Below are 114,795 nucleotides of genomic sequence, written 5' to 3'. Positions count from 1 at the left end.
ACGGCGACGGACGATTCCGAGACCGCGAACGCGACCGATACGCAGGTTGTGACGATCACCATTACCGGCACGAATGACGTGCCGCAGATCGGAGCCAGCAGCACTGCCGCGACCACGGTGGTCGAAGCGGGCGGCGTCGAGAATGGTGGTGAAGGCACAGCAGAAGCCACAGGCAATCTGTCGGCGGATGGCAATTGGACCGATGCCGATGATGGCGAAGCTGCAGCCTTGGTTGTGAGCGAGATCGCCTTTGGCGAAACCAGCGTACTGGTTGCCGTTGAGGGTGAAACCGAGATCGCAGGCACCTATGGGGCGCTCTTTGTCAGTGCCGATGGCAGCTATCGTTACGTGCTGGATAACACGCTGGCCGCGACACAGGCGCTGAATGCCGATCAAGCTGTAACCGAGGTTTTTGACTATACCATCGCCAACAATGGCGGTGGCCTGGGCAATGAGGCAAGCGCGACGCTGACCGTCAACATCACGGGCGCGAATGACACGCCGGTGATCAGCTTTGGCGAAGGGCAGGACGTTGGCACGGTCGAGGAGGCAGGCGTCAACGCCGAGAACGAAGCCATCAATACGCCACCGACCACCGCAACCGGCACGCTGAGCGCGGATGATGTGGATGCCGAGGATGCACCGGTCGATCTGATCTGGAGCGCTGGGGCTGATACCATGGCTGGCCAAGCACAGACAGATTCCCTCACAGTTGAAGGGGTTTACGGCAGTTTTGCGGTAGATGCTTCGGGCAATTGGACCTTCACGCTGGATAACACCGCCGAAGCGGTTCAGTCGCTTCACGACTCGGAATCCGTCTCGGAGACTTTCACGGTTACCGTGACCGATGACCGGGGTGCAACGAGCACACAAGATGTGGTGATCACCATCAACGGCACCAATGATGCGCCGGTGATCGTTGCGAATGAGGGGGCCGATACCTCGGTCACAGAGCAAGACGGCAGCGCGGATCCAAAACTTGAGCCCGAGGGGCCACTCTCCTCGGGTGATCCGGACGCCTCTGGCAGCTTCTCGGTGTCGGATGTTGACACCGGAGGTACGGATCAGGTGATCTGGTCGATCACCGGGGTGAACGGCGAGGCAATCGAGCATTCCGTGGCCAATGGTTCCGCCGCCGAGGCCGTTGGCACCTATGGTTTCCTTGTTTTGAACAGCGATGGTGAGTGGTCCTATCAGTTGGACGATCGCGACGAAGACACGCAGGCGCTCGCCGCGGGTGTCGTAGTTACCGACACCTTCACTGTGCGCGTGGCCGATGGGCTGGGTGGATATTCTGAGGATACCGTCACAGTTACTGTGACCGGCAGCAATGATGCCCCTGTGATTGAACTCTTCGGGGGTGAATTGTCGGGTCCGTTGGGTCCGGATTCAACCTTGGGCAACGTTTTGGAATCCGATGCTGCAAACCTGACTGCCAGCGGCACGCTGACCGTATCGGATGTGGATGCGAATGATTCGGTTGCAATATCTGTGACTGCGGTATCGGCATCGGGCACATTGGGCGGCTTTGAAGAGGATGACTTGGCGCTTCAGGCCATGATGACCATCAGCGGCGGTACCCCGCTTGAGACGGGTGCTGGCAATGCAAGCGGTCAGATCACCTGGAGCTTTGATAGCGGCAGCGAAACGTTCGACTATCTTGCTGCGGGCGAGAGCATCACGCTCAACTTTACCGTGACTGCCGATGACGGCGACGCGACCGACACCGAAACCGTGACCGTCAGGGTCAACGGCACCAATGACCGGCCCGAGATTGTGATCGGGGATGGGGATTCAGCCACAGGTGAGTTGACGGAATCAACCGGTCTGATGGGGGAAACCCTGGTTACCGCAGGCACGTTGAGCATCGCCGATGCCGATCTTTCGGATGCGCACAGCGTTTCTGCGAGCCGCGTGTCTGTGACATGGACGGATGTGAATGGGGCCGACAATCTTGGCACTGCGTCGGATGTGACGCCGCTGCCCGAGGACCTAGAGGCGGCGCTGGATGCGGCCTTTGCTGCTGCCATCAACCTTGGTGATCCGCGGCAAGTCGACTGGAGCTTTAGCCTTGCCGATAGCCTTGCCGATTTCCTAGGGGCCGGTGAGACGCTGACGGTGGTTTATGATGTCACCGTGAATGATGGCCGGGCGTTTGACGGCACGGATGAGGACGGCAATGAAAATTCGGTCTCTGCCGTTCAAAAAGTCACGATCACGATCACCGGCACCAATGATGCGCCGGTTGTTGTGGCCGATGAGACGAATGAGTTTGCCGAAGGTGACGCGCTGGTCATCGACGAGAACAGCGTTTTGGATCAGGTTGCACTGACACCTGAAGCGACCGTTACCGTCAACCTGCTGGGCACTGGTGACGATAGCGATGATGAAATCTGGGTAACCACGGTCACCGAACTGGACGCCAACGACACCCGCGCGATCACCGGGACAACCAGCGTGTCCGCCTCGGGCAATATCCCCACAGGATTTGTTGCGTCGGATGCCCAAGCGGCATTTGACCTTAGCGACGCCTTGAACGGGGTTGTCACCTTTGACCGCAACGCCGCCGTGTTTGACGCGTTGGACACTGGTGAATTCATTGATGTGGCGCTGACCTATACGGTCACAACCACCTCGCCGGACGGCATCACCACGACCGATAACGAAGTGACAACGGTCATCCGTGTCACCGGTGCGAATGATGCGCCCTATATCGTGGAAGAGGATGATTTTGCGGCCTCTGTGACCGAGCTGCCGGATTTGGACGCAGGCGAGAATGCCGCGCGCCCGACTGTAAATGGCTCTATCACGTTCAATGACGTTGATCCGGGTGATCTTTCGGCGCTTCAGGTTACAGTTGAACCTGTGCAAGACGTTGGTGAGGGTGCCGCGCTTTTGGCGAATTATGTCGGCACATTCTCGGCGGGCTTTGTTGCGCCGACCGGCACATCGGTCGCTGAGGCTGGCGAGGTGTTCTATAGCTTCGACCTCGATGATCTTGTGCTCGACACTTTGACCGAAGGCGAGACCTTTACCCAATCCTACCAAGTGTCGATCTCGGATGGCACGGCCACCACGAGCCGCAATATCGTGCTGACCTTTACCGGCACGAATGACGCGCCAGTCATCACCGCGGCAACCGGCGACCTGGCCCTGACCGAAGATCAGGGTGATGTCGCCAGCGGGTCTGTGACTACGCAGACGCTGACCGGCACCATCAGCTTTGACGATGCCGACACCTCGATCCTGCCGGCCAGCGGGGGCGCGGGTGGTGCGGATACCCATACCGTTACGGCGGAAGTGACCTCTGTTGCATTGGATTCCGAGGTTGATGAAGCCTATGAAGGACCCACAGGTTCCCTGTCCTTCGATGCCACGGCGGCAAACGCCTCTGATGCGGTTGGCAACACGGTTGGTTGGTCGTTTGAAATCACCGATGGGCAGTTTGATTTCCTCGCTGCCGGAGAAGTTCTGAGCATCACCTATACGGTGACGGTTGAGGACAATAACGGCGGCACCGATACACAAGACATCACCTTTACCATCACTGGCACGAATGACCTGCCGGTTATCAATGTTGCTGAGTCTGACGTTGAGATCAGCGGCAATGAGGATGCGGTGGGAATTTCCGGCACGGTGCTGGCCACGGATGTGGACGGCGACGAGCTGAGCTTTGCGCTTGCGGATGGTGGTAGCCCGGAGAACGGGTCTGTCACCGTGAACACAGATGGCACCTACACCTATGTTCCGAATGCCGATTTCAACGGGACGGATGCCTTTACGGTCGCGGTTTCCGACGGCAATGGTGGCACCGATACGGTAGAGGTCAGCGTCACGGTCAACGCGGTCAACGATGCCCCGGTGAACACCGTGCCCGAGACCCTGAGCACGGACGAGGATACCGCTGTGGCGCTGACCGGGTTGTCAGTGTCGGATGTAGACGCCGGTGAGGGTACGATTACCGTGACCCTTGCGGTTGCCGAAGGCGCAGGCACGATTGCGGCGTTGGAGGCTGGTTCGGTTACGGTTGCGGGGTCGGGGACGAATTCGATCACGCTGACCGGGACGTTGGCGGACATCAACGCTTATCTGGCCACTGAAACCACTCCGGTCTTTACGCCCGCGCAGGATGCGAATGGCGATGTGACCTTGACCATGACCACGGATGATGGCGGCAGCACCGGCGAGGGTGGCGCACTGACCGACATCGACACGGTGACGATCACGGTGAACCCGGTTAACGATGCGCCGGTTGTGGAGGGGCCCGTATCGGCAGAGCAGACCGAGGATGCAGAGGGCTTTACCGTCGATCTCCTGAGCGGTGCGTCGGATGTCGACACGGGCGACGTGCTCACTGTGTCCGGCCTGACGCTTGACAGCGGTGACGACAGCGGCGTGACGGTGTCTATGGATGGCAACAGCCTGACGGTTGATCCCGATGCCTACACCGCACTGGCGGTGGGTGCGAGCGAAGTGATCACCTATAGCTACACGGTGACGGATGGAAATGGCGGCGAGGTCTCTCAGACCGCGACGATCACCATCACCGGGGCAAATGACGGCCCGGTTCTGGAGGACGTGACGACAGCACCGGCGATTGTTGATACGGCTGGCGATGACACGCTGTCTTTGGTTTCGGATACGCTGGTTGGGTCGGATGTCGATAATGGGGCGGTTCTGACCTATGCGATCAGCGGCCAAGAACCCGTAATGGGCGAGACTTCCCTAGAGGGTAAGTATGGGACGCTGACGGTCTTGTCTGATGGCAGCTATACTTATACGCCTGATGCGGCAAAGTTGCAGGGACTGGCCGCGGATGCCGAACCGAATGAGACCTTCACGATTGTTGTGACGGATGAGCACGGTGCGTTCGATACCGCGACGTTGACGGTGGATATCACCCCGGCCAATGACACGCCGGAACTGGCCGCAGTCGAAGCCATCAACATCACCGACACAGCTGCTGCGGATGATTTTGCAGCACAAGGGGGGACTCTGTCTGCCACAGACCGCGACAGCGGGCATGTGGACGCGATGGTGTATTCGATTGCAGGGCAGGAAGTTGCAGAAGGTGCCACATCGCAAACCTTCTACTTTGATCGTGTCGGCAACGCGGTCGTGACCGAAGCCCCGCTGAATGGTGTGGAATTGGGCACGCTGACGGTGCAATCGAGTGGCGCTTACAGCTTTGAGCCGAATGATGCGGGTATCAACAGTCTGCGTGCTGATCAGAACCCCGTCATCACGACCACGCTGCGCGCGACAGACCCGCAAGGGGCCACGTCCGAGACCGGGCTGGTGATCAACATTGACGGTGTGAACGATAACCCGACCATTACCGGAACCGATCCTGAGGTTGACCAAGGTGTGGTGAATGTGGCCGCCAAGGAGCAGGCCGAGGCGGACGAGGGCGATCTGGTTGTCGTGTCTGGCACCATTTCGTTTGCCGATGTCGACAGCAATGGCATCCCCAGCTTTGGCTTTGCGGCACTTGCGCCCGGCTTTGTGGGAACGATCCAGTTTTCACCCTCGGGCGAAACCGTGGATGAGGGGACATTCACATGGACCTTCAGCATTCCCGATGCCACGCTCAATGCGCTGGCCGAAGGTGAAGCGCTCGGCACCAGCCCGCAGGTCTATGATATCACCGTCAACGATGGTGATGGGGGATCGGTTGTTCAGCGGGTTTCGATTGCGATTGTCGGAACCAATGATGCACCGGTGATTGCCGGGGCTTTGGGGGGCGGTCTGGCGATTTCAGGTGCCGCAACTGAGGCCGCGGATGGGGCGATGGATGCTGCCATCACAACCTCTGGCACGCTGTCGGTTTCCGATGAAGATACGCGGGATGAGGTGACCGTTTCGGTGACCGGGGCGGTGGTATCTGGTGGGACCTTTGCGGGCACCGTGCCTTTGGACAGCGCGGCACTTGCCGCGATGATGCAACTGGCGGTGGGTACTGCGGCGGAGACCGGCTTTGGTGACACCGTGGTTTTGGGTGCGGATGGCACCGGCTCTGACTTTACGTGGGCCTTTACATCGGGCGCCTCTGGCGATGCGGCGTTCGATTTCCTCGCTGCGGGTGAGACGCTGGTGGTCACCTATACACTGACCGCAGACGACCTGTCCGAGACTGACAGTGCAACCGACACTCAGACCGTGACGATCACGATCACCGGCACCAATGACAGCCCTGTCGCCTCGGCGGCGGATGGGGTCACGGTTGTAGAGGATCTTGATGCAGCCACGGTCATTGCGACCGCGTCGGGAACAGATGTCGATCTGAGCGATGTGCTGAGCTACAGCATTTCCGCAGGGAACGATGCTGGTCTCTTTGAGATTGATGCCACCACAGGCGACATCTCACTTGTGGCGGGTCAATCGCTGGATGCGGAAACGGAGGTTGAACACGTTCTGACCGTGACGGTCAGCGACGGCAACGGTGGCACCGATACGCAAGAGATCACCGTCAACGTCACGGATGTGGACGATAACCTGACCACGGCTCCGGTGGATGCAGACGGTGTGGCGGGTGGGAGCGTTGATGAGAATGCCACATTGGGGACGGTCGGAATTACCGCCGCCTCAACCGATGCGGATATTACATCTGGCGCAATAACCTATGCCATCGTCGGGGGCACTGGTGCCACAGACTTTGTCATTGATGCCGAAACGGGCGTTGTGTCCGTCGCCTCGGGCGCAAACATCGACCGGGAGACAGGCAGCTCTCTGACCATCGACGTTCAGGCAACACCGGCCAATGGTGCGGCAAGTGTCACCTCGACGTTCACAATCACGATCAATGATGTGAATGAGTTCGACGTGAGCACGCCAGTGGATAGCAATGCCGATGTGAATGAGGTTTCTGAAAACGCAGGCCCCGGCACTCTGGTCGGTATCGTGGCGTCCGCCTCTGATGCAGATGCAACCACCAATGGTGTTACCTATAGCTTGACCGATAGCGCCGGTGGGATTTTCGAGATTGATGCAGCGACAGGCGAAGTGCGTCTTTCGACAGCAGCCATGGCCCCGCGCCCGGATTTCGAAACCGCAGAAAGCCATACGATCACTGTGCAGGCGATGAGCGCGGACGGATCCATCTCGACCGAAGACTTCACGATCACGATTTTGGATGCGAATGACACGGCACCTGTGTTTGCAATCAACGCCGCACAAAGCGTGGCGGAGAACGAAACCTCTGTCGTTCGGTTGTCTGCCACCGATGTAGACACCGATCAATCTGGTATCAGCTTTACCATCGTTGGTGGGGATGATCAGGCGGCGTTCCGCGTTGTTGAGGACGAGGGGGTTTATACGCTCGAATTTATCAGCGCACCTGATTTCGAGATGCCGACCGATATGGGTGGCAACAACATCTATAATGTTGTGGTTGAGGCCTTTGATGGCACCAACATGACGGAACAGGCGTTTGCAATCACAGTGACGGATGTGAACGAGGCCCCCACAGCGGTCAGCCTTGACAACACGACGTCGACCTTGGCTGAAAATTCGGTCATCGGGTCCGGCATCAAAGTGGCGGATATCACCATCACGGACGATGCGCTTGGGGTAAACGGTGTTACGTTGACTGGGGCGGATGCCGCCTTCTTCGCGGTGGTGAGCACGGATACCGGGCTTGAGCTGCATTACGTTGGGGAGGCTCCGAATTTTGAGGCTCCAGCCGATGCAGGGGCGGACAATAGCTTTAACGTCACTGTCGTGGTCGATGATGTGACGGTTGGCGATACGCCAGACGCAACGACAGACTTCACCCTGACGGTGACGGATGTGAACGAGGCACCTGTTGCCAATCAGGTTCCGGCAGAAACCTTCCCGGTTGTGATCGAGGACGAAGTCTTTAACGGCCTTGTCGTTTCAGAGTTTGGCGAAGCCTTTGGTGAGATTCCGCTGTCGGTCTTTGCGTCCGATGTGGATGGCAACATTGATCCGTCCTCTTTGTCCATCGACGGCGTGACCGTCGAGGGCAATCTGGTCACGCAGGCCGAGGCAGGTATCTCCTATAGCGGCGAGACCGGGGCATTCAGTGTTAACGCGGCGACGGAGGTCTATCAGTCACTGGATGTCGATGAAGAAATCTCGGTTGTGGTGAGCTTTACCGTCACTGACAGCGAGGGGCTGAGCGACAATACGGGCACGATCACCTTCACAGTGCGCGGCACCAATGATGTGCCGGTTATTGTGGTGGCCGAGTCGGACATCACCGGCACCGGGGCAGAAGATGAGGGTGCAATCACCGGCACGATTGTGGCGGATGATGTGGATGACGGGGCGATCCTCGGGTTCTCCATCGAGGATGGCGATAGCGCCGCAAACGGGAGCGTTACCGTAGACCCGAACACCGGCACCTGGAGCTATACGCCCGATGCGAACTTCAACGGCGTGGACAGCTTTACTGTGACGGTCTCGGACGGTCTGGGTGGGTCGGTCACGCAGGTTGTCGATGTTACAGTTACAGCTGTGAACGATGCGACCGAGATTGATGTGTCGAGCCAGGTTGCGGCGACCCATGTCGAAGCGGTCGATGCAGCCGCGCCTGTTGCGACACTGGTCGCGGCTCAGGCCAGTCTGACCGATGTGGATGGTCTGGATTATGACACCGGCACCTTCACGGCCTCTGTGGTGGACGGCGATGCGACCGACCTTCTTGATCTTGACACCTCTGGCAGCGTCAGCGTTGTGGATGGTGCGGTTTCGGTCGGTGGCACGCAGGTCGGCACGGTAACGGGCCAAGGCACTGCCACGCTTTCGGTCAGCTTCCTTGCCGCGGCCTTTGCGGCGGATGTGCAGGCGGTGATCAACGCGCTAAGCTATGCCACCACCGACGCCACGCCCGTTGCACCGCGCGAGATCACGCTCGATCTGACGGATGGTGATGGGGCTGCCGCCGAGCAGCAGACCATTTCGGTCTCTATCACGGCAACGAACGACAGCCCGATTGCCGTCAATGATGCCTTTGGTGTGACCGAGGGATCGTTCGCGTCTGCCTTCAACGTGTTGAGCATCGGCACGGCAGACAGCGATCCCGAAAATGACACGCTCAGCGTAACTGCGCTGGCGGATCTGGCGGATGGGGCGCAGCCTGTTGGTGGATCGGCAACCGTCGGCGCGTCTGCCGGTGTCATCACAACCGATTGGGGCGCTGAGGTGACGCTGCAGTCCAATGGGCAGCTGTTCTATAACCTCACCTCTTCCACCGCTCGGTTCAATGAACTGGCGGCGGGCGAGACTGCGGTCGACAGCTTTACCTACACGGTCAGTGATGGGAATGGTGGCACGGATACGGCCACGGTTTCGGTCACTATCACGGGTGTCAACGACGCGATCTTGGCTGCGCCTGACACAATCACCGCGACAGAAGATACGGCCGCCTCTGTGACGGGCAATCTTCTCGCGAATGATACGGATGTCGATATCAACGACATCCCGACCATTGTGGACGCCAGCAGCTCTGTCACAGCGACTGCGGTTGCAACGGCTGACGGGTTCCGGATCACGACGATTGACGGGGTCGTGGTGAACCTCAGCGCCAATGGCGATTACACGCTCACCGCGCCGGATAGTCTGGCTGCGGGTGTGACCTCGACAGCGACGTTCCAATATACCGTCCAAGACAGCGGTTCGGCACAATCGACAACAACCGTAACTGTGCAGGTGACCGGCGATAATGACGCGCCGACAGCCGTACAAGTCACGCTTCTTGCATCCAATGAAGACACGGTTCGGATCATCACCGAAGCGCAGCTTTTGTCAGGTGCCAGCGATGTGGATACGGGTGCCGTGCTCGAGATCACGGCTCTGGCTCTGACCAGCGGCAATGGATCTCTGGTCGACAACGAGGATGGCACTTGGACGTATACGCCTGACCTGAATGACAATGGGGATGTGACATTCTCCTACACAGTGTCGGACGGGCTGTTGACGGCCACAGCAAGCGCCACGCTGGATCTGTTGCCGGTGAACGATGCGCCGGTGGCGCAGGCGGATGCGGCGATCAGCACGGGTGAGGATCAGGCGATCTCTGGGACGGTGACGGCCACGGATGTGGACGGCGACAGCCTGAGCTTTGCGCTGGCCTCGGGCGGTGCCCCGGCGAACGGATCGGTGACGGTCTCGGCCAATGGCGGCTACACCTACACGCCGGATGCCGATTTCAACGGGACGGATGCCTTCACAGTCTCGGTCACGGATGGCAACGGCGGCACGGATACGGTCGTGGTCAATGTGACGGTGAACGCGGTGAACGATGCGCCGGTGGCGCAGGCGGATGCGGCGATCAGCACGGGTGAGGATCAGGCGATCTCTGGGACGGTGACGGCCACGGATGTGGACGGCGACAGCCTGAGCTTTGCGCTGGCCTCGGGCGGTGCCCCGGCGAACGGATCGGTGACGGTCTCGGCCAATGGCGGCTACACCTATACGCCGGATGCCGATTTCAACGGGACGGATGCCTTCACGGTCTCGGTCACGGATGGCAACGGCGGCACGGATACGGTCGTGGTCAATGTGACGGTGAACGCGGTGAACGATGCGCCGGTGGCGCAGGCGGATGCGGCGATCAGCACGGGTGAGGATCAGGCGATCTCTGGGACGGTGACGGCCACGGATGTGGACGGCGACAGCCTGAGCTTTGCGCTGGCCTCGGGCGGTGCCCCGGCGAACGGATCGGTGACGGTCTCGGCCAATGGTGGCTACACCTACACGCCGGATGCCGATTTCAACGGGACGGATGCCTTCACGGTCTCGGTCACGGATGGCAACGGCGGCACGGATACGGTCGTGGTCAATGTGACGGTGAACGCGGTCAACGATGCGCCGGTGGCGCAGGCGGATGCGGCGATCAGCACGGGTGAGGATCAGGCGATCTCTGGGACGGTGACGGCCACGGATGTGGACGGCGACAGCCTGAGCTTTGCGCTGGCCTCGGGCGGTGCCCCGGCGAACGGATCGGTGACGGTCTCGGCCAATGGCGGCTACACCTATACGCCGGATGCCGATTTCAACGGGACGGATGCCTTCACGGTCTCGGTCACGGATGGCAACGGCGGCACGGATACGGTCGTGGTCAATGTGACGGTGAACGCGGTGAACGATGCGCCGGTGGCGCAGGCGGATGCGGCGATCAGCACGGGTGAGGATCAGGCGATCTCTGGGACGGTGACGGCCACGGATGTGGACGGCGACAGCCTGAGCTTTGCGCTGGCCTCGGGCGGTGCCCCGGCGAACGGATCGGTGACGGTCTCGGCCAATGGCGGCTACACCTACACGCCGGATGCCGATTTCAACGGGACGGATGCCTTTACGGTCTCGGTCACGGATGGCAACGGCGGCACGGATACGGTCGTGGTCAATGTGACGGTGAACGCGGTGAACGATGCGCCGGTGGCGCAGGCGGATGCGGCGATCAGCACGGGTGAGGATCAGGCGATCTCTGGGACGGTGACGGCCACGGATGTGGACGGCGACAGCCTGAGCTTTGCGCTGGCCTCGGGCGGTGCCCCGGCGAACGGATCGGTGACGGTCTCGGCCAATGGCGGCTACACCTATACGCCGGATGCCGATTTCAACGGGACGGATGCCTTCACGGTCTCGGTCACGGATGGCAACGGCGGCACGGATACGGTCGTGGTCAATGTGACGGTGAACGCGGTGAACGATGCGCCGGTGGCGCAGGCGGATGCGGCGATCAGCACGGGTGAGGATCAGGCGATCTCTGGGACGGTGACGGCCACGGATGTGGACGGCGACAGCCTGAGCTTTGCGCTGGCCTCGGGCGGTGCCCCGGCGAACGGATCGGTGACGGTCTCGGCCAATGGCGGCTACACCTACACGCCGGATGCCGATTTCAACGGGACGGATGCCTTTACGGTCTCGGTCACGGATGGCAACGGCGGCACGGATACGGTCGTGGTCAATGTGACGGTGAACGCGGTGAACGATGCGCCGGTGGCGCAGGCGGATGCGGCGATCAGCACGGGTGAGGATCAGGCGATCTCTGGGACGGTGACGGCCACGGATGTGGACGGCGACAGCCTGAGCTTTGCGCTGGCCTCGGGCGGTGCCCCGGCGAACGGATCGGTGACGGTCTCGGCCAATGGCGGCTACACCTATACGCCGGATGCCGATTTCAACGGGACGGATGCCTTCACGGTCTCGGTCACGGATGGCAACGGCGGCACGGATACGGTCGTGGTCAATGTGACGGTGAACGCGGTCAACGATGCGCCGGTGGCGCAGGCGGATGCGGCGATCAGCACGGGTGAGGATCAGGCGATCTCTGGGACGGTGACGGCCACGGATGTGGACGGCGACAGCCTGAGCTTTGCGCTGGCCTCGGGCGGTGCCCCGGCGAACGGATCGGTGACGGTCTCGGCCAATGGTGGCTACACCTACACGCCGGATGCCGATTTCAACGGGACGGATGCCTTCACGGTCTCGGTCACGGATGGCAACGGCGGCACGGATACGGTCGTGGTTTCCGTGACGGTGAACGCGGTCAACGATGCGCCGGTGGTAACGCTCGCAAATGTAACCACAGACGTAGACGAAGATGCTGACACCACGTCTCGGATCAAGGTTGCGGACATCGTCGTGTCGGATGATGAGCAGGGCATCAACACTCTGGCCTTGGCCGGTGCTGACGCGGCTCTGTTCGAGATCGTTGGAACGGCCTTGTTCCTGCGCGCTGGTGCGTCGCTTGACTTTGAAACCAAGGCGCAGCTCGATGTTTCCGTCACTGTGAATGATGCGAGTGTTGGTGGGACCCCTGATGGCACAGCGTCACTGAGCCTGACAGTCAATGACGTCGAAGAGGGGCCTGTATCCACCAATGAGAATGACACGCTGATCGGTAGCGATGGCGATGATCTGATCGGTGGCCTTGACGGAGACGATAGTATTTCCGGTGGGCTGGGCAGCGACTCGTTGTTTGGCGAAGCTGGCAATGACACCCTGTCCGGTGGTGACGGCAATGACACTGTTGCAGGGGGGGATGGCGATGACGTTGTGAACGGCGACGCTGGCAATGACTCTCTGGGGGGCGGTCTGGGCAATGACACGCTGAACGGTGGCGATGGCAACGACACCATGGGTGGTGGCTTTGGCGACGACTTACTGTCGGGCGGCACTGGCGCTGACGTGGTTGCTGGTGGTGCTGGCAACGACACACTGGACGGCGGCGACGGCAATGACTCGATCTCTGGTAGCTTTGGCAACGATGTGATTAATGGCGGGGTCGGAAACGATCAGATTGGCGGCGGTGCCGGGCGTGATACGATCGACGGCGGCGCTGGTAATGATCAGATCGGTGGCGGTGAAGGCGATGACGACATCAGCGGTGGGGCAGGCAATGACTTCCTCGCTGGGGGTGGGCGCAACGACGTGATTGATGGCGGCACCGGCAATGATACGATCAACGGCGGCGCTGGAAATGACATCATGACCGGTGGCGCAGATGCGGATATCTTTGTCTTCAGCGCCTTCGTTGACGGTGAGCTTGATGTTATTACCGATTTCGAGGATGGCACGGACCGCTTGTTGATCCGGATCGTCAATCCCGATACCGGCGAGGTGAACATCAGCAACGGGGGCAATGGTTTGCAGGGCTTTGTGGATGCGTTGGGTATTACCCAGGCAGATGAAGGCGCGCAGATCAATGTGAACGGTCAGATCATTCTGTTGGAGGGTGTTGATGCCTATGTGCTGGGGGTCGACGACTTCCAGTTCCTCTAAAAAAGATAAAAGGATGCGTGATCGTCGTTAAGATCGCGCATCCTTTTGAATCCAGAGACTTTTTGAAGCCAGAGGCAATGGCCGACAGGCTATCCGAGCGACAGATGCGCGGTGTCCCTGCGCCTCTGCGACAAGCGCACAGCCAAGTGCCTTTTGTACAACCTGCGCTAAACCCCGACGTAACGATCCACGAGGCTGCGGTCGGCGCGCAGCGCTTGGGCGGTCATCACCGCCCCGCCCGTGCCATTCTCGAGAAACGCCACCCGATCGGCCACATCGAGCACCGCATCGACCCGTTGTTCGACCAGCAGAACCGCAACGCCAGATGCCCGCAACCCCACAATCACCTCGCGAATGGCCGCGATCATCGAGGGCTGCAACCCTTCGGTTGGCTCGTCGAGCAATAGAACTTGGGGGCGCAGGCAGAGCGCGCGCGCCATGGCGAGCATCTGTTGTTCGCCGCCCGAGAGGGTTTGCGCCTTCTGCCCCAACCGTTCGCGCAGGCGGGGAAAAAGCGCCAGCACCTCTGCGCGCACCTCTGGCCCGCTTTGCCGCGCCATGAGGCCAATTTCAAGGTTCTGCGCCACGGTCAGATCTGTAAAGAGCCGCCGCCCCTGGGGCACATAGCCCACACCGGCGAGGGGCACCTGATGCGCGGGTAGCGTGCTCAACTGTTGCTGTCCCAGCCAGATTGACCCGGAGATAAGCGGCAAGAGCCCCATGATCGCGCGCATTGTCGTGCTTTTGCCCGCGCCGTTGCGCCCCAAAAGGCACAGGATTTCACCCGCCTGCACCTCTAGGCTCAGATCACGCAGCACCTGCGCGCGGCCATAGCCCGCGCAGACCCTATCCAGCCGCAGCATCGGACACGCCCCCCAGATAGGCGGCCTGCACCGCGCGGTTGGCATGGATTTCCGCAGGTGTCCCCTCGGCCAGAACCCGGCCACCATCCAGCACGGTGATCCGGTCCGCCAGATCCATCACCACCCGCATGTTATGCTCGATCAGCAGGATGGTCGCCTCTTGCGCCACCTCGCGGATCAGGCGCAGAAAGCTGTCGATCTCGCCCTCGGCAAGGCCTTGTGTCGGCTCGTCTAGGATCAAGAGGCGCGGGGATTGGGCAAGGCCCATCGCAATCTCCAAGAGGCGCTGATGCCCATAGGCCAGATCGCCCGCCTCTTGGCTGGCACGCTCTGCCAGCCCGACCCGCGCCAGTGCCTGATCGACAGCGGTCTCTACCGCCGCGCCATGCAGATGCCGACGCGCGGCAAGGGCTACGTTTTCCCGCACACTGAGCCGGCCAAAAACCGAGGTGATCTGAAACGTATAGGCCATGCCCAACTGCATCCGCCGATGCGCGGGCAGGGCAGTGATGTCTTGCCCATCGAAGCTTACCCGCCCCGCAGTCGGGGGGATACGCCCGGAAATCATGCCCACCAGCGTTGTCTTGCCCGCGCCATTGGGGCCGATCAGGGCGCGAATCTCGCCCTTGGGCAGGTCGAAATCCACGTCCTCGACCGCGCGCAACCCGGCAAAATTCTTGGATAGCCCCCGCGTGGATAGCAGCATCACGGCATCCCCCGCCAGAACCGTCGCCGCACGTCGCCCATCAACCCTTGCGGCGCAAAGAGTGTCAGCGCCACCAGCGCCACACCGGCAATGAGCATATAGGCCGTGGTCACGCCCGAGCTAAGGTCAATCAGGTAGAACATGAAGAGCGTGCCGATGAATGGCCCCAGCACCGTGCCCGCCCCGCCCAAAAGCACCCACAAGAGCGGAAAGATCGAATATTGCACCGAGGCGAATGTCGCCCCCACATAGCCAAACAAGAGGCCATACGCCGCCCCCGCCGCCGCTGCCATCGTCCCCGAAATCACCATGACCGCGAATTTATGCGCGAAGACGTCATAGCCCAGCATGCGTACCCGTTCTTCATTCTCGCGGATCGCCACCAGCACTCGGCCAAAGGGCGACCGCACCAGCCAAAGGCAAAGCATCAGGCAAAGCCCGAACAGGAGCAGCGCCGCGAGATAGCGATTGCCCTCATCGCTCAGGTCAATACCCCAGAGCATCCGCTGTGTCTGTTGGATCACGAACCCCTCATCGCCCCGCGTCAGCGCCCCGAAATAGAGCACGGTGAGGTAGCCCGCCTGTGCGAACATCAGCGTCACGATCATAAAGGCCACCCCGGCCGTGCGCAGCGCCAGCGCTGCCAGCACGCCCGCCACCACCGCCCCGGCAAACACCCCAAGGATCAGCGCGGGTGCCGGTGTCAGCCCCAGATGCTGCACGCCGAGGCCCATCCCATACATCCCCGCCGCGAAAAACAGCGCATGGCCCAAGCTGAGCAGCCCCGTGTAACCGAACATGAGGTTATAGCCCATCGCGTAACTCGCCAGCACCATCACCCGCGCCAGATTGCCGTGGTGATAGGCAGGCAGCACGAAATGCAGCGCCAAGAGTAGAGCCAGCAGCCCAACATGAAGGGCATAGACCCTCACGTGCTGCGCCCCCCGAATAGACCCTGTGGGCGGAATACCAGAACCAGACCTACAAGCAGCGTCGCCAATATCTTGGCCAGCGTGGGCGAGAAAAAGACCGAGATGATCCCGTCGCTGAGGCCGATCAGCACCGCCGCCAGCACTGTGCCGGGCAGGCTTCCTAGCCCGCCGATGATCACCACGATAAACGACAGCAAGAGCGGGTCCGCGCCCATCAGGTAATGCGCCTGTTGTATCGGCACGATCAGCACGCCCGCCAGCGCCGCCAGCGCGGCCCCTAGACCAAAGACCAGTGCATAAACCCGCTCGACCGGGATGCCGAAGGCCAGCGCCATGTCGCGATCCGCCTGCGTGGCACGCATGACCAGCCCGATGCGGGTGCGGGTCATCAAGGCCCAGACGGCGCAGAGCAGCACCACCGCTGCACCGATCACCGCCAGTTTGTAAGTGGTCGTGCCCAGCCCCCAAGGCCAGATCATCGCCCAGCCCTCGGCCCCATGTTCAAACCATGGGAGTGCAATCCGCGTGTTGAACGGTGCCTCGACGGGGCGCGCATCTGGGCCATAGCCCATCAGCGTGACCTGCTGAATGATATAGAGCAGGCCGATTGTGGCGACGATGGTGCGCTCTGGATCATACTCCAGCCGCTTGAGGATCGTCATATCGGCGGCCACCGCCAGCGCCCCCACGATCAGTGGCGCTGCCACCAGCGCCAGTGCAAAGCCGATGGCGGGATGCCCCACCACGCTCTGCGCAATCCACCACGCCAGCACCGCGCCCAGCATGAAAAACTCGCCATGCGCGATATTGACCACCCGCATCACGCCAAACACAAGGCTGAGCCCAACAGCCGTCAGTGCCAGTACTGCCGCAGTCACCGCGCCCTCGAGCGTGGCCAGAACGAGATAGGGGCCTAACTCCATCCTAGGGCCATGTGCGGTGCCACGTCATTGCGCGGCAAACTCCAACCCGCCCATCAGGATGCGGTCATCATCGGTCAGGGTCACGATCTGGCCATGCTTGCGCTCTAGCGCGCGGGCCACCACCTCGTTGCGGGGCTCCCATTTATAGGCGCGGTCCTCGGTGACGGGGGCCCAAGTCAGCCGACCGCCCCGACGCCACGGGTCCAGCACGATGCCCTTGCGAAAATCATCGCCTTTGGCGCTGACAATCGCGGTGCTGTGTTCCAACCGAAAGGCATTCTCGGCATTGGCGACCGCGCGGTGCAGATCAAGCGTCTGGAATTCCTCGAGCTTTAAGCGGTCCTCCATATCGCGCGCCCAATGCCAGCAAAGGCCGCGTGGTTTCAGCCCCATGTTGACCTTGGTGTTGTGCACAATGGGCGGATCGGTGATCTCGTATTCCAGCGCAAGGCGGTGGGTATGTTCATAGGCGATGCGCGCGGCGCGCGCGGCCTCTTCTGGGTCTACGTCTGGTCCAAGCCCACGGATCGCCGCCGCAAGCCGCGTCACCTCTCGCGCCTCGGGGGGCGGGGGCGGCGCGCCGCACCCCGCCAGAACCGACGCCGCCAGCCCTATCAGAACAAGCCTCCGCTTCACCCTATCGCCCCGCTTGCCAAACTCGCCTTAGAAGGGCTGAGCCGTGTAATCCACCTCATCGGGATAAAGCGTATCCTCGATAGAGGTGCGATGCACGCGCACCAGTTTTCCGCCCTCAACCCGGCTGATATTCTGATGACCAAAGACCTGATGCGTCTTGCCGTTGAAAATCTTGTCGCCCTGCGGATGCGCAAGGCTCTCGGGCAGGGTTGTCATCGCCTCGACCGCCTCGATCAACGCGGCACGGTCCTGCGGCCCGGTATAGCCCGCCGCCTCCATCCCGGCCTTGATGACATGCAGCGTTTCCCAGCAGCCAAACATATGCGCATAGGTCGACACGTCCCGCGGGTCGCTGATCGACGACCCCCGCTCGTTGACCCCCACCGCCGCACGATAGGCAGTTTCATGCGCGCTTTCGTCCGGTTGCTGATCGCGGCACATGCCTTCCCAGAAATAGCTGTTTTCAAGGAATTCCAGACCGGGGCTGTCGATCGCCACCGCCTCTAGACTGTCGATAAAGCCGAAGAGCGCCGGACCCTGCCCACCAAAGAACTCGCCCAGCTCCTTGACGAAGGTCAGCACGGCAGGCCCGACCATGACGTGATAAAGCACTTCTGTATCACGCGGGATCTTGGGGAAATACTTGGTGAATGAGGTTTCCGAGGGCGGGATTGCGATATGCGCCAGCACCTCGCCGCCCTGCGCCTCGATCGCTTGGGTAAAGAAATCGCGGTGATCGTGACCAAAGGCGAAGTCCGGGAAGACCATCGTGACCTTTTTGCCAAGGTTCGCTGCCACATAGGGCGCCATCGCCTGAACCTGGCTTTTGACATCTGTGATGCCCGGTTGCAGCGTGTAGCGGTTGAGCATGCCAGAGGCCACGTGATGCCCTTCGGAGACCACGAAATACGGCAGCTTCAATTCGCCCGCACGCGGCGCAGAGCCAATGACGACATGGCTGAAAAGCGTGCCAAACCCGATGTCACAGCCATGCTGATTGGCGAATTTCTCGACCACTTCGGCCCCGCGCTTGGGGTCTGTGCCGTCATCCTCGGCGACAATCTCGACCATGCGGCCATTGATGCCGCCACCCTCGTTGATCAGCTTGACCGCCGCCTGCGTGGTGCGGTCATACCAGCGGCCATAGGCGGCACCGATGCCGGTGCGATGCACCTGAAAGCCGATTTTGATGGGGGCTGCGGTCTGCGCTTGGCTGTAGCGCGCCCAGAGCGGCAGGCTTGCCGCCGCAACGCCACCGACAAGGGCCCCGCGCCGCGTGATGCCGGTTTTTGGCCCGGTTTGCTGGCCATGTTTCGGGGTGTTCATCGCGCATCCTCCAAAGATCAATCGCCCTTACAGGGCAAATGCCGCACCTGCATACCTTGCGCAAGCCCCTAGGGGTTGTCCAGCGGTTAACGTGTCACGCCCCCCGTGGCGTCGCCAATAGCCAGAGGCCAAAGACAGTATAGGCCACCATGAAAAGGGCGAGCGGCACCTGTCCCAGCACGGCGCGCCGCCGCCCTTCGCCTGCGCGCATTGCCAGCGCATGTGCCAGCAGAATGGCGATCACATGGCCTGCGACCACGGCGCCCGCCTGCGTCATCCAGATCAACTTGACCGGTCCGGGGGTGTTCAGGAATCCGGCGGAAATTGTAAGGTCTGAAAGGCCCAGCGCCCGTGCAATGGCGGCCAGAACATATTGTCCATCAAGCAGAAACGCGGTCAGGTAATGAGCAATGTGATAGGCCAGAGCGATCGGCAGCAAGGTGGGCGCATAGAGGCAAAAGAGCCCGCGTAAGGCGCGCGGTCGCCCCCCTGCCATCCGCTCACCGAGCCAAAGGGCGGTGGCAAAGACCACAATAAGTGCGATGTTGGCTAAAATTAACCCCAAGATGTTGGGGGAGATGACTGCAGAGCGGCCCGGAAACTCTAACGGGTTCAGGCCCAGAATGCCCAGCCAGAGGAATGTTTCATTGATCCCATCGAAACTGCCAGAGCCAAGCAGGATCAGACAGAAGCAAGCCAGCCCCAAGCTGACGGTGCGGCCTTTTGCAATCTTCCAGCCGGGCAGCCCAATGGAAATGCAACCATGTGAAAAGCCCAGAAAACTCATCCGTCTATAGGCGCGCATCAACACTGTGAGTGCCTCGGCCCGCACCAGCCAGGCAGGGCCGAAAAGCATCAGCCCGGCCAGCATGGCATACCAGTAAAAGCCCACCACCACCGCCAGCCGCCCCGGATCGGCAGGGGCCGGATCGGCCAGAAGAAACCCGGAAAAGGCAAGGAAACCCAATACGCCAGGCCAATGGCCCAAGGCGCGGGGATAGCGCAAGGGCGCGCGCATCCCGGTGAGGTGGCGCAGCAAGACACCCACCCCCACCCAAGGATTAAGCCAACGCCAGACATCCCCAACCACCCCCTGAACCGTGACCAGCACAATCCAGAACACCACCCAGATCGCCAGCGGCAAGGGATTGACGCCCGGATCACCCGGCCCGGTCAACCCCCGCCAGACCAGCCAACCCAGCAGGGCTGACACTGCAAGACTGGTGAAATAGCGTGCAAAAACAGAAGGGCGCAGGCGGGCAATCCCGATGGGTCGGAACAACTGTTCGGCAAATTCCCCCGGCAGAATGGCCAAGAGCGCCACGGTCAGCGCCACGGTAAGGCCCCCGGCAGCGATGTAAACATCTGTAGGCAACAGCAGGACAAACCCCTGTTCGCCCGCATGCGCCCAGACGGCCCCCGCCGTTAGGCTAGCAAGTCCTCCGCTCAGCATGATCGCGCGCATATGCCTGCCCCGTTTTCCCGCCCAGCCGAGTCTGACCTGTCCCCAACCTGCGGGAAAGGGGGAAATCGCCCCAGACAAACGAAAACCCCCGCACCAGAGGCGCGGGGGCGTACCGTTCACCACACAAACCTGTCGCGCTTACCCCGCGTGGCGGTGTCCTGTCGCGCGAAATTCTGTCACGTCCGTCACTGCAAACCGGCCACCGGCCAGCTTTTGCAGCTTGCCCTGACGCAACAGTTGCCCAAAGGAGCGCAAGCCATCCTCGCGCGAGAAGCGCTCTTGCTCGACTTCTTTGAGTTTCCCCATCAGCATCGGGCGCGAGAATTGCGGACGTCCTTCGACATCCGAGAGATAGGCCGCCGCCGCTTCGAGCAGGTCGGGCAAGCTGTTTGCGCCCACTTCTTCGGCGAAAGAGGTGAAGTTGCCCTCATTGGAGGATGTCGTGCTCTCCACTTCGAGATCGGCGGCAGAGATGCGGCGCGGGCGAATGGGCGCGCGCGGTGTGTCGATCCGCTGTTCCGCCACCAGCTTGAGCGGCGCGGGGCGGCTTTCTTCGGGGCGGGCAGACCGCTCTGTCGGGGAAGCGATCTGCGGACGGCGCGGGCGCACGACACTGGCCAAATCGCTGCGATAGGGGGTATCATCGACATTCTCGCGCAGCGTTGATCCCGCGCTCTGCTCTGCGCGGGTGGCGGCCACGGCGGCGCGCAGATGCTGGATGGCGTTGCGCCGCTGGCTGGAGGCGGGTGCCTCAAGCTGGGTGTCGGTCTTGTCGAAGATGCGCGTAAGGTCGTTGGAGCCGGATGCGTCTTCAAAGCGCCGCATGCCCTGCTCTTGCGCAGGAGTCATCGCGCCCTCGTTCTGGTCGTCTTCGTCTTCGTCTTCGTCTTCGTCTTCGTCAGTGGCAAGCGGCGGGGTCTGCTCGGCCTCGGCGGCGATGTCCTCGATGTCCTCGATTTCGTCTGCCTCAGCGCCCTGCGTCGGGATGTCTGCCTCTGGTTCTGGGTCGGCTGTCGTGGCACTTTCGAGGGCCAATTCGGCCTCGACTTCGGCGAGTTCGCGCTGCAACTCGGCCTCTTCCTCTGGGCTGAGAATGCTGGTCTCGGCGTCAAAGAGATTGTCCTCCTCGTCGTCGAAATCGTCGTCGTCATCCTCTTCAAAGATACCTTTGGCGACGGCGGCCTCAAACTCGGTGCGTTTGACCTTGATCACGCGGGCGAGGGGGGGCGTTTCGGGCTTGGTCTCTGGGGTCTCGGTCGGTGTGGCATCCGCCATCAGCGCGGCCAGAGTATCCTCAAAGTCGTCGGCTTCGGCCACTTCGGTCTCTGTTTCCTCGTCGGTCAGCACCTCTAGCGGTTCGGGCGTGGGCACTGGCTCGGCGGACAGGATGGCGTCGAAATCCAGATCTTCGTCTTCGGCCTCTTCGACCGTGACGGTTTCGTTACGATCATCTTCGGCCATGACGGCGCTTAGATCCTCGGCAACAGTATCGAGGAAATCCTGCGCGTGTTCATCTTCGGTGTATTCAGAGTCTGCGGTCTCTGCGTCCTGCGCCACGACCGAGCGGATACGGCTCAACTTGGCGGCGATGCTCTCGCTGTCCGGGGCAGATGCCGCATGGATGATCTGCGGCTCTTGCTCTAGCCCCTCGGGCTGAATCGGGGCCTCGTATGCTACGGGCTCTTGGGCGACCGCGGCGGGTGTGTCTGGCAGGCTTGCAAGCTCTTCTTCCGCCTCGTCAGTATCGACCATCTCCGGCGCAGCCTCGGCCATGGCCGGCGGCACAGGGGCGGTTTGGGGCATCTCGGGCGCGGTTTCGGGGTGTTCCGGTTCGGCGGCAACCTCTGGGGTGGGGGCCACCAAGGGCGCGCGCACCACCGCTTGCTCGCTCGCGGCGCGCAGAACGATTTTGCCTCGCTCTTCATGTGCCTCGACGCGCCGGGCGATTTCCCGCTCGGCGATTCGCGCCAGCATCTCGGCATCAGGGGTTGGCGGCTCTGCTCCGAAATACCGGTCATCCGCTGCCAGATCGCGAAAATACTCCGCAATCGCCTTCATTGTATCAAAGGAATCGTCAAAGCCTTCTAATGTGCACGAAAATGTGCCGTAGGAGACCGTAAGTATCTTGTTTGAACCAACCATAATATGCGCTCGCTTTGCTTGCCTGCAAAGACAGGGTTTACCATGACGCCATAGACCAAAGCGGCCCGATTCTTAGATTTTTACCGTATCATTTCGTGTTCAGAATGTGACATCAGGTACGTTAACGCAACGATAACAGGTAAAGTTGATGATTGTTCGCGAAACAGAACCTGTAATCCTGATCGGCGGGGCCTCTCTGCCCGAAGGTCAGGTTAACCAAGTGCTCCGGCTTGCCCGGGTTGTGATTGCGGCGGATAGCGGGGCGGATAGTGCGCTGCAGCATGGGATCACACCGCAGGCTGTGATTGGCGATTTCGACAGTATTTCGCAATCGGCGCGTGCCGCGATCCCAGAAGCGGCGCAGTTTCCGGACCCCGATCAGGATACGACGGATTTCGAGAAATGCCTGAGGGCGATTGCGGCACCGCTTATCCTTGGGCTGGGATTTTGTGGCGACCGGATGGATCACCAACTGGCAGCCTGCACCGCCTTGGCGCGCCATCCCTGGCAGCGCTGTATACTTTTGGGGGAGCGGGATCTGATGTTTCTTTGTCCGCCCTCGCTGAACCTGCCGCTGCCAGAGGGGGTGCGCGTCTCGCTTTTCCCGATGGGCGCGGTTGAGGGGGTGTCGCAGGGGCTGAAATGGCCGATTGGCGGGCTCAACCTTGCGCCGGACGGGCGTATCGCCACGTCAAATGCGGCGCTTGGGCCGGTGCATCTTGCGGTGACCGCCCCCAAGCTGCTGGTCATCCTGCCGCTTGAAATGCTCGATATGACGGTGGGGGCGTTGCGTGCCACGCAGGCCTATTGGCCAAGCCCCGGCAAAGAGGGCGACCGCGCATGACCCTGACACAGCGCCTGATGACATGGGCCGATGCCGTCGTCTTTGATCTTGGGCGGCAGATGCGCTGGACGTTTCTGCCACCTTTGATGGTCTATTTCGCGGCTGGGTTTTCCGGGCTGACGATGATCGTCGGCACATTCTTTGTGAAAGAATACCTCGACCTTTCGGCGGCCTATCTGGCGGGTCTTGCGTTCTGGGCGGGGTTGCCCTGGGCGCTCAAGATGCCGCTTGGGCATCTGGTGGATATCATCTGGCGGTGGAAATGGCTGTTGATCTATCTTGGTGCGGGGCTGATCGGGCTGTCGGTGCTGATCATGTATCTACTGCTGACCCGGACCGAGGCGATGGTGGCGATCATGCCGATGGGGGCGTGGTATGTGACCTCGTACCTTCTGGCCCCATGTGGGTTGGTCATTCAGGACGCGGTGGCTGATGCGATGTCGGTCGAGGCGGTGCCGCGATTTGATGCAGAGGGCCAAGCGATTGATCTGGACAGGTCGCGGGCGCTGCATACCACGATGCAGACGCTGGGGCGGTTTGCGCTGATTTCCGGCACACTCGCAGTGGCCGCGCTCAATATCTACATGTTCGCGGGAATCGAGGAGCTGGGGCCAGAGGCCAAACGCGCCACCTATGCGCTCATTTATCTATCAGCCCTGTCTATTCCGTTGGTGTCGGTGTCGGGTGTGTTGTTGGCGGCATGGCAGAAACATCGCCTGCGCCGTGGCCTGCGCCAAACCGGGCTGAGCGAGGCGGAGGCCGATACCCTGTTTGAGCGTCCCGGCGAAAAGACGCAGGCGAACCCATGGTATTTCATTGGCGGGGCGGGATTTGTGGCGCTGTCGCTTACCATCGGCCTGAGCGACATCCCCTTTGGGCAAGAGATCATCTTTGCGGGGTCCATGGCGATTGTGCTTTTGCTGATGCGGCAGCTTGTGGCGGTTCTGCCGGTGGCGCAGGCGCGCACATTGGTGGGCACGGCGATCATCATCTTCATGTTCCGCGCCACGCCGCGTCCGGGCGATGGCTATACGTGGTTCTCGATCGACCTTTTGGCGTTCGATCAACAGTTCCTGTCGGTGCTGTCCCTCATCACCTCTGTTTTGACGTTGGTGGGCATGGTGATCCTGCGCCCGCTGATGGCGCATCGTAGCATCGTCTATATCGTGGTGCTGCTCACGCTGGCGGGGGGCATTCTGTCCTTGCCCAATATCGGGCTTTATTATGGGGTGCAGGAGATCACGGCGGCCATGACAGGCGGCATCGTCGATGCCCGGTTCATCGCCATTCTAGATACAGCCATTGAATCGCCTCTGGGGCAGGTTGCCATGATCCCGATGCTGGCCTGGATCGCGCGCAATGCGCCGGATAATCTCAAGGCGACATTCTTTGCCGTGATGGCATCCTTTACGAATCTGGCGCTGTCGGCGAGTTCGCTGCTGACCAAATATCTCAACGAGGTTTTCATCGTGACGCGCGAGGTGCGGGATGCGGCAACCGGGCAGATCACGACACCGGCGGATTACAGCGCCTTGGGGATGCTCTTGATCACCGTGACGCTGATCACGGTCGGCCTGCCGCTCTTGACGGTGTTCGTCATTCAGCGCTCACGGTTGCGCAGTAAGGATTAGGGCAATTCCGCCTCTGGGATGACCGGAAAGAACTGGCCGCCGGACCAAAGCCCGAACCAGCCGTCGTGCCGGTCGCCGATCTCGACAAGGCGGTAAAAGCTTTTGCGGTCGATCAGCGCCTCAAGATTGGCGCGCACCAGCACATAAGGTGACGGTTCGCCGGTTTCGGGGTCGCGGGTGACGCGGATGGGGGTATCGGGGCCGGCGGTCACATGGTCGCCGACATTGGTTTCAAACCGCAGGGTTTGCGCGGCCCCCGTGCCTTCAGCTTCGAAATCCACTGCGACAAAGGGTGCGTCATCGACGGTGATTCCGACCTTTTCAACCGGAGTGACCAAAAAGTAATCATCGCCATCGCGGCGCAGGATGGTGGAGAAAAGCCGCACCAGTTCGGGCCGCCCGATGGGGGTCCCAAGGTAGAACCACGTGCCATCGCGCGCAATCCGCATGTCTAGATCGCCGCAAAACGGCGGATTCCACAAATGCACCGGCGGCAGCCCTTTGCCCTTGGCCCGCACCGCCCGCGCAGAGGCGGCGATGCCTTCGGCTGACGGGCTTGTGACGGAATCTTTGCTCATTGCTTTTGCCATTTCTGTCCCAAGCTATACACTCATACAGAATGATATAGGTCTGACGGGAGTTTTGCCATGACCGATGACACTGATCTCTTGGCCGGTCTGGAGGCGCTGGAGGGCAAATTGGCCCAAGCGCGGGCGTCGATCACCCGGCGGTTCATCGGGCAGGAGCAGGTTGTCGACCTGTCCCTGTCGGCGCTGCTGTGTGGTGGTCACGGTCTCTTGATCGGGCTGCCCGGTCTGGGCAAGACGCGACTGGTCGAGACATTGGGCACGGTCATGGGCCTGCACACCAACCGGGTGCAGTTCACGCCAGACCTGATGCCCGCCGACATTCTGGGTAGCGAGGTTCTGGAAACCGCTGAGGATGGCAAGCGCGCGTTCAAGTTCATCGAGGGGCCGGTGTTCTGTCAGCTTTTGATGGCGGATGAAATCAACCGCGCCAGCCCGCGCACCCAGTCCGCCCTGTTGCAGGCGATGCAGGAACGCACCGTGACGGTGGCCGGTGTCAGCCGCCCGCTGGGCACGCCGTTTCATGTGCTGGCGACACAGAACCCGATTGAACAAGAAGGCACCTATCCGCTGCCCGAGGCGCAGTTGGACCGTTTTCTTGTTCAGATCGAAGTGCCCTATCCGGACCGTGATACCGAACGCGCGATCCTCTTGGCGACCACGGGCGCTACGGAAGAGGCGGCACATGGGGTCTTTACCCCGTCCGAATTGATTGCCGCGCAACAGATGCTGCGCCGGATGCCAGTGGGCGAAAAGGTGATGGAGGCGATTCTCGATCTGGTGCGCGCCTGCCGCCCCGAGGATGCCAGCGCCGCCGATGGGGTGCGCGCGAGCGTGGCTTGGGGGCCGGGGCCGCGCGCGGCGCAGGCGCTGATGCTGACCGTGCGGGCGCGGGCGATGCTGCAAGGGCGGCTTGCGCCTGATGCCAGCGACGTGGCCGCCATGGCGCAGCCGGTTCTGGGGCACCGGATGGCGCTGAATTTCGCGGCGCGCGCGCGGGGCGAGAGCCTGCCTGCGCTGATTGCCCGCACGGTCGAAGATGTGACTCGCGTGCAGGCCGCCGCCTGAGATGGCCGATCTCGCCCCCGCCCCCCTGCGCCCCCGCGCCGAGGCTGAAGCCGCCCGGTTTCCGCCGCTCTTGGCGCAGGCGGAATTTTTGGCGCGCACGGTGCTCTTGGGCGAGCATGGGCGGCGGCGCGCGGGTGCGGGCGATGATTTCTGGCAATACCGCCCGGTGCAGCCCGGTGATAGCCGCCGCATGATCGACTGGCGTCGTTCTGCGCGCTCTGATGTGCAATTCGTGCGGCAGCGGGAATGGCAAATCGCACAGAGCGTGATGCTCTGGGTCGATCCTGCCGCCTCCATGCGCTTTGCCAGCGACAAGAACCTACCCGACAAGGCTGATCGCGCGCGCCTGTTGGCGCTGGCGGTGGCGATCCTGCTGGTGCGCGGGGGGGAACGGGTGGGCCTTACGGGGAGCGCCTTGCCGCCCCGGCGCGGTGAGGTGCAGGTTGCGCGACTGGCTGAGGCGCTCTTGCAGGAGAGTGGGGCGGATTATGCCAGCCCTGATATGTCTGGCCTCATTCCGCATGGCCGGGCGCTGCTGATTTCTGATTTCATGGGTGATCTGGACCCGTTGCGCGAGGCGCTGACAGGGGCAGCGGATCGGGGGGTGCGCGGCCTGCTCTATCAGGTGCTGGACCCCGCAGAAGAGGCGTTTCCCTATACCGGGCGCACGATTTTTGAGAGCATGGGCGGCACCCTTGCCCATGAGACGTTGAAGGCAGGCGATCTGCGGGCGCGGTATCTGGAGCGTTTGGCCGAGCGTAAAGATGCGCTGGCCGCACTTTGCCATGCGACGGGCTGGCGCTATGGGTGTCACCACACCGGCGAAAGCGCGCAATCGGCGCTCTTGTGGCTGCATGGCGCGATGGCCGGGGGGGCGGGCGCATGATCTTGGGCCCAATTGGCTTTGCGGTTCCTTGGCTCTTGTGGGCGCTGGTGGCTTTGCCGATCCTTTGGATCATCCTGCGCGCCGTGCCGCCCGCACCGATCCGGCGGCGCTTTCCCGGAGTGGCGTTGCTTTTGGGTCTCAAGGACGAGGACAGCGTCAGCGACCGCACGCCGTGGTGGCTCTTGCTGCTGAGGATGCTGGCGGTGGCGGCGGTGATCGTGGGGCTGGCGGGGCCAGTGCTCAATCCGCGCGACGAGGGCGAGGCGCGCGCGTCTGGCCCACTTTTGATCCTGATGGATGGCAGTTGGGCCAGTGCGCGGGACTGGGCAGCGCAAACGGCGGTAATCGACGCGATGCTGGCAGAGGCCGGGCGTGATGGGCGACCTGCGGCTTTGATGCAACTCAGCGATCCACAAGCGCCGGTGTTTCAGGCGGCGGACAGTCTGCGCGCGCGGGTGCCGGGGCTTATCCCCGCCCCTTGGGCTGTCACGTCAGAGGCGATGGCGCGGGCCGTCGATCTGTTGGGCGAGGCAGAGTTCGAGACGCGCTGGTTTTCGGACGGGTTGGACCGCGAGGGGCGCATGCCGGTGCTTGAGGCGCTTGAGGCGCGTGGCCCGGTCACCGTCCACGAAAGCCCACGCGCCGTGCTGGCGCTGACCCCGCCGACGCTGGAAGACGGGCAGATCCAATTGCGCGCGTTGCGTGCCGTGCCGGGGCCGCTGCGCGAGATCGCGGTCAATGCCCATGGGCTGGACCCTGCCGGTGTCTCGCGTGTTTTGGCCACTTTGCCGATGACGTTTGACGAGGGGGCGATTGCGGCGACAGGCGCGCTGGCGCTGCCGCCCGAACTTCGCGCCCGCGTCACGCGGTTCGAGATCGCCGGAGAAGCACAGGCGGGGGCGGTGACCCTGACCGATGATGGGCTGAAGCGGCGCGAAGTGGCGCTGATCGCGGGGCGCGAGGATCGCGAAGGGCTCGAACTCTTGTCGCCGCTGCATTACCTTGAACAGGCGTTAAGCCCTACCGCTGACCTCTTGGAAGGGGGGCTGATGGATGTGTTGCCCGCGAATCCTGATGTGATCGTGCTGGCGGATGTTGCGGTGCTGTCGGGCGCGGAACAGGCAGCCTTGCTGGACTGGGCGGACAAGGGCGGCCTGCTTTTGCGCTTTGCCGGGCCGCGCGTTGCGGCAAGCGATGTGTCGCGCAGCGACGAAGATCCGCTGATGCCTGTGCGCTTGCGCGCGGGTGGGCGCACAGTAGGCGGCGCGATGAGCTGGGGCGAGCCCAAGACGCTGGCCCCCTTCATTGAAGGCAGCCCGTTTCAGGGGCTGGCCATTCCGGGTGATGTGACAGTCAGCGCGCAGGTGATGGCGCAGCCTGATCCCACCTTGGCGGATCGGGTGATTGCGCAACTCAGTGATGGCACACCGCTTGTCACGCGCAAGCGGATCGGGGCGGGGCAGGTGGTGCTGTTCCATGTCACGGCCAATGCCGAATGGTCGAGCCTGCCGCTTTCGGGGCTGTTCGTGCAGATGCTGGAACGTCTGGCCGTTTCATCCGCGATGTCACCGCCCGATGCGGCGGAAATGGCCGGTACGACATGGCAACCGCTGCAGGTGCTGGACGGGTTCGGTCGGCTGAATGAGGCGGACACGCGCCCCGGTGTGGCGGGCGAGCGGCTTTTGTCCGGCTCGCTTGGCCCCGATCTCTGGCCCGGTCTGTATGAGGGCCCGGAGCGCAGTGTGGCGCGCAACGTGATTGATGGCGAAACCCAACTTAGCCCGGTGGCATGGCCCGCGCGCGTCGCGGTCGAGGGGTTGGAGCGTGCGCCTGAGACGCCGCTTGGCGGTTGGTTGCTGGCGGCAGCCTTGATGCTGCTGACCGCTGATATTCTGGCATCCTTGGCGCTGTCCGGGCGGCTTTGGCCTGCGCGGGTCGCAGCGGTGCTTGCCCTCGCGCTTAGCCTTGGGGCGGTGCCCGAGGCGCGGGCGCAGGATGACGCGCGCGCGTTGCTGGCGACCGAGGAATTGGCCTTGGCCTATGTGATCACCGGCGATACGCGGCTCGATGATACGTCGCGCGCGGGTCTGCGCGGGTTGGGGCAAGTGCTCAATTTTCGCACCTCGGTAGAGCCGGCAGAACCGCTGGCCGTCGATCTGGAACGTGACGATCTCACGTTCTATCCGATCCTCTATTGGCCAATCAGCGCCGATCAGCCGACCCCCTCGGCAGAGGCCTATGTCAAGCTCAACGATTATTTGCGCAATGGCGGGCTTATCCTTTTTGACACGCGCGATGCCGATGTTGCCGGGTTTGGCGCGGCCACGCCCAACGGCGCGCGATTGCAACGGATTGCGGCCCCGCTGGATATTCCGCCGCTCGAACCCTTGCCCGAGGATCACGTTCTGACGCGGACCTTCTACCTGCTGACTGATTTTCCGGGGCGACATTCCGGTCGGGCGGTTTGGGTCGAGGCGGCCCCGCCCGATGCTGAACAGATCGAGGGCATGCCGTTTCGCAATCTCAACGACGGGGTGACGCCGGTGGTGATTGGGGGCAATGACTGGGCTGCGGCCTGGGCGGTGAACGAGCGGGGCGATCCGCTATTTCCGGTCGGTCGTGGCTATGCCGGTGAGAGGCAAAGGGAACTGGCCTATCGTTTTGGCGTCAATCTGGTGATGCATGTGCTGACCGGCAATTATAAATCCGATCAGGTGCATGTGCCCGCACTTCTGGACAGGTTGGGCCAATGACCGGCAGCGTGATATTTGACCCCCTTTTGCCGATCTGGCTGATCGCGGTTCTGGCGGCGCTGGTGGCGTCGGGCTTGGCTTTGGCGCTTTGGCGCGGGTTGGCGGGATGGCCGTTCCGGGCGCTGGCCGGGCTGGTGATCCTTGCCGCGCTGATGGGGCCAGCCTATCAGCAGGAGGAACGCACCGCCCTCAGTGACATTGTTCTGATTGTCGAGGATCAAAGTGCCAGCCAAGACCTGACGGATCGCGCCACGCGCACGGCCGAGGCCGCCGACACTCTGACAGCACGGTTGGAAGCGCGCGGCAATACCGAGGTGCGCCGCGTGCAGGTGCCGGATGCGCCCGAGAATGGGGGCACGCAGGCCATGACGGCACTGGCACAGGCGATGGCCGAGGAGCCGCTTGGCCGTATCGCGGGCGTCATTCTTCTGTCGGATGGGCGTATCCATGATGTCGAGCGGGCACCAGACATTCCCGCCCCGCTGCATCTGTTGCACACAGGCCGCGAGGGGGATTGGGACCGGCGTTTGCGGATCGACAACGCCCCGGCCTTTGCCATTCTGGGCGAAGAGGTGCAAATGACCCTGACCGTAACCGATGAGGGCGCAGCCCCTACGGGCGTTATGTCTGTGCCGCTTGATATTTCGGTGGATGGGGCTGAGCCCCGCCGCTTTGAGGTGCCCTTGGGCGAGGAAATTACCCTGCCGCTGATGCTGCCGCATGGCGGGCGCAACGTCCTGCAATTCACCACCCCTGCCGCGCCGGGCGAATTGACGGATCGCAACAACACGGCGCTGGTGCAGATCAACGGTGTGCGCGACCGGCTGAGCGTTTTGCTGGTGTCGGGTCAGCCGCATCCCGGCACGCGGACATGGCGCAACCTGCTCAAATCCGACAGCGCGGTTGATCTGGTACATTTCACCATTCTGCGCCCGCCGGAAAAGCAAGACGGTGTGCCGGTGCGGGAATTGTCGTTGATCGCCTTTCCCACGCGCGAGCTGTTTCTGGAAAAGGTGGATGATTTCGACCTGATCATCTTTGACCGCTACCGGCGGCGGGGCATTCTGCCGAATGTTTATCTCGAGAATATCCGGCAATATGTCGAGAATGGCGGGGCGGTGCTGTTTGCCGCAGGTCCGGATTTTGCCGGGGCCGAGAGCATTTACCGTGGTCCGTTCGAGGCGATCATACCCGCCCGCCCGACCGCGCGTGTGGTCGAGGATGGCTATTTGCCCAAGGTCACGGATCTGGGCGAGCGGCATCCGGTGACCGCGGGGCTTGACCGGGAATTTGCCGGGGATTGGGGCCGTTGGTTGCGACAGGTGGAGGTCACGCAAACGGCGGGCGATGTGGTCATGTCCGGGGCGGATGACCGGCCCTTGCTTTTGCTTGACCGTGTGGGCGAGGGCCGCGTGGCGCTCTTGGCCTCGGATCACGCCTGGCTCTGGGGGCGCGGGTTTGAGGGCGGTGGTCCGCAGCTCGAACTGTTGCGGCGTCTGGCGCATTGGATGATGAAAGAGCCTGAGTTAGAGGAAGAGGCGCTCTGGGCCGAGGCGACGGGCCAGCAGATGCGCGTCATCCGACGCTCGTTAACCGAGGATGTTGGCGCCGTGACGATCACCACACCGTCTGGCGAGGTGGTGGAACGCCCGTTGGAAGAGGTCTCACCGGGGCGGTTTGAGACATTGTTCGATGGGCCGGAAATTGGTCTCTATCGTTTGGAAAACGGAGATCAGAGCGCGGTCATCGGCCTGGGACCAGCAGCGCCGGTTGAATTTGAGCGCACGATTGCCAGTGCCGAGGTGCTGCAACCCGAGATCGACGCGACCAATGGCGGAGTATGGGCGCTGGAGGACGGCGTGCCCGCGATCCGTGCCGTACGCGAAGGGCGTCCCGCCGCCGGGCGCGGCTGGATCGGGATCACACCGCGCGGCGCCTATGAGACCCAGAGCCTGCGCCAGATGGCGATCATGCCGCCTTGGCTGGTGCTGCTGCTGGTGTCAGGCTTGATCCTTGGGGGATGGCTGCGCGAGGGGCGGCGATAGGGGCCGCGCTTAGTGCCGCAGCTCGACCCGGAAGGGCGCGGTACTCCAGCCATCGACCGAGCAATGCGCCCGCACGAATACCTCTTGCGTGCCCTCAGGCAGGGGCAGACCATTCAGCGAGCGCGTAAAGGGTTGTTCTTCGACATGTGGGTGATGCAGCAGACGATAGCCCAGCCGATTGCCCGTCGCATCCAGAACCTCCCATCCATCAACATAGTGGTCCCAGCCGGTGTCAGGGTGCAGGACCGTGACCGCAATATTCCAGGCTGTCCCAACCTGTTTCAGTTGCACGCCAAGAATATCGGGGTGATCCGCTGCGGCGGAGCTGGCGACAAAGCCGAGGACGAGGCACAAGCATCTCATGCTGCGAAACTAGCGCATTCCTGCGCAAAAAACACTCAAGTCTCTGTGTGTTGGTCTGGACCGTCCGGCAGAAGCAGCACCGCGCGCGACTGTGACGCGAATTCCCGGCGCAAGAGCATGAGGCAGGTGATGATCGTGGCCCCGATCAGCGCCGCCGGCCCCAAGAGCCATGCCGCCGCCGAGAGCGCAAAGTAGATCGCCCGCAGGCCCCGATTAAACCCCCGCGCGGCGGTGATGTTGATCTCGGCCGCTTTGCGGGCACGCGGCAAGGCGGCGGGATCGCTTGGGTCATTGGGCACGGCGGCCATGATCACAGCGCAATAGCCAAAAAGCCGATTGGACCAGACGAATTTGAGAAAGGCATTGGTGAGAAACACGAGGATCACAAGGATCTTCACCTCCCAGACAATCACCGGCACAGTGGATGGGGTCAGATCATCGGCAATGCCCATCACCCGTTCCAGATCGCCCAGCATGGCGAGCGCCCCGCCGATAGCGATGAGCGTGGCCGAGGCGAAAAACGCAGTACCCTGCCGCAGGCTTCCCAAGAGCTGCGCATCGAAGATGCGGGCGTCACGGGCAACCATTTGCACCATCCATTCGCGCCGATACTGCGCCATCAGTTTTGTCACCGAGGGCCGCGCCTGGGGTGGGTTTTCGATCAAGAAGCCAAGGCAGAGCCAGCTCAGCGCCAATCCGCCCAAGGCAAGGGCGTCAAGCGTGCTGAAATGTGCTAGTTGATCCATCCAAATCATGCGCGCAAGCTATCGCTATGAGGTTTGACTTGCCAGATGCAAAAATTGGTTATATTTTATTACCAATCAGGAGGAGCTATCATGGAAATGCCCATCCCCCGGCCAGAGATTCTGGCGCGCAAGGCTGAATTGGTCGAACGTCTGCGCGAAGTTCTACCAGAAGATGCGGTGATTTCCGACCCCGCCGAGACGCGCGCCTATGAATGCGATGCGCTGACAGCTTATAAATGTGCGCCCTTGGTGGCAATCCTGCCGGGATCGACCAAAGAGGTCTCGGAGGCGCTGCGCATCTGTCACGACATGGGAGTGCCGGTGGTGCCGCGCGGCTCTGGCACGTCTCTTGCGGGTGGGGCGTTGCCCACGGCGGACAGTGTCATTCTGGGTGTGGCGCGGCTGAATGCGGTGCTTGAGACGGACTATGACAATCGTTTTATCCGGGTGCAGACAGGGCGTACCAATCTGAGCGTCACCGGCGCGGTTGAGGAACACGGGTTTTTCTATGCCCCCGACCCCTCAAGCCAATTGGCCTGCGCCATCGCGGGCAATATCGCGATGAATTCGGGCGGGGCGCATTGCCTGAAATATGGTGTCACGACCAACAACCTGATGGGTGTGACCATGGTGCTGATGGATGGCACCGTGCTGGAACTGGGCGGCGCACATCTGGAAGCCGAGGGGCTGGACCTCTTGGGGATCGTTTGCGGGTCTGAGGGGCAACTGGGCGTTGTGACCGAAGCGACGCTGCGCATCCTGCGCAAGCCAGAAGGCGCGCGCCCCGTGCTGATCGGATTCGATTCCAATGAGGTCGCAGGGGCCTGTGTGAGTGACATCATCAAGGCTGGCGTGCTGCCGGTGGCCATTGAATTCATGGACCGCCCCTGCATCGAGGCGACCGAGGATTTCGCCAAGGCGGGCTATCCGATGTGCGAGGCGCTGCTGATCGTCGAGGTTGAGGGATCGGATGCCGAGATTGACGAGCAACTGGGCCTGATCGAGGGGATTGCCCGGCGGCACAACCCGGTGGAATTCCGGCAGAGCCGGTCCCCCGAAGAAAGTGCCGCGATCTGGCTGGGCCGTAAATCGGCCTTTGGCGCGATGGGGCAGATCAACGATTACATGTGTCTGGATGGCACCATCCCGGTCAGCCAATTGCCGCATGTTCTAAAACGCATTGGCGAATTGTCGGAACAATTCGGGCTGGGTGTCGCCAATGTGTTTCACGCAGGCGACGGCAATATGCATCCGCTGATCCTGTTTGATGCCAATAAACCGGGTGATCTGGAACTGTGCGAAGACCTTGGGGCCGAAATCCTCAAGCTCTGTGTTGAAGTGGGCGGGTGCCTGACCGGCGAGCATGGGGTGGGTATCGAAAAACGCGACCTCATGACCCATCAATATGCGCCAGAGGATCTGGAAGCGCAGATGGCCGTAAAAGATGTGTTTGATCCCAAATGGCTGCTGAACCCGGCCAAGGTCTTTCCGCTGGCGTCCTCTGACGCGCGACGCGTGGCCTGAGCGATCCGACCGGGGGCCTTGCCCCCGGACCCATGAGTATTTTTCCAAGAAGAAGCAGCATGACACCCAAGACCGAAGCGGACCTGGCCGAGATCATCCGGGGTGCAGAAGGCCCATTGCGCATCGAGGGCGGTGGCACCCGACCGATTGGCGCGCTGTCCAATGGCGCACGGCTGAGCACCGCCGGCCTGAGCGGCATCACGCTCTATGAACCCGGCGCGCTGACGCTGGTGGCGCAGGCGGGCACGCCGCTTGCTGAGATCGAGGCCGCACTGGACGCCGAGGGACAGCGCCTGGCGTTTGAGCCGATGGATCACCGGGGATTGTTGGGCACCCAAGGAACACCCACAATCGGCGGTGTCGTCGCCGCCAATGTCAGCGGACCGCGCCGTATTCAGGCCGGGGCCTGCCGCGATTTCCTGCTTGGCGTGCGGTTTGTCGATGGGCGCGGGCAGATCGTCAAGAATGGGGGCCGCGTGATGAAAAACGTCACCGGCTATGATCTGGTCAAGCTGATGGCGGGCAGTTACGGCACGTTGGGTGTGCTGACCGAGGTCGCGCTCAAGGTCTTGCCGCGCCCGCGCAGCATGGGGATGCTGCGGATTGAGGGGCTGAGCGATGCCGTTGCTGTGACCGCGCTCTGCCGGGCGCTGGCGTCACCCTATGAGGTGACAGGGGCCGTGCATCTGCAAGCCAGTCCAGAGGGGGTGCCCCTGACCATGATCCGGCTGGAAGGGTTCGAGAATTCGGTGGCCTACCGCGCTGAGGCGCTGACGCGGCTTTTGGCCGAGTTCGGCGCGTGCAGCTTTGAGGCAGATCCAGAAAAGACCGCCGCGGCATGGGCACATATCCGCGATGTCGGCCCGTTTCAGGGGCGGGCGGGCGATGTCTGGCGGTTGTCGGTGAAGCCCACCGATGCGCCGGGGATCGTTGCTGATCTGAGCGGCGGCGAGGCGTTTTATGATTGGGGCGGCGGGTTGATCTGGCTGTTGGCTGCCCAAGGATCGGGGTTGAGTGCCGCGAAAATCCGCAGCGCGGTGGCCGCGCGCGGCGGCCATGCCACGCTGATCCGTGGCGACAGAAGCCAAGGCGCGTTTCACCCGTTGCCCGGCCCGGTGGCGGCCTTGCAGGCCGGGCTGCGGCAGAAATTCGATCCAAGACAGATTCTAAATCCGGGGCTGATGGCCACGGGTGCAGCCGTCTGAGTGGCGGGAAAGTAGAGATAGATGAAAACTGAATTCACCGCCGAACAGCTTGAAAATCCCAAGATTGCCCGCGCCAATGAGATTTTGCGCTCTTGCGTGCATTGCGGGTTTTGCACCGCCACGTGCCCGACCTATCAGGTTCTGGGCGATGAGTTGGACAGCCCGAGAGGGCGCATTTACCTTATCAAGGACATGCTGGAAAATGACCGCGTGCCGGATGCCAAGACGGTCAAGCATATTGATCGCTGCCTGTCCTGTCTGGCCTGCATGACCACCTGCCCCTCTGGCGTGCATTATATGCATCTGGTGGATCAGGCGCGCGAATATATCGAAGAGCGCTATAAGCGGCCCTTGGGGGATCGTGCGCTGCGCTGGATTTTGGCGCGTATCCTGCCCTATCCGATGCGATTTCGGGTGGCGCTGTTGGGGGCCAAGATCGGGCGGCCCTTTGCGCGGCTGATGCCTGATGCGCGGCTGCGCGCGATGCTGGAAATGGCCCCAAAGCAGGTGCCGCCCGTAAGCCGCAATGACGATCCGCAAACCTTTGCCGCGCAAGGTACGCGCAAAAAGCGGGTGGCGTTGATGACGGGTTGTGCGCAAAAGGCGCTCAACACCGATATCAACGATGCCACGATCCGGTTGCTCACGCGGCTGGGATGCGAGGTGGTGGTGGCTGAGGGCGCCGGCTGTTGTGGGGCGCTGACGCATCATATGGGAAAAACCGACGAGAGCCACGCGACGGCAGCCAAGAACATCAAAGCTTGGGCGCGTGAGATGGATGGGGCTGGCCTTGACGCCATCGTCATCAACACCAGCGGTTGCGGCACCACGGTCAAGGATTACGGCCATATGTTCCGGCATGAGGCGCTGGCAGCAGACGCCGCGCGCGTGAGCGCGATTGCCATGGATGTGAGCGAAATCCTGATGAAGCTCGATCTGCCGCAAGGCGCGGATAAGGAGATGGTCATCGCCTATCACGCCGCCTGTTCGCTGCAACATGGCCAAAAGATCAAGACCTATCCCAAGGATCTGCTCAAGCGGGCCGGGTTCGCGGTTGTGGAACCGGCAGACAGTCATCTTTGCTGTGGGTCGGCGGGCACTTATAACCTGATGCAGCCCGAGATTTCCAAGCAACTCAAGGCGCGCAAGGTGCGCACGCTGGAGGCCAAGAACCCGGACGTAATCGCCGCAGGCAACATCGGTTGCATGATGCAAATCGGTTCAGGGACGGGTATTCCGGTGGTCCACACGGTCGAGTTGCTGGATTGGGCCACGGGGGGACCAAAGCCGCCCGCCATGAACCGCGCGGCCCAAGGCATGACCGGGGTTCCGATCCTGCGCTGATCCGGTCATAATCTGGCCCAAAACCCGTGCTATTCGGCAAGGGAATTGAGCGGGACAAAGACCTTATGCTGCGTATCATCACCTTTCTCTTGTCGGTCTGTGCGGCGGGTGCGGCGCTATCGCAGGATAGCCGCCTGCAACGTCTGGATGTCGGCGACGAGGCCCGCGACTGGGAGGCCGTGGGGCGGCTGGAATTGGCCCGGCGCGGATTTTGCACCGGGGCGCTGGTGGCACCCGATCTGGTGCTGACGGCGGCGCATTGCCTGTTTGACAAGGAAACTGGTGCGCGGATTGATCCTGCACGGATCGAATTCATGGCCGGGTGGCGCAATGGGCGCGCGGCGGCCTATCGCTCTGTTCGGCGCGCGGTGACGCATCCCGATTATGCACCGGCTGCTGATGTGACTGCAGAGCGCGTGCGCAATGACGTGGCGCTGCTCGAATTGCATCACCCGATCAACAACACGCGCGTCACCCCGTTCGAGACGGATGAGCGCCCGCGCAAGGGGCAGAAAATTGGCGTGGTCAGCTATGCCCGCGACCGATCAGAGGCCCCATCCCTGCAAAACATCTGCGAAGTTCTGGCGCGTCAGGATGGTGTTCTTGTGATGTCATGCGATGTCGATTTCGGATCGAGCGGCGCGCCGATCTTTAGCTTTGAGGGCGGTGTGCCGCGCATTGTTTCGGTTGTCTCAGCCATGGCCGAGGTAGAGGGGCGCAAGGTGTCGCTTGGCACGCAGTTGACCGATCCGCTTCGGGTGCTGCAAGACGCCCTTGATGGTGGCGCTGGCGTGTTTCAGGAGGCCGCACCCAAGATGTTCACCTCGGGTATTCGCCGCGATACTGGCGCGAAATTCGCCAAGCCATGACAGGCTGGCGCACTGGCCTTGCGGCGCTGGTTGCCCTGATGCTGTGCCCGTCGGGTGCGATGGCGCAGACGAGTGGCCTTATTCGGTTGACGGACCGCGATGACCTGTTCGGCTGGGAGGCGGTGGGGCGTGTCGATCTTGGGCGTGATGGTTATTGCACAGGCGTTCTGATCGCCCCTGACCAAGTGCTGACGGCAGCGCATTGTGTCTATGATCGCGCCCAGCGTGCTATCGGCGCTGACGTCATTCAGTTTCGCGCTGGTCTGCGCGATGGTGTTGTGATCGCGGAGTCTGGCGTGGCCCGCTATGTGGTTGCCCCGGGATATGATCCGGCGGCGGGTATGCAGGCCGAGAACGTCCGGCGCGATGTCGCACTCTTGCAGTTATCCGCGCCCATTCCCGCAGCCCTAGCTGCGCCCTTTCACCTTGCGGGCACCCTCGCACCCGGTCAGCGCGTGAGCGTTGTCTCTTATGGCCGCGACCGCGACAAGGCCCCGTCATGGCAGCGCGAATGCGGTCTTTTGTGGCGGTCCCAGGGGGTGATGGGGTTTGACTGCGCGGTGATCAACGGTTCATCCGGTGCGCCGGTTTTTGCGCGGGATGGTGGGCGGGCGCGTATCCTGTCGTTGGTCAGCGGTGGCAATTGGGACGGGGGCGAAAGCCGCGCCTATGGTATGGACCTGCCCGAGATTGTGGCGCAGCTGAAACAGGATCTGCGTGCGGCGGCCTCGCGCCCCCTCGCGGCGAATCCGGGGTTTCGGCGCGTGACGGTAGGCGGGGATGCGGCGGCATCCGGGGCGAAATTCGCGCGGCCCTAAGGGCCGTAGCGGGGTCTTGACAGCCGCCGTAGCACTTCCCAAATCAAGAGCGTTCCGGTGCCGCAGGATGGGCCGGACAGATTGCCTGTCCCCAAAGGGGAAGGCGCCAACTTGGTATCGCTCAATGGAGGATGACCCATGCGTAATTTTGATCTAGCCCCGCTCTATCGCGCCACTGTCGGTTTCGACCAGATTGCCGACCTATTGGATCGTGTGATGTCCAGTGACGTGGCCCAGCCGACCTATCCGCCCTATAACATAGAAAAGACTGCTGATGATGCCTATCGCATCTCGATTGCCGTCGCGGGTTTTGCCGCCGATGATCTGGGTGTTGAGGTCAAGGAAGGCTCACTTGTCGTCTCGGCGCGCAAGAGCGATGAGGAAGCGGGCCGCACCTATCTGCATCGTGGTATTGCGACGCGGGCGTTTGAACGCCGGTTCCAACTCGCGGATCATGTGCGGGTGATCGGCGCCACCCATGCCGATGGGATGCTGCATATCGACCTGCGCCGCGAGGTGCCTGAGGCGCTGAAACCGCGCCGGATTGCGATTGCCAGCGGTGATGTCGTGACCAAGGATGTGGTCGATGTCGACAAGGTGAACTGAACCTGAAGCTATGCCTGCGCCCGGTCAGAGCAGTCTGGCCGGGCGTTGCTGCTCAGGGCCGCCGCGCCTCGATCAGCACGCCATCCGTTGCGCCGCCGATCAGGCGCAGCGCGCCATCCTCGGCGATATCGAACCGCGTCACCTGTTCCAGCGCATCGAGCATGCGGCGTTCTTGCTCCATCAGAGGTTCGGGGCAGGCCATCATCGTGCTCCCCATGGCACCAAACTGTAGCCCCTCGCCCGTCAATGTATAGCCGCCCACCAGACGGTTACAGCCAGAGCTGCCCGCGACGCGCCCAGGTGTGATGAAGTTGAGGGTCAGGCGTTCCGGCTCGATCAGCGGGGTCTCACCCAGCACTGTCACCTGCCAAGAGGGCCCTGTCAGAAGGTCCTCGGGCGCGCCCCCACATCCGCTAAACTCTCGCTCGCCAAGGGTTAACTGTGCCGCATCGGGGTGGGGCATGCCGGTGGCATCGTCGCGGCAGATGCCTTCGCGGATGGTCAGTTGCGCCGCAATCTCGGGCATGTCAAACACGTAAGCGCCGGGCAAAACCTGCACATCCGGGCGCGGCAGGCTATGGGTGATCTCGCCGTAATCGGCGGTAATCTCTGCGTTTTCTGCGGTTAGCACAACAGACCACCCCGGTTCATTTCCGCCGGCACGATAGCTTTGTTGTTGTGGCGGCGGCACCTCTTGGCATTCGGGCAGATCACGCCCTTCCAGCCGGAGCATGGCCATATCGCCCTTGTTCCAGAACTCTGTTTCTGGCTCTTTGATACCTTCGAACCGGGCACCTGAGGCAGAGATGACCTGTTTCATCGGGATATCGCGCCCTTCGGCGCGCAGCACCGTTTCTTCGCCCAGGATTCCGAAAGAGACCGTGGTATCGCCACAGATGAAATCAACCGCAAAGGCGAGCGCCGTCACCGGCTCTAATATCAGCTCACCGAGATCAACCGGCTCCGTTCCATCAGCAAAGGGCAGATCCCTCAAAAGCCAGCGGGGTTGGTTGTTAACCCGGATCACCGCACTCAGCCGCCCGGACAGGTTGGCAGGCACCGTCATCTCGAAGGGCAGCGGCACCTGTTTGCCATCCGCGTCCAGCGTCACCTCGCCCAGCATGGCCCCAAACCGCCCCTCGGCCACAACCACGGCGCGGGCATCGGGGGGCAGGGCTATCCGTTGCAGATAGCCGACTGCGCCGGAGACAAGGCGGGCTTCGTCGTTCTGCGCCTGCACCGTGGAGGCGCAGACCACAGCCATCAGGCCGGCCAAAAGGAAAAAGCGGGGCATTGCCGGCCTCCTTTGCTTCAAGACTTGGTCACATCCTAGCGAGGGACCTGACTTTGGTCGAGTGCCGCTTTGGTCAGATGCTCATGCAAATGTATTTCATTTCGAGGAAGTCCTCGATCCCATGATGGCTGCCTTCTCGGCCAAGCCCGGATTGCTTGACCCCCCCAAAGGGCGCAACCTCGGTCGAGATGATGCCGGTGTTGACTCCGACGATCCCGTATTCCAGCGCCTCGGCCACTTTGTAGACGCGGCTGAGGTCCTTGGCGTAGAAATAAGAGGCGAGACCAAAGATCGTGTCATTGGCCATGGCGATGACGTCATCCACGCTCTCGAACTTGAAGAGGGGGGCCAGCGGGCCGAATGTCTCGTCGGAGGCAAAGGCCATATCCTGTGTGCAGCCGGTGACGATGGTCGGGGGCAGGAAAAAGCCTGCGCCTTGCACCGGCTCGCCGCCTCCCAAAATGACCGATGCGCCTTTTGCCTTGGCGTCGGCCACATGCTCTTGCACCTTGACGATCGCATCGGCGTTGATAAGCGGGCCTAGGGCCACACCGTCGTCCATCCCGTCGCCCATCTTGAGCTTTTCCACCGCAGCCTTGAGCTTGGCGGCAAAGGCGTCATAGACCCCGGCCTGCACATAGATGCGGTTGGCACAGACGCAGGTCTGACCGTTGTTGCGGAATTTGCACAGGATCGCGCCCTCGACCGCCGCATCAAGATCGGCATCGTCGAACACGATGAAGGGCGCGTTGCCGCCCAATTCCATCGAGCATTTCATCACTTGATCGGCGGCTTGGCGCAACAGGATGCGCCCCACTTCGGTCGAGCCGGTAAAGGTGATCTTGCGCACGGCCGGGTTCTCGCAGAATTCCTTGCCAATTTCAGAGGCGCGCGAGGAGGTGACGATGTTGAACACGCCCGCTGGAAGACCCGCACGCTCGGCCAAAAGGCCCATTGCGGTGGCCGAAAGCGGGGTTTCCGCCGCCGGACGCCCGACAAAAGAACACCCCGCCGCAAGTGCCGGAGCAGCCTTGCGGGTGATCATCGCATTGGGAAAATTCCACGGTGTGATCGAGGCGACGACGCCGATGGGCTGCTTGATGACGGTGATGCGCTTGTCGCGCTGATGGCCGGGAATGGTCTCGCCATAGATGCGCTTGGCCTCTTCGCCAAAGAATTCGATGAAGGAGGCCCCATAGCCCACTTCGCCTTTGGCTTCGGTCAGGGGTTTGCCCTGTTCGGCGGTCAGGATCACGCCCAGATCATGCTGGTTTTCCATCATCAGATCAAAGAAACGGCGCAGGACGGCGGCGCGTTCTTTGCCGGTCCATTTCGCCCATTCCTTTTGCGTGGTCTCGGCGGCGGCAATGGCACGGGCCACCTGCGCACGGCTAAGATCGGCCACATGCGCGATGACGTCCCCGCGCGCGGGGTTCGTGACCTCGAAGGTGCCATTATCGCCATCCACCCACTCGCCATTGATATAGGCCCGCTCGCACAGCAGGCTGGGGTCCTTGAGCATGGATTTCAGGTCGGTCTTGGTCATTGCGTTTCCCTCTTGGCATGGCTTTTATCTCGCCATGACAGACCAGCTTGGGCTAGGAATGTCTAGGGCCAGATAGGGAGGAATACGCCGTGGAACTGGACGATGCCTATGCAAATGTGCCCTATATTCCGGGTGGGGCACAATATCCGGCACGCTGGACCGTGGCCGCCGAGGCGTTTCGTGCCAAGTTGAGCGCGGAGCGGCGCGCAGAGCTTGGTCTGGCCTATGGCGAAGGTGCGCGGCAGGCATTTGACCTGTTTCACCCCAAAGGGGCGGCACGGGGGCTATGCGTCTTTGTGCATGGCGGCTATTGGCTGCGGTTTGATCGGTCGCTCTGGTCGCATCTGGCGGCAGGACCGCTCGCACGCGGTTGGGCGGTGGCCATGCCCTCTTATGATCTCTGCCCCGAGGTGCGGATTGCCGACATCACCCGACAGATTGCCCGCGCGCTCTGCGTTCTGGCCGCACGCCATGAGGGGCCGCTGGCGCTGGTTGGGCATTCTGCGGGCGGGCATTTGGTGGCGCGGATGGCGGTGCCGGGGGTCTTGCCGGGTGACGTGGCCGCACGGCTCAGCCATGTCATGCCCATCTCGCCGGTCTCGGATCTGCGCCCCTTGCTGGAAACCTCGATGAATGAACACTTCCGGCTGGACCGGGCGACGGCAGAGGCCGAGAGCCCGGCGCTTATGCGGCCCTTGTCTGTGCCAGTCACGGTCTGGGTTGGCTCTGATGAGCGGCCCGTGTTTCTGGATCAGGCGCGATGGCTGGCAGAGGCGTGGAATGCGGGCCATGAGATTGCTGCCGGGCGGCACCATTTCGACGTGATCGAGGCCTTGACCGATGCGAATAGCCGCATGGTGTCACAACTCCTCGGGTGATGCAAAACGTGATGCGGCCCATCACAAAGCCTGAATTGACGCCTCTTGCGATTAGCCTAGAGTGCCGGGATAGCGCGCGAGGATCCAATGCCGAAATCCGCCCCCCTGATTACCCCCGTTCTTGTGGCGGGTTGCACCATTATTCTGATTTCCTTTGCGATCCGCGCCTCGTTTGGCGTGTTTCAGATTCCGATTGCGACCGAGTTCAATTGGCCCCGCGCCGAGTTTTCGCTGGCCATCGCGATCCAGAATCTTGCGTGGGGCTTTGGCCAGCCGATTTTTGGCGCGCTGGCCGAAAAGATCGGCGACCAAAAGGCGATCATTCTGGGCGCGCTGACCTATGCGGCGGGTTTGGTGCTGTCGTCCTTTGCTGTCACGCCAGAGGCGCATCAACTCTATGAGATTCTCGTGGGTTTTGGCATTGCGGGCACCGGATTTGGCGTGATCCTCGCCGTGGTCGGGCGGGCAAGTTCGGACGAGAACCGCTCGATGAGCCTCGCCATTGCCACTGCTGCGGGATCGGCGGGGCAGGTGTTTGGCGCGCCTCTGGCAGAATTCATGCTCTCGCTGATGACATGGCAGAGCGTGTTCCTGATCTTTGCCGCCGTGATCATCGCGGTTTTGGCGATGCTGCCGCTGATGCGCGCGCCCGCCCCGGTGGACCGCACGGTGATCGAGGAATCGATGGGCACGATCCTGCGCCGCGCCTTTCGCGATCCCTCCTTTACCCTGATCTTTCTCGGATTTTTCAGTTGCGGTTATCAACTGGCCTTTGTCACCGCGCATTTCCCGGCCTTTGTCACCGAGATGTGTGGCCCTATCCTGCCCGGTGGGGCGCTGCATAATATTGGCATCACCACCACCTCGGCGCTGGGCGCTGTGGCGATTTCGATCATCGGTCTGGCCAATATCGCGGGCACGCTGACGGCAGGATGGCTGGGCAAGCGCTATTCCAAGAAGAACCTGCTGGCGGGTATCTATCTGGGCCGGACGCTGATTGCAGCGGCGTTCATCATGACGCCAATTACGCCTGCGACGGTATTGCTTTTTTCGGTCTCGATGGGGGCTCTGTGGTTGGCGACCGTGCCTCTGACATCCGGTCTCGTCGCGCATCTTTACGGGTTGCGCTACATGGGCACGCTCTATGGGATCGTGTTCTTTTCCCACCAGCTTGGCAGCTTTATGGGCGTCTGGCTGGGTGGCAAGATGTATGATCTTTACGGGAATTATACGATGGTCTGGTGGATTGGTGTGGGTGTCGGCGCCTTCTCGGCCATCGTCCACCTGCCGATCAAGGAGCGGCGGTTGCAGGCAGCTTAATCGCGCATCAGATCACGCAGCGCGGTCAACACCGCGTCGGCGTGGGTATAGGTCAGGCCATGGCCCGCGCCCTCGATCACCTCTTGGCGGGCGTTTCGGTTGACCTCGGCCAGTCGCGCCATGCTGCGCAGCGGGATAACGGTATCTTCGCGCCCCCAGATCGCCAGCACGGGCAGGCGGCTTTCGGCGATATCCGCATGCTCTTCGGTCAGATCCTCTGAGACCATCCCACTGATGGAACGGGCGACCGCGGGCACAAAGCCGCGAGTGCGCAGTTGGGCCTGTTGCAGATCGACGATGCCCGGAACGCTGGAGGGCAGATGCCGCTCTGCCTCGCAGCCTTTGCGAAAGCTGCGCGGAAAGCCGGCAAGCATCAGCCATTGCGCAAACCAGCCGCCGCGCGCCACCCGTTCTGCCAGCGGTCCCAGATCATGCCCAAAGCCCGCAGGTGCAATCAAAATGAGCGCGCGCAGGCGCTCGGGATGCAGGGCGGCAAAGGCCGTGGCAATCGCGCCGCCCATGGAATAGCCCAGAAGCGTAAAATCGCCTGTAATGCCCTGATCCTCGAGCAATTCCTCAAGCTGGTTGATGAAAAAGGCGCTGTCCTGCGGGCCATCTGGCCTATCGCTATAGCCGCGCCCATAAAGGTCATAGACCAGCACGCGATAGCCAAGTTTGCCCAATCCCGCCGCGATGCCCTGCCAGACAAAAGAGGGCGTGGTCAGACCATGCACACAAACCGCCACCGGCCCGCGCGTGGCCCCCAGCCAGCGATAATGCGTGATCCCACGTGAGAGATGGGCAAAGTCGCCGGGGGCATGTTTGCGGAGCCTGTCATTCATCACAGGCTTCATCGCTTCGCGCAGAAACGGGGCGGCGATGAGCAGCCCCACAAGGATCAAAAAGCCAAGCCAGATCATGCCGCCGCCCTCCAGGCGTCGAGAATATAGCGGCTTGTCATCAGGTCGAGATGCGCGCCGCCACCATTTTTGAACAGGGTGATATCTTTGGGCGATTGTCGCCGGAAGCGTTCAGGCTGGTAGAAATCTGCAATCAGGTGATCCCGGGTGATCGCCCCGGTGTCCAGTGGCGTCTTGATCTCGCCGATATGATCCACTGTGGTGTCGAAACTATCGACAAACACCCGCGCTCGGGCGATGGCGGCATCATCCGCTTCGCGCATATCGGGGCGATAGGCCCCGATCAGGTCAATGTGCTGACCGGGGCGCAGCCAGCCCCCCTTGATCAGCGGATCGCTGGACATGGTGGCAGAGGTGACGATATCCGCCGCGCGCACCGCTGTTTCCAGATCCTCGGCTACGCTCATCCCCTCACACTCTGCCGCCATCGCCTCGGCATTGGCGCGGGTGCGGTTCCAGATGCTGAACCGCGCCTGCGGAAAGACCGCGCGATAGGCCTGCCAAAGCGAGCGGCCCACGGTGCCCGCGCCGACAATCAGGATGGTTTCGCTATCGGGCCGCGCCAGCCGCGTGGCAGCATAGAGGCTGTCACCGGCGGTTTTCCACTTGGTCACAAGGTGGAAATCAACCAGCGCCTCGAGCGTGCCATCGCTATCGGAATAGAGATTGACCGCCCCGTTGATCATGGGATCGCCCCGCTCTGGATTGCCCGGAAAGATCGTGGCGGATTTCACCGCGAGCCCCATGCCGTCAATCCATGCCGCGCGATTGAGAAGCGTATCGCGGCCCCGGTAGAGCAGCGTATCGGCAATCTCGGCCTTGGGCAGGCGGTGCCCTGCCTCGAACGCAGCACAGAGACCGAGCCAGTCCAGATGCGCCTCGCCTTGGGCAAAAGGAATGATCGTCAGGCTCATGCGTTTCTCCTGTGTTTAGCGGCGATAGGTCGGGGCTTTGGCGGCCAGCGTCGCATCCTTGACCGACTCGCGCCACAAGAGATAGAGCCCAGAGCCCACAATCAGGGCAATTCCGATCCAAGCGGTCGCATCGGGCCAGGTGCCAAACACCGTCACCCCCCACATGATCGCCATCGGCATGGCGACATATTCAAAGGGCGCGGCAAAGGCGGCCTCGGACAGCCGGTAGGCCTGAGAGATGAAGAGACCCCCCAACATGCCGGATATGCCAAGCATGATCAGGATCGGCCAATCCCCCGGCGCGGGCCAAACCCAAGCGCGGAACAGGAATTCAAGCGACGGATGCCCCATCCCGGCAAAGCGCCCATCGCCAAAGCTGAGGCCGATGACCGTGCTGGCGATGATAAAGGTAAGCTGGATGTAGAAGGCCATGGTTGGCGCGCTCTCGGTGCCGCCGATCTTGCGCGCGAGGATATGCATGACGGCGTAGAGAAACGCCGCCGCAATGGGCAAAAGCGAGGCCAGTTGAAACGCCGCTGTGCCCGGCTTGACGATCACCAAAACGCCCAGAAACCCCACGGCAATGGCCGCCCATCGCCGGGTGCCGACGCTCTCGCGCAGGAACAGCACCGAGAACACGGTGATCACCAGCGGCGAGACAAAGAACACCGCCACGGCATCGGCAATCGGCATTGCCGCCAGACCCAGAAAGAGACAGGTATTGGCGCTAACCACGCAGAGGCCGCGCAAAAGGTGCATTTTCGGGCGGCGCGTGCGGATAAGGGCCAGACCGCCCGCAAAAGGCATGACAAAGGCCACAAAAGCCGCCATGCCCACCAGTGCCCGGATAAATACCACCTGATGCAGGGCATAGCTATCCGAGAGAAACTTGATCCCCACATCGTTGAGCGAAAAACACAGCACCGCCGCCAGCGCATAGCCAGCGCCGATCAGGTTGGAACGCTGAATGGTTGCGGCGGTGGTCATGGGACGTCCTTTAGATGTTACGGGCCGCAGCCCGCACCGCCCGTTCCAGAGCGTCCAGAAAACGCGAGCGGTCGGCCTTTGTAAACCCTTTGCCGCCGCCTTGGCGAAAGGGGTCTGCGGCGCGCAGGTCGGCCATGAGGTCGCGCGTGGCGAGCACGTTGCCGATGTTGGCCCCCGTCAGCGCCTCGCCGTTGTGTTTGAGCACCAGCGCGCCCGCTGCCACGCATTTCGCGGCCAAGGGGATATCCCCGGTGATGACCACATCGCCTGTCCCCGCGCGCTCGGCGATCCACATATCGGCCACGTCGGGGCCGTCGGGCACAATCACCATCTCGACAAGCGGATTGCGCGATGGGCGCAGACCGCCGTTCGAGACCACAAATATCCGCAGCCCGTGCCGCGTGCCGACACGCTCGACCTCGTCCTTGACTGGGCAGGCATCAGCATCGACGTAAATGGGCATAGGGCGGTCCTTTTGCCTAGGGTCAGAGGGGCGCATCAAGCCAAGCGCGAATTTCGGCGCTGTGCTCTCCGCGTGTGGGTGGTGGGGCGACGCTGTGGCGTTGACCGTCAAACCGGGGGGCGGGGGTGGGGCTAAGGCCGCCACCATCCTCCTGCCAGACGCCACGCGCTGCCATATGCGGATCTTGTGCGGCCTGATCGGGGCGCAAAACCGGCGCGACGCAAGCATCCGACCCGGCAAAGACCTCGGCCCAATGTGCCAGCGGCTGCGCGGCAAAGAGGGCGGCCAATCTGGCCCCCTGTTCGGGCCATTGCGCGCGGTCGTGCTGCGCCGCGAGATGAGGATCGTCCGATAGGCCAAGGCGGGACAGGAACGCGGCGTAGAACTGTGGCTCAAGGCATTGCACCGTGAGCCAGCCGCCGCACGCGCAGGCGTAGACGCGGCTCCAATGTGGGCCATCAAGCAGGCTTTGACCGCGCGTCATGCTGAGGTTACCGGTGGGCATCATCGACATCAAAAGCGCCATCATATGCGCCGAGCCATCGACAATGGCCGCATCCACCACGGTGCCCTGTCCGGTGCGCGCGGCGCGGATCAGACCTGCCAGCATCCCGGCCAAAAGATAAAGCGCGCCGCCGCCCACATCGCCCACAAGGGTAGCGGGCGTCTGCGGCGGTGTACCGGGCGCGCCCGCATACCAGAGCGCGCCGGAGGTGGCGATATAGTTGAGATCATGCCCCGCCTCATGGGCGCGCGGCCCGTCCTGCCCCCAGCCGGTCATGCGCCCATAGACAAGGCGCGGGTTGGCGGCCTGCATCGTCTCTGGCCCCAGACCCAGCCGCTCCATCACGCCGGGGCGAAATCCCTCGATCAGCGCATCCGCGCGTTCAATCAGGGCGCGGGCAATGGCGATATCCGCTGTGGTTTTAAGATCCAGCACGATGGACCGCTTGCCACGGTCGAGCAAGTTCTTGGCGCCCGCCACGGGATTGCCGGCACCGGGGCGGTGGATCACGATCACCTCTGCGCCCATTTCGGCCAGCATCATCGTGGCAAAGGGCGCGGGCCCCAGCCCTTCGAATTCCACCACGCGCAGACCTGACAGCATCTTTGCCCCAATCTTGTTTGGGCGCAGGGTAAGGGCAGGCGCGCGCGAAGGCCAGATGCCACGCGCCGCTCCGACTTTCTGCTCTCTTGGCGCGGCATTGGGGCTGCGCTAGGGTAGGGGGGTGATGGAACGGGAGGGACCAAGCAGATGCAGATGAGTGACGCGCGCGACATCAAGGCGGATCGGGCGACGGTCTGGGCGGCCCTGCTGAGCCCAGAGGTGCTCAAGGAATGTGTGCCCGGCGCGCAGGAGGTGACGGGCACGCCCGAAGAGGGGTTCGAGGCGACCGTTGTGCAAAAGGTCGGGCCGGTGAAGGCGACGTTCAAGGGCATGGTCAAAGTGTCGAACATCGTGGAGTTGGAAAGTCTGACCCTGACCGGCGAGGGCAAAGGTGGGGCCGCAGGCTATGCCAAGGGCGGGGCCAATGTGCGGCTGGAAGACAGTGAAACCGGCACGCGGCTGAGCTATGATGTCGAGGCGAGCGTCGGCGGCAAGCTGGCGCAGCTGGGAAGCCGGTTGGTGGACGGTTTTGCCAAAAAGATGGCGGATCAGTTCTTTACCCGCCTCGAAGAAGTGCTGGAAGGTCCGTCAGAGGACGATCCGGAACCCGAGGCGGAAAAGAAAGGCTGGCTTAAACGGTTGATCAGCTAGGTTGCATCACTCTGTCAGAAGTCGATTGCGGGATACGGTGCCGGGGTCATTTCCGGCGATGACATCCGCAATGCGTTGGCCGATCATGCGGCTGGCCTTGAACGAGGGGTGAATAAGGTCGATCCCGTGATAGGATCGGTCGCCATGCGGCACCATGTCTGCAAGGGGCAGGAAATGCACACCCCGGTCAAGCCCCGCCAAGAGCGCCACGCGACGATCCATCTCGGCCCCTTCATCGGTGCAATGTTCCACAGGTGATGTGATGCCCGGCGTGCGCAGATAACCGACATAGATCACCTGCGCCCCGCTTTGACGGAGGCGCGAGACAAAGCCGGGGATCGCGCCGCGTCGCCCATCCCGGGAAATCAGGCGATCGAGCTTGCCCCCACAGCGCATGCAGCCGCAGCCAAGCCAGAGATCATTGCCGCCGCCATTCAGCACGGCCCAATCCCAATCGCCCTGCCGATATTGCTTGGTGATGTTCAGGCCAAGCGCGCCGGTGATCGGCAGGCGGTAAAGAAACCGTGCTCCGGCAACCGACATATCGGTGACGCGCACCCCCAATTCCCGCTCCACCGACGAGGAAACAGAACGCCCAGTCAGCTTGTGCATCGCCAAAAGCGAATCACCCATGACCAGAATGCGCGGTTCTGCCTGCGCTTGGCTGACCCCCGTCATCAGCGTACACGCCAGCAGAACAAGCCTGAATATATGCTTGATCATCCCGTTCCCCTTGCCGTCGTCAGGCCCGCCACCCCGTGTGGTCGGTACTCTAGCATCATGCAGGCAAACTATGAACAAACTCACAAAAACAGACTGTTCTTTGATCGGCGACACCGCGCATCGACGCACAGGGACCTATGCCGGGATGCGCGTTGCGTTCGGGTGTCGATGGATTAGGTTCCGCACAAAGGGGAATATCTATGACAGCTATCGTAACGGTCGAGGGTCTGAGCAAGACCTACAAGGGCGGCTTTGTCGCGCTCAACGCGGTGACACTCAGCATAGAAGAGGGCGAAATCCTTGCGCTGCTTGGTCCCAATGGGGCAGGCAAGACGACGCTGATTTCGACACTCTGCGGCATTACCACGCCGACGGGTGGGCGGGCTTCGGTCGGGGGGCATGACATTGTGACCGGCTATCGTGCCGCGCGGGCGATGATCGGCCTTGTGCCACAGGAAATTGCGTTGGAACCTTTCGAAAAGGTCATCAACACCGTGCGCTTTTCAAGGGGGCTATTCGGGCGGTCGCCGGATGAGGCGCTGATAGAGCGTATTTTGCGGCAACTCTCGCTTTGGGATAAGCGCAACAACCGGATTCGCGAGCTTTCGGGTGGGATGAAGCGCCGGGTTCTGATCGCCAAGGCGCTCTGTCACGAGCCGCGTGTTCTGTTTCTCGACGAGCCGACGGCGGGCGTCGATGTGGAGTTGCGCCGGGATATGTGGGAGGTGGTGCGCGGGTTGAAAGAAAGCGGCGTGACCATCATCCTGACCACGCATTATCTGGAAGAGGCCGAGGCCATGGCCGACCGGATCGCGGTCATCAACAAGGGAGAAATCCTGTTGATCGAGGACAAGGCCGCGCTGATGCGTCGGATGGGGCGCAAATCCTTGCGGATTGATCTGGTGTCGCCGCTTGAGCACGTGCCAGAGGCTCTCTCTGGCTATGATCTGGAACAGGCCCCGGACGGTCAGGCGTTGATCTATCATTATGACACACGCGGCGAGGGCACCGGCATCACCCGGCTTTTGCAGGCCTTGGCTGCCGAGGGGCTGTCGGTACGAGACATCGAAACACGCCAGAGCAGTCTCGAAGAGATTTTCGTGGGCCTTGTGCGGGAGGACGCAGCATGAACCTGCACGCTATTCGCGCCATTTACATCTACGAGATGAAGCGGTTTTTCCGCACCATCCTGGAGAGTCTGCTGTCGCCGGTCATTTCGACCACGCTCTATTTCGTGGTCTTTGGTGCCGCCATTGGTGGGCGGATCCAAGAGGTGGAGGGTGTGAGCTATGCCGCCTTTATCGTGCCCGGCCTGATCATGCTCAGCGTGATGACGCAGGCAATTTCCAACGCCTCTTTCGGGATCTATTTCCCGAAATTCATCGGCACGATCTTTGAATTGCTCTCGGCCCCGGTCAATTTCCTAGAAATCGTGCTGGGTTACGTTGGCGCGGCGGCGACCAAGGCGTTGATGATCGGCTCGGTGATCCTGATCACGGCCAGCCTGTTTGTTGATCTCGATATTCAGCATCCTTGGATCATGGTGCTGTTTTTGGTGATGATCTGTCTGTCCTTTGCCCTTTTTGGCTTCATCATCGGCATTTGGGCCGAGAATTTTCAGCAATTGCAATTGATCCCGCTGTTGGTGATCACGCCGCTCGTGTTTCTTGGGGGGGCGTTCTATTCCATCTCGATGTTGCCGCCGGCGTGGCAGGTGGTGACGCTGTTCAACCCGGTTGTTTACCTCATCTCAGGGTTTCGCTGGGCGTTTTTCGGGGTGGCGGATGTGGGGATCGGATACAGTCTTTTGGCGGTCGCTGTGTTCTTTGGCCTCTGCCTTGCGGCGGTTTGGATGATCTTCAAGACCGGATACCGCATCAAATCATGACCCTCTCGCGTGATCTTTTTCGCGCGAGAACAGGGGAAACGCCGGGGAAGGGCGATCAGATGCACGGGCTGCCTTGTTTGTCATGCCCTCGCACTCTACATCGGGCGGCATGAGACATATGATCCCCTTCCTGAACCGCAGGCCCACCGTCGCGGTCATCCGCCTTGCGGGGATGATCGGCGGGGGTCCGCGCGCGGCCCTGAGTGACGAAGCCATCGGGCCGGTGATCGAAAAAGCATTTGCGCGCGGCAAGCCGGTGGCGGTGGCGCTGGTCATAAATTCTCCCGGTGGATCGCCGGTGCAATCCTCGCTTATCGCGGCCCGTATCCGCCGGCTGGCGGAGGAAAAGAAAATCCCCGTGCATGCCTTTGTCGAGGATGTGGCGGCCTCGGGTGGCTATTGGCTGGCGGTTGCGGCGGATGACATCTGGGTCGATGCCTCTTCGGTGCTGGGCTCTATCGGGGTCATCTCGGCGGGCTTTGGCGCGAACGAGTTTCTGGCGCGGCAGGGGATTGAGCGACGCATTTACACGGCAGGCAAGTCCAAGAGCACGCTGGATCCGTTCATGCCCGAAAAGCCCGAGGATGTGACCCGCCTCAAGAGCATTCTGGAAGACATTCATGCCGCCTTTATCACCCATGTGAAATCCCGGCGCGGTGCGCGGTTGCGCGACGATCCGGATTTGTTCACGGGGGAATTCTGGCTGGGGTCGCGCAGCGTCGAATTGGGGCTGGCGGATGGCATCGCGCATCTGCTGCCGAAGCTCAAGGAGCTTTACGGCGACAAGGTGCAGCTTGCCCGCTATGGCCGCAAACGCGGGATATTTCCGCGATTTGGGGCGGCTATCGCCGAAGACGCGCTGAGCGCGGTCGAAGAACGGGCCAGCCTTGCCCGGTTCGGCCTCTGATTTGTTGGTCAAGGTCGTCATATTCTTTCTTGTGGCGATGGGGGTCCTCGCCATGTTTGGCCGTCTCCGGTTTCCGGGGCAAAAGCGGCTCAGTCAGGCCAAATGCCAGAAATGCGGGCGCTACCGCATCGGCAAGGGGCCCTGTTCCTGCGAAAAGGGTAAATTGAAATGATGCCATGGCTCTTGTCGGCGCTGGGGCTGGTGATCCTGCTTCTGGCTGGGGATGCCTTGGTCAAAGGGGCTGTGAACCTGAGTTTGCGTGTGGGGATCCCGGCGCTGATCGTCAGTCTCACGGTGGTGGCCTTTGGTACCTCTGCACCGGAACTGCTGATCTCGGTCAACGCGATTTTGGATGACAAGCCGGGGCTGGCACTGGGCAATGTGGTGGGCTCGAATACCGCCAACATCCTTTTGGTGTTGGGTATTCCGGCTATTCTCGCGGTACTGCATACCAGCAGCTGCAGGTGCTCCAAATCGTATCTCCAGATGCTCGCCGCTTCGGTCCTGTTCATTCTGCTGGCCTTTCGCGGCACGTTTGACTGGATCTCGGGTCTGATCCTGCTCGCGGCTTTGGCGCTTATGCTGGCGGATGCGTTTCGCGACACGATGGCGCATCGTCGCGAGGCGGCCATCACGGCCCTGTCCGAGGCGGATGGCATCGAGGATGTGGAAGGCGCAGACCCCAATATGCCGTGGTGGCAGATCATCACTTTCCTTGTGCTGGGCCTTGTGGGGCTGCCGCTCGGTGCGGATATCCTTGTGGACAATGCCTCAATTCTCGCGCAGCGCTACGGCGTCAGCGAGGCGGTGATCGGCCTTACGCTGGTTGCGGTCGGCACCTCATTGCCGGAACTCGCGACCACGGTGATGGCGGCATTGCGCAAACAGGCCGATGTGGCGCTGGGCAATGTCATCGGCTCCAATATGTTCAACCTGCTTGGCATCATTGGTGTTGCGGCGCTGGTTGGTGAAATTCCTGTTGATCCTCAATTCCTCAATTTCGATCTCTGGGTGATGCTGGGCACGTCGTTGCTGATCATTCCTTTCGTGTTCTTCAAGATCGACATCACGCGTGTGTGGGGCATCGCCTTGACCTCTGCTTATGTGGTCTATGTCTCGGTGATATTGATCTGAGGAGTAGCAGGGCATGACGCGGGCTTTGGTGACAGGCGCGGGCAAACGGCTGGGCCGGGCAATGGCGTTGGAGCTGGCGCGGCAAGGGCATGATGTGGCCGTTCATTACGCCACCTCGCGCGAGGCAGCAGAATCCGTGGCCGATGAAATTCGGGCGTTGGGGCGAGAGGCGGTGACGCTTGAGGCGGACCTGCTGGACGAGGCGCAGGTGATACCGCTGGTGGCGCGTGCTGCCCAAGCATTGGGCGGGCCGCTGACCACGCTTATCAACAACGCCTCGATCTTTGACTATGACAACATTCAGACCGCCACGCGCCTGAGCTGGGATCGCCACATGGAAAGCAATCTGCGCGCGCCTTTCGTGCTGACGCAGCAGATGGCGGCGCAGGTGCCCGCACCGACCATGGACGACTATGACGAGCCGGTGGCGCAGGGGCTCGTGATCAATATGATTGACCAGCGCGTGCACAAGTTGACGCCCGAGTTCATGACATACACGATTGCCAAGATGGGTCTCTGGGCGCTGACCCGGACTGCGGCACAGGCGCTGGCCCCACGGGTGCGCGTCAATGCCATCGGACCGGGGCCGACATTGCAAGGGCATCGCCAGAGCGACAGCCATTTCCAGAACCAGCGCCGGGCGACCATTTTGCAACGTGGCGCCAATCCGCAGGATATCACAGCGGCGCTTGTCTACTTCCTGAATGCACCGGGTGTGACGGGCCAATTGCTCTGTGTGGATGGGGGCCAGCACCTGGGTTGGCAGACCCCTGATGTTCTGGGTGTGGAGTAAAACGCGCGTCCGACGAAAAAAGTTTTGCACTGGCCGTGGGTTCGTCACGCAAGCGTTACAAAATCGTTAGTGTTTTCAATATTTTGCCAAGGGCATATATTTTTGTTGATAGATATCAATGCGTTGATAAACTGCCTAAAAATTAGGCATCTTAACGAACCCAGCCGAATCCAAGGAAAATTTCCACTTCCCGGAAACCTATCCGCAGAGTTATCCACAGAAACCGTGGACAGCTTCCCTCTTGCTCTCCGGGTCGGATCATTGCAGCACTCGGGGGGAATCATATCTGAGAGCCGATGACCGAAAACGCCCCCGAATCCCCACCCAAACCCGGCCATGATGTCATCCGGGACTATCTGCGCACGCTAGACGCGTCGCCGGGGGTCTACCGGATGCTCGATGCGCAGGCGCGGGTGCTTTATGTGGGCAAAGCGCGCAATCTGCGCGCGCGTGTGTCGAACTATGCCCGCCCCACCGGCCATACCGGGCGCATCGCGCGGATGATTTCAGAAACCGCGTCGATGATGTTTCTCACAACCGCGACCGAGACCGAGGCGCTGCTTTTGGAGCAGAACCTCATCAAACAGTTGAAGCCGCGCTACAACGTGCTGTTGCGCGACGACAAGAGCTTTCCCAACATCCTTGTCACCGGGCATGAGTTTCCGATGATCAAGAAACATCGCGGTGCCAAGCGTGAAAAGGGGGCTTATTACGGACCTTTCGCCAGTGCCGGTGCTGTCAACCGAACGCTGGCGCAGTTGCAGCGCGTGTTTCAGTTGCGCAATTGCACGGATGCCATGTTCGAGAGCCGGACGCGCCCCTGCTTGCAATATCAGATCAAGCGCTGCACCGCGCCCTGTGTGGGCAAGATTGATCGGGCAGAGTATGCAACGCAGGTCAGCGATGCAGAGCGTTATCTGTCGGGCCGCTCGACCGAGATTCAGGAAAAGCTGGCCGTGCAGATGGCCGAGGCCGCCGAGGCGATGGAATACGAGCGTGCTGCTGCCCTGCGGGATCGTATCAAGGCGATGACGCAGGTGCAGACCGCCCAAGGTATCAACCCCCGCACCGTGGACGAGGCCGATGTGATCGCGTTGCATCTGGAACAGGGCCAAGCCTGCGTGCAGGTGTTCTTTATTCGCGGCGGGCAGAACTGGGGCAATCAGGATTTCTATCCCCGTGTCGGTGTGGATGTTGAAGAGGCCGAGGCGCTCGAGGCCTTTATCGGTCAGTTCTATGACAGCAAGGAACCACCGCGCGCCTTGCTCTTGTCGCATCCGATCGAGAATGCCGATCTGATGCAGCAGGCGCTAAGCGACAAGCTGGGGCGCAAGGTGACGCTGAACGTGCCCCTGCGGGGGGAAAAGGCCGAGTTGGTCGACGCCGCGATGCGCAATGCCCGCGAAAGCCTTGCACGTAAAATGGCCGAGACAGCCACAACGGGCAAATTGCTGCGCGGCTTGGCCGAGGCGTTTGATCTGCCCGGCCCGCCGCAGCGGATCGAGGTTTATGACAACAGTCATATTCAGGGCACCGATGCCGTGGGCGCGATGATTGTCGCAGGCCCTGAGGGCATGATGAAAAACCACTATCGCAAGTTCAATATCCGGGGCGATGACATCACGCCGGGCGACGACTTCGGGATGATGAAAGAGGTGCTGACCCGCCGCTTCAAGCGGTTGTTGAAAGAAGACCCTGATCGCAGCCAAGGGCATTGGCCTGACCTGTTGTTGATCGACGGTGGGGCGGGGCAAGTCAGCGCCGTGGCCAGTATCATGCGTGAGATGGGGGTTGAGGATATTCCGATGATCGGGGTCGCCAAAGGCGTGGATAGGGATGCCGGCAAGGAAGAGTTTCACCGCGTGGGCAAACATCCCATGGCGCTGCGCCATAACGATCCGGTGCTCTATTTCGTGCAGCGTCTGCGCGACGAGGCGCATCGTTTTGCCATCGGCACGCATCGCGCGAAACGCGCCAAGGCGGTGGGGGCCACGCCACTGGATGAGGTGCCGGGCATTGGGGCCGCCCGCAAACGTGCGCTGCTCGCGCATTTCGGCAGTGCCAAGGCGGTGAGCCGCGCCAACCTCGCTGACCTGCGTGCGGTCGAAGGGGTCTCAGACGCGATGGCCCAGAAGCTCTACGATTTTTTCCACGAACGCGGCTGAACGCTGTGCATCAGTCAGCTTGACAAAGCATGCTCAAAAACTGAACATGAATTCAGTTTCATTTCTGAGTCGCTCATGCCCGCGCGCACCGATCACACCAGCTATCCCGCGTTTCTCGCTGTGCAGGTTGAGGGCGAGGCAAAGGGTATCCGCACTGCGCAGGCGCTGCGTATCGCAGCATGCTCTCTTTTGGAACGTGCGGCGCTTCAGGATCTGACCATCGGGGCCATCTGCAAAGAGGCGGGCGTCGCCAATGGCACCTTTTACCTCTACTTTCCCGATCAGGCGCATCTGCTCGACGATCTGCTGCAAGGCTTTGCCGCCTTTCTGCAAGCGGGCATGATCCGCGCCAGCCAGAGCAGCCCCGAGCGCAGCATGCGCCCCGCGACCGAGGCCTATGCCCGCCTATTCGAGGCCAATCGCGGGCTGATGAAATGCCTCATCCATCATCTTGATGCCTTTCCAGCGGCGCGTGCCGCGTTTCACCGGCTCAATCGGGAATGGATCGACACCGTTGTGGCCGCCACCCGCCGCAGGCTCGCCCGCGAGGGGCGGGGTACACTGAGCGAGGCCGAGTTGACCCGCCGGGCCTATGCCTTGGGTGGCATGACGGATCAGTATTTTTCCAGCCTCTATCTCTCGGGTGAGGCGGGGCTGGTCGATGTGTCTGCCGACCGGGCGGCGGTGATTGCCACGCTCACAACCATCTGGGAACGAGGATTGCAGCCATGAGCCTGCTTGACCAAGCCGAATTTGCCAGCCCTGACCGGCTGCGCGCGCATCAGGCCGCCGCTTGGGCGGTTCAAAGCGCCTATGTCGCGGCACAGTCGGAGTTTTACCGTGACCTATGGCAGGGGCGCACACCCCCTGCTGACCTGCGCGATCTGGCTGAATTGCCGCTGTCGGACAAGGCGCAATTGCGGATTTCGCAGGCGGAACATCAGCCGTTCGGCACCTATATGGCCGCCTCCCGGCGCGAGGCGGTGCGGTTGCACCGTACCTCTGGCACCACTGGGCAGGCGATGAATTTGGCCCTCTCAGCCCGCGATTGCGCGGTGACAGAGGCGGTGGGCGGGCGCTGTCAATCCGCCTCTGGCCTGACGCCCGACGATACCGTGGTGCATTGCCTGAACTATCAGATGTGGATGGGCGGGCTGACCGATCACATGACCTTGCAGGCGACGGGCGCGATGGTGGTGCCCTTTGGCGTTGGGTCCACAGAATTATTGGTACGCACCATTCAGGAGGTGGGGATCACCGCGATTTCCTGCACACCCTCTTATCCATCAGTGCTGGAACGGGTGATTGCAGACAAGTTTCCGGGATTGAAACCGCGCGATCTGGGCCTGCGTTTGGGGCTCTTTGGCGGCGAGGCGGGGCTGGATGATCCGGCGTTTCGCGCACGCCTGCGGGATGTCTGGGGCATGGAGCCGCGCAATGCCAATTACGGCGTCTCGGATGTGTTCTGCAATTTCGCAGCGCAATGCGAACACGACACGCGCCTGCATTACATGGCGGCCGATGTGCTCTATCCCGAGCTGATAGACCCTGAGACGGGCGCATCGCTGCCGCTTGAGGCGGGGCAGACCGGGGAATTGGTGCTGACCCATCTGGCGCGCGATTGTCAGCCGCTCGTGCGGTTTCGCAGCGGCGACATCATCACCGTGGATGCAACCGATCCCTGCACCTGCGGGCGCAGCGGATTCCGCTTTCGCGTGGTGGGGCGGTCAGATGATATGGTGGTGGTGCGCGGCCTCAATCTCTTTCCGACGATGGTTGCGGCAGTCATCAACGAGTTTGCGGCGCTCTCTGGCGACTACCGGATCATTCTCGATAGCCCACCGCCTTATGATGCCCTGCCGGTCACGGTGGAACGGGCCAAGGGGCAGCCTGTGACAGATGGGCTGGCCGAAGAGGTCGCCACCGCGATCAAGACCAAGCTGGGCGCCACGGCGCGGGTGACAGTGGTGCCGCATGGCACCTTTCCCCTGACCGAGGGCAAGACAAAGCGTGTGCTGAGAGGCAACCAATGACCGATGTGACCTATGAAACCGTCTTGAGCGAGATCGTGGACGAGGGCGTGCGCTGTATCACGCTGAACCGGCCCGGCAGTCTGAATGCCATGAACCGCGCCCTGATCGACGATGTGGCGCGGGCGTTCGAGCGGGCGAATGCAGATGCACAAACCCGCGCGATCATTTTTACTGGGGCGGGTAAGGCGTTTTGCGCAGGCGACGACCGGCGCGAGCATGTGCATCCCACCTCCGAGGAAGAGGCGCGTGATCTGGTGAAGGCGATCCAGCGTGCGACCGATGCCATCGTTCTGGGACACAAACCCGTGGTGGGCGCAATCAATGGATGGGCGGTGGGCGGCGGCTTTGAGTGGGCGATCAATTGCGACTTCCCGATTTGGGCCACATCGGCGCGGGGGTTCTTTCCAGAGGTGTCACTGAACCTCTTTGTCACCGGCGGGGTCAGTAGCCTGTTGCCTGCGCTTGTGGGGCTCAACAAAGCGCGCGAGATGCTGTTTTTTGGCGACCGTTACGGGGCGGCGGACCTGCACGCGATGGGGCTGGCGTGGAAATGCGTGCCCGACGCAGAACTGATGGACGAAGCCAAGGCAACTGCCCGCCGGTTGGCCGATCTGCCCCCCTTGGCTGTGCGTGCGATGAAGCGGGTTCTGAACGCCACTGCGATGACTGACCTGCGCCGCGCCATGGACCACGAGACCGAGGCCACGATTGCTGGGTTCATGGATCCGGAAACCACTCGGAGGCTGCGTGATTTCTAGCAATCAAGGGCGCTTTCCCTCGCGCCTGTGACAGGATAGAACAGAGGCCATGACGTGGACCTTGCCCAATATCCTGACCACGCTCCGCCTGCTGGCAGCCCCGGCAGTAGCGGTCATGTTCTTATATTTTACAAGACCTTATGCCGATTGGTTCGCGCTGATTCTGTTCGTCAGCGCTGCGATCACCGATTGGTTCGATGGGTATCTGGCGCGCAGCTGGAAACAAGTGACCAAGCTGGGCACGATGCTGGACCCGATTGCCGACAAGGCGATGGTGGTCATCGCCCTGATGGTGATCGTCGGCTATTCAAGCATGTCGCCCTGGTTGGTGCTGCCCGCCACGGTCATTCTGTTTCGAGAGGTGTTTGTCTCGGGCTTGCGCGAATTTCTGGGCGACACCGCAGGCACGCTCAAGGTCACGCAATTGGCCAAGTGGAAAACCACCGCGCAGATGGTGGCGATTGCCGTGCTGTTTGCCCAAGGTGTGTTCGAGCACTATTTTGGTATGTCGGTGTTCGGCATGGATGATCATCTGGTTTTGTCCATACTTGAGGGGCGCGAGGATGATTTGCACGGGTTGACGTGGAAATACACCGGCATGGTTTGGGCCGGCCACGTGGGCATTTGGCTTTTGTGGCTGGCGGCGGCGTTAACCCTGCTGACGGGGTTCGACTATTTCAACAAGTCGATCCCCTATCTGAAGGATGAGAGATGATGGATGTGCTCTATTTCGCTTGGGTGCGGGAACGGATCGGCCTTCCAAAGGAGCGGATTGATACCACACCCGCCACGGTCATGGACTTGGTGAACCAACTGCGCGCGCGCGAAGAGCGGTATGAGGCTGCGTTTGCTGATCTGAACGCGCTGCGCGTGGCGGTGGATCAAGAGTTGAGCGATTTCAATGCGCCGCTGGCCGGTGCCCGAGAGGTGGCGTTCTTTCCGCCGATGACCGGGGGTTGAGCCATGGATATCCGGGTACAAGAGGCCGCGTTTGACCTTGGTGCCGAGGCAAATGCCTTTGTTGCGCGACAGTCCGGGATGGGCGCGGTTGTGACCTTTACCGGGATTGTGCGTGATCTCGATGGTGCGTCCCTTCGGGCGATGCAGATTGAACATTATCCCGGCATGACGCAAAAGGCGCTGGAAAAGATCGCGGAAGAGGCGCGCGAACGCTGGAGCCTTGGGGATGTTCTGGTCATCCACCGCTATGGCACCCTGCAGGCGGATGCGGTGATCATGATGGTCGCCACCGCCGCCCGGCACCGCGCCGATGCCTTTCACGCGGCGGAATTCCTGATGGATTTTCTAAAGTCGCGGGCGCCCTTCTGGAAGAAGGAAGTGACCGACGCGGGTGCCGATTGGGTTGACGCCAAAGATGCGGATGAGGATGCGCTGACGCGCTGGTAAATCATGTGACGCGCGGTTTTGCTTGCGCCCGGACGTGTTCCGGGGTGATCTATCGCGAACCCAATTCCCGACAGAGACCATCCCATGAGTGCCATCATCGACGACTATATCACGACGCTCACGCCCCGCGCCAAGGGCCATATCAGAGGCCTCGCCAAGCTTGTGATTACAGGCCACGGCAGCGTCATGCTCAGCGAGGCAGGCGCGCGCGCCGGGGATGAAGCGGCGGATGTGGTTCTAAGCGCCAGCGACGAGGTGTTTCGCAACATCCTGTCTGGCGCACAAAACCCGGTCATGGCTTATATGTCAGGCAAGCTGAAGGTTGAGGGCAATGTGCAACGCGCACTCAAAGTCAGTGCGATCCTGACGGCTCAGGGATAGCGCGACGCTGTCACGAAAAGCGGCGGTGCCGATCTGGCCCGCCGCATTGAATTCATAGCGCCACAGGCACACGCACGCGGTTACTTGCAGCGTTTTTCGGCCTCTTCCACTGCCGCAGTATATCCCAGCAGAGAGAACGTATCCTTGGTCACTGTGCCACGCCCTGAGCGGGCGGTCAGAACCGCATCCGCGCCGCGTTTCATCGCTGCTAGAACTTGGGCGTCATCCTCGGTGCTTGCGGGCCAAGCCCATTCGCCTTCGGTGAACAGCTCGAATTGCGTGCCGCCGATATTGAGGTTTACGGTCGAGCCCCCGGCAAACGGATAGCCACCGGTAAAGGTAATCTGGCCCTGCACGCCTGCACCCGGGCGGAAGAACGTCATCAACAGCACATCGCCGCGCCGCACCGCCACCACGCGCCCATCCTTGGTGTTGACAGATTCCGTGGGCGCAGAGACCGCCCAGCATTCGCGCGGATCACTGTCCTCGAACACGCTCCACGCCGTGCTGGTGGCCACCTGATTGGTGCTCGTGCTTTGCGCCTGTGCTGCGGGTGTGATCAGCATCGCCACCGCGATGGCCATACCGCCTGCAAATCTTGATATCATATGTCCAGCCTCCAAGCTGTCCTAAGCCTCAAATCCTTCGGTCGCCAGCTACCCTTTACGGGAATATTTTTATATGCGACCAGTTCTGTCTCGACATTGCAATATTAGCCTGAAACACGCGAGAAGTGAAAGACGCAATTGGCGGATTTCCGCATATCTCGCCTGTCCCCCGATCTGCCGGAGTATACCGATGACCAATGCTGTCCCGTTCACCGAAATCTGGCGCGGCCCCTCGCCTGAGAGCGTGCACCTTGGGCATGCGGTGATTTGCGACGCTGGGGGCGCGATTGTCGAGGCTTGGGGCAACCCTTCCGAGACGATCCTACCGCGCTCGTCGTGCAAGATGCTCCAAGCTTTACCGCTGATCACCAGCGGGGCGGCGGATGCGCATGGGCTGACCTCGGAGCAACTGGCGCTCTCTTGCGCCTCTCATAATGGCGCGGCGATCCATACCGAGCGTGTCAATCGCTGGCTATCTGATCTGGGCCTGAGTGATGATGACCTGCGCTGCGGTGCCCATGACCCGCAGGACAAGGCGGCGCATAAATCCTTGTTGTGTTCCGGCACCTCGCCCTGTCAGGTGCATAATAACTGTTCCGGAAAACATGCGGGCTTTCTCACGCTCAACCGGCATCTGGGCGGCTCTGCCGACTACATTGATCCCAGTCACCCGGTGCAAAGGGCCGTGCTCGAGGCGTTCGAAGAGGCCACGGGGGAAACGTCGCCCTATTTCGGCATTGATGGGTGTTCCGCCCCCAATCACGCCAGTTCGCTGCATGGCATGGCCCGCGCGATGGCGTGGTTTGCGGGCGCGTCAGACAGCGGCGATGTGGCCGAGCGCGCCGCCGTTCGGCTTTGGCAGGCCATGGTTGCGCATCCTGAACTGGTGGCGGGTGAGGGGCGGGCCTGCACCGAACTCATGCGCGCCTGTTCCGAGCCTGTGGCGCTCAAGACAGGGGCGGAGGCGTTTTTCATTGCGATTCTGCCCCGGCGCAAGCTTGGTGTCGCGCTCAAGATCGTTGATGGGGGTACGCGCGGTGCGGAATGCGCGATTGCCTCAATCCTCGTGCGTCTCGGTGTGCTCGACCCAGAGCATCCTGCGGCGCGCAAATATCGCAACGCTCCCATCGTCAATTGGCGCGGCATCGAAACGGGCATGATCCGCCCGGCGGCAGCCCTCGCCTGACGCGACTCGGGCGTATCGGCGGCGCTCCTCTCATGCCTGAACCCGGCCCATATCGGCGCCGGGCTGCTCAATTCACCCCTGGCGATGCGCGGCCTCTCGCCCGCTGGCTGACACCGGCGTAGGTCCGCGTATCGCACCCCCGGCATCTGGCCGGTTTCCGCGCTTTTTGGCGCGAAATCAGCGCCCCCCGCGACAGGTGGATCAAGCCTGCGCATGCTCTGTCCATGGGAGCGCCTCTGCGCCCCTTAACCAGAGAAAGGACGACCCAAATGACCAAGGAATTCGGTGCCGCGACATTTGCACTCGCGCTGAGCCTGCCTGTGATGGCATTCGCGGGCGAGTTTTCCGCGATGGATGCGGATGGCGATGGCTATGTGACCATGTCCGAGTTTCAGCAAGTGATACCCGACGCCACCGCCGAGACCTTTACCACGGCAGATGCCAATTCCGATGGTGCACTGAGCGCCGAGGAAGTGGCCGCTGCCGTCGAAGCCGGTGTGCTGCCCGCATCGGACGGCTGATCCGGGTCTTAGACCTGTGCCATCACCAGCGACGGGGCGGAGGAGGATCTCCGCCCCGATCCGTGATCCGTCGGCCCTTCTCTTGAACAACGCCTGCTCACCCCCATATCGGGCCAAACGACCATTTTTCGCCGCAGGCTTGGGGGGCGCGACGTGACTGATCGGACCAGAAAACCATTCCTGACGGGGCAGGCCCCTGCACCGTCGATGCAAAGCCGATGGGACGGCGTTCTGACACCCGAGCAAAAAGCGTGGTGTGATGCGCGCGACATCGCCCTTGCCTATGATCCGCTGCAAATTGGCTGGGTTATCGCCGACATAGACAGCACGTGCTTGCGGTCTACGCCTGCCACTCCCTTGTCATGGAAGGTCAAAACGCCGGGCCTTTTGAATTTCCGGCGCTGGCAGCCCTCGGATGTGCCGGCCTATATGCGGCTTTTGTCCGACCCCGAAGTCTGGCAGCACATGTATGAGGCATGGCCCGGCACCCTGACACAGGCGCTGGCACGCGACCTGATCGACATCTCAGGTCTGAGCGATCATCACGATGTTCTGGCCGTCACACTTGATGCGCAGCCCATCGGGCAGATGCGGCTTGCCTTTGGCGCGGATGCCAGCAGCAGCGATACCGCCGAAATCAGCTATTGGCTGGGCCGTGACTATTGGGGCCGCGGTCTTGGGCGGGATCTGGTGCACCGCGCCACACGGCGTGCATTTGCGGATCATGCCTGGCTTTATCGTCTGGTTGCCTTTGTTCATCCCGACAATGTGGCATCGGCAAAATGTCTGCGCGCGGCGGGCTATCACGACCGGGGCCACCGCGATGACGGGTGGCAGTGTTTCGTGATCTATCGCGACACCTGAGGATCAGACCGGCGGGCCGGTGCGGGGCTGTGGCCTGTTGCGCAAGCGCCGGTTATGCGCTAGCGCCCAGAGGTTTGACGCAAAGAGCGCGCCAATCACCACGACACCCCCGAGGATGGCCCAAGGCCCCGGGTCTTCGCCGATCACCGCCCAGACGAGAAGCGGTGCCAAGACGGATTCGAGCAGGATGAGCAGCGCCACCTCTGCCGAGGCCAGATAGCGCGGGCCCAGCGTGAGCAGGCAGGTTGAGACGCTGATAAACGCCCCATGTGCCAGAATAAGGGGCCAGTTGGCGTGCCAGACGGTCATGGGCTGTGCCGCAGGCCAGATCGCGAGCGACGCCCCGAGAAAGGCCAGCGGAATAGCCGGGATCATCGACACCGCGCGCAACTGCCGCGCCGTGGTCATCGCCCCGGCAAAGCTGGCCGACACGCCAAGCGCGATCAGATCGCCATGCCAATGCGCGCCATGCGTCTCGCCCGAGCCCCAAGCGATCACGCCAAGCCCCGCAAACACCCCTGCCATGGTCAATACCATGCGTTTGCTGATGGACTCGCCCAGAAAAATCCGGCTGAAAATCGCAGCAAAGACCGGCATGGAGGCAAGGATAAAGACCACATTGGCGACGCTGGTCAGGCTTACGGCAAAGACAAAGCCGGGGGCGGTGATGGCAATCAGAAAGGTATAAAGCAAACCATGCTTGCCGGTTTTCGCAACCTCGCGGATGCCCCGAAACCCTTGAAACAGCAGCACGCCCGTCAGGATGACGGACCCCGCCGTGATGCCACGCCAAAAGGCGATGCTGGCGGCGTCGCCGTCGATCAGCCGCACAAAGAGCGAATCCGGCACGACGAACAGCACGCCGAGCGCGGTGATGATCAGACCTTTGAGATGCGTATTCATTGGGCAATCTCTGGGGGGAATGTCGGGCAAAGTAAACCCCGTCTTGGCTCTCGCCAAAGCGCGCGGGCGCGGTCTATGCTGCGCCGGACAGCCAGAGGAGTGCCGCGATGCCCGCCCCCGAAAACCGTTTCAAATCCGCCCTGTTGCGCGGTGAGCGTCTGATTGGATGCTGGGCTGGTTTTGCCGATCCTTACGCGACAGAGGTTCTGGCGAGTGCCGGGTTTGATTGGCTGGTGATCGACGGGGAACATGCGCCCAACGATTTACGCTCTATCTCGGCGCAACTGGCGGTGCTGGCGGGGCGGCAAAGCCTGCCGGTGGTTCGACTGCCGATGGGTGAAGCATGGGCAATCAAGCAGGTGCTCGACGTAGGCGCGCAGAGCCTGATCATTCCGATGGTCGAGAGTGCGGATCAGGCCCGCGCCCTCGTGCGCGCCACCCGCTATCCGCCCGAGGGTATCCGCGGATCTGGCGCGGCGCTGGCGCGGGCCTCTGAGTTCTCTCGGATCAAGGATTACATCCCCACTGCCAACGCCCAGATATGTCTCATCGTGCAGGTCGAGAGTATGGCCGGTATAGACGCGCTCGGGGATATTCTGGCGGTCGAGGGCGTGGACGGCGTCTTTATCGGCCCCTCCGATCTGGCGGTCGATATGGGGTATGTGGGCGATAGCCACGCGGCTGAGGTGCAAGAGGTCATTCGCGGGGCACTTGCCCAGATCGCCGCCTCACCCAAGGCCGCAGGCATCCTCGCGCTCGATCACGCCACGGCGCAGCGCTATGCCGATTGTGGCGCGCAGTTTCTGGCGGTGGGCATCGACGTGGTGATGCTGGCACAGGCAGCACGGGCGACCGTGGCGCGCTGGCGCGATGCGTGGTGAGAGCCTCGTCGCCGATGTCGGGGCAAGCTATACAAGGGTGGCGCTGACAGCAGGCTCGGCGCTCAAACCGGGCAGCGTGCAGCGCTTTGAAAACGCAGCGTTTGCCGGGCTCTTGCCGATCTTGGCGGCGTATCTTGCAGAGCACGGCACGCACCCGCGCGCAATCTGTGCCGGTGTGGCGGGGCCGGTGCGGGCGGGCACGGCGCAACTGACCAATCTCGATTGGTTCATCGACGGGGCCGAGATGGCCCATGCCACAGGCGCAACCGAGGTGCATCTGATCAATGACCTTCAGGCGCAGGGCTATGCGCTTGATGATCTTGACCCCGCATGGATCATGCCTGTGTTTGCAGGGCATCCTGACCCTAACGGCCCGCGCATGGTGCTGGGTCTGGGCACAGGCAGCAATATCGCGGTGGTGCACCGGGTTGGTGCCGACCTTTTAGTGCCGCCCGCCGAGGCCGGTCATTCCGGTTTGCCGCATCTGGGCGATGCGGCCAACGCGGTGATCGCGGCCTTGGGCGCAGAAGTGGCGCATAAACCCTATGAGGCGCTCTTGTCTGGCTCTGGGCTTGTGCGCCTGCACCGTCTGCGCAGTGGCGTGACCCTTACCGCGCCGGACATCCTGACCGGCGCATCACAGGGTCAGGGAGCATGCGCTGAGACACTCGCTTTGTTTCTGGAAATTCTGGGCGCTGTCATGGGCAATCTGGCACTCACCCATATGGCGACAGGAGGCGTGTTCCTGATCGGCGGACTGGCCCGCGCTATGGCGCCGCTGCTCAATAGGCCAGAGTTTCGTCAGGTGTTTGTCGCCAAGGGCCCGTATCGGCCCATTATGGAAGCCATGCCGATCCATCTGATCTCCGAGGATACCGCCGCACTCATTGGCTGCGCGCGCTACTTGCGGCAGAGGTTGAAATAATGGGCGTTTGAGTGTATATTTGAATATACATTCAAAGGATCACCCCATGAAGCGCCTGCATACCAATCAGATCTGCACCATCACCGAATTGCGCGAACCGCAAAAGGTGCTCGACGCGGCAGGTGGCAAGCCGGTGGCAATCATGAAGAACTCCAAATGCATCGGGTATCTGGTGCCCGAAGAGGCCACGCTGCAACAAGAGCCGCGTTATGCGACGATGGACGAGGTTATGGCCTCTATGCGCAGGCGTCGGGCCGAAAACCAGCCGGTGCTTGAGTATCTCAAAGACAAATGAGCTATGTGCTTCTCTCGGCTGAGCTTGTCGAGGCAATTCACGATGCGGTTCTCAACCCCGGTGAATTGCAGGGGCTTGCGCGCGACAAATCGCTTGAAGGGGCCTTGGCGCGTGTCGACAATCGCATTCTGTACGGGATGATCGAAGATGTCTTTGATCTTGCCGCCAGCTATGCCGAGGCGATTTCTCAGGGTCATTGCTTCAACGATGCTAACAAACGCACGGCGCATCAGGCAATGGATGTCTGTCTTGATCTGAACGGGGTCGAGATTGCGTGGCAGCCCGAAGACGTCGGCCAGCAGATCATCCGTCTTGCGCAGCGCCTGGATGATGCCGGGGAAATGGCCGATTGGTTGCGCGCGCAGGCTGGCGCATAGGCCGCAGCCACTTCCCCCGCCGCGCCCGCTCTGCCATACTGTCGCCCAACCCAAAAAACATAAAAGAGCAGTGGCATGAACGATCTTCTCTCGCCCACCCCGAAATCCGATTATGACGCCTCCTCCATTCAGGTGCTCGAGGATATGGAGCATGTCCGGCTGCGCCCCGGCATGTATATCGGCGGCAAGGACGACCGCGCTTTGCATCACATGGTGGCCGAGATCATCGACAACTCGATGGATGAGGCGGTGGCAGGCCACGCCACATGGATCGAGGTGGAATTACACGCCAACGGCCATGTCAGCGTGCGCGACAACGGGCGCGGCATTCCGGTTGATCCACACCCCAAAGACCCCAAGAAATCGGCGCTCGAGATCATCTTTTGCACGCTGAACGCGGGCGGTAAATTTTCAGGCGATAGCTATCAGACGTCTGGTGGCCTGCACGGCGTTGGCTCGTCGGTGGTCAATGCGCTGTCGGATCATCTGCGGGTCGAGGTTGCGCGCAACCGCGAGCTTTACATGATGGAGTTCTCGCGCGGCACTCCACAAGCGCCCCTGGCCAAGATTGGTGCTGCCCCCAACCGACGCGGCACTTCGGTGACGTTCCATCCTGATCCAGAGATATTCGGCTCTCTGACGCTCAAACCGGCGCGGCTCTTCAAGATGGCGCGCTCCAAGGCCTATCTCTTTTCCGGTGTCGAAATCCGCTGGAAAACCGAGATCAGCGATGGCGACACCCCGCAAGAGGCCACGTTCAAATTTCCCGGTGGCCTTGCCGATTATCTGGGTGAGGCCTTGGGCGGTGCCACCACCTATGCCGAGCGTCCCTTTGCCGGCACCGTCGATTTCCGCGACAAATACAACGTTCCGGGCAAGGTGGAATGGGCGATCAACTGGACACCTGCGCGCGACGGGTTCATTCAATCCTACTGCAACACAGTGCCCACGCCCGAGGGTGGCACGCATGAGGCCGGGTTCTGGGCGGCGATCCTCAAGGGGATCAAGGCCTATGGCGAGCTGTCCAATAACCGCAAGGCCGCGCAGATCACGCGCGAAGACCTGCTCGCGGGGGGTTGTGCGCTCGTGTCCTGCTTTATCCGAGAGCCGGAATTCGTGGGCCAGACCAAGGACCGTCTTGCCACCACCGACGCTGCCCGCATGGTCGAGGGGGCGGTGCGCGACCATTTCGACAACTGGCTGGCGGCCGATACCAAATCGGCGGGCGCTATTCTCGATTTTCTGGTGCTGCGCGCCGAGGAACGGCTGCGCCGTCGTCAGGAAAAGGAAACCCAACGCAAGACCGCAACCAAAAAGCTGCGCCTGCCCGGAAAGCTGGTGGATTGCTCTTCCAGCACCCGCGACGGCACGGAGCTGTTCATCGTCGAGGGCGATAGCGCGGGGGGCTCGGCCAAGATGGCGCGGGATCGCAAGACCCAAGCTCTCTTGCCGCTGCGTGGCAAAATCCTGAACGTGCTGGGCGCGGCCTCGTCCAAACTGGGCAGCAATCAAGAGATCAGCGACCTGACGCAGGCCTTGGGCGTGAGCCTTGGCAGCAAGTTCAATCTTGATGATCTGCGCTATGACAAGATCATCATCATGACCGACGCTGATGTCGATGGCGCGCATATCGCGGCGCTGTTGATGACGTTCTTTTTCACGCAAATGCGCCCGATGATCGACGCGGGGCATCTCTATCTGGCCTGCCCGCCGCTCTACCGGCTGACCCAAGGGTCAAAACGGGTCTATTGCCTCGATGAAGCCGAGCGCGATCTGTGGCTGGAAAAGGGGCTGGGCGGCAAAGGCAAGATCGACGTCAGCCGCTTCAAGGGTCTGGGCGAGATGGACGCCAAGGATTTGAAAGAGACGACGATGGACCCCAATTCGCGCAAACTCATCCGCGTGACGATTGACGAGGACGAACCCGGCCAGACCGGCGATCTGGTCGAGCGCCTTATGGGGAAAAAGCCGGAACTGCGGTTCCAGTATATTTCCGAGAATGCGCGGTTCGTGGAGGAGTTGGATGTTTGAGGGGGCGTGAAGATTGACTATAGAAATTCAATTCGATTGCCCGTTTTGCAAAACGAGCATGGCTGGCTTTAAGATTGAACGAGACATAAAAAGTCCGCGTAGCGACTATGCTTGGAACAGTATGGGCATATGTGGTGTTTGCAATGAAGTAGTAATGTTCATTTTTGAAACCTCGAATAAAGCAAGCGGACCTTCGCAAGACAATCATTTTTCTTGGAATTTTTCCCAGCAAGACATCGTGGAAACATTTCCCAAGAAAACCGGACCTCGGTTGACGGAAGCAACCCCTGAGAATGTGTTAAAGCCCTACATCGAAGCGGAAAAGAGCTTTGAAAGCGGTTTATTCAGTGCAGCAGCTTCATGTTATCGAAAAGCTATGGAGCGTGCGGTTAGACACGTTAATCCTGATGCGACTGGTATGCTTAACGCAAGGATACGAGGGCTGGAGAAACTTCAGATCCTCCCGCATCATATGATTGAACTGCTTGATCAGGTTCGATTGTTTGGGAATTCGTCCATGCATGAGGATGATGAAGACCCTACTTACGAGGATTGTGAAGCGGCACGCGAGTTTGCTTACCTTTTTCTTAGGTATGCATTCACCCTGCCTGCAATGGTTGCTGATGCAAAAGCAAAACAGAGCAAGTAGTTGTGAGCGGGATCAAGGCAAAGCTTGCTGCGCCGCCGCGCGATCGCCGGGCCGCCCGTCGCACCGGAGGCGCGCCGATTTAAGCGGCACGCCTTTGGCGTGACGGCCTGGCGCTTTTGAGGCGTGGTGCTCCGTCTTTGGGTCACATGTATTTGGCAGGGATAAAGTGGCAGCCACAACCGTTGCCTCGCCAGACCGCGGCCCGTCGACCGCGCGGCTGCCTCTTCCGGGGACAAGGCGCGACAGGCCGCATGAGATCCCCGCCTTCGCGGGTATGACGGGAGAAGGGCAGCGGCTCATCACCCCCCTTGTCGCCGCCCCTCTGCCCGCTTATCTTGCACTTTGCAGCACCGGCCCCGCGCCGTGCCTGCTGCGCCCGAGGGCTCATCGCCCTGACCCTGTCAGGCCCCCTGATCCCCTGAGCACGACCCGGCCCGGCACCCCGCCTGACCGGGATCCGTCAGGAGACGATCCCATGTCCAAAGGAAAAAGCCAGAGCAACCGTGAGGCCAAGAAACCCAAGAAGGAAAAGCCCAAGGTTCTTGCCACCGCGAATTCCAACAGTGGCAAGAACGCCACCGTGATTGCGGGCAAAGCGGTCAAGTAAACGCTGGGTCGACAACCGCGCAATCGGCTTGGATGTGACCTGCCCCTCAGGCCGAGCGCAGGCCGGTTTCCACTAGAAGCCCTTTGCGCTTGGCCTCGTAATAATACCCCCGCGCATACCACATGATCGCCGCATCAGGATTGCCATCCGCCACGATGTAGGCCCCGCGCAGGTATTTGACCCCGTATTTCAAATTGGTCTCGGCATTAAGCAACTCGGAGGCAGGCCCCCGATGCCCCATGCCGCGCGCCGTCTGGGGCAGGATTTGCAGCAGGCCATAATAGGGCCCGTTGCGCGCACCGGGGCGATGCGTGCTCTCTCGGATCGCCAGACGATGCACAAGGCTGCGCGGCACCTCGTAATGATCGGCATATTTGTTGATCAGACTACGCAACTCGGGCGTTTCATTGGGATAGAGGGGCGGATCAAAAGGGGCGTTGCGGCTGGACACTTCCGGCTCTGGCCGCGCACAGGCGGCCAGCGGGGCAACCGCGATGAAACCCAGAACAAGACGGCGACTGATCAAAGACATGGCGGCTCCTGAAAAACACTGGGTGCAAGATGCCTGTATCCGCCTTTTCGCGCCAGAGGGCTTGTATGGGGCAGGCGAAACCCCGCCGCCTTGCCAATCCCTGCCGCCCGCGCCATGTAAGGGCGATGACACAAACGCTTCTTTCCTTTGGCCACGGTTTTTCCGCCCGCGCCCTTACCGCTCGCCTGTTGCCGCAGGGCTGGCAGATCATTGGCACCACCCGCAGCGCTGACAAGGCCGAGGTTTTGCGCAGCGAGGGGGTGACGCCCGCGCTTTGGCCGGAGGATGATTTGCGGCCCGCTTTGGCATCGGCCACGCATCTGTTGATTTCTGCCGCACCCGATGCGGCGGGCGATCCGGTGTTGGCGCGGTATCGCGATGCGATTGCCGAGGCCGCGCCCCGGCTGGCCTGGGTTGGCTATCTGTCGACCACCGGAGTTTACGGCGATCATGCAGGCGGTTGGGTGGATGAGGCAACGCCGCTTACCCCCTCGACCAGACGCGGCCAGATGCGGGTTGACGCCGAGGCGGACTGGCAGGCGATCCCCGGTTTGCCGCTGCACATCTTTCGCCTTGCGGGGATTTATGGCCCCGGTCGCGGACCGTTCGAGAAAGTGCGCCAAGGCACAGCGCGGCGGATTGTAAAGCCGGGGCAAGTGTTTAGCCGCATCCATGTAGAGGATATCGCGCAGGTGCTGGAAGCGTCGATCAAGCACCCCAATCCGGGAGCGGTCTATAACCTCTGCGATGATGATCCGGCCCCGCCGCAAGACGTGATTGGCCATGCCGCAGACTTGTTGGGCCTGCCACTGCCCGAAGAGGTGGCCTTTGACGAGGCCGAGATGACACCAATGGCGCGGTCATTCTATGCGGAGTCAAAGCGGGTTTCGAACCGACGGATTAAAGAGGAGTTGGGGATAAAGCTGATTTATCCTGACTACCGATCTGGGTTGCGCGCGCTTTTAGCCGTCGGGGATTAAGAAGGGGGCGCTGCCCCCGTCCCGGACGTTGTCCGGGACTCCCCCGAGGTATTTTGGGCCAGATGAAGCCGGGGTCAGCCTTTGGATACAATCTTGTTGGCATGGCCCATCTTGCGCCCCGGCTTGACCTCTGCCTTGCCGTAGAGATGCAGTGAGACGCCGGATGCCCGCGCCAAGGCCGGCACGCGGTCCATGTCATCGCCGATCAGGTTTTCCATCACCACATCGGCATAGCGGGTGCCATCGCCCAAAGGCCAGCCAGCCACCGCGCGGATATGTTGCTCGAACTGGTCGATGGCGCAGCCTGCCTGCGTCCAGTGGCCGGAGTTATGCACACGTGGCGCGATTTCATTGACGATGAGGCCCTTGGGCGTCACGAAAAGCTCGACCCCCATCACCCCTACATATTTGAGACTGTTGAGGATTTTGGCCGCCAAAAGCACCGCGTCGGTGCGCTGTGCCGCTGTCAGGCGTGCGGGCACAGTGGTGGTGCGCAGGATGCCGCCCTCATGCACATTCTCGCCGGGATCGTAGCAGGCGACATCGCCTGCCTGATTACGTGCGGCGATGACCGAGACTTCGTGGGAGAATTCGACAAAGCCTTCGTAGATCGCGGGTTGCCCGGCCATGTCAGCCAGCGCTTGTTCGGCATCGGTAGGGGACATGATCCGCGCCTGCCCTTTGCCGTCATACCCAAAGCGACGGGTCTTGAGGATCGCAGGTATGCCGATTTCGGCAATCGCTTCGGCCATGTCCTCGGGATCATCCACGGCAGCAAAAGGGGCGGTCATCAGCCCCAGATCGCTCAGAAACGATTTTTCCAGAAGGCGGTCTTGACTGACCTTGAGGGCGCGGCGGTCTGGGCGCACTGGGCGCGCACGCTCTAGCACATCGAGGGCTGCGGTGGGGATGTTCTCGAATTCATAGGTGATCACATCGACAATTCCGGCAAAGCGGCGCAGCGCGTCTTCGTCTGTGTAGTCGGCCTGAATATGCTGATGCGCCACATGGCTGGCTGGGCAATCGCCACCCGGCTCAAAGATCACGGTCTTGAACCCCAACCGCGAGGCTGCAACCGAGAGCATGCGGCCCAATTGCCCGCCGCCGAGGATTCCGATCGTGGCACCCGTGGGAAGCATCTCACTCATCGCTGGGCTCATCCGGGATAGAGGCCGAAAGCGCCGCGCGCCAATCGTCCAGGCGCTGTGCAAGCGCGGCGTCAGAAATGGCAAGGATTGCCGCTGCCATCAGCCCGGCATTGGCCGCCCCCGCAGCCCCAATCGCCATCGTAGCCACCGGGAACCCCTTTGGCATCTGCACAATGGAGTAGAGGCTGTCGACGCCTGACAATGCCCGCGTCTGCACCGGCACGCCGATCACCGGCACGCGTGTCTTGGACGCCATCATCCCCGGTAGATGTGCCGCGCCGCCGGCCCCGGCGATGATCACCTGCAAGCCGCGCGCGACCGCCGATTTGCCGTAGTCCCAAAGCCGATCTGGCGTGCGATGTGCCGAGACGATGCGCGCCTCATATGCTACGCCCAATTCATCCAGAATCTGCGCCGCTTCGCGCATGGTGGGCCAGTCGGATTGACTGCCCATGATGATGCCGATCTTTACGCCTGCCATGTAACGCCCCTCGTATCGAAGCGCGCACTATACTGATCACGTAGGCCTACGCAATGATGTCCGGGTAAAGCCGGTCCTCGATCCTTGCGATCATGTCGCGCAGCCAGAGTTTTTTCTTCTTGAGCCGCTGGATCATCAACTGATCCGCCGTGCCCTTGTCTTGCAGCGCGCGAATGGCCTCATCCAAATCGCGATGCTCGCGACGGAATTCCTCCAACTCGACGCGCAACACATCCTCGGATTTCATCGACAGGTCGCTGAAGGCATTCATGGCATGCGATTCCTCTGGGCTCTTGAGCGTTTAAGATAGCGAATCGGAACCCGTTCGCAAAGCCCTTGCACGCCTGTGGACCAGCCCCCATATTCCTATCCATGGCCGCCGAAACGGGGCCTGCAAGATGGACGGTCGCTTAAGCTCAAGGACGTGTCGATGACAAAGCTTACTCTGGGGTCGCACCCCTATATGCTGGGGTTTGAACAGCTGGAGCGCATGCTGGAACGCAGCGCGAAATCTGGAAACGAGGGCTATCCGCCCTTCAACATCGAACAGACCTCGCAGAATTCCTATCGTATCACGCTGGCTGTGGCTGGCTTTGCCGAGGATAATCTGGCGATCACTGTCGAGGATCGGCAATTGGTAATCCGCGGCCGTCAGAGCGATGAGGCCGAAGACCGGCTCTATCTGCATCGCGGCATCGCGGCGCGTCAATTTCAACGCTCTTTCGTGCTGGCAGACGGGGTCGAGGTGGGTGAGGCGATCATGGAAAACGGTCTTTTGCATGTCGATCTGACACGGGCACAGCCCGAACCGGTGGTGCAGAGAATCAAGATCAACAAGGGGTAAGCGATCATGGATACGCGATATGATTTCGGACAGGATACAGATCGCCCCATCGTCTATGTGCGCGCGGTCAAAGTGGGTGATCTTCCCGCCGACATGCGCGAACAGGTGGGGGATTTGACCACGCTTTACGCGGTGCACACCGCCGAGGGTGAGCGTCTGGCATTGGTGCGAGACCGCAAGTTGGCGTTTTTGCTTGCGCGTCAGAACAATATGGAGCCGGTGACGGTGCATTGATGGCCCGTGCTTAGCCGGTCAGATGGCAAAAGGGCCGCCCCGCAGGGGACGGCCCTTTTTCGTTAAGTTAGCTGCGTTTAGCCGGCGATCAGGCCAAGGCTTTCGAGCTTGAGAATCACTTGATGCGCGCAGTTGTCGACATCGACATTCTCGGTCTCGACGCGCAATTCAGGGTTCTCGGGAACATCATACGGATCGGAGATCCCGGTAAACTCCTTGATCTTGCCTTCGCGGGCCAGCTTGTAGAGGCCCTTGCGGTCACGGCGTTCGCATTCCTCGAGGCTGGTCGAGACATGCACCTCGATAAAGGCGCCGAACTGCTCGACATCCTCGCGCACCGCGCGGCGTGTCGTGGCATAGGGGGCGATAGGCGCACAGATGGCGATGCCGCCGTTCTTGGTGATTTCAGAGGCCACATACCCGATGCGGCGAATGTTGAGATCCCGGTGTTCCTTGGAAAAGCCCAGCTCGGAGCTCAGGTTCTTGCGCACGATATCGCCGTCGAGCAGGGTTACGGGACGCCCGCCCATCTCCATCAGCTTGACCATCAGAGCGTTGGCAATGGTGGATTTGCCCGATCCTGAGAAGCCAGTGAAAAACACGGTAAAGCCCTGCTTGGACCGTGGCGGACGTGTGCGGCGCAATTCGCGCACCACTTCGGGGAACGAAAACCACTCGGGGATTTCCAGGCCTTCGGCCAAACGGCGGCGCAGTTCGGTGCCGGAAATATCAAGCACTGTTGCGCCTTCCGGCACTTCGGAAATCGGGTAATACTGGGCCTTCTCCTGCACATAGACCATATGTTTGAAATCGACCATCTCGATGCCGATTTCATCCTGATGCTGCTTGAACAACTCTTGCGCATCATAGGGGCCATAGAAATCCTGACCCTGACTGTTCTTGCCCGGGCCAGCGTGATCGCGACCCACGATGAAATGCGTGCAGCCGTGGTTTTTGCGGATCAGGCCGTGCCAGACCGCCTCGCGCGGGCCTGCCATCCGCATTGCCAGATTGAGCAGGCTCATCGTGGTGGTCGCGCTTGGGTATTTGTCGAGCACCGCCTCATAGCAGCGCACGCGGGTGAAGTGATCCACGTCCCCCGGTTTGGTCATGCCGACGACAGGGTGAATGAGCAGGTTCGCCTGCGCTTCTTTGGCGGCGCGGAATGTCAGTTCCTGATGCGCGCGGTGCAGCGGGTTGCGGGTTTGAAAGGCCACGACGCGGCGCCAGCCAAGTTTGCGGAAGAGGGCGCGCAATTCGTTGGGGGTATCGCGGCGGCCCCGGAAATCATAATGCACCGGCTGTTGAATGCCGGTCACAGGCCCGCCCAGATAGATTTTGCCAGCCGTGTGATGCAGATAGTTCACCGCCGGATGTGCCAGATCATCCGCGCCGAACACATGCTCGGCCTCGCGCGCCTTGTTGGGGGTCCAGCGGTCGGTGACAGTCATGGTTGCCAGGATCACACCCTCTTGGTCGCGCAGAGCGATGTCCTGACCGATTTCCAGACCGTCAGCGAATTTTTCGTTCACATCCAGCGTGATCGGCATCGGCCAGAGTGTGCCGTCGGCCAGACGCATGTGTTCGACAACACCGTCGTAATCGGCCTCGCTCAGAAATCCCTTGAGCGGGTTGAAGCCGCCGTTCATCAAGAGTTCAAGGTCGCAGATCTGGCGCGGGCTGAGATCCCAGCTGGTGAGGCTCGCGGCCTCGACTTTGAGCTTTTGCGCACTCTCGTAAGAGACATAAAGTTCGGGCACGGGGGCGAGATTAGGCAATTGCATCGGAATCCTCGGATAATGACGTTTTAAGAGGTGTTGCAAAGGCAACGTATTGCGGCGCGGCTTAGACCCGTAAGAGGTCTGAAATCAAGGCATAGCCGCATTGCGCGCGCATTTGAGGCTAAAATGATGCGAAAAGACACTGAGAGCGAACAACTGGATTTCTAACGCCTAATCCGGCGAACGTCTCGGGCAATTGCATGGGATATTGAGGCAGATCAATCCGCTCTGGCATTGGCTAGATTAGAATCGTTTCAAACGCGCGACTCATCGAAGCTAAAGGAGCAATTCCGTGACCCCTCCTCTCAAACTTATCCTCGGCACCCTGTCTGCCTTGGCCTTGGCGCAAGGCGCTGCTGCGTCTGATCTGCGCGAGCGCGCGCAAGAGCTTTTTGCGCCGTTGCCGTCGACCATCCCGGCGTTGAATGACAACGTGATCACAGAGGACAAGATCGACCTTGGCAAGGCGCTCTTTTTTGATCCGCGCATGTCAGCCTCGGGTGTTTTCTCGTGCAACTCCTGCCACAACCTCGCCACGGGCGGCGATGACAATATGGAGACCTCCATTGGGCATGCCTGGCAAAAAGGGCCGCGTAATTCGCCCACCGTTCTGAATGCCGTGTTCAACGAGGCGCAATTCTGGGATGGCCGCGCGGCGGACCTTGCCGAGCAGGCCAAAGGCCCGGTTCAGGCAGGTGTCGAGATGGCCAATACCCCGGAAAACGTCGTCGCAACACTGATGTCGATGCCGCAGTATATTGATTGGTTTACCGCCTCTTTCCCTGAGGAGGAGAACCCTGTCAGTTTCGATAATTTCGCCAAGGCGATTGAAGCCTATGAAGCAACGCTGATCACGCCCTCGCCCTTTGATGCCTTTCTCAATGGGGACGACGCGGCATTGAGTGACGGCCAAAAGGCGGGGCTTCAGTTGTTTATCGACAAGGGCTGTTCGTCTTGCCACAACGGCATCAACCTTGGTGGCAATGGCTATTATCCCTTTGGTCTGATCGAGAAACCCGGTGCCGACGTGCTGCCGCCTGACGACCGTGGCCGCTTTGCCGTGACCGAAACAGCTGATGATTCCTATGTGTTCCGTGCTGCGCCCCTGCGCAATATCGATCAAACCGCGCCCTATTTCCACTCGGGCAAGGTCTGGGATCTCAAGGTCGCGGTTCAGATCATGGGGACGTCGCAATTGGGGGAAGAAATCAACGATGCTGAGGCTGATCAGATCGTGGCCTTCCTCGGGGCGCTGACCGGCAAGATGCCAGAAGTGACCTATCCGGTCCTGCCCGCCGAGACCCTTCTGACCCCGCGTCCCACGGGAGAAGTGCAATAAAAATGGCGGGCGGGGGGCGTTTTGCCCCCCGCCGCGCGCCAAGTATGGGTTAGTTGATCAATCCGGCGTGGCGCATGCCGTCTTCGACCAGCGCCTTGGTCGGATCGCTAAGGCCCACCAACGGCGAACGCACCTCTTCGCTGCAAAGCCCCAGCCGCGACATGGCGTATTTGACGCCCACCAGCCCCGGTTCGACAAAGATCGCGCGATGCAGCGGCATCAGACGGTCCTGCAATTCCAGCGCTTTGGCATAGTCGCCCGCCAGCGTCGCCTCTTGGACCTGCGCCACCAGCTTGGGCGCGACATTGGCGGTGACGGAAATCACGCCAACCCCGCCCTGCGCGTTGAACCCATGGGCGGTCGCATCTTCGCCTGAAATCTGGATGAAATCCTTGCCACAGGATATGCGCTGGGCGCAGACCCGCGCCAGATCGCCTGTTGCGTCCTTGACCCCCACAATGCGTGGCAATTGCGCCAGTTTGCCCATGGTGTCAGGGGTCATGTCCACTACGGACCGACCCGGAATATTGTAAATGATGATTGGCAGATCGCAACAATCATGCAGCGCTGTGAAATGCGCAATCAACCCGGCTTGCGTTGGCTTGTTGTAATAGGGGGTCACGACCAGCGCGGCATTCGCCCCGACCTTGTGGGCGTGCTGCATCAACCGGATGCCTTCAAGCGTGTTGTTGCTTCCAGCGCCCGCAATAACCGGAATACGGCCCGCTGCGGCGCGCACCACCTCTTCGACGACCATCTCATGTTCCTGATGGGTCAATGTCGGGCTTTCGCCGGTGGTGCCTACGGGCACAAGCCCATGGCTACCCTCACCGATGTGCCACTCCACCAGTTTCTTGAGCGTTTCCACATCCACTGCGCCGTTCTTGAACGGCGTGACCAGGGCAGGAAAAGATCCTCTGAACATGACACGCTCCTCTTGCTGACTTTGTGGGCAGGACCCGCTAGTATTCCGGGCCATCGGCGGCAGACCGCACATCTGCACCGGCATCGTGCATGGACGCGGGCGCGCGGGCCGCTTAGGCTGGCGTTGTCTATCCTTCGCAAAAGCGGAAAATGCAAGAGATGTTGCGCGCGCTGATCATGGTTTTGGGGCTGAGCCTGTTGGTTTCGCCGGGGTATGCGTCTGATCTGCCACGGCAGGCACCACGCCCGCTGGCAACTGCGCTTGATGCCATGCAGGCTGGACGCTGGGAAGTGGCTGCTCGTCTGGCGCGGCGCGATGGAATCGCCGCTGCGGATCTGATCGAATGGCACCGTCTGCGTGCGGGTTTGGGCGAACCGGATGCGATCCTCGATTTTCTTGGCCGCAACGCCCATTGGCCCGGTCTAGACTATCTGCGTCAGCAGAGCGAAGAGCCGATGACCCATGCCGATTTCGACGATGTGTTGGCGTTTTATAAGGGCTACACGCCCCAGACAGGCACTGGCGCGCTTAATCTTGCGCGCGCTTTACAGGCACGGGGGCGGCAAGGCGAGGCTGAGATCGGCCTTGTGTTGGCGTGGCGCACGCTGGACCTGACGGGTGCCGAACATCAGGACTTCCTGCGCGAGTTTGGCGCGCTCTTGGCCCCGCATCACGAGGCCCGGTTGGAAATGGCGCTTTGGCGGGGCTTGGCGGATGTCGCGGATATGCTGCCCTTGGTCTCGGAGGAGGTGCGCCGTTTGGCGAAGTTGCGCGAGACTGTGAAACGCGACGGCGGTAAGGGGCTGACCGAGGCTGAGGCGCGCAATCCCGGCATCGCGTTCGAACTGTTCACCCGCCACCTGAGCAACGCGCCCGAGGATGCTATTGCTGTTCTCTTGCGCCAGAGCCGGATCAAGGCGGGGCTGGGAGAGCCGGAGCGCTGGGCCAGCTGGCGGCGCACCTTGGCGCGGCAGAGTATGCGCGCGGGCGAGGCGCAATTGGCCTATGATATCGCGTCTGTGCATCAGCTGGTCGAGGGGGCAAATTTTGCGGATCTCGAATGGCTTTCGGGGTATCTCGCGCTGACGTATCTCGACGCGCCTGAACTTGCGCTTGATCATTTCCAGCGCTTTCGTGCCGCTGTCGCCACGCCGATTTCGCTGGGGCGGGCGGGCTATTGGATTGGTCGCACCCAAGAGGCGCTGGGAGATCCCGAGGCGGCGCAACTGGCCTATGCCGAGGGGGCCGAATATCAGACCAGTTTTTACGGGCTATTGGCCGCTGAGGCGGGGAAGGTGGCATTTGATCTACGTCTGGCCGGGACCGAGGGCACACCCGACTGGCGCGGTGCTGCGTTCGCGCAAACCGACCTGCATGAGATTGGAACGCTGGCCCTGCGCATGAACGATCTGAGCCTTGCGCGGCGGTTCTTCCTGCATCTGGCCGAAACCCAAGATCGCACCGGCCTTATGCAAATGGGCCATATGCTCGAAGATCTCAAGCAGCCCCATCTTCAGGTAATGTTGGGCAAGACGGCGGCAGAGCGTGGGGTGATCGTGGAACGCCCCTATTATGCCCTGCATCCGATGGTGGACATGGACCTGCCAACGCCGATGGAACTGGCGCTTGCGATTGCCCGGCGAGAGAGCGAATTCAACCATGTGGTGGTCAGCGGCGCAGGCGCGCAGGGGCTGATGCAGCTTATGCCCGGCACGGCGCGTGATATGGCGCGTGATCTGGGCCTGCTCTATGTGCCCTCAGATGTGCTGAATGACTGGGTTTATAACGCGCGGCTTGGATCGGCCTATCTTGCCGGGTTGGGTGCCCGGTTTGGTGGCAATATCGTGCTGGTCTCGGTCGGCTATAACGCTGGTCCGGGACGCGCGGCGCAATGGATCGAACAGTATGGCGATCCGCGGGGCCGCGATGCTCATGGGATCGTTGACTGGATCGAGCATATCCCATTCCGCGAAACCCAGAATTACGTGATGCGCGTGGCCGAAAGCCTGCCCGCTTACCGCGCCCGTCTGGGCAAAGACCCGCTGCCGCGCCCCTTCTCTGAGGAGCTGGCCGGGAATAGCGTGGCCCCGGTTGGAGAGTGAACCGCGCGACCCAAAGGGCCGCGCGGTCAGTGCCTGTTAGCCGATAATCGCGTTCAACGTCGCACTTGGGCGCATCACCGCTGCCAGCTTGGCCGGATCAGCGTGGTAATAGCCGCCAATATCGGCGGGTTTGCCCTGGGCTGCGGCCAATTCCCCAACGATTTTGGCTTCATTCTCGGCCAAGGCCTGTGCGACTGGCGCGAATTCTGCAGCGAGGGCTGCATCCTCGGTCTGGGTCGCCAAGGCCTCGGCCCAATAGCGGGCAAACCAGTAGTGGCTGTCGCGGTTGTCAGGCTCTCCGACCTTGCGGCTTGGTGAGCGGTCATGATCCAGAATACCCTGCGTGGCGGTTTCGGCAGCCTCGCCCAAGACACGGGCGCGGTCATTGCCGTTGGTTTCGGCCAGAAACTTGAGGCTCTCGCCCAGTGCGCAGAACTCGCCCAAGGAATCCCAACGCAGGTGATTTTCCGACTGCAATTGCTGCACATGCTTGGGCGCAGAGCCGCCGGCCCCGGTTTCGAACATGCCACCGCCCTGCATCAGCTTGACGATGGACAGCATCTTGGCGCTGGTCGCCAATTCAAGGATCGGAAACAGGTCTGTCAGGTAGTCGCGCAGCACGTTGCCGGTGATGGCGATGCTGTTCTCGCCTTTGGTGATGGTTTCCAAAGAGGCGCGGGTTGCCTCACGCGGGGCCATGATCTCGAACTTGTCCTCGACGCCGCGTGCCTTGAGGATCGGTTTTACCATCGCGATCAGCTCTGCGTCATGGGCGCGCGCCGCATCCAGCCAAAAGATCGACCGATAGCCGGTGGCCTTTTGCCGCTCAATGGCCAGATTGACCCAATCCTCGATCGGGGCTTTGCGTGCCGAGGCCGAGCGCCAGATGTCGCCCGCTTCCACGCTATGCTGATGCAGCACGGTGCCATCTTCGAGCATCATCTTGACGGTGCCAGTCTGAGGGATTTCAAAGGTGGTGGGATGGCTGCCGTATTCCTCGGCCTTTTGCGCCATCAGGCCAATGTTCTGCACTGTGCCTGCGGTTGCCGGGTTCAGTTTGCCATGCTCTTTGAAGAACTTGATGGTCTCGTCATAGACCGGCGCATAGGCGTTGTCTGGGATGACGCAGACGGCATCATGTTCTGCATTGTCCGGGCCCCAGCCCTTGCCGCCGGCGCGGATCAGCGCGGGCATGGAGGCGTCGATGATCACGTCGGACGGCACGTGCAGATTGGTGATCCCCTTGCCGGAATCCACCATGTAAAGCGGCGGGCGCGCGGCCATGCAGGCCTCAATCGCGGCCATGATTTCGGCCTCATCCTTTACCTTGGACAATAGGTCGCCCAGCCCGGAATTCGGATTCACGCCAAGGGCGGCCATTGCATCGCCAAACTGCTCGAACACCGGAGCAAGGAAGGCTTTGACCGCGTGACCAAAAATGATCGGGTCCGAGACCTTCATCATCGTGGCCTTGAGGTGGATGGAAAAGAGCACGCCTTCGGCCTTGGTGCGCGCGATTTCCTCGGCAAGAAAGGCGTCAAGTGCAGCGGCGCTCATGTAGGTGGCATCGACCACGGTGCCCGCCGGATAGCTCAGCCCATCCTTGAGCACGGTTTCGCCAGCGGCGGTTTCCAGAACAATCTTGGCCTTTGCGGCCTGTGGCAGGGTGGCGGATTTCTCGTTCGAGAAGAAATCCCCCCCCGACATAGCGGCCACGCGCGTCTTGCTGTCGGCGGACCAATCGCCCATGCGGTGCGGATTGGCTTGGGCGTATTTCTTGACGGCACTCGCGGCGCGGCGATCAGAATTGCCCTCGCGCAGAACCGGGTTCACGGCAGAACCCTTGAGCGCATCGTAGCGCGCGCGCGCGGTTTTCTCGTTTTCGGTCTGCGGGTCCTCGACGTAATCGGGGATAGCATAGCCTTGTCCTTGCAATTCGCGGATTGCTGCAAGGAGTTGCGGCACAGAGGCCGAGATGTTCGGCAGTTTGATGACATTAGCGGTGGGGGTTTTCACCAGTTCGCCCAGTTCCGCAAGATCGTCGGCGATACGCTGTTCTTCGGTCAGATGCTCGGGGAAAGAGGCAAGGATGCGGCCTGCCAGCGAAATATCCTTGGTGCCGACGGTCACATCTGCCGCCGCCGCAAAGCGTTGGATGATCGGCAAGAGCGAGGCGCTCGCCAGTTCGGGGGCCTCATCGACCTTGGTGTAGATGATATCGGGGGTATTGGACGTGGCCATCGGGGATCCTTTCCGATCAGGGGATGCGCGCGGCGGCCCTGCGGCGCAGGCGCGCGACTCGTTGGATTGAGCTTGTCTTAGCGGATTATTTGCGCGCGATAAAGATAGTATGCGACGGTATACAAAATAAAATGACTCAAACCATTTCCGCTGTGCGTGCCCGCAACCGTTGCATCAGGATAAAGCCGGTCAGCACCGCGCCCAACACCCCTAAATGCGCGGGCATCGGGGTGCCTGCGAAATGCTGCCCGATGGGCACGGCAATTGCCACGCTGCCGACAGTCGCCACAGCCCCTGTCACACTCGCCGCCATGCCCGCAATCGCGCCCATCGGGGCCATTGCGAGCGCGTTGAGATTGCCCAGCGTCAGCCCGGCCTGAAAGAAAACGCTGGTCTGCCAGATCAGAAAGACCGCGAATTGCGCATGAGGCGGAAGGCCGATTTGCCAGAGCGCAATCGCCACGATGGACAGCCCGATTTGTGACGCCAGTGCCGCGCTCACCATCCGTTCCACCCCAAGGCGCATGACAAGGCGGGAGTTGAGGAAGCTGCCACAACCCGCAATCAGCGCCATGAGGAAAAACCAGTAGGGGAAACTCTCTGCGCGGTGAAACGTCACGTCGAACACTGGCTGCACCATGCTCAGAGAGGTGAAAAGCGTGGCCATGCAGAGCATTTGCACGACAATGGCCACCCGCGTCACCGGATGCGCCAACACCTCGCGCAGTGCGGCCCAGAGAGGGGCCGCGCGAAATGGGCGGCGCGCCTGCGGCGCAAGCGGTTCCGGCAGTCGCAGCGCCATCCAGAGCGACAGGATCAGGGCAAAGAGCACAAAGGCTGCGAACACCCCGCGCCACCCTGCCAAGACAATCACACCCGCGCCCAAGAGTGGGGCCATTGCAGGCGTCAGAGCAAACACCATCATCACAAAGGACATGAGCCGCGCCATATCGCGCCCGGCATAAAGATCGCGGATAATGGCGATGGACACGATGCGAAACGCCGCCGCGCCCACGCCCTGAACCGCGCGGGCGGCCAGCAGGGTCTCAAGGCTTGGGGCAAGCATCGCAAGACCCGCCCCCGCCGCATAAATCGCCGCACCGATCAGGATCACCCGCTTGCGTCCGAAGCTGTCCGAAAGTGGGCCAGAGACGAAGGTGCCCAAACCCAGACCCAGCAAAAATGCTGTAATGATCAGTTGCGCCCGGTTGGGCGCCTCTGGCGTCAGCGCCTCGGCGATATGCGGCAAGCCGGGCAGCATCGCGTCGATTGAGAATGCCACCGTCGCAGCCATCATCGCCATCATGGCAATGAACTCTGGCCGGGAGAGGGCAGGTTTGGCAGGCGCACTGTCAGGCATGCGGAAACTTTCGTCGTGCGATCGGACCGCGTTTAGCACGCCATCTTTGGGCTGACCAGACAGGGCTTTGCGAATAGTTGACAAAAATAGTATGTGAAATCCCTTGGGTTCGATAACAGCAACCGGATAGCGATGCTTTCCCCTTGCAGCTTACTCACCCTAGTTGGTCTCATTGGAGCGGTGGCGACCAAGGCCGATGCCCCCGCGAGGGATCGCGCGCATGTTTTCATAGGCATGACGGATGAAGTGAAGCCTTTGATAGCGGCCAAATCCAATGGTCTTGGCAACGGGGTGCTGCTGCTCCGAGGCGCGGGCTTTTTAAGGTCGAGGACCGGCGCGCCCCACGCTTGGCTCAGTCGTCTTTCAGCCCCGCGCTCCGGTATTGATGGCGCAGGATGCGGCCAACCCTTTGGCTTGGGCCAAGGTCAGCTAAGGCTGGACAAACCAGCCCGCCTGGTGTGTTGTAAGGCAATCCACTGGGTTGCCGTCGATATTCATTGTTTACAAAGAACAATGTTGACCCATTTCCGAATGGCAACCCCAATCAAACAAACGACACAGGGAGAAAAACCATGAAGAAATACCTTAGCTACACCGCTGTGGCCGCCCTCAGCCTTGCCTTTGCAGGCGAGGCTATGGCGACCGAATGGAACGTGTCTGTCTGGGGCAAACGCCGTGCCTTTACCGAACACGTCGAAAAGATCGCGGAGTTGGTGAGCGCAAAGACAAATGGCGAGTTCACCATGAACATCAGCTATGGCGGTCTTTCGAACGAGAAAGAGAACCTTGATGGCATCTCAATCGGTGCGTTCGAAATGGCGCAGTTCTGTGCCGGATATCATGCCGACAAGAACCCATCGCTGACAGTCATGGAATTGCCGTTCCTTGGCGTCGAGACTTTGGAACAGGAAACCGCCCTTGCGCAGGCCCTTTACGCTCATCCGGCGGTGCAGGCTGATCTGGCGCGATGGAATGCGACGCTTTTGATGCCCACGCCGATGCCTCAGTATAATTTTGTCGGTGCAGGTGACGTGCCTGACAGCCCCGAGGATTTCAAAGGTATGAGCGTGCGCGCGCTTGGCGGGATCGGTACTGCCATGCAGGCGATCGGCGCTGTGCCCACCTCGATGTCTGCGACGGAAGTGCGGCAATCAATGGATAGCGGCGTGGTCAAGGCCGTAAGCTTTGCGCCACATGCCCATATGTCCTTTGGGACCATCGAGAGCGCGACATGGTGGACAGCCAATCTCAATCCCGGCACTGTGAACTGTCCCGTCGTGGCCAATACCGATGCCCTCAACGCGCTGAGCGATGCAGAGCGCGAGGCCCTGCTTGGGTCGGTTGATGAGGCGCTGGCGCATTACATTGACTATTACGAGAACGAGACGATGAAGGCTTGGGGGCCTGCACTCGAAGAGCGCGGGATCACATCGGTCAGCTTTGATCAGGCCTCGCTCGATGCGTTCAAAGAGGCGGCCGCTGGCCCTGCCGCGCAGAGCTGGATCGAAGAGAATTCCGCGCGTGGCCTTCCCGCTCAGGAACTCTATGAATTCGTTACAAGCAAACTGACCGAAATCAAGGGCGGCTCCTGAGCCGATGAGATCGGCCCGCCGTGCAGAGCGCGCGGCGGGTCGTTTATCATCCTAAAACGACAGGGGGAAAACCCATGGCGGGTTCCGCATCCGTGCTGTCTGATAACAGCCTATTGAGCCAACTTGACCGGCGCCTTTATCGGTTGGAACGCGTGTTGGCCTTGCTGAGCGGTCTGGCGGTGTTCAGCATCATGATCCTTGCGGTGATCTCGGTCAGTGGCCGGAATTTTTTCAATCAACCTGTCCCCGGTTATGTCGACTGGATCGAGCAAATGATGCCGCTGATCGCGTTTATGGGCGTGGCCTACACGCAGCGCGATGGCGGGCATATCCGCATGGATATTGTTGTAAGCCTGCTCAAGGGCCGGGCGCTCTGGTTGGTTGAACTCATCACCACGCTGGCGGTCTTGGTCCTGATGCTGCTGTTGGTTTGGGGAAGCTGGGCACATTTTCAACGCAGCTTCGACTTTGCTGCACCGATGTGGAGCCGCGACAGCACGATTGATATCGGCCTGCCGATCTGGCCTGCCAAGATACTGGCGCCCATCGCCTTTGCCGTGCTGTCCCTGCGTCTGACGCTGCAACTCTGGGCCTATGGACGGGCCTTTCTTTCGGGGTCAGAGCAGCCAGTGGCGGTGCCTTTGATAGAAGATGTGGCCACGCAGGCCGCGCGCGAAGCCGCGCAATTGACCGGCCATGACACGTAAGGAACGCATCTGATGGAGCCCATCGAGATTGGAATTGTCGTCACTGGACTGATGTTGGTTGTTGTGGTTCTGGGCATGCGGGTGGCTTTTGCCGCGGCTCTGGCCGGTGTCATCGGCCTGATCTGGATTTTCTGGTCCAAAAAGGGCTATGCGGGCGACGAATTCCTCTGGGCTGTGACCGTCGCAGTCAAGACCGCAGGGCAGGTGCCGCATTCCAAGGTCAGCTCGCAGGCGCTGAGCCTTATTCCCACCTTCATCTTGATCGGCTATCTCGCCTATTACGCGGGCCTCACACAGGCTCTTTTCGAGGCGGCTAAACGCTGGATTGCCTGGGTGCCGGGGGGCCTTGCGGTGTCGACCGTCTTTGCCACCGCAGGCTTTGCCGCCGTGTCGGGGGCCAGTGTGGCGACAGCGGCGGTTTTTGCCCGTATTGCCATCCCCGAGATGCTCAAGATCGGCTATGATAAACGCTTTGCTGCGGGTGTTGTGGCGGCTAGTGGCACCTTGGCCAGCCTTATTCCGCCCTCGGCCCTTTTGGTGATCTACGCCATCATCGTCGAGCAGGACGTAGGCAAGCTCTTGTTGGCGGGGTTCGTGCCGGGGATGTTCTCGGCGATTGTCTATGTCCTTTTGATCATCGGTCTGGCCCTGACGATCAAGGGATTTGGCCCGCCGGTCACGGGATTTACATGGCGTCAGCGGCTTGTCTCTTTGCCGCCCGCGCTGCCCATCGTGTTTGTGGTCGTCACAATCGTGTTCTTTGTCTACAATCCGTTTGGCGGCGATGCTTGGGGCACACCCACCGAAGGCGGGGCCATCGGGGCGTTTCTGGTGTTTCTGGTCGCGCTCTATCGCGGCATGCGGTGGCGCGAGTTGAAAGATGCCCTGCTCGAGACTGCCAAGCTCAGTGTGATGATCTTCACGATTATTTGGGGCGTGCTGATCTATGTGCGGTTCCTCGGCTTTGCCGATCTTCCGCATGCCTTTGCCAATTGGATCACCTCTCTGACCATGTCACCAATGCTGATCCTGATCTGCATCCTGCTGGCCTATGCGGTGCTGGGCATGTTCATGGATGCAATCGGGATGCTGCTGCTGACCCTGCCGGTGGTCTATCCGGCGGTCATGGCGCTGAATGGCGGTGTCGCGGTCAGCGCGGCCGACAGTACCTTTGGCATGTCGGGGCCAATGTGCGCGATCTGGTTCGGGATTCTTGTGGTCAAGATGGCCGAGTTTTGTTTGATAACGCCACCGATCGGGCTCAACTGCTTTGTTGTGGCGGGGGTGCGGGACGATATCAGCGTGCAGGATGTGTTCAAGGGCGTTGCCCCGTTCTTTGTGGCAGATGCTGTGACCATCGCACTTTTGGTGGCCTTTCCTGCGATTGTCTTGTGGTTGCCAGGGCAGGTATGACGACGCGAAATCGCTAAAACTTGAGGTGTTAACAGCCCAGTAAGCTCTGTTGTGCTAATCCTTAACGTGGGTGAGTACAAAGGTGGTGAGAATGGGCGCGCAGAGCAATGCGAAGCCAGTCATCATCAAACGGAAAAAGGTTGTGGGCGGTGGCGGGCATCATGGGGGCGCCTGGAAGGTTGCCTATGCTGACTTTGTCACGGCTATGATGGCCTTTTTCCTGCTGATGTGGCTGCTGAACGCGACGACCGAACAACAACGCAAAGGGATCTCGGACTATTTTAGCCCGACGGTCCCGATCAGTCGAACCTCTGGCGGTGGCGACGGTGCCTTTGGGGGCGAGAGCGTCTTTTCCCAGGAGACTCTGTTGCAGAGTGGCTCTGGAGCCTCTCAACCTCTGGCGACCTCCAGCCAACAGGTGCGGGGCGAGATGGGGCTGGTTGAAGGCGGCAATCTCTCGGCTGATCAAGAGGCTGACGCACAGGCGTTTTCCACCATCGAGGCGATGCTGACAGGGCGGAGCGGCGAGAGCATGGTGTCGGACGACCTTCTGCGACATATCGTGACCCGTGTCACCGATGAGGGTTTGGTAATCGAGATTTTCGAGCTGCCCGGTGCCTTGCTCTTTGAACCGGACCAAACAAGCCCGACGCGCCTGCTCCAAGACCTCTCGATGCTCTTGGCCTCTGCTGCCAATCTGGTGATCAACGATGCAGCCCTTGCGGGTCACACGCGCGCGCGACCCATTACTCTGGTACGAAACCCGGTCTGGGACCTGTCAACGGCCCGTGTTGATCAGTTTCGCCAAAGGCTTGAGGATGCAGGGCTTGCGGCCAAACGGATACGTCGAATCGCGGGCCATGCGGATCGTTCTCCGGCTGTGAGCGATCCGATGGACCTGCGCAACAACAGGCTCGAGTTGATCCTGCTGCGATCCGAGAGCGGCCAGAACTAGGGATAATTTTATCTATTAGCGGACTGTTAAAGTTACGCGCGTATGCCTGTGTCCCAAGGTTGGTCGACGCAGCAGAAGGGCGTATCCATGACAATTTCCTCCTCACTCAATGCCAGCGTTGCGGGGCTGAACGCGAATGCCACGCGGCTTGCCACCATATCGGATAACATCGCGAATTCGTCGACCTTTGGCTATCGTCGGGTCGAGGCGGATTTCGAATCCGTTGTGATCGCGGGTCGCGGCGGCAGCTATGCTGCGGGTGGGGTGCGTGCGGGCACGCAGCGCCTGATTGATCAGGGCGGTGCGATTGTCAGCTCTTCGAACCCGACCGATCTCGCGGTGCGCGACCGTGGGTTCCTGCCGGTGGCGCGTGTCACCGATCTGGTAGTTGGCAATGGCGACCCTCGGATGCTGTTGACCACGACCGGATCTTTTCGCGCCGACCCTCAGGGGCGGCTTGTAACGGAATCGGGTCTTGTTCTGCTTGGGTGGCCTGCCAATCCTGATGGCACGATCCCCGAATTTTCCCGCGATACCAGCACCGGGCTGGAACCTGTTCAGATCAACGTCAACCAGCTGACCGGTGAGCCGACCACTGCCATCAATCTGGGTGTGAACCTGCCAGCCACAGATACGCGCTTTGACAGCTTGGGCGATCCCCGGCAGCTCTCGATCGAGTATTTCGACAATCTCGGTACGTCCGAGACAATCTCGATTCAGTTCACGCCCACCATTCCAGCCACGGGCCTCTCGAATGAATGGACCGTCACCCTCACCGACTCTGCGCAAGGCAATGCGCTGATCGGCGAATATGTTTTAACCTTTGATGATGCGCGCGAGACGGGCGGCACGTTGTTGAATGTTCAGAGTGTGACAGGTGGCACCTATGATCCGACCAGCGGCGCCATCATTGTTGATGTCGCGGGGGGCCCGATCGAGATCAATATCGGGCGTCCGGGCACCTCTGCTGGCATGAGCCAGCTCTCGGATAGCTTTGCGCCGCATTCTATCGCCAAGGATGGCTCTCCAGTAGGCAACATGACCTCGGCCAATGTGGACGCGAACGGATTTGTACGCGCCACTTTTGATACCGGGGTCAGCCGGATTGTGTATCAGGTGCCGCTCGTGGACCTGCCAAATCCGAATGGCATGGTCTCGATGGATCAACAGACCTACTTGCCCTCGACCGATAGCGGCTCGTTTTTCCTGTGGGATGCGGGGGCTGGGCCGACGGGCGATATTGTGGCCTTTGCCCGTCAGGAATCCGCCACCGATGTTGCGGGCGAATTGACGGATATGATCCAGACTCAGCGCGCCTATTCTTCGAATGCCAAGGTCATCCAGACCGTCGACGAGATGTTGCAGGAAACAACCAATATCATCCGCTGATCGCTTCTTTGAGGCAGAAGGAAAGGAAAAGTCATGAGCCTTGGTTCCGCCCTGTCCAGCGCCCTGAGTGGGCTTGCCGCCAATACGCGCGCAGTGGATGTTATTTCGGGCAACCTCGCCAATGCACTGACCGAGGGGTTCGCGCCGCGCGAGGTCACGCTCGCGGCGACGCGGGACGGTCGGGGCGTGCAGGTCACGGGTATCGTGCGTCAGGTCGATCTGGGTCTTTTGTCAGACAGACGCTTGGCTGATAGCGCGCGCGCGGCCTCTGAGGTGCAGGCCGCGTTCGCCCGCGCGGTGGAAAGTTCGGTTGGCACGCCCGACGCTCCAAACTCCCTCACAGGGCGTTTGGCCACGCTTGAAGTGGCGCTCGAGACGGCGGCCACCCGACCCGAGGATACAAACCGGCTTGACGCGGTCCTGAGCGCGGCACAGGACCTGACTGCGGGGATCAACGATGCGGCGGCAGACATCGCGCGGCTGCGCACGGCGGCAGATCGCGACATCGCAACAACAGTGCAGGAACTGAATGCAGGTCTTCAAGAGGTGGCCGCGCTCAATGTTCAGATCACCACGGGGCAGTCGCGTGGGACTGACATCACAGCACTTGAGGACCAGCGCCAACGCACCATTGACACGCTGTCGCTGATCGTCCCGTTGCGCCAGGTGCCGCGTGGGGATGCCTCTGTTGCGCTTGTCACCACTGCCGGCGGGATGCTGCTGGATGGTCGAGCTGTCAAGCTGACCTTTGCTGCCACACCCCTGGTGACGCCGCAGATGACACACCAAGAAGGGCAACTCTCGGGCATCGCCATCGATGGGGCTGACGTGCCCATCGGTGCCGACCGGGGGCCTTTGCAAGGCGGTCGCCTTGGCGCCTTACTCGACATCCGGGATCGCGCAGCAGTTGAGGCCAATTCCAAGCTCGATGCGCTGGCGCGCGATCTGGTTGAGCGGTTTCAAGCCCCGGGTCTCGACGCAACCCGCGCACCCGGTGCACCGGGCCTTCTAACCGATGCAGGCGCTATTTTCGAGGCTGGAAACGCGCTTGGCCTTGCCGGACGGATCGCGGTTACCCGCCTTGTCGATCCCTCACAGGGGGGCGCACTCTTTCGCCTTCGGGATGGGCTTGGGGCAACGGGTGGCGGGCCGCCGGGGGCGGGGGCGCTGCTTGGGGCGTTGAGCCACGCCTTGACGCAGACCAGCGTCTTACCTTCTGGCCTCTTGGGGGGCGGGGCGCGTTCGGCTGCCAATCATGCCGCCACCCTGATCTCAAGCCTCTCCCAAGAGCGGGTCACAACCGAAGCGCGCCTGAGCTTTGCCACAGGTCAGGCCGCCGAGTTTCGAGCGCAGGAACTGGCCACGGGCGTAGACAGCGATGCAGAGCTGCAGCGCCTTTTGCTGGTCGAGCAGGCGTTCGGGGCTAATGCCCGTATGATCCAGACGATTGATGACCTGCTTGATACCCTGTTGAGGATATGACCATGAATTTTCAGAGCATTGGTGATCTTGCGCAGTCCTTTGCGCTGCGCCGGCAGGGCGTGGACCTGCGCCAGCAATTGGACCGTCTTGGGCTAGAATTGAGCAGTGGCCGGGCCGCAGACCTTGGGCGGCACCTGTCGGGAAACCTCCTGCCACTGGCCGACATCGAGCACGAACTGGTGCTCTTGGCGGGGCATCGCACGGCTGCCCGTGAGGCTGCGACCGATACCGAGGTCATGCAAGCCGCTTTGGCCCGCGTGCAGGGCGTCACCACAGATCTTGCGACACAGGGCATCATCCTGGGCACAGCGGGTACGACACGCCAAGTGTCGGACCTTGCCGCAACCGCAACTCAGGCCCTTGGCTCCTTGATCGGGTCTCTCAACACCGAGGTGGCAGGGCGCGCCCTCTTTTCTGGCGCGCAGACAGACACAAGCCCGCTGGCCGCAGCTGAAACCGTCCTCTCCGAGGTCCGCGATGCGCTTATTGGGGCGACGACTGCCGCAGAGGTAAAAAGCCGATTGGATGTCTTCTTTGATAGTCCGACCGGCGGGTTTCTGGCCTCGATCTATCAGGGCGGGGATAGCGAGGTTGCCCCCTATAGGCTTGGCTCGGGCGAGTCTGTGGCCCTTGATATCCGGGCGGATCATGCGGGGTTGCGCGCGGCGCTCAAGCAGGTCGCCTTGATCGCCGTAAGCGATGATGCGGGTCTGGCTCTGGCTTTAGGTGATCGGATCAGCCTTGCCTCTGGGGCCGGTGTTGCACTCTTGGCACATCAGGATGTGCTGACCGAAATGCGCGCAAGTCTCGGGCAGGCCGAGAACCGGATCGCGCAATCTGCCGTGCGTATCGCCGCTGAAATCACCAGTTTCGAGATCGCGCGCGGCGAACTGGTCTCTGTCGATGCGTTCGAGACGGCGGTCGAGTTGGAGCAGGTGCAATTCCAACTGGAATCCCTTTATACCGTAACGGCGCGGGCTTCGCGCCTCAGCCTCTTGAATTTCCTGTCATGACCCTCTGGTTGGGACTTGTCCGGGGGATCATGGCACTGGCGCTTGCGCTTGCGGGCGTTACGGCTGCGGCCAGTCCGATCCGGATCAAGGATCTGGTCGAGTTTGACGGGGTGCGCGGCAATGACCTTGTGGGCTATGGCCTTGTTGTGGGGCTGAATGGCACGGGTGACGGGTTGCGCAATGCGCCCTTCACCGAAGAGATCATGTCGAATATCCTCGAACGCCTCGGAATCAACGTCTCGGGCGAGCAATTTCGCCCCAAGAATGTTGCCGCCGTATTTGTCACGGCCGAGTTGCCGCCCTTTGCCCGCGCGGGCAGCCAGATCGACGTCACGATATCCGCCATCGGCGATGCCAAGAGCCTGTTGGGCGGCACCCTTGTAATGACCCCGCTCAATGCGGCGGATGGTCAGATTTATGCCGTGGCTCAGGGTACGATCATCGCTGGGGGCGTGGCGGCGCAAGGGGATGCGGGCGGGGTCGTGCAAGGGGTCCCGACGGCGGGTGTCATTCCCTCTGGTGCGCGGGTCGAGCGCGAGATCGACTTTGACTTTGCAGGCCTTGATACAATCCGGCTGGCCCTGCGAGAGCCGGATTTCACCACTGCCGGCCGGATAGAGACGGCGATCAATGGCCGTGTGGGCCGGGATGCCGCCATCATGCTGGACGCTGGCACCGTGCAATTGACGCTCTCGCGGATGCGTGCGGCCTCGCCCGCGCATGCCCTTGGCCAGATCGAGAATATTCTGGTCGAGCCCGAGCGCAAGGCCCGGGTTGTGGTCGATCAACGGTCAGGCACCATCGTGATGGGGCAGGATGTCCGTATATCGCGGGTCGCCGTTTCACAGGGTAACCTGACCCTACGCATTCAGGAAACGCCGCTTGTGGTGCAACCCAATCCCTTTGCCCAAGGCGAAACCGTTGTGGTGCCGCGCACACAGGCCGGGATCGAAGAAGAGCCCGGGATTGGATTGGCCGAGGTTTTACCGGGCACCTCACTCTCGGAGGTGATTGCCGGGTTGAATGCGTTGGGTGTGGCCCCGCGTGACATGATCGACATTCTCAAAAGCATCAAGGCGGCAGGCGCGCTGCATGCCGAGTTCGTCGTGCGATAGGATCATCCCGCCTTGAGCGCCTCAAGTCCGATGCGAACAGCACGGTTCGGGTTCTGTGCCAGAATGCGCGCCCCCAGCCTTTCGGCGAGTTTGGTGTGCCCTTTGGCAACGGCGCGGGTGAACAACTCGCGTTGATAGCGCGGCAAGTCGCGCCGGGCGCGCAGCAGGCGGTAATAGTCCTCAGCCGTGAGGGTTCCGTTCAGGGCCCCGAGAATGATCGGGCTAAGAATGCCCATCTGATTGAGCGCACTGCCCAAGCGATGCCCAAGAAGGGGCGCGCGCAAATGCTGCACATTCGGATGTTGGAACCGGGCGGCATGTTGGGCATCGAGCGGCTCGTAGGGATCATAGAGGATCGACACGCGATGGGCCGCGTGACTTACCTCTGCCGCATCTCCGTATTTTCCTGAAAAATCTCGATCCCAAACGGTTTTGTATCGCGTTTCCCAAGGCACGATGGACCTGTCGACCGTGCTCTGCGGCGAGATGGCAACCACGTCGCAGCCGGGTGCCGCCGGCGCAAAGGCGCAGGCGGCATAGCCCCCCATCGAGGCGCCATAGAACACCACGCGGCGAAACTGTTTGAAGAACCCCTCTTGTTGGAGGGCGTCGAATTGCGCGCAGACCCATGGTTCGCGGTACCATGTCCAGCCACCAGCCAGAACGCCCAGCATCGACCACCCCTGATCTTGAATGAAACTATACCCCCAAGGCCGCCGATCTTCGCGCTTGGTCATGGCGATATCCAGATTGTCGAAGGTCACAACCAGTGTATCCGGATCGCGTGGCATGAAGAGAAAGCTGTGGCCCTCTGGGCCTGCGCGATACCAGCCATCCTTGCCCGCAAGTTGCTGCGCGATCTGGTCCCAATTGTCGTCGCTGGGTGCAACCTCTGGCGCTTTGGGCTGGAGGCGGATGCGAGTGATTGGATGTCCATCTTCTTCGCGCGTCGAGAGCGGCGTATAGGTGCCAAAGGCCTTGAGAAAGGGAAAGGCCCCAGAACCCTTGCGCACATCCATAAACACGCGGCTGTCTGCATGCAGACAGCGTTCGAGAAATTTCCCGAGAAACGGCACGTTGTGACGGTCGCCAAACCCCGAGAGGTTGCAGAGCACATCCACGGAGCGCAGCTCGTTCTCTGCCCGGATAACCCGGATACGGTCGGGGCTGACGTCATTCTCGACCAGAAAGGCGGTATATCCCGCCACCCAATCCTCTTCGCCGTCTTTGAATTTGCCGCGGCGGTTGCAGTTGATGAGCTGGATGTCGCAATCGAATTTATGATGCAACGCCAACATGAAACCGCGGGCCTGTCCGGTGAGATCCGCCGCAACGCTGACAGACTCTAGGTCTAGCTCGTCGATAAGTGCACCTTCGAATGTACTGTTGCCGCGCCCTTTGATCGGGGCGAGGGCGGGCGTGATCCCGGTTTCCTGGACCAGTTTTTCCAAATAGGATCCCTTGGGCGGAAGGCCATTGTGGATATTACCCAATTGCCGCTTGTTCGAGGCCCAGAGGTGGAGCGCGGTGGTCTCAGGGGTGATCAGCCCCTCGGCCAATTCAGCCCGACGCAGGAATTTGAACCGTTCTGGAAAGGTGATCGGATAAAAGGCGTTGAGCGATTGCACATGCGCCTCTAGCCCCAAGGCATGCACATAATGCGTGACCATCATCGGCCCCCAGACGCCCCAAGGCTGTTGCGAGACATGCACCGGTTTGCCCTTTTGCGCCTGTTTTCGCATCATCTCTTGCCGCTTGCGGGGCAGAAAGGGCGCGATGGCATAGCGATCCGAGGTAAATTCCAGCATCTGTGCCAGAATTTCGCTGTCGGCGGGCAGGCCCAATACGGCGTTGTTGACACGATGCTCGCCCGGCAGCTCATACCCCAGCACATAGTCGCTGTCATAGTCCATCGGGCGATGGCAATAGACATCGGTATCCACCCAGATCATGCCCGGGCATTTGTGGATCATGTGCAGGCGGAACCAGTCGGCAAAAAGGGCGTAGCTGTTTTTCTGCTCGTATTTGATGAAATCATCGGTGTCGATAATCTCACGCCCGTCGCGAAAGATGACGCCTGCGGGCATGTTCGGGATGGGTTCATAGGCGAATAGGGTGATTTTCTGGCCCTTGTCCACAAAGGACTTGAGGCAAATCTGTTCCAGCCAGCTGAGTGCGCCGCCAATCCAGAGCGTTCCAACCTCGCGTGTCCGTGCCACCAGAAACTCTCCTTTTTGCGCGCCATAGCGCTGGCAAATCGCAGTTGCGAGCAGGTTAGACGCTCTGACCGGGTTTGTGAATCGCCAGAATGGGGGGCGTAGGCGAAAGTGCGGGGCCGTGTCAGCCATGCCATGTGGCTTGTCTTGAGGGGGATGCTCACATTAAGATGTAGGTAAAACAAAGCCGCCAGACGGCGCGCGCAAAGAGGCGAACATGAGCACAGAAACCTATACCGTCGTCTCGACGATGAAGAACGAGGCGCCCTATATCCTCGAATGGGTGGCGCATTACAAAACGCTCGGTTTCGATCATATTCTTGTCTGCACCAATGATTGCACCGATACGACAGTCGAGATCCTGCGGCGATTGCAAGAGATGGGCCATGTCACGCAACATGACACGGTCGTGCGCAAGGCGGGCATTCATCGGAGTGCCCTGCGGCAGGCCAGCCGCCGCTATGATATTGTGCTGAATGCCTCTTGGGTTTTTGTGTGCGATGTAGACGAATTCCTGAATATTCATCTTGGCGACGGCTCGGTTCGGGCGCTGGTCGCGGGGTCTGGCGCGGATGCGGATGTGATTTCAGTGCCGTGGCGCGTGTTTGGTCCCGATGGTGTCGAGCAGTTCGCGGATAAACCCGTCACTGAACAATTCACCAAGGGTGAATATGAATGGGACGCCGAGGCGCGGCCCAACACCGGTAAGTTTGTCAAATCGCTCTACACCAACCAGCACAAGTTTCAACGGATGGGCCTGCATGCGCCGGTGTCGCGTGACGAGCATGTTCCGACCACGCGGCGCGTCCTGCCCGGCGGGATTGATTATGTCGTGAACGGGCTTCGCACCGACAATCCGCCTCTTTTTACGCATGCGCAGGTTAACCACTATGCGTTGCGCTCGATGGAGAGTTTCTTGGTCAAGCGCGCACGCGGGCGGGCCAATCATTCGCATCACGTTCTGGGCAAAGAGTATTGGGACAAGTTCAATCTGAACGATGAAACCGATACGTCGATTGCGCGCTACAGCGAACAGACGTCTGAATGGCTGGAGCGTTTCAAGCGTGATCCTCAATTGGCTGACTTGCACGCCAAAGGGGTCGAGTGGCACCGGCGCAAGGCGGCGTCATTGCGGATGGACCCGGATATGGACGAGCTTGTCTCGGCGATTGAGGCTGACTTGGGTTAGTGCGCGGTATCGCCCTGCAAATCCACGGTAAAGAACCATTCTGCCGCGGGGTCGCGTAGGGCGATTTCGTCAGGAATAACGCCGGGACCAGAGAGAAAGACATTCGATCCAAAGTGACCATGCAACCGCGACAGATGTTCCATGCGGGGGCTGGTCAATTCTGCGAAAAAATTGCTGTAATTCTCGGTGGCGCGCAATTCGTCTATCTTGGCCCTGTGACAGGCAACCGAATGGTGATGCGCGGCGGCGATCTCGGGGTCCTGCATGAGCCGGTCAAGTTCTGCCTGCATCTTGGCAAGGCGCGGTTGAATCGAGAGGTCTTCTTCGAAGTTGTTGTTCATGCGAAACCAGTAGGCGAGGCCCTGATCGCGGTCCACATGGTTGACGCGGCCTCTGTCACGCTTGACCAGAAAACTCTCGGCAGATCGGACGGCGTAGTGATTGAGCTGCACGAGATCATAGCCATAGGTCTCGATCGTCGAGCGCCAGCCGTTGCGATACATGTCGCGAGGCAGGGGTTTGCCCGACCCATTGACCCAGTTGATCTCTTCCCAGAGTTGGGGGTTGAGTCCCTTGGGTCGATGCACACCTAGTTTCTTGAAAAGGCCGATGTTCTTGAAAAGGGTCTTAAACCCCCAGGCCTGATGCGGCTTGCGTGCAAATTCCGGGGCGCAGCGCAGGAACTGTTCGGTAATGGGGCGGTCGACATAGTCCCGCACATCGCCATTGCCAAAAAGCCGCCAGGTCATCGCGATCATATTGGCCTCTGGCACCGCCTCAAACAGCGCATCAAGCGTGCCGTCGCCTGTTTTGATGTTGATGTATTCATCCACGTCGATGCAGGTGATCCAGGTGGCGGACTTGATCAGCGGTTCGCTTTCGGCCGATTGCAACGCAGCGTGTTGCGGGGGCATGTCCATTTCGCGAAAGCGGTTGTCGCGGTGCTGCACGTAACCTTTGCGCTCCAACAGGTGCAGCATGGTGTCCGTGCCGTCGGTGCAGTCGTTCGTATAGACAAGGATATCGTCAAACCCGACAGCGCGATGATAGGCCAACCATTCGAGAATGAAGGGTCCCTCGTTCTTCATAGTGGTGACAATTGCGGCGCGACCGCGCCCGCCATGCACCGGATCAGGTGCGATTTCGGGCATGCGAACGGGAGTGTGCTCGAAATAGGATTGCGCGCGCTCTAGCAGGGGCGGATGCTCGATCAGCGAGGATTTCGGCACGATCCGTGAAATTGATCCCGTCGGATGGCGCAGTGCCATATGCCGATAGAACCCCTGCGTGCGCGCCGCATCGGGGCGTGCATTGCCCACTCGCAACAGGCGCCAGACCGCATCCTTGGGCAATTTCGACGGGGCAAGGCACCAGCGTTGTCGCCCACCGCCCGAGTCGAACTGAACGCAGCTATGATCGGCAAAGCGCGTCGGCTGACCACTGCGCACGCGCCAAGGATAGCAATGCCGCCCGATGAGGGTGATAAGCCCCCCCCGTGCGGCAACGGCGCTGTCAAAAATCGTCTCGGGCCCCGTTGCCACAAGATCGTGCACGTCGATATTGGCCACAGCACGGGCCTCGGCCAAAAAGCGGTGGCGGGCAATTTCGTAGTAACTGAGCGCGGCGAGGGGCGAATCCCAAGGGGAGGGTGGGGGGATTTCCATCCGGTCTTTGCCCGGTGCCTCTGGCACACAAAAGGGATGGGCCTCGGGGGGCGCGTCGGGATATCCGAGCGGCTGATCGCTTGTCAGCAGGATCACTATGATGTCGAGCCCGCTCTCTCGGAGACCGTCCCGAAGCGCGCGCGCAAACTCCGGATCTGTTCCGGGGCGCGCCCGGTCAAGGATCACCGCACCAGTCATGCGCTGCTGATCAGCATGGAACGAAAGCCAGGTCAGAACTGTGGCGGCATCCTCTCCGTTTCGTACGGCGGCGATGGTGTCTCGCCCCTCCATCAGCGTGAATTCGGCCTCGGCGGGCATCACATCTATCACGCCTTTGGGCGTCTGGAACGCCAGACGACCTTCGGGAGCGGAATAGACAAGGATGGGCGCACCGCCCACACTCATTTCCGCCTGCAACACGGCACCCTTTGGGGGCTGTATCTGAGCTGGTTCAACCTTAGGGGCAAAAAAGAGCGTGACCCGTCGCTCGCCCTCGTGGCGCGTTTCGACGGCATCGAGCAGGACAATCCCCTCACGCGTTTGGCCCGCCATACGGCGTTCGATCACTTGCCCATTCATGTTTCGGCGTCACCTCTGGCCATTTGCATCTGTGCCGTCAAAAAGGCACGGCCTTCTTCGGCAGAAGGGGGGGTGCTATCCGTGAGAAACCCTACTCTGAATGCCAGCCGAACGGCGTCGATATCCAGCATCAGCGCTTGGTAGCGGCTAGTATGCGCCGAGAGGCAGGCCGTATGCGCCGCGGCGACACCCGGAAGGGCCATGAGCCTCTCGAATTCTTGCCTTGTATGGCTCATCATGGGCAAAATCTCTGGTGCGTCGACGGTATTCCAATTGCGTTCTGCCCAGTAAGCGATCCCGATTTCGCGGTCCATATGATTGGGCAATCCGCGGGCACGTTTGAGCATGAATTCTTCGACCGAGCGCAAAGAATAATGGTTGAGCCAAGCCACAGGTGGGCCGTTAACTGCACCATAAAGCGAGATGGCACTGTCATTGGCCGCGAACCCCTCGGTCAGGCGCTTGCCGTCTGGACCTATCCAGGATGGGACGTGACGCTGACGTGCGCGCGGGCGGTGGACGCCGGGTTGCCGAAAGGCCGCTGGCCGGTGCAGTGTCTTGAAGAGATGAGCGAGCGGGAAATGCAAATCAAACGGTGCCGCGCGGGTGAAACGCTCTGGCGTCAGGCCTGCACTGCGCTGTTTGTGACCGCCATAGCCGAACAACCGCCATGGCAAGGCGAGGGCGTCGAATGGGCCTGCCTGCCTCTCGTAGTCCGCAAGCAGCTTGCGGAGGTTGTTGAAACGGCCGCAAAGAAATTCGTCACAATCAAAGAAGAGCGCCCAATCGGCATTCTTGTAGCTTTCGCTATCGCGCAATTGGCGCAACGCTTGCCATTGCACGGATTTGCCACCCTTCGGGGAAAAATCCAGATGCACGATCCGTGGGTCCTGGGCCAGTGCTTCCAGCAGTTCCGCGCTGCCATCGGTGCAGTCATGGCTGCAAACCAGCATGCGGTCAAAGCCGAGCATCAGATGGTGCGCAAGCCACTCTACGATATAGGGGCCGTCATCGCGCAGACAGGTCATTCCCAGAATATGCAATGTTGTCCCCTGCTGTCTGCCTCTTGTGGTCGGCGCGCTGGTGGACACTATAAACGGGCCTGCAGATCAAAGTCACCCAATGGGCGCTGCACAATTGAAAATTCTCTGTTCATGTCGAGTGCAGGTGGCAAGATGCATGCGCAGCGCGGCGCAAATCGCGCGAGCGCGCTACAGATAGCCGCGTACAAGGCTCTCGGCGATCAGCGTCCAGCCATCGGCGATAACAAAGAACGCAAGCTTGAAGGGCAAAGAGACGATGGCAGGCGGAACCATCATCATGCCCATCGACATCAGGATGGCCGCAACCACGAGATCAATGATCAGAAACGGTAGAAATACCAGAAATCCGATCTGAAAGGCGCGCGCGATTTCCGAGAGCATGAAGCTTGGAATGAGAATTGAAAGCGGCGCGTCCGGTCCTGCGGAGGGGGTGATCGTTTCAGGGCGCAGGGCGGCTATGGTTGCCAAAGTGTCGGGGTCGACACGGCCCAACATGAACACGCGGAACGGTGCCAGCGTCCGTTCAATGGCCAGATCAGGGGACAAGCGTTCCTGTAACAGCGGTTCAATCCCGGTCTCCCAGGCTTGGGTAAAGACCGGCTCCATCACGAAGAAGGTAAGAAAGAGTGCGAGGCTGACGATCAGCATATTGGGCGGGGATTGTTGAAGACCGATCCCTTGCCTCAGGATCGATAGGACCGTGACGACAAAGGGGAAGCACGTGACCATAATGGCAATCCCAGGCGCGAGGCTGAGCACGGTGATCAAAGCGATCAGTTGCAGTGTTCGTGCTGAGAGTGAGGCGTCATCGCCCAAGGACAGGGTCAGATCTTGTGCCGGAGCACCGGTGGCAAGCGCTCCTAGAAAGAGGGTGCTCAGTCCGATGAGGATCAGACCAGACTTCATCACAACCCGTCCTGCAAATTCGCAACTTCGGTCACGCGCACGGCAATCTGGCCTTGTTGATCGCCGGCCAGCTCTTCGAGTTGACCGCGCGCTATCAGGCGCTCGCCGACGTAGAGTTCGACCGCATCGTCAACACGCCGGTCGAGAACCAGAACGGCGTTCTTGCCAAGTTTAAGAAGGTCTCTGATCAGCGGGCGTGCCTTGCCGACTGAAACCGTGATCTCGATCGGGACTGACGAGAACGGGTTTTGCAGATCGTTGACGTGGGTTTCATTGCCGCCAGTTTTGTTATCCATCACGCCACTATCCTCTGATTTTGCTGAAAGAAACCGGATATCGCCTGCTCGATCCGAAGCAGGACATCCGGCATGTCAAGAGCGCGCTCGCTCTCGCCTAGGCGCACGCAAACCTGACCGCTTGCCAAGGTTGGATCCTCTGTCAGGGTGCAGGCAAGGTCGGGTATTTCGGCGCTGAGGCGGCGCAGGATTGCAAGATCTGCCGGACCGGCGGCAATCTGCAAAGGCTGACGCCCATTGGCTTCCAGCAAGTCGTGCAGAATTTCGGTCACATGCGGGATCAGCATCGCGTGGCTGATCGGTGGCAGAACCGTTTGGGTGATTTCCTGCAAAAGTTGCTGCATCGCGCCCATGATCGCGGCATGCACCTCTTCATAGGTAAAGCTGATGTCTTGCAGGTTTTGGACAAGATCGGCGGTGATCCTGCGCCCGTCGTCTACCTGCGATTTCACACAATCTTCCCAACCCGCCTGATACCCTTTCTCAAAGGCTTCTAGGCGTTCTTCCTCGAGCGAGACATCCGTGATCGCGATAGGCTTACCCTGAGTGAACGCGCCAAATTCGTTCAAAAGATGTGTGATCGACATCAGGCTCTCTCCTCTTCAGCTTCCAGCCAGTTGCGCAAGATCTCGACGGTTTCCTCTTGGCGTTGACCGATCAGCGCGCGCAAGCGTGAGACCGGATCGTCTGTGCCCCCATCAAGACGCGGGCGCAGAGAAATCTGAGGTGCCTCAGACACGTCGGACAGGCCTGCTACGTCGATGTCGCCATCCTCGATTACGCCGGACAGGGGGGTAAGTGCGGGGTCTTGCACCGGGGCGCGCCGGATTGGGGCGCTCAGTTGTGGGGTGGCCAGAGGGACGGGGCGCGAGAGAATCGGACGCAGCACAAACAGGCCAAGCACAAGGGCCACGATGGCTAGAACCAGCGATTGCACCAAGGTCATTGTGTCGATCGCAAGGCGCTCAAGTAACCCCGCTTCGACCAGAGTGCCGATGGGCGCTGACGGTTCGAATTGCAAGGTGCGAATCGTGAGCGCGTCGCCGCGCGTTTCATCAAGACCCACCGCAGAGCCCACAAGATCTCCGAGCGCGGTCAGCTCCTCTTCGGGGCGCGGCGCAAAGATTGGCGTGCCGCTCGCGTCTGGAGTGGTAATCCCGTTGATCAGGATCGCAACGGTCATGCGCTTGATAGCACCGGGTTGCTGGATGACTTCGCGCTCTGTGCTGGACACCTCGTAATTCACCCGTTCGCGTGTCTCGGTGTTCTCGCTGGCCGACGTCGCTGCCGCTGCCGCATCCCCATCTGGTAGGTTCGAGGCAACCGTGACGCCATTGTCCGTGCCATTTGAGGTGTTCGCGCGCTCTTCGGTATCGGTGCTGATCGCAACACGCCCCTCGGGATCAAACCGTCTCTCGCGGGTTGATTCGGTTTGCGTCACCGTTTCCAGCGCAATCTCGACGACCGCATTTCCATGTCCGACACGCGCCTCGAGCAGACGTTGCGCGCGCAGGCGCAGCCCCTCTGCCCGTTCATCGGCGGTGTTGGTCTTGGCTTCTTCGGCACCGCTGAGCAATGTCCCCTCGGCATCAATAATGGACACATCATCAGGCGTAAGATCAGCCACAGCAGAGGCGACGAGGAATTGTAGCGCGCGCGCATGTTTGGCAGAAACTGCGGCCCCATTGGTACTGACCGAGACCGAAGCGGACCGATGCACATTGCGCTGAAACGGATTGGCACCGGTCGACGCGATATGAACCCGGGCCGCCACAATCGCAGGATGCGAGACGATGGTCCGGGCCAGTTCGCCTTCTTTGGCGCGCCAATAGGCGGCGTCGAACATCTGTGATGTGGTGCCAAAGCCAGACAATCCATCCAGAAGCTCATACCCGCTCGTGCCCGACCTCGGGAGCCCCTCGCCCGCGAGGATCATGCGCAGCTCATCCCGACGTGTCGAGTCGACAAGAATCGCGTCGTTGCGCACTTCATATGTGACGCCTTGCTGCTCGAGGGCTGCGACAACCTCGCCCGCCGCGCTGCTTTCTAGGCCTGCGTAAAGCAAGGTCATGCTGGGCGTGGACGCCAAGCGCGCAAGGGCCAAAACCGCCCAGAACATCACAAATGCCGCGCCGATGACGATGATACGATTGCGCAGGGTCAGCGCCTGCCAGAGCCTTGTGATCTGCTGCATTGCATGTCCTCCGGTACTTTTGTTCGAGTAATGTTCCGAAGTCATCATTCCCGCATCAGGCTTAACAATCGGTTAGTTTCTTTGGGTTTATAAGAGTTTATCGACAACAGGATGGGTGAACATGCCAGAGACCGGAGACACAGAGACGGCACCCAAGGCGAAGCCGTCAAAGAGACCGCTGACGATTGGAATTGTCTTGGCGTTCTTGGGTGCGGCGGCAGGGTTTTACACCATGTGGTCTGGTTTGATTCCACTTGGCGGGGGACACGGATCTATTGCCCAGGGGCCCGTTGCGGGGGCCACGGCGTCTGACGCACCGATGGGTGATCTGGTCTTTGTGCCGGTGGTGCCCGTGGTTGTCTCAGTCGGGCAGGGGGCTGCGCGATCACATCTCCGGTTCGCCGCTGAGCTGGAGGTGAAGGCCGCCCATAAATCCGACGTCGAAAACCTGATGCCGCGCATCGTCGATGTGACGAATACCTATCTGCGCGCGCTCAAACTTGCCGATATCGAAGACGCGCAGGCCTTGATCCGCCTGCGGGCGCAGCTCTTGCGCCGGATGCAGGTTGTAACAGGTGAGGGCCGCATCAACGATCTATTGATCATGGAATTCGTGTTGAACTGAGGAGCGCATATATGGAAATGATTGCGGATATCCTGCTTGTTGCGGGTGCGATTGGGGCTGGGGTCTATTGCTTTGTGCTGGCCCGGCGGCTCAACCACTTCAACGATCTCGAAACCGGAATGGGCGGTGCTGTGGCAGTGCTTTCGGCGCAGGTAGATGATCTGACCCGAACGCTTCAGGCCGCGCGGCAAACGGCGGACGGATCCACACGCTCTCTCATCAGCGTTACCGAGCGGGCTGAAGATGTGGCCCGGCGGCTCGAACTCTTGGTGGCGGCGATGCACGATCTGCCCAATCAGGAGGTGTCGGCCCCGCCCCACAGGAAAACACCCGTCAGCCCCCCAACGGCCGATCCTGGCCCGGTTTTCAAGCGCCATCACGATCTGACGCCGGGGGCGACACCATGATCTGGAGAACCCCAACACACAAACCATCCGCAAGGTCGAGGCGTACGCGCGGTGTCTTGCTAATTCTCTCTACCTTTTTGGTCGCATCGGCGCTTTTGCGTTTCGGAGAGGGTGTCGGCAGGGCCTTTGCCCGCGCGCCAGAGGCGACAGAAGAAAGCAGCACACCATCCACGCAGGCCTGTGAGACACCCGAAGATATGAAGGCTTTGCTTGACGCGCTGCAAGAGCGCGGGCGCATGCTTGAGGAAAGAGAGACGGCCCTGCGCAATCGAGAGCAGGTGCTCAAATTGGTCGAGCAAGAGGCCGGACAAAAGATTGCGGCCCTGACAACTGCCGAAGAGGATCTGCGCCGCATGATCGCTCTGACGGAAAGTGCCGCAGAGAATGACGTGGCGCAGCTGACCAAGGTTTACGAGTCGATGAAGCCCAAGCAGGCGGCTTCGCTATTTGAGGAGATGGACCCGGTCTTTGCCGCCGGATTTCTTGCGCGCATGCGCCCTGATGCTGCGGCGGATGTCCTCGCAGGGCTTTCGCCCGGAGTGGCGCATGGCATCAGTGTGATCCTTGCGGGGCGCAATGCCACCGCGCCGCGGCAATGAGGGCGGATCGTCAGGGTTTGTTAATCGGTTGGTGGCAGTCTCGGATCAGTGACTGCCTGCGGGGAACGGAATGGTCGGAATCATCGGGATTGTCGTAATTTTCGTCATGGTGTTTGGCGGCTATGTGGCCGCCGGGGGTAAGCTGGGTCTTATTCTCAAGGCGCTGCCGTTTGAGTTCATGATGATTGGTGGGGCGGCTGTCGGGGCGTTTCTCATCAGTAATGACGCGCCTGCAATCAAACACACGCTCGGGGATATCGCCAAGGTCTTCAAGGGTCCGAAATGGAAGCCGCAGGATTACCGGGATCTGCTCTGCCTCTTGTTCGAATTGATCCGTTTGGGTCGGCAGAACCCCATTGCTGTCGAAGAGCATATCGAGTCACCAAACGACTCTGCGATCTTCTCGAAATACCCCAAGATTCTGGCCGATGCAGAGGCCGTGGCCCTGATCAGTGATACGTTGCGCTCGGCCTCCATGAATTATGATGATCCACATCAGGTGGAAGAGGTTCTCGAAAAGCGGATAGAGGCCAATCTTCACCATGCGTTGCACTCAAGCCATGCTTTGCAAACCATGGCGGATGGATTGCCTGCTTTGGGAATTGTCGCCGCTGTGCTGGGTGTCATCAAGACGATGGCGTCGATTGACCAGCCGCCGGAAATCCTCGGCAAGATGATCGGCGGCGCGCTGGTCGGGACCTTTTTAGGCGTCTTCCTCTCGTACGGGCTGGTCGGGCCCTTCGCGGCTAAGGTCAAGGACGTGGTCGAGGAGGATGGACATTTCTATCAACTGATCCGCGAAGTGCTTGTGGCCAATCTGCACAACCATGCCACCAATATCTGCATCGAAGTGGGGCGACAAAACACGCCTAATCACAAACGCCCAAGTTTCAACGAGTTGGAAGAAGCGCTGAAGTCTCTCAAACAGGACGCGGCATGATCCGGACTGTGACCATCTCGTTCATCCTGTCTTTATGGGCCGCCCCGATGCTTGCGCAAAACGTGGTGGTGCGCTCTGGCGAGCATGAAGGGTTCACGCGACTTGTGTTCGATTTTCCCGCGCGGCTCGACTGGCAGGATCATACCCGAGAGGATGGTATCACGATCACCTTTCCCGGCGATCACCCTACATTTGACCTGAGCCGAGTGTTTGATCGGCTCACCCAAGGCCGACTTGCCGGGATCGGCGCGCCAAAGGGGTCTGGGCAGCTGAATCTGACATTTGGCTGCGCCTGTACAACAAGAACGTTCTGGCATTCGCAATCCATGCTGGTGCTTGATATTCTCGCCCCTGGCACTGCCGAACCCTCTGCCGCGCGCCGGCCTCAGGCGCCCTTGGCAGAGCGCGCAACAGCTGATCTGCGAGAGCCTTGGAAAGCGCGGGCCGAGTCTTCGGCGGTCAGATTGGTAGCATCGCGCCTTGCCCCGTTATCAGCCACGAGCAAGACCGCTGCGCCGCTGGGGCCGGAGGATGTACTGCCGGCGGTGCGCCGCACCCTTCTGGCGCAAATCGCTCAGTCGGCTAATCAGGGGTTGGTCCAGCCGCTGCGCACGCCCGACTTGGGCAATATCACGCGGGCCCCCCAAAAGCATTTGGCAACGGCGATCGAGATTGTGCCGTCTGGCGGCATGGCAACTGGTGCCGAGCCCCCATTGACCGAAGGCTTGCCGTTGGCCACCTCTGGCAATCTCAGAGTGACAGGCACAATCGACCAAGCGCCGGGGCTGGCCTTTTCATCCGCGCTGTCCGATGCGATCCAGACCGCCTGTTTGCCTGATTCCGTTCTGGACGTCGCAGCCTGGGGGACGCAAAAGCCGCTAGCAGATCAGATCGGCACGCTCTCCCCTAGGCTTTCCGGTGAATTCGATGTCGTCAATTCAGAGGTCGCGCTTCAGCTGGCCCGCCTCTACATTTACTTTGGCTTTGGGCTTGAGGCGCGGCACGTGGCATCGTTAATCCCGGCCCATGCCACGGAAGTATCGGTTCTGCTTGATTTGGCATCGCTGGTTGATGATCCGGATGCCGCGTCCGCAACGCCTCGGCTCACAGAGGATCTGGGATGCCATGGACGCAGCGCCCTTTGGGCCGCTTTGGCGCATGCGGAAATTCCCGAGGAAAAATTGCTGGATCATTCGGCAATCCTGCGTGGCTTCGCGGAATTGCCAGAGCATTTGCGCAGGCATCTTGGCCCGGCGCTTGCCCGCAAGTTGCTTGCGGCAAAGCATCGCGAAACATCGGACATGATCTTGCGAGGCCTTGGGTCGGCAGATCTTTCGGACACCGCAGGCGCAAAGATCGCAAGAGCCGAGCTTGCGCTGGCAGACGGTGATCTCAGCGCCGCCGACCAAAGCTTGCAAGGGTCGTTGTCAGGGAATGATGTGAACTCTGCGCCAGCCTTGGCAGCCCTGATCAACGCCCGGATATCAAGGGGGCAGGACATTGACTATGACACCGCACAACTTGCAGGCGCGCTCTACCAAGAGACCCGTGGCACGCCGATGGGTCAAGAGCTTGGGGGCGCCTATCTGCTGGCTTTGACCGCCTCGCGCTCTTACGCCGAGGCCTTTGCTGAATTCGAGCGCGTTTCGCCAGACTTGTCCCTCGAAAACGCCCAAAAAACGCGCCAAGAGATGCTGCGCCTGCTGGGCGCACAGGCCGATGATATAGAGTTTCTCCGGCAGATCTTGGGTGAGCCCAAGGAAAGTTTTGCAAGGATGCCCGCTGATTTAACCCGCGAGATCGCGCAGCGAGCCTTGACCTTGGGCTTTGCGGATGTGGCTGATGAGATTCTGAGTGTTGCATCGCGCTCGGTGACAGAGCCTGAACAACGGCTCTTAAGGGCGGAAATAGCTCTAGCTCAGGATCTCCCGCATCTTGCAGAGGCAGAAATCATCGGCCTTGCCTCGCCCGATGCTGACACCCTTCGCGCCCGCGCCCGGACTAGTCTTGGCGATTATGCCGGTGCAATGCGTTATGCCGAGGGCTTGCAAGATGAGGCCGCAAAGCAGCAGGCGGCTTGGCTTGCGCAGGATTGGCAAAGCCTTCTTTTGGCTGGTGATCCTTCAACACAGAATCTGGCGCAGGCCATGACACAAGCCGCGCCAGACGAAACTGGCGGGCTTCTTCAATTCAATCAAGCGTTGATTGATCAAAGCATTGCAACCCGAAGCGCCCTGAGTGCGCTCTTGGCGAGCACCGCTATTTCCGATCCCCCGTGACAATCGAATTTCTGGTTACCGAATCGCAAGAGTGATCGCGCAAGCTGACGCGCAGACATTCTGAAAACCTGGGGATCCGTTGTGAGAGAAATCCGGCGCTGAGCCCTTTGATACAACGTGAATGGGAGTGCTTATGAGAGACCTTCTGACCGTGCGGTGGTTGCTCTGTAGACGACGTGCGTTCGGAAGTTTGGCGCGGCGCGCTCAGATCCGAGGCGGGCTGGCACCGGCCGCTTGGTTCTTGACGTTTCTGTTTGTTCTTTCTTTTAAGAAGCGTGAGGCGCGCTTGAACTGCCTTCTGCGCCAAATGATCACCTCTGGCCTTCTCGGGGCAACACAGGCCTTTGCCGCGCCGGTTGATCTCTGCGATGACGCCGCCCGACACGCTGCGAGACATGCCGATGTTCCCACGAATGTGCTGCGCGCCATTGCCAAGGTTGAAACAGGTCGCTCGGTGGCGGGCACAGTAAAGGCCTGGCCCTGGACCGTGAACATAGAGGGCAAAGGCTATTGGTTCGAGAGCGAAGAGGAAGCGCAGACCTTTGTGCGCGCCGCCTATATGCGTGGTGCCCGCAGTTTCGATATTGGGTGCTTTCAGATCAACTTCAGATGGCATGGCGCAGCCTTCGAGTCGTTCGAAACCATGTTTGATCCGATCGAGAATGCGCTTTATGCCGCAAGATTCCTGCAGGAGCTGCGGCGTGAAATGGGCAGCTGGGCTAAAGCGGTTGGGGCCTATCATTCCAGGCAGCCGCAACGCGCCCAAGGTTATCGCGACCGGGTCGAAGATGTCTATGCTGGGTTGGATGAAATGCGGTCTTCGGAGCCTGTGGCAACATCGCGCCAGAGACTTTCAGAGCCTGTTCTGTCCAGCAACGGCTATCCGCTGTTGCAACATGCGGATGGCGTCACGCGCTCGGGCTCTCTCGTGCCGATGGGGGAAACGCGGCGCTATGTAATCCGGCTCGATCAAACAGTTGCGGTGGGGTTCTAAAGCATGGGCGGTCTTTCCATCAAGTCGGTGTTTCAACCAACGGTCCTGCTGGCGCTCGCGCTTATGGCCGTGATCGTGATGATGATCCTGCCCGTTCCGGCATGGCTGCTTGATGTCGGGCTGGCGGCATCTTTTGCCCTCGCAATCCTGATTTTTACGATCACGCTCTTTATCGACCGGCCGCTCGATTTTTCCGCATTTCCAACCATCCTCCTTGCGTCGCTGATGCTGCGCCTGGCGCTCAATGTTTCTTCGACCAAGCTGATCATCGGACAAGGCCATACCGGCACCGATGCCGCAGGACAGGTGATCGAGGGGTTTGCCGATTTCATCATCGGCGGCAATGTTCTTTTGGGTCTTGTCGTGTTTCTCGTGCTTTTGATCGTCAACTTTCTGGTGATCACCAAAGGTGCCGCGCGCATGGCAGAGGTTGGTGCACGCTTTGCCCTTGATGCAATGCCCGGCAAGCAGCTTGCCATTGACAGTGACATGTCGGCGGGTGCCATCAATCATCAGGAGGCCAAAGAGCGGCGAGAGCAGGAACAACAGGAAACCACTTTCTTTGGATCGCTCGATGGGGCCTCAAAATTCGTCAAAGGGGATGCGGTTGCGGGCCTTTTGATCACGCTTCTGAACTTTCTCGTCGGTCTTGTGATCGGCATCACGCTCCATGACATGCCGATCGGTAAAGCCTTTGAAACCTATACGATCCTGACAATCGGTGACGGGCTGGTTACCCAGATTCCGGCTGTCATCATCTCGATCGCTGCGGCGCTGCTACTGGCGCGGGGCGGCAATAAAGGCGCGGCGGATCTGGCGATTTCCGAGCAGATCGGGCGTCATCCGACGGCGCTGGCGACAGTCGCTGTCTTGATGGGGCTTTTTGCGCTCGTGCCGGGCCTGCCGTTTGTGCCGTTCCTCCTCGGCGGCGTCGGATTGGCCGCTCTGGCTTATGCCAGCCATCGCAGTCGGGGCGCGAACCCTGCCTCATCGCAAGAAGATTCCCTTCCCGTGAGCGCGCCGATCAGGTCAATGGGCGACATTCTGGAACTGGATGACATTCACGTGGAATTTGCCCCGGACCTTGTCAACATGGTGCTTGATCCCGGTGTCGGCCTTGAGGCGCGCATCACCAACATGCGCCAGTATGTTGCGACAACATATGGGGTTATCCTCTCGGATATCCGATTGACCGACGATCCGGGTATGCCACCAGGCAGCTACGTTATACGCATTCAGGGGGTGGAACGCGCGCGGGCGTTTCTGCGGGACAATCACCTTCTTGCCCTCGACCCCGACCAATATCCGGCCCTTGCCCCAGGTGAGACGGTCAAAGAGCCGGTGTATGGTGCCCCGGCACGTTGGATTCCGGCTTCGGAGCAGGATCGTGCGGCGCTGTCCGGGGCGACTCTGGTGGCACCCCCAGAGGTGCTTGCGACCCATCTTCTAGAGGTGATCCGCCGCAATCTGAGTCGGTTGCTGACAATGAAGGCCATGCGCCGCCTGCTCGATGAGATGGTCAATCTCTCTGACAGAGGCAGGTCTGAGGCCAACCGCAAACTGCTCGAGGACATGATCCCGGATCGTGTTGCACCGGATCTCTTGCATGCGGTCCTGCGTCTGTTGCTCGCGGAGCAAGTCTCGATCCGAAATCTGCCGTTGATCCTTGAGAGCATTGCTGAAAACCGGCAGTTTGGGCCGCAGCCTGAGGCCATTTGTGAGCATGTGCGCCAGAGGCTTGGGTTTCAGTTGGTGGCGGGCCTGCAACGCCCCGATGGCAGCTTGCCCCTGATCCAGCTTGCACCGGAGTGGGAGGATACATTCACCGCTTTTGAGATGAGCGGCGAGCGTGGCCGCTCTGACGTTGCCTTGCCGCCGGAGCAGTTCAGCACGCTCACGGCCGGGGTCGCCGAGCAGGTGCAACTGGCCGGAGAAAGGGGCCTCTCGCCCGCCCTGGTCACATCGTCTTTGCGGCGCCGATTTCTGCGCACACTTTTGATCGCCAGGAATGTCAACGTTCCCGTTCTCAGCTTTGAAGAAATAGGATTCGAGGCCAAGCCATCGCTAGTCGGCGTGGTGCGCGCATGACGCCTCTCGCTCAGGTCTTTGATCTGTCGATCGAGATGCTTTGGTTGCACGTAGCCGTATTTCTGCGGGTCGCACCGATCATCGGGCTCTTGCCAGGGTTCGGCGAACCCTCCGTCCCGATGCGGATCAAGCTGGTTCTTGTCATCGCCTTTACACTGATCGTGACACCGGTCCTATCGCCTGATCTGGCAGATCATGCTCGGGCACCGACGGTAGGTTTGATCCTGTCCGAGACGATTGTCGGCCTTGCCCTGGGCGTTGCTCTGCGGCTCTTTCTGATGGCTTTACAAATGGCAGGGTCGATTGCGGCGCAGTCGACGTCATTGGCGCAAATCCTCGGAAATGCCAGTCAGACGCCGCTTCCGGCCATTGGTCACCTTCTCGCAACTGGCGCGGTGGCCCTGATGATGATTATGGGCGTCCATGTGCGTTTGGCTGAGATGATTGTGCTCAGCTACGGGATCTTTCCAGTTGCGGAGTTTCCAGACGTTGGCACCCTGTCGCAATGGGGAGTTGCCCGGATCGCGCAGGCGTTCTCTTTCGGCTTTTCTCTTGCTGCGCCCTTTGTGCTTGTTTCGGTGCTGTATAATCTGACGTTGGGCATAATCAATCGGGCGATGCCCCAGTTGATGGTTGTTCTCGTCGGCGCCCCGGCTGCCATGGCCCTTACCCTCTTTCTGTTGATGCTCGTGGTGCCCACGATGCTGGTGGTTTGGCTCGGAGCATTTCAAAGCTTTGTCACAAACCCGTTTGGAGGGTGACGATGGCCGAGCAAAACGACGACTCTGACAAGACGCTAGAGGCAACACAGCACAAGCTGGACGAGGCCCGCAAAAAGGGAGAGTTTGCGCGCTCTGCCGATCTCAACACTGTTGGAACCTACGCTGGGCTATTGCTGGCCCTCAGTCTTGCAAGTGGCACGCCTGTTGAGACAGTCGGAGCCAACCTCATGACTTTGGTCGAACACTCAGACCAGTTGGCCAAGCTCATATTTC

At 60.9% G+C, this 114,795-nt stretch carries 99 protein-coding genes (2 of these 99 cut by a window edge); 63 read left to right on the top strand and 36 right to left on the bottom strand.

All coding sequences use genetic code 11. The features are described 5' to 3' along the window. Positions 1-13,749 carry the 3' portion of a beta strand repeat-containing protein gene (locus tag ROSMUCSMR3_RS08950; RefSeq protein ID WP_420541230.1) on the top strand. Its footprint begins 2,289 nt before the window's first position, so the window shows 13,749 of its 16,038 coding nt (coding positions 2,290-16,038); the start codon falls outside the window, past its left edge; its stop codon occupies positions 13,747-13,749. 167 nt (positions 13,750-13,916) lie between these two features. Here ROSMUCSMR3_RS08950 and ROSMUCSMR3_RS08945 read toward each other — a convergent pair whose 3' ends face one another. From ROSMUCSMR3_RS08945 to ROSMUCSMR3_RS08910, 8 genes are all read right to left on the bottom strand, one after another. After that, a complete protein-coding gene (locus ROSMUCSMR3_RS08945) occupies positions 13,917-14,612 on the bottom strand; it encodes an ABC transporter ATP-binding protein (protein WP_081507104.1) in 696 nt (231 codons plus the stop codon). Continuing rightward, positions 14,596-15,318 carry an ABC transporter ATP-binding protein gene (locus tag ROSMUCSMR3_RS08940; protein ID WP_081507103.1) on the bottom strand — a complete coding sequence of 241 codons (723 nt, stop codon included), beginning with the start codon at positions 15,316-15,318 and terminating at the stop codon, positions 14,596-14,598. The genes ROSMUCSMR3_RS08945 and ROSMUCSMR3_RS08940 overlap by 17 nt, the downstream gene beginning before the upstream one ends. After that, positions 15,318-16,250, bottom strand: coding sequence for a branched-chain amino acid ABC transporter permease (locus ROSMUCSMR3_RS08935; RefSeq protein ID WP_087148869.1), 933 nt, complete (start codon positions 16,248-16,250; stop codon positions 15,318-15,320). The genes ROSMUCSMR3_RS08940 and ROSMUCSMR3_RS08935 overlap by 1 nt, the downstream gene beginning before the upstream one ends. Next, on the bottom strand, positions 16,247-17,173 hold the full coding sequence (locus ROSMUCSMR3_RS08930) for a branched-chain amino acid ABC transporter permease (RefSeq protein WP_008281372.1): 927 nt from the start codon (positions 17,171-17,173) through the stop codon (positions 16,247-16,249). Before ROSMUCSMR3_RS08930 ends, ROSMUCSMR3_RS08935 begins: the two co-directional genes overlap by 4 nt. Positions 17,174-17,197: 24 nt before the next feature. Continuing rightward, positions 17,198-17,809, bottom strand: a complete 612-nt coding sequence (locus ROSMUCSMR3_RS08925) for a hypothetical protein (RefSeq protein ID WP_081507102.1) — start codon at positions 17,807-17,809, stop codon at positions 17,198-17,200. A gap of 27 nt (positions 17,810-17,836) precedes the next feature. Beyond that, on the bottom strand, positions 17,837-19,135 hold the full coding sequence (locus ROSMUCSMR3_RS08920; RefSeq protein WP_081507101.1) for an ABC transporter substrate-binding protein: 1,299 nt from the start codon (positions 19,133-19,135) through the stop codon (positions 17,837-17,839). A gap of 94 nt (positions 19,136-19,229) precedes the next feature. Beyond that, positions 19,230-20,600: a hypothetical protein gene (locus ROSMUCSMR3_RS08915; protein WP_081507100.1), complete on the bottom strand. Its 1,371-nt coding sequence runs from the start codon at positions 20,598-20,600 to the stop codon at positions 19,230-19,232. A 138-nt stretch (positions 20,601-20,738) separates the two neighbouring features. Further along, a complete protein-coding gene (locus ROSMUCSMR3_RS08910; protein WP_081507099.1) occupies positions 20,739-22,658 on the bottom strand; it encodes a hypothetical protein in 1,920 nt (639 codons plus the stop codon). A gap of 232 nt (positions 22,659-22,890) precedes the next feature. On the opposite strand from ROSMUCSMR3_RS08910, the gene ROSMUCSMR3_RS08905 reads away from it, so the two are divergent. Both ROSMUCSMR3_RS08905 and ROSMUCSMR3_RS08900 read left to right on the top strand, forming a co-directional pair. Beyond that, positions 22,891-23,586, top strand: a complete 696-nt coding sequence (locus tag ROSMUCSMR3_RS08905; protein WP_081507098.1) for a thiamine diphosphokinase — start codon at positions 22,891-22,893, stop codon at positions 23,584-23,586. Continuing rightward, positions 23,583-25,217 carry a hypothetical protein gene (locus tag ROSMUCSMR3_RS08900; RefSeq protein ID WP_081507097.1) on the top strand — a complete coding sequence of 545 codons (1,635 nt, stop codon included), beginning with the start codon at positions 23,583-23,585 and terminating at the stop codon, positions 25,215-25,217. Before ROSMUCSMR3_RS08905 ends, ROSMUCSMR3_RS08900 begins: the two co-directional genes overlap by 4 nt. On the opposite strand, the gene ROSMUCSMR3_RS08895 is transcribed toward ROSMUCSMR3_RS08900, so the two are convergent. Continuing rightward, on the bottom strand, positions 25,214-25,795 hold the full coding sequence (locus ROSMUCSMR3_RS08895; RefSeq protein ID WP_081507096.1) for a DUF1285 domain-containing protein: 582 nt from the start codon (positions 25,793-25,795) through the stop codon (positions 25,214-25,216). The genes ROSMUCSMR3_RS08900 and ROSMUCSMR3_RS08895 overlap by 4 nt on opposite strands. A 69-nt stretch (positions 25,796-25,864) precedes the next feature. Here ROSMUCSMR3_RS08895 and ROSMUCSMR3_RS08890 point away from each other — a divergent pair, with 69 nt between their 5' ends. The 4 genes from ROSMUCSMR3_RS08890 to ROSMUCSMR3_RS08875 are packed head-to-tail and all read left to right on the top strand — an operon-like array spanning position 25,865 to position 32,556. After that, positions 25,865-26,872, top strand: a complete 1,008-nt coding sequence (locus tag ROSMUCSMR3_RS08890) for an AAA family ATPase (protein WP_008281380.1) — start codon at positions 25,865-25,867, stop codon at positions 26,870-26,872. Position 26,873: 1 nt separating this feature from the next. Beyond that, a complete protein-coding gene (locus ROSMUCSMR3_RS08885; protein ID WP_008281381.1) occupies positions 26,874-27,758 on the top strand; it encodes a DUF58 domain-containing protein in 885 nt (294 codons plus the stop codon). Further along, positions 27,755-30,511 (top strand): DUF4159 domain-containing protein, encoded by a 2,757-nt coding sequence (locus tag ROSMUCSMR3_RS08880; protein WP_198385597.1) that lies wholly within the window; start codon positions 27,755-27,757, stop codon positions 30,509-30,511. The genes ROSMUCSMR3_RS08885 and ROSMUCSMR3_RS08880 overlap by 4 nt, the downstream gene beginning before the upstream one ends. Next, positions 30,508-32,556 carry a hypothetical protein gene (locus ROSMUCSMR3_RS08875; RefSeq protein ID WP_081507094.1) on the top strand — a complete coding sequence of 683 codons (2,049 nt, stop codon included), beginning with the start codon at positions 30,508-30,510 and terminating at the stop codon, positions 32,554-32,556. The genes ROSMUCSMR3_RS08880 and ROSMUCSMR3_RS08875 overlap by 4 nt, the downstream gene beginning before the upstream one ends. A gap of 9 nt (positions 32,557-32,565) precedes the next feature. On the opposite strand, the gene ROSMUCSMR3_RS08870 is transcribed toward ROSMUCSMR3_RS08875, so the two are convergent. After that, positions 32,566-32,919 carry a hypothetical protein gene (locus ROSMUCSMR3_RS08870; RefSeq protein ID WP_081507093.1) on the bottom strand — a complete coding sequence of 118 codons (354 nt, stop codon included), beginning with the start codon at positions 32,917-32,919 and terminating at the stop codon, positions 32,566-32,568. A gap of 35 nt (positions 32,920-32,954) precedes the next feature. After that, positions 32,955-33,674 carry a DUF599 domain-containing protein gene (locus ROSMUCSMR3_RS08865; protein ID WP_081507092.1) on the bottom strand — a complete coding sequence of 240 codons (720 nt, stop codon included), beginning with the start codon at positions 33,672-33,674 and terminating at the stop codon, positions 32,955-32,957. Between the two features lie 81 nt (positions 33,675-33,755). Here ROSMUCSMR3_RS08865 and ROSMUCSMR3_RS08860 point away from each other — a divergent pair, with 81 nt between their 5' ends. The 6 genes from ROSMUCSMR3_RS08860 (at position 33,756) to ROSMUCSMR3_RS08835 (ending at position 40,031) form a co-directional block, all read left to right on the top strand. Further along, on the top strand, positions 33,756-35,189 hold the full coding sequence (locus ROSMUCSMR3_RS08860; RefSeq protein ID WP_008281386.1) for an FAD-linked oxidase C-terminal domain-containing protein: 1,434 nt from the start codon (positions 33,756-33,758) through the stop codon (positions 35,187-35,189). Between the two features lie 59 nt (positions 35,190-35,248). Further along, positions 35,249-36,394 carry a glycolate oxidase subunit GlcE gene (gene glcE, locus ROSMUCSMR3_RS08855; RefSeq protein ID WP_081507091.1) on the top strand — a complete coding sequence of 382 codons (1,146 nt, stop codon included), beginning with the start codon at positions 35,249-35,251 and terminating at the stop codon, positions 36,392-36,394. A 21-nt stretch (positions 36,395-36,415) separates the two neighbouring features. Then, positions 36,416-37,738 (top strand): glycolate oxidase subunit GlcF, encoded by a 1,323-nt coding sequence (gene glcF, locus ROSMUCSMR3_RS08850; protein ID WP_081507090.1) that lies wholly within the window; start codon positions 36,416-36,418, stop codon positions 37,736-37,738. Positions 37,739-37,803: 65 nt separating this feature from the next. After that, positions 37,804-38,607, top strand: coding sequence for a trypsin-like serine peptidase (locus tag ROSMUCSMR3_RS08845; protein ID WP_081507089.1), 804 nt, complete (start codon positions 37,804-37,806; stop codon positions 38,605-38,607). Further along, positions 38,604-39,425, top strand: coding sequence for a trypsin-like serine peptidase (locus tag ROSMUCSMR3_RS08840; protein ID WP_081507088.1), 822 nt, complete (start codon positions 38,604-38,606; stop codon positions 39,423-39,425). The genes ROSMUCSMR3_RS08845 and ROSMUCSMR3_RS08840 overlap by 4 nt, the downstream gene beginning before the upstream one ends. 138 nt (positions 39,426-39,563) lie before the next feature. Next, positions 39,564-40,031, top strand: a complete 468-nt coding sequence (locus ROSMUCSMR3_RS08835) for an Hsp20 family protein (protein WP_081507087.1) — start codon at positions 39,564-39,566, stop codon at positions 40,029-40,031. Positions 40,032-40,083: 52 nt separating this feature from the next. Here the strand turns inward: ROSMUCSMR3_RS08835 and ROSMUCSMR3_RS08830 are convergent, their stop codons facing one another. Next, positions 40,084-41,325 carry an META domain-containing protein gene (locus ROSMUCSMR3_RS08830; protein ID WP_081507086.1) on the bottom strand — a complete coding sequence of 414 codons (1,242 nt, stop codon included), beginning with the start codon at positions 41,323-41,325 and terminating at the stop codon, positions 40,084-40,086. Between the two features lie 73 nt (positions 41,326-41,398). Continuing rightward, the gene (locus ROSMUCSMR3_RS08825) at positions 41,399-42,871 is read right to left on the bottom strand and encodes an NAD-dependent succinate-semialdehyde dehydrogenase (protein WP_081507085.1); all 1,473 of its coding nucleotides are present in this window, start codon (positions 42,869-42,871) and stop codon (positions 41,399-41,401) included. Between the two features lie 89 nt (positions 42,872-42,960). Here ROSMUCSMR3_RS08825 and ROSMUCSMR3_RS08820 point away from each other — a divergent pair, with 89 nt between their 5' ends. After that, the gene (locus ROSMUCSMR3_RS08820; protein ID WP_081507084.1) at positions 42,961-43,749 is read left to right on the top strand and encodes an alpha/beta hydrolase; all 789 of its coding nucleotides are present in this window, start codon (positions 42,961-42,963) and stop codon (positions 43,747-43,749) included. Between the two features lie 87 nt (positions 43,750-43,836). Beyond that, positions 43,837-45,069: an MFS transporter gene (locus ROSMUCSMR3_RS08815; protein WP_081507083.1), complete on the top strand. Its 1,233-nt coding sequence runs from the start codon at positions 43,837-43,839 to the stop codon at positions 45,067-45,069. On the opposite strand, the gene ROSMUCSMR3_RS08810 is transcribed toward ROSMUCSMR3_RS08815, so the two are convergent. From ROSMUCSMR3_RS08810 to ROSMUCSMR3_RS08790, 5 genes are read right to left on the bottom strand one after another with little or no spacing between them, the layout of a single operon-like run. Further along, positions 45,066-45,989 carry an alpha/beta fold hydrolase gene (locus ROSMUCSMR3_RS08810; protein WP_081507082.1) on the bottom strand — a complete coding sequence of 308 codons (924 nt, stop codon included), beginning with the start codon at positions 45,987-45,989 and terminating at the stop codon, positions 45,066-45,068. The genes ROSMUCSMR3_RS08815 and ROSMUCSMR3_RS08810 overlap by 4 nt on opposite strands. Beyond that, positions 45,986-46,903 carry an ornithine cyclodeaminase family protein gene (locus ROSMUCSMR3_RS08805; protein WP_081507081.1) on the bottom strand — a complete coding sequence of 306 codons (918 nt, stop codon included), beginning with the start codon at positions 46,901-46,903 and terminating at the stop codon, positions 45,986-45,988. Before ROSMUCSMR3_RS08805 ends, ROSMUCSMR3_RS08810 begins: the two co-directional genes overlap by 4 nt. Positions 46,904-46,918: 15 nt before the next feature. Continuing rightward, entirely contained in the window at positions 46,919-47,890 is a 972-nt protein-coding gene (locus ROSMUCSMR3_RS08800) for a DMT family transporter (protein ID WP_081507080.1), read from the bottom strand. A gap of 10 nt (positions 47,891-47,900) precedes the next feature. Further along, positions 47,901-48,353, bottom strand: coding sequence for a YaiI/YqxD family protein (locus tag ROSMUCSMR3_RS08795; protein WP_081507079.1), 453 nt, complete (start codon positions 48,351-48,353; stop codon positions 47,901-47,903). A gap of 22 nt (positions 48,354-48,375) precedes the next feature. Next, complete coding sequence (locus ROSMUCSMR3_RS08790; protein ID WP_081507078.1) at positions 48,376-49,461, bottom strand: CaiB/BaiF CoA transferase family protein; 1,086 nt, start codon at positions 49,459-49,461, stop codon at positions 48,376-48,378. A gap of 147 nt (positions 49,462-49,608) precedes the next feature. Here ROSMUCSMR3_RS08790 and ROSMUCSMR3_RS08785 point away from each other — a divergent pair, with 147 nt between their 5' ends. Beyond that, entirely contained in the window at positions 49,609-50,112 is a 504-nt protein-coding gene (locus tag ROSMUCSMR3_RS08785) for a CoxG family protein (protein ID WP_008281401.1), read from the top strand. Positions 50,113-50,118: 6 nt separating this feature from the next. On the opposite strand, the gene ROSMUCSMR3_RS08780 is transcribed toward ROSMUCSMR3_RS08785, so the two are convergent. Beyond that, positions 50,119-50,835, bottom strand: coding sequence for an SGNH/GDSL hydrolase family protein (locus tag ROSMUCSMR3_RS08780; protein WP_008281402.1), 717 nt, complete (start codon positions 50,833-50,835; stop codon positions 50,119-50,121). Positions 50,836-51,035: 200 nt separating this feature from the next. Here ROSMUCSMR3_RS08780 and ROSMUCSMR3_RS08775 point away from each other — a divergent pair, with 200 nt between their 5' ends. From ROSMUCSMR3_RS08775 to ROSMUCSMR3_RS08710, 14 genes are all read left to right on the top strand, one after another. After that, complete coding sequence (locus ROSMUCSMR3_RS08775; RefSeq protein WP_081507077.1) at positions 51,036-51,965, top strand: ABC transporter ATP-binding protein; 930 nt, start codon at positions 51,036-51,038, stop codon at positions 51,963-51,965. Beyond that, positions 51,962-52,723: an ABC transporter permease gene (locus tag ROSMUCSMR3_RS08770; RefSeq protein ID WP_081507076.1), complete on the top strand. Its 762-nt coding sequence runs from the start codon at positions 51,962-51,964 to the stop codon at positions 52,721-52,723. Before ROSMUCSMR3_RS08775 ends, ROSMUCSMR3_RS08770 begins: the two co-directional genes overlap by 4 nt. 109 nt (positions 52,724-52,832) lie before the next feature. Continuing rightward, positions 52,833-53,630: a S49 family peptidase gene (locus tag ROSMUCSMR3_RS08765; protein WP_198385596.1), complete on the top strand. Its 798-nt coding sequence runs from the start codon at positions 52,833-52,835 to the stop codon at positions 53,628-53,630. After that, positions 53,611-53,802, top strand: coding sequence for a hypothetical protein (locus tag ROSMUCSMR3_RS21665; RefSeq protein WP_008281406.1), 192 nt, complete (start codon positions 53,611-53,613; stop codon positions 53,800-53,802). The genes ROSMUCSMR3_RS08765 and ROSMUCSMR3_RS21665 overlap by 20 nt, the downstream gene beginning before the upstream one ends. Continuing rightward, a complete protein-coding gene (locus ROSMUCSMR3_RS08755) occupies positions 53,799-54,764 on the top strand; it encodes a calcium/sodium antiporter (RefSeq protein ID WP_008281407.1) in 966 nt (321 codons plus the stop codon). The genes ROSMUCSMR3_RS21665 and ROSMUCSMR3_RS08755 overlap by 4 nt, the downstream gene beginning before the upstream one ends. Positions 54,765-54,777: 13 nt before the next feature. Further along, complete coding sequence (locus ROSMUCSMR3_RS08750) at positions 54,778-55,557, top strand: SDR family oxidoreductase (RefSeq protein WP_081507074.1); 780 nt, start codon at positions 54,778-54,780, stop codon at positions 55,555-55,557. Between the two features lie 296 nt (positions 55,558-55,853). After that, entirely contained in the window at positions 55,854-57,722 is a 1,869-nt protein-coding gene (gene uvrC / locus ROSMUCSMR3_RS08745; protein WP_081507073.1) for an excinuclease ABC subunit UvrC, read from the top strand. A gap of 75 nt (positions 57,723-57,797) precedes the next feature. Continuing rightward, positions 57,798-58,454, top strand: coding sequence for a TetR/AcrR family transcriptional regulator (locus ROSMUCSMR3_RS08740; protein ID WP_081507072.1), 657 nt, complete (start codon positions 57,798-57,800; stop codon positions 58,452-58,454). After that, complete coding sequence (locus ROSMUCSMR3_RS08735; protein ID WP_008281411.1) at positions 58,451-59,755, top strand: phenylacetate--CoA ligase family protein; 1,305 nt, start codon at positions 58,451-58,453, stop codon at positions 59,753-59,755. The genes ROSMUCSMR3_RS08740 and ROSMUCSMR3_RS08735 overlap by 4 nt, the downstream gene beginning before the upstream one ends. Further along, complete coding sequence (locus ROSMUCSMR3_RS08730) at positions 59,752-60,513, top strand: enoyl-CoA hydratase/isomerase family protein (RefSeq protein WP_008281412.1); 762 nt, start codon at positions 59,752-59,754, stop codon at positions 60,511-60,513. Before ROSMUCSMR3_RS08735 ends, ROSMUCSMR3_RS08730 begins: the two co-directional genes overlap by 4 nt. A gap of 49 nt (positions 60,514-60,562) precedes the next feature. Next, positions 60,563-61,228 carry a CDP-diacylglycerol--glycerol-3-phosphate 3-phosphatidyltransferase gene (pgsA, locus tag ROSMUCSMR3_RS08725; RefSeq protein WP_008281413.1) on the top strand — a complete coding sequence of 222 codons (666 nt, stop codon included), beginning with the start codon at positions 60,563-60,565 and terminating at the stop codon, positions 61,226-61,228. After that, positions 61,228-61,473 carry a molybdopterin converting factor subunit 1 gene (gene moaD, locus ROSMUCSMR3_RS08720; RefSeq protein WP_081507071.1) on the top strand — a complete coding sequence of 82 codons (246 nt, stop codon included), beginning with the start codon at positions 61,228-61,230 and terminating at the stop codon, positions 61,471-61,473. Before pgsA ends, moaD begins: the two co-directional genes overlap by 1 nt. Before the next feature lie 3 nt (positions 61,474-61,476). Continuing rightward, positions 61,477-61,920 (top strand): molybdenum cofactor biosynthesis protein MoaE, encoded by a 444-nt coding sequence (locus tag ROSMUCSMR3_RS08715; RefSeq protein ID WP_081507070.1) that lies wholly within the window; start codon positions 61,477-61,479, stop codon positions 61,918-61,920. An 84-nt stretch (positions 61,921-62,004) separates the two neighbouring features. Further along, the gene (locus ROSMUCSMR3_RS08710; RefSeq protein ID WP_008281416.1) at positions 62,005-62,301 is read left to right on the top strand and encodes an SCP2 sterol-binding domain-containing protein; all 297 of its coding nucleotides are present in this window, start codon (positions 62,005-62,007) and stop codon (positions 62,299-62,301) included. Between the two features lie 80 nt (positions 62,302-62,381). On the opposite strand, the gene ROSMUCSMR3_RS08705 is transcribed toward ROSMUCSMR3_RS08710, so the two are convergent. Beyond that, on the bottom strand, positions 62,382-62,885 hold the full coding sequence (locus ROSMUCSMR3_RS08705; RefSeq protein ID WP_008281417.1) for a hypothetical protein: 504 nt from the start codon (positions 62,883-62,885) through the stop codon (positions 62,382-62,384). A gap of 214 nt (positions 62,886-63,099) precedes the next feature. Between ROSMUCSMR3_RS08705 and ROSMUCSMR3_RS08700 the strand changes: the two genes are divergently transcribed. From ROSMUCSMR3_RS08700 to ROSMUCSMR3_RS08690, 3 genes are all read left to right on the top strand, one after another. After that, the gene (locus tag ROSMUCSMR3_RS08700; RefSeq protein WP_008281418.1) at positions 63,100-64,095 is read left to right on the top strand and encodes an asparaginase; all 996 of its coding nucleotides are present in this window, start codon (positions 63,100-63,102) and stop codon (positions 64,093-64,095) included. A 269-nt stretch (positions 64,096-64,364) separates the two neighbouring features. Continuing rightward, complete coding sequence (locus ROSMUCSMR3_RS08695) at positions 64,365-64,616, top strand: hypothetical protein (protein ID WP_008281419.1); 252 nt, start codon at positions 64,365-64,367, stop codon at positions 64,614-64,616. Between the two features lie 153 nt (positions 64,617-64,769). Continuing rightward, positions 64,770-65,480 carry a GNAT family N-acetyltransferase gene (locus ROSMUCSMR3_RS08690; RefSeq protein WP_157667283.1) on the top strand — a complete coding sequence of 237 codons (711 nt, stop codon included), beginning with the start codon at positions 64,770-64,772 and terminating at the stop codon, positions 65,478-65,480. 3 nt (positions 65,481-65,483) lie between these two features. Here ROSMUCSMR3_RS08690 and ROSMUCSMR3_RS08685 read toward each other — a convergent pair whose 3' ends face one another. Then, on the bottom strand, positions 65,484-66,383 hold the full coding sequence (locus ROSMUCSMR3_RS08685) for a DMT family transporter (protein WP_008281421.1): 900 nt from the start codon (positions 66,381-66,383) through the stop codon (positions 65,484-65,486). Positions 66,384-66,490: 107 nt separating this feature from the next. Between ROSMUCSMR3_RS08685 and ROSMUCSMR3_RS08680 the strand changes: the two genes are divergently transcribed. The 7 genes from ROSMUCSMR3_RS08680 (at position 66,491) to ROSMUCSMR3_RS21775 (ending at position 72,148) form a co-directional block, all read left to right on the top strand. After that, complete coding sequence (locus tag ROSMUCSMR3_RS08680; RefSeq protein ID WP_081507068.1) at positions 66,491-67,264, top strand: aldolase/citrate lyase family protein; 774 nt, start codon at positions 66,491-66,493, stop codon at positions 67,262-67,264. Then, on the top strand, positions 67,254-68,189 hold the full coding sequence (locus ROSMUCSMR3_RS08675) for a glucokinase (protein WP_081507067.1): 936 nt from the start codon (positions 67,254-67,256) through the stop codon (positions 68,187-68,189). The genes ROSMUCSMR3_RS08680 and ROSMUCSMR3_RS08675 overlap by 11 nt, the downstream gene beginning before the upstream one ends. Positions 68,190-68,235: 46 nt before the next feature. Beyond that, a complete protein-coding gene (locus ROSMUCSMR3_RS08670) occupies positions 68,236-68,484 on the top strand; it encodes a hypothetical protein (protein WP_081507066.1) in 249 nt (82 codons plus the stop codon). Beyond that, positions 68,481-68,861 (top strand): type II toxin-antitoxin system death-on-curing family toxin, encoded by a 381-nt coding sequence (locus ROSMUCSMR3_RS08665; protein ID WP_081507065.1) that lies wholly within the window; start codon positions 68,481-68,483, stop codon positions 68,859-68,861. Before ROSMUCSMR3_RS08670 ends, ROSMUCSMR3_RS08665 begins: the two co-directional genes overlap by 4 nt. Before the next feature lie 75 nt (positions 68,862-68,936). After that, positions 68,937-70,892: a DNA topoisomerase IV subunit B gene (parE, locus tag ROSMUCSMR3_RS08660; RefSeq protein WP_081507064.1), complete on the top strand. Its 1,956-nt coding sequence runs from the start codon at positions 68,937-68,939 to the stop codon at positions 70,890-70,892. Between the two features lie 58 nt (positions 70,893-70,950). Next, the gene (locus ROSMUCSMR3_RS08655; protein ID WP_081507063.1) at positions 70,951-71,541 is read left to right on the top strand and encodes a DUF4145 domain-containing protein; all 591 of its coding nucleotides are present in this window, start codon (positions 70,951-70,953) and stop codon (positions 71,539-71,541) included. Positions 71,542-72,016: 475 nt separating this feature from the next. Continuing rightward, on the top strand, positions 72,017-72,148 hold the full coding sequence (locus ROSMUCSMR3_RS21775) for a hypothetical protein (RefSeq protein ID WP_008281428.1): 132 nt from the start codon (positions 72,017-72,019) through the stop codon (positions 72,146-72,148). Between the two features lie 46 nt (positions 72,149-72,194). Here the strand turns inward: ROSMUCSMR3_RS21775 and ROSMUCSMR3_RS08650 are convergent, their stop codons facing one another. Next, a complete protein-coding gene (locus ROSMUCSMR3_RS08650; protein ID WP_081507062.1) occupies positions 72,195-72,680 on the bottom strand; it encodes a lytic transglycosylase domain-containing protein in 486 nt (161 codons plus the stop codon). A 125-nt stretch (positions 72,681-72,805) separates the two neighbouring features. On the opposite strand from ROSMUCSMR3_RS08650, the gene ROSMUCSMR3_RS08645 reads away from it, so the two are divergent. Beyond that, a complete protein-coding gene (locus tag ROSMUCSMR3_RS08645; RefSeq protein ID WP_081508583.1) occupies positions 72,806-73,660 on the top strand; it encodes an SDR family oxidoreductase in 855 nt (284 codons plus the stop codon). A 74-nt stretch (positions 73,661-73,734) separates the two neighbouring features. On the opposite strand, the gene ROSMUCSMR3_RS08640 is transcribed toward ROSMUCSMR3_RS08645, so the two are convergent. From ROSMUCSMR3_RS08640 to ROSMUCSMR3_RS08630, 3 genes are read right to left on the bottom strand one after another with little or no spacing between them, the layout of a single operon-like run. Continuing rightward, positions 73,735-74,808, bottom strand: coding sequence for a 5-(carboxyamino)imidazole ribonucleotide synthase (locus ROSMUCSMR3_RS08640; RefSeq protein ID WP_081507061.1), 1,074 nt, complete (start codon positions 74,806-74,808; stop codon positions 73,735-73,737). Beyond that, positions 74,801-75,289, bottom strand: a complete 489-nt coding sequence (gene purE, locus ROSMUCSMR3_RS08635; protein WP_008281432.1) for a 5-(carboxyamino)imidazole ribonucleotide mutase — start codon at positions 75,287-75,289, stop codon at positions 74,801-74,803. Before purE ends, ROSMUCSMR3_RS08640 begins: the two co-directional genes overlap by 8 nt. 46 nt (positions 75,290-75,335) lie before the next feature. After that, on the bottom strand, positions 75,336-75,560 hold the full coding sequence (locus ROSMUCSMR3_RS08630) for a YdcH family protein (protein ID WP_008281433.1): 225 nt from the start codon (positions 75,558-75,560) through the stop codon (positions 75,336-75,338). Positions 75,561-75,719: 159 nt separating this feature from the next. Between ROSMUCSMR3_RS08630 and ROSMUCSMR3_RS08625 the strand changes: the two genes are divergently transcribed. Both ROSMUCSMR3_RS08625 and ROSMUCSMR3_RS08620 read left to right on the top strand, forming a co-directional pair. Continuing rightward, positions 75,720-76,133 (top strand): Hsp20 family protein, encoded by a 414-nt coding sequence (locus ROSMUCSMR3_RS08625; RefSeq protein ID WP_037297884.1) that lies wholly within the window; start codon positions 75,720-75,722, stop codon positions 76,131-76,133. A gap of 6 nt (positions 76,134-76,139) precedes the next feature. Continuing rightward, positions 76,140-76,367, top strand: coding sequence for a DUF1150 family protein (locus ROSMUCSMR3_RS08620; RefSeq protein WP_008281435.1), 228 nt, complete (start codon positions 76,140-76,142; stop codon positions 76,365-76,367). A 77-nt stretch (positions 76,368-76,444) separates the two neighbouring features. On the opposite strand, the gene ROSMUCSMR3_RS08615 is transcribed toward ROSMUCSMR3_RS08620, so the two are convergent. Next, positions 76,445-78,151 carry a bifunctional sulfate adenylyltransferase/adenylylsulfate kinase gene (locus ROSMUCSMR3_RS08615; RefSeq protein ID WP_008281436.1) on the bottom strand — a complete coding sequence of 569 codons (1,707 nt, stop codon included), beginning with the start codon at positions 78,149-78,151 and terminating at the stop codon, positions 76,445-76,447. 289 nt (positions 78,152-78,440) lie between these two features. Between ROSMUCSMR3_RS08615 and ROSMUCSMR3_RS08610 the strand changes: the two genes are divergently transcribed. Beyond that, positions 78,441-79,487 carry a cytochrome-c peroxidase gene (locus tag ROSMUCSMR3_RS08610; RefSeq protein WP_037297886.1) on the top strand — a complete coding sequence of 349 codons (1,047 nt, stop codon included), beginning with the start codon at positions 78,441-78,443 and terminating at the stop codon, positions 79,485-79,487. Positions 79,488-79,536: 49 nt separating this feature from the next. On the opposite strand, the gene dapA is transcribed toward ROSMUCSMR3_RS08610, so the two are convergent. Continuing rightward, positions 79,537-80,412, bottom strand: coding sequence for a 4-hydroxy-tetrahydrodipicolinate synthase (gene dapA, locus ROSMUCSMR3_RS08605; protein ID WP_037297888.1), 876 nt, complete (start codon positions 80,410-80,412; stop codon positions 79,537-79,539). Between the two features lie 149 nt (positions 80,413-80,561). Here dapA and ROSMUCSMR3_RS08600 point away from each other — a divergent pair, with 149 nt between their 5' ends. Beyond that, complete coding sequence (locus tag ROSMUCSMR3_RS08600; protein ID WP_081507060.1) at positions 80,562-82,514, top strand: lytic transglycosylase domain-containing protein; 1,953 nt, start codon at positions 80,562-80,564, stop codon at positions 82,512-82,514. 36 nt (positions 82,515-82,550) lie between these two features. Here the strand turns inward: ROSMUCSMR3_RS08600 and ROSMUCSMR3_RS08595 are convergent, their stop codons facing one another. Beyond that, positions 82,551-84,755 (bottom strand): NADP-dependent isocitrate dehydrogenase, encoded by a 2,205-nt coding sequence (locus tag ROSMUCSMR3_RS08595; protein ID WP_081507059.1) that lies wholly within the window; start codon positions 84,753-84,755, stop codon positions 82,551-82,553. Positions 84,756-84,891: 136 nt separating this feature from the next. Then, complete coding sequence (locus ROSMUCSMR3_RS08590) at positions 84,892-86,115, bottom strand: MFS transporter (protein WP_081507058.1); 1,224 nt, start codon at positions 86,113-86,115, stop codon at positions 84,892-84,894. 572 nt (positions 86,116-86,687) lie between these two features. Between ROSMUCSMR3_RS08590 and ROSMUCSMR3_RS08585 the strand changes: the two genes are divergently transcribed. From ROSMUCSMR3_RS08585 to ROSMUCSMR3_RS08550, 8 genes are all read left to right on the top strand, one after another. Further along, positions 86,688-87,707 carry a C4-dicarboxylate TRAP transporter substrate-binding protein gene (locus ROSMUCSMR3_RS08585; RefSeq protein WP_008281443.1) on the top strand — a complete coding sequence of 340 codons (1,020 nt, stop codon included), beginning with the start codon at positions 86,688-86,690 and terminating at the stop codon, positions 87,705-87,707. Positions 87,708-87,781: 74 nt separating this feature from the next. Further along, positions 87,782-88,414 carry a TRAP transporter small permease subunit gene (locus tag ROSMUCSMR3_RS08580; protein ID WP_008281444.1) on the top strand — a complete coding sequence of 211 codons (633 nt, stop codon included), beginning with the start codon at positions 87,782-87,784 and terminating at the stop codon, positions 88,412-88,414. 12 nt (positions 88,415-88,426) lie between these two features. Then, on the top strand, positions 88,427-89,827 hold the full coding sequence (locus tag ROSMUCSMR3_RS08575) for a TRAP transporter large permease (RefSeq protein ID WP_008281445.1): 1,401 nt from the start codon (positions 88,427-88,429) through the stop codon (positions 89,825-89,827). A 91-nt stretch (positions 89,828-89,918) separates the two neighbouring features. Continuing rightward, complete coding sequence (locus ROSMUCSMR3_RS08570) at positions 89,919-90,782, top strand: OmpA/MotB family protein (protein ID WP_008281446.1); 864 nt, start codon at positions 89,919-89,921, stop codon at positions 90,780-90,782. 87 nt (positions 90,783-90,869) lie between these two features. Further along, entirely contained in the window at positions 90,870-92,171 is a 1,302-nt protein-coding gene (locus ROSMUCSMR3_RS08565) for a flagellar hook protein FlgE (protein WP_008281447.1), read from the top strand. Between the two features lie 33 nt (positions 92,172-92,204). Then, the gene (flgK, locus tag ROSMUCSMR3_RS08560) at positions 92,205-93,653 is read left to right on the top strand and encodes a flagellar hook-associated protein FlgK (RefSeq protein WP_081507057.1); all 1,449 of its coding nucleotides are present in this window, start codon (positions 92,205-92,207) and stop codon (positions 93,651-93,653) included. Between the two features lie 2 nt (positions 93,654-93,655). Continuing rightward, positions 93,656-94,666 carry a flagellin gene (locus tag ROSMUCSMR3_RS08555; protein ID WP_237183565.1) on the top strand — a complete coding sequence of 337 codons (1,011 nt, stop codon included), beginning with the start codon at positions 93,656-93,658 and terminating at the stop codon, positions 94,664-94,666. 29 nt (positions 94,667-94,695) lie between these two features. Next, positions 94,696-95,781, top strand: coding sequence for a flagellar basal body P-ring protein FlgI (locus ROSMUCSMR3_RS08550; RefSeq protein WP_232279211.1), 1,086 nt, complete (start codon positions 94,696-94,698; stop codon positions 95,779-95,781). Between the two features lie 2 nt (positions 95,782-95,783). Here the strand turns inward: ROSMUCSMR3_RS08550 and ROSMUCSMR3_RS08545 are convergent, their stop codons facing one another. Continuing rightward, a complete protein-coding gene (locus ROSMUCSMR3_RS08545; RefSeq protein ID WP_081507055.1) occupies positions 95,784-98,000 on the bottom strand; it encodes a hypothetical protein in 2,217 nt (738 codons plus the stop codon). 214 nt (positions 98,001-98,214) lie between these two features. Here ROSMUCSMR3_RS08545 and ROSMUCSMR3_RS08540 point away from each other — a divergent pair, with 214 nt between their 5' ends. Continuing rightward, positions 98,215-99,186, top strand: coding sequence for a glycosyltransferase family 2 protein (locus tag ROSMUCSMR3_RS08540; protein ID WP_081507054.1), 972 nt, complete (start codon positions 98,215-98,217; stop codon positions 99,184-99,186). Here ROSMUCSMR3_RS08540 and ROSMUCSMR3_RS08535 read toward each other — a convergent pair. The 6 genes from ROSMUCSMR3_RS08535 to fliF form a co-directional block, all read right to left on the bottom strand. Next, positions 99,183-101,429 (bottom strand): glycosyltransferase family 2 protein, encoded by a 2,247-nt coding sequence (locus ROSMUCSMR3_RS08535; protein WP_081507053.1) that lies wholly within the window; start codon positions 101,427-101,429, stop codon positions 99,183-99,185. The two genes, ROSMUCSMR3_RS08540 and ROSMUCSMR3_RS08535, sit on opposite strands and share 4 nt — an antisense overlap. Beyond that, positions 101,426-102,472 (bottom strand): glycosyltransferase family 2 protein, encoded by a 1,047-nt coding sequence (locus tag ROSMUCSMR3_RS08530; protein ID WP_157667282.1) that lies wholly within the window; start codon positions 102,470-102,472, stop codon positions 101,426-101,428. Before ROSMUCSMR3_RS08530 ends, ROSMUCSMR3_RS08535 begins: the two co-directional genes overlap by 4 nt. Positions 102,473-102,640: 168 nt before the next feature. Then, complete coding sequence (gene fliP, locus ROSMUCSMR3_RS08525) at positions 102,641-103,378, bottom strand: flagellar type III secretion system pore protein FliP (protein ID WP_151978059.1); 738 nt, start codon at positions 103,376-103,378, stop codon at positions 102,641-102,643. Then, positions 103,378-103,674: a FliM/FliN family flagellar motor switch protein gene (locus tag ROSMUCSMR3_RS08520; RefSeq protein WP_008281456.1), complete on the bottom strand. Its 297-nt coding sequence runs from the start codon at positions 103,672-103,674 to the stop codon at positions 103,378-103,380. The genes fliP and ROSMUCSMR3_RS08520 overlap by 1 nt, the downstream gene beginning before the upstream one ends. Next, positions 103,674-104,261 carry a flagellar biosynthesis protein gene (locus tag ROSMUCSMR3_RS08515; protein ID WP_081507051.1) on the bottom strand — a complete coding sequence of 196 codons (588 nt, stop codon included), beginning with the start codon at positions 104,259-104,261 and terminating at the stop codon, positions 103,674-103,676. The genes ROSMUCSMR3_RS08520 and ROSMUCSMR3_RS08515 overlap by 1 nt, the downstream gene beginning before the upstream one ends. Next, the gene (fliF, locus tag ROSMUCSMR3_RS08510) at positions 104,261-105,868 is read right to left on the bottom strand and encodes a flagellar basal-body MS-ring/collar protein FliF (RefSeq protein WP_081507050.1); all 1,608 of its coding nucleotides are present in this window, start codon (positions 105,866-105,868) and stop codon (positions 104,261-104,263) included. Before fliF ends, ROSMUCSMR3_RS08515 begins: the two co-directional genes overlap by 1 nt. Before the next feature lie 121 nt (positions 105,869-105,989). Here fliF and ROSMUCSMR3_RS08505 point away from each other — a divergent pair, with 121 nt between their 5' ends. The 9 genes from ROSMUCSMR3_RS08505 to ROSMUCSMR3_RS08465 form a co-directional block, all read left to right on the top strand. Continuing rightward, a complete protein-coding gene (locus ROSMUCSMR3_RS08505) occupies positions 105,990-106,493 on the top strand; it encodes a flagellar basal body-associated FliL family protein (RefSeq protein WP_081507049.1) in 504 nt (167 codons plus the stop codon). Between the two features lie 11 nt (positions 106,494-106,504). Next, positions 106,505-106,900 (top strand): DUF6468 domain-containing protein, encoded by a 396-nt coding sequence (locus tag ROSMUCSMR3_RS08500; protein ID WP_008281460.1) that lies wholly within the window; start codon positions 106,505-106,507, stop codon positions 106,898-106,900. Between the two features lie 56 nt (positions 106,901-106,956). Then, positions 106,957-107,499, top strand: a complete 543-nt coding sequence (locus ROSMUCSMR3_RS08495) for a MotE family protein (protein ID WP_237183564.1) — start codon at positions 106,957-106,959, stop codon at positions 107,497-107,499. 70 nt (positions 107,500-107,569) lie between these two features. Next, positions 107,570-108,439, top strand: coding sequence for a flagellar motor stator protein MotA (gene motA / locus ROSMUCSMR3_RS08490; RefSeq protein WP_008281462.1), 870 nt, complete (start codon positions 107,570-107,572; stop codon positions 108,437-108,439). Continuing rightward, positions 108,436-110,718, top strand: coding sequence for a hypothetical protein (locus tag ROSMUCSMR3_RS08485; protein ID WP_081507047.1), 2,283 nt, complete (start codon positions 108,436-108,438; stop codon positions 110,716-110,718). The genes motA and ROSMUCSMR3_RS08485 overlap by 4 nt, the downstream gene beginning before the upstream one ends. Before the next feature lie 307 nt (positions 110,719-111,025). Beyond that, positions 111,026-111,712 (top strand): lytic transglycosylase domain-containing protein, encoded by a 687-nt coding sequence (locus tag ROSMUCSMR3_RS08480; protein WP_081508581.1) that lies wholly within the window; start codon positions 111,026-111,028, stop codon positions 111,710-111,712. 3 nt (positions 111,713-111,715) lie between these two features. After that, the gene (gene flhA, locus ROSMUCSMR3_RS08475) at positions 111,716-113,800 is read left to right on the top strand and encodes a flagellar biosynthesis protein FlhA (protein ID WP_081507046.1); all 2,085 of its coding nucleotides are present in this window, start codon (positions 111,716-111,718) and stop codon (positions 113,798-113,800) included. Beyond that, entirely contained in the window at positions 113,797-114,561 is a 765-nt protein-coding gene (locus ROSMUCSMR3_RS08470; protein ID WP_081507045.1) for a flagellar biosynthetic protein FliR, read from the top strand. The genes flhA and ROSMUCSMR3_RS08470 overlap by 4 nt, the downstream gene beginning before the upstream one ends. Positions 114,562-114,563: 2 nt before the next feature. Next, positions 114,564-114,795: the start of an EscU/YscU/HrcU family type III secretion system export apparatus switch protein gene (locus tag ROSMUCSMR3_RS08465; RefSeq protein WP_081507044.1), read on the top strand. Its footprint extends 857 nt past the window's final position; the window shows 232 of its 1,089 coding nt (coding positions 1-232); it begins with the start codon at positions 114,564-114,566; its stop codon lies beyond the right edge, outside the window.

Source organism: Roseovarius mucosus (assembly GCF_002080415.1).
GTDB classification, from domain to species: Bacteria; Pseudomonadota; Alphaproteobacteria; order Rhodobacterales; family Rhodobacteraceae; genus Roseovarius; species Roseovarius mucosus_A.
The sequence above is the reverse complement of the archived record's forward strand: the minus strand, read 5'-3'. Positions and strand labels throughout refer to the sequence as shown.

Coding starts and splice junctions, on each gene's coding strand:
- ROSMUCSMR3_RS08945 (WP_081507104.1), bottom strand. CDS start 14,612: ATGCTGCGGCTGGATAGGGTCTGCGCGGGCTATGGCCGCGCGCAGGTG.
- ROSMUCSMR3_RS08940 (WP_081507103.1), bottom strand. CDS start 15,318: ATGCTGCTATCCACGCGGGGGCTATCCAAGAATTTTGCCGGGTTGCGC.
- ROSMUCSMR3_RS08930 (WP_008281372.1), bottom strand. CDS start 17,173: ATGGAGTTAGGCCCCTATCTCGTTCTGGCCACGCTCGAGGGCGCGGTG.
- ROSMUCSMR3_RS08920 (WP_081507101.1), bottom strand. CDS start 19,135: ATGAACACCCCGAAACATGGCCAGCAAACCGGGCCAAAAACCGGCATC.
- ROSMUCSMR3_RS08915 (WP_081507100.1), bottom strand. CDS start 20,600: ATGCGCGCGATCATGCTGAGCGGAGGACTTGCTAGCCTAACGGCGGGG.
- ROSMUCSMR3_RS08910 (WP_081507099.1), bottom strand. CDS start 22,658: ATGAAGGCGATTGCGGAGTATTTTCGCGATCTGGCAGCGGATGACCGG.
- ROSMUCSMR3_RS08905 (WP_081507098.1), top strand. CDS start 22,891: ATGATTGTTCGCGAAACAGAACCTGTAATCCTGATCGGCGGGGCCTCT.
- ROSMUCSMR3_RS08900 (WP_081507097.1), top strand. CDS start 23,583: ATGACCCTGACACAGCGCCTGATGACATGGGCCGATGCCGTCGTCTTT.
- ROSMUCSMR3_RS08895 (WP_081507096.1), bottom strand. CDS start 25,795: ATGAGCAAAGATTCCGTCACAAGCCCGTCAGCCGAAGGCATCGCCGCC.
- ROSMUCSMR3_RS08890 (WP_008281380.1), top strand. CDS start 25,865: ATGACCGATGACACTGATCTCTTGGCCGGTCTGGAGGCGCTGGAGGGC.
- ROSMUCSMR3_RS08885 (WP_008281381.1), top strand. CDS start 26,874: ATGGCCGATCTCGCCCCCGCCCCCCTGCGCCCCCGCGCCGAGGCTGAA.
- ROSMUCSMR3_RS08880 (WP_198385597.1), top strand. CDS start 27,755: ATGATCTTGGGCCCAATTGGCTTTGCGGTTCCTTGGCTCTTGTGGGCG.
- ROSMUCSMR3_RS08875 (WP_081507094.1), top strand. CDS start 30,508: ATGACCGGCAGCGTGATATTTGACCCCCTTTTGCCGATCTGGCTGATC.
- ROSMUCSMR3_RS08870 (WP_081507093.1), bottom strand. CDS start 32,919: ATGAGATGCTTGTGCCTCGTCCTCGGCTTTGTCGCCAGCTCCGCCGCA.
- ROSMUCSMR3_RS08865 (WP_081507092.1), bottom strand. CDS start 33,674: ATGATTTGGATGGATCAACTAGCACATTTCAGCACGCTTGACGCCCTT.
- ROSMUCSMR3_RS08860 (WP_008281386.1), top strand. CDS start 33,756: ATGGAAATGCCCATCCCCCGGCCAGAGATTCTGGCGCGCAAGGCTGAA.
- glcE (WP_081507091.1), top strand. CDS start 35,249: ATGACACCCAAGACCGAAGCGGACCTGGCCGAGATCATCCGGGGTGCA.
- glcF (WP_081507090.1), top strand. CDS start 36,416: ATGAAAACTGAATTCACCGCCGAACAGCTTGAAAATCCCAAGATTGCC.
- ROSMUCSMR3_RS08845 (WP_081507089.1), top strand. CDS start 37,804: ATGCTGCGTATCATCACCTTTCTCTTGTCGGTCTGTGCGGCGGGTGCG.
- ROSMUCSMR3_RS08840 (WP_081507088.1), top strand. CDS start 38,604: ATGACAGGCTGGCGCACTGGCCTTGCGGCGCTGGTTGCCCTGATGCTG.
- ROSMUCSMR3_RS08835 (WP_081507087.1), top strand. CDS start 39,564: ATGCGTAATTTTGATCTAGCCCCGCTCTATCGCGCCACTGTCGGTTTC.
- ROSMUCSMR3_RS08830 (WP_081507086.1), bottom strand. CDS start 41,325: ATGCCCCGCTTTTTCCTTTTGGCCGGCCTGATGGCTGTGGTCTGCGCC.
- ROSMUCSMR3_RS08825 (WP_081507085.1), bottom strand. CDS start 42,871: ATGACCAAGACCGACCTGAAATCCATGCTCAAGGACCCCAGCCTGCTG.
- ROSMUCSMR3_RS08815 (WP_081507083.1), top strand. CDS start 43,837: ATGCCGAAATCCGCCCCCCTGATTACCCCCGTTCTTGTGGCGGGTTGC.
- ROSMUCSMR3_RS08810 (WP_081507082.1), bottom strand. CDS start 45,989: ATGATCTGGCTTGGCTTTTTGATCCTTGTGGGGCTGCTCATCGCCGCC.
- ROSMUCSMR3_RS08805 (WP_081507081.1), bottom strand. CDS start 46,903: ATGAGCCTGACGATCATTCCTTTTGCCCAAGGCGAGGCGCATCTGGAC.
- ROSMUCSMR3_RS08800 (WP_081507080.1), bottom strand. CDS start 47,890: ATGACCACCGCCGCAACCATTCAGCGTTCCAACCTGATCGGCGCTGGC.
- ROSMUCSMR3_RS08795 (WP_081507079.1), bottom strand. CDS start 48,353: ATGCCCATTTACGTCGATGCTGATGCCTGCCCAGTCAAGGACGAGGTC.
- ROSMUCSMR3_RS08790 (WP_081507078.1), bottom strand. CDS start 49,461: ATGCTGTCAGGTCTGCGCGTGGTGGAATTCGAAGGGCTGGGGCCCGCG.
- ROSMUCSMR3_RS08785 (WP_008281401.1), top strand. CDS start 49,609: ATGCAGATGAGTGACGCGCGCGACATCAAGGCGGATCGGGCGACGGTC.
- ROSMUCSMR3_RS08780 (WP_008281402.1), bottom strand. CDS start 50,835: ATGATCAAGCATATATTCAGGCTTGTTCTGCTGGCGTGTACGCTGATG.
- ROSMUCSMR3_RS08775 (WP_081507077.1), top strand. CDS start 51,036: ATGACAGCTATCGTAACGGTCGAGGGTCTGAGCAAGACCTACAAGGGC.
- ROSMUCSMR3_RS08770 (WP_081507076.1), top strand. CDS start 51,962: ATGAACCTGCACGCTATTCGCGCCATTTACATCTACGAGATGAAGCGG.
- ROSMUCSMR3_RS08765 (WP_198385596.1), top strand. CDS start 52,833: ATGAGACATATGATCCCCTTCCTGAACCGCAGGCCCACCGTCGCGGTC.
- ROSMUCSMR3_RS08755 (WP_008281407.1), top strand. CDS start 53,799: ATGATGCCATGGCTCTTGTCGGCGCTGGGGCTGGTGATCCTGCTTCTG.
- ROSMUCSMR3_RS08750 (WP_081507074.1), top strand. CDS start 54,778: ATGACGCGGGCTTTGGTGACAGGCGCGGGCAAACGGCTGGGCCGGGCA.
- uvrC (WP_081507073.1), top strand. CDS start 55,854: ATGACCGAAAACGCCCCCGAATCCCCACCCAAACCCGGCCATGATGTC.
- ROSMUCSMR3_RS08740 (WP_081507072.1), top strand. CDS start 57,798: ATGCCCGCGCGCACCGATCACACCAGCTATCCCGCGTTTCTCGCTGTG.
- ROSMUCSMR3_RS08735 (WP_008281411.1), top strand. CDS start 58,451: ATGAGCCTGCTTGACCAAGCCGAATTTGCCAGCCCTGACCGGCTGCGC.
- ROSMUCSMR3_RS08730 (WP_008281412.1), top strand. CDS start 59,752: ATGACCGATGTGACCTATGAAACCGTCTTGAGCGAGATCGTGGACGAG.
- pgsA (WP_008281413.1), top strand. CDS start 60,563: ATGACGTGGACCTTGCCCAATATCCTGACCACGCTCCGCCTGCTGGCA.
- moaD (WP_081507071.1), top strand. CDS start 61,228: ATGGATGTGCTCTATTTCGCTTGGGTGCGGGAACGGATCGGCCTTCCA.
- ROSMUCSMR3_RS08715 (WP_081507070.1), top strand. CDS start 61,477: ATGGATATCCGGGTACAAGAGGCCGCGTTTGACCTTGGTGCCGAGGCA.
- ROSMUCSMR3_RS08710 (WP_008281416.1), top strand. CDS start 62,005: ATGAGTGCCATCATCGACGACTATATCACGACGCTCACGCCCCGCGCC.
- ROSMUCSMR3_RS08705 (WP_008281417.1), bottom strand. CDS start 62,885: ATGGCCATCGCGGTGGCGATGCTGATCACACCCGCAGCACAGGCGCAA.
- ROSMUCSMR3_RS08700 (WP_008281418.1), top strand. CDS start 63,100: ATGACCAATGCTGTCCCGTTCACCGAAATCTGGCGCGGCCCCTCGCCT.
- ROSMUCSMR3_RS08695 (WP_008281419.1), top strand. CDS start 64,365: ATGACCAAGGAATTCGGTGCCGCGACATTTGCACTCGCGCTGAGCCTG.
- ROSMUCSMR3_RS08685 (WP_008281421.1), bottom strand. CDS start 66,383: ATGAATACGCATCTCAAAGGTCTGATCATCACCGCGCTCGGCGTGCTG.
- ROSMUCSMR3_RS08680 (WP_081507068.1), top strand. CDS start 66,491: ATGCCCGCCCCCGAAAACCGTTTCAAATCCGCCCTGTTGCGCGGTGAG.
- ROSMUCSMR3_RS08675 (WP_081507067.1), top strand. CDS start 67,254: ATGCGTGGTGAGAGCCTCGTCGCCGATGTCGGGGCAAGCTATACAAGG.
- ROSMUCSMR3_RS08670 (WP_081507066.1), top strand. CDS start 68,236: ATGAAGCGCCTGCATACCAATCAGATCTGCACCATCACCGAATTGCGC.
- ROSMUCSMR3_RS08665 (WP_081507065.1), top strand. CDS start 68,481: ATGAGCTATGTGCTTCTCTCGGCTGAGCTTGTCGAGGCAATTCACGAT.
- parE (WP_081507064.1), top strand. CDS start 68,937: ATGAACGATCTTCTCTCGCCCACCCCGAAATCCGATTATGACGCCTCC.
- ROSMUCSMR3_RS08655 (WP_081507063.1), top strand. CDS start 70,951: ATGGCTGGCTTTAAGATTGAACGAGACATAAAAAGTCCGCGTAGCGAC.
- ROSMUCSMR3_RS21775 (WP_008281428.1), top strand. CDS start 72,017: ATGTCCAAAGGAAAAAGCCAGAGCAACCGTGAGGCCAAGAAACCCAAG.
- ROSMUCSMR3_RS08650 (WP_081507062.1), bottom strand. CDS start 72,680: ATGTCTTTGATCAGTCGCCGTCTTGTTCTGGGTTTCATCGCGGTTGCC.
- ROSMUCSMR3_RS08645 (WP_081508583.1), top strand. CDS start 72,806: ATGACACAAACGCTTCTTTCCTTTGGCCACGGTTTTTCCGCCCGCGCC.
- ROSMUCSMR3_RS08640 (WP_081507061.1), bottom strand. CDS start 74,808: ATGAGTGAGATGCTTCCCACGGGTGCCACGATCGGAATCCTCGGCGGC.
- purE (WP_008281432.1), bottom strand. CDS start 75,289: ATGGCAGGCGTAAAGATCGGCATCATCATGGGCAGTCAATCCGACTGG.
- ROSMUCSMR3_RS08630 (WP_008281433.1), bottom strand. CDS start 75,560: ATGAATGCCTTCAGCGACCTGTCGATGAAATCCGAGGATGTGTTGCGC.
- ROSMUCSMR3_RS08625 (WP_037297884.1), top strand. CDS start 75,720: ATGACAAAGCTTACTCTGGGGTCGCACCCCTATATGCTGGGGTTTGAA.
- ROSMUCSMR3_RS08620 (WP_008281435.1), top strand. CDS start 76,140: ATGGATACGCGATATGATTTCGGACAGGATACAGATCGCCCCATCGTC.
- ROSMUCSMR3_RS08615 (WP_008281436.1), bottom strand. CDS start 78,151: ATGCAATTGCCTAATCTCGCCCCCGTGCCCGAACTTTATGTCTCTTAC.
- dapA (WP_037297888.1), bottom strand. CDS start 80,412: ATGTTCAGAGGATCTTTTCCTGCCCTGGTCACGCCGTTCAAGAACGGC.
- ROSMUCSMR3_RS08600 (WP_081507060.1), top strand. CDS start 80,562: ATGCAAGAGATGTTGCGCGCGCTGATCATGGTTTTGGGGCTGAGCCTG.
- ROSMUCSMR3_RS08595 (WP_081507059.1), bottom strand. CDS start 84,755: ATGGCCACGTCCAATACCCCCGATATCATCTACACCAAGGTCGATGAG.
- ROSMUCSMR3_RS08590 (WP_081507058.1), bottom strand. CDS start 86,115: ATGCCTGACAGTGCGCCTGCCAAACCTGCCCTCTCCCGGCCAGAGTTC.
- ROSMUCSMR3_RS08585 (WP_008281443.1), top strand. CDS start 86,688: ATGAAGAAATACCTTAGCTACACCGCTGTGGCCGCCCTCAGCCTTGCC.
- ROSMUCSMR3_RS08580 (WP_008281444.1), top strand. CDS start 87,782: ATGGCGGGTTCCGCATCCGTGCTGTCTGATAACAGCCTATTGAGCCAA.
- ROSMUCSMR3_RS08575 (WP_008281445.1), top strand. CDS start 88,427: ATGGAGCCCATCGAGATTGGAATTGTCGTCACTGGACTGATGTTGGTT.
- ROSMUCSMR3_RS08570 (WP_008281446.1), top strand. CDS start 89,919: ATGGGCGCGCAGAGCAATGCGAAGCCAGTCATCATCAAACGGAAAAAG.
- ROSMUCSMR3_RS08565 (WP_008281447.1), top strand. CDS start 90,870: ATGACAATTTCCTCCTCACTCAATGCCAGCGTTGCGGGGCTGAACGCG.
- flgK (WP_081507057.1), top strand. CDS start 92,205: ATGAGCCTTGGTTCCGCCCTGTCCAGCGCCCTGAGTGGGCTTGCCGCC.
- ROSMUCSMR3_RS08555 (WP_237183565.1), top strand. CDS start 93,656: ATGAATTTTCAGAGCATTGGTGATCTTGCGCAGTCCTTTGCGCTGCGC.
- ROSMUCSMR3_RS08550 (WP_232279211.1), top strand. CDS start 94,696: ATGGCACTGGCGCTTGCGCTTGCGGGCGTTACGGCTGCGGCCAGTCCG.
- ROSMUCSMR3_RS08540 (WP_081507054.1), top strand. CDS start 98,215: ATGAGCACAGAAACCTATACCGTCGTCTCGACGATGAAGAACGAGGCG.
- ROSMUCSMR3_RS08535 (WP_081507053.1), bottom strand. CDS start 101,429: ATGAATGGGCAAGTGATCGAACGCCGTATGGCGGGCCAAACGCGTGAG.
- fliP (WP_151978059.1), bottom strand. CDS start 103,378: ATGAAGTCTGGTCTGATCCTCATCGGACTGAGCACCCTCTTTCTAGGA.
- ROSMUCSMR3_RS08520 (WP_008281456.1), bottom strand. CDS start 103,674: ATGGATAACAAAACTGGCGGCAATGAAACCCACGTCAACGATCTGCAA.
- ROSMUCSMR3_RS08515 (WP_081507051.1), bottom strand. CDS start 104,261: ATGTCGATCACACATCTTTTGAACGAATTTGGCGCGTTCACTCAGGGT.
- fliF (WP_081507050.1), bottom strand. CDS start 105,868: ATGCAGCAGATCACAAGGCTCTGGCAGGCGCTGACCCTGCGCAATCGT.
- ROSMUCSMR3_RS08505 (WP_081507049.1), top strand. CDS start 105,990: ATGCCAGAGACCGGAGACACAGAGACGGCACCCAAGGCGAAGCCGTCA.
- ROSMUCSMR3_RS08500 (WP_008281460.1), top strand. CDS start 106,505: ATGGAAATGATTGCGGATATCCTGCTTGTTGCGGGTGCGATTGGGGCT.
- motA (WP_008281462.1), top strand. CDS start 107,570: ATGGTCGGAATCATCGGGATTGTCGTAATTTTCGTCATGGTGTTTGGC.
- ROSMUCSMR3_RS08485 (WP_081507047.1), top strand. CDS start 108,436: ATGATCCGGACTGTGACCATCTCGTTCATCCTGTCTTTATGGGCCGCC.
- ROSMUCSMR3_RS08480 (WP_081508581.1), top strand. CDS start 111,026: ATGATCACCTCTGGCCTTCTCGGGGCAACACAGGCCTTTGCCGCGCCG.
- flhA (WP_081507046.1), top strand. CDS start 111,716: ATGGGCGGTCTTTCCATCAAGTCGGTGTTTCAACCAACGGTCCTGCTG.
- ROSMUCSMR3_RS08470 (WP_081507045.1), top strand. CDS start 113,797: ATGACGCCTCTCGCTCAGGTCTTTGATCTGTCGATCGAGATGCTTTGG.